Source organism: Gracilinema caldarium (assembly GCF_029265695.1).
Taxonomy (GTDB): Bacteria; Spirochaetota; Spirochaetia; order Treponematales; family Breznakiellaceae; genus Gracilinema; species Gracilinema caldarium_A.
This window is the reverse complement of sequence record NZ_JAJUHW010000007.1, coordinates 1-88912: the sequence shown is the minus strand read 5'-3', so window position 1 is coordinate 88912 and position 88912 is coordinate 1. Positions and strand designations below refer to the sequence as shown.

Annotated in this window: 98 protein-coding genes; 49 read left to right on the top strand and 49 right to left on the bottom strand. The window is 49.8% G+C overall.

Going from position 1 to position 88912, the window contains the following annotated elements; all coding sequences use genetic code 11:
* The coding region (locus Q7P68_RS04270) for a hypothetical protein (protein ID WP_304223241.1) at window positions 1-240 on the top strand (240 nt) is incomplete at its 5' end.
* A 163-nt stretch (window positions 241-403) separates the two neighbouring features.
* Here the strand turns inward: Q7P68_RS04270 and Q7P68_RS04265 are convergent.
* Genes Q7P68_RS04265 through Q7P68_RS04250 form a run of 4 tightly spaced genes read right to left on the bottom strand, consistent with a single transcriptional unit; the run spans window position 404 to window position 3526 of the window.
* Window positions 404-997, bottom strand: coding sequence for a TetR/AcrR family transcriptional regulator (locus Q7P68_RS04265; RefSeq protein WP_304223239.1), 594 nt, complete (start codon window positions 995-997; stop codon window positions 404-406).
* The gene (locus Q7P68_RS04260; RefSeq protein WP_304223238.1) at window positions 975-2192 is read right to left on the bottom strand and encodes a THUMP domain-containing class I SAM-dependent RNA methyltransferase; all 1218 of its coding nucleotides are present in this window, start codon (window positions 2190-2192) and stop codon (window positions 975-977) included. Before Q7P68_RS04260 ends, Q7P68_RS04265 begins: the two co-directional genes overlap by 23 nt.
* A 40-nt stretch (window positions 2193-2232) precedes the next feature.
* On the bottom strand, window positions 2233-3171 hold the full coding sequence (locus Q7P68_RS04255) for an SAM-dependent methyltransferase (protein ID WP_304223236.1): 939 nt from the start codon (window positions 3169-3171) through the stop codon (window positions 2233-2235).
* Window positions 3164-3526, bottom strand: coding sequence for a PilZ domain-containing protein (locus tag Q7P68_RS04250; RefSeq protein WP_304223234.1), 363 nt, complete (start codon window positions 3524-3526; stop codon window positions 3164-3166). The genes Q7P68_RS04255 and Q7P68_RS04250 overlap by 8 nt, the downstream gene beginning before the upstream one ends.
* Window positions 3527-3643: 117 nt before the next feature.
* Between Q7P68_RS04250 and vapB the strand changes: the two genes are divergently transcribed.
* From vapB to Q7P68_RS04200, 10 genes are all read left to right on the top strand, one after another.
* Window positions 3644-3874 (top strand): type II toxin-antitoxin system antitoxin VapB, encoded by a 231-nt coding sequence (vapB, locus tag Q7P68_RS04245; RefSeq protein ID WP_304223232.1) that lies wholly within the window; start codon window positions 3644-3646, stop codon window positions 3872-3874.
* On the top strand, window positions 3874-4284 hold the full coding sequence (gene vapC / locus Q7P68_RS04240) for a type II toxin-antitoxin system tRNA(fMet)-specific endonuclease VapC (protein WP_304223230.1): 411 nt from the start codon (window positions 3874-3876) through the stop codon (window positions 4282-4284). The genes vapB and vapC overlap by 1 nt, the downstream gene beginning before the upstream one ends.
* Window position 4285: 1 nt before the next feature.
* Window positions 4286-4855 (top strand): cupin domain-containing protein, encoded by a 570-nt coding sequence (locus Q7P68_RS04235; protein WP_304223228.1) that lies wholly within the window; start codon window positions 4286-4288, stop codon window positions 4853-4855.
* A gap of 8 nt (window positions 4856-4863) precedes the next feature.
* Window positions 4864-5406 (top strand): PadR family transcriptional regulator, encoded by a 543-nt coding sequence (locus Q7P68_RS04230; protein WP_304223226.1) that lies wholly within the window; start codon window positions 4864-4866, stop codon window positions 5404-5406.
* Window positions 5407-5469: 63 nt separating this feature from the next.
* Window positions 5470-6492 carry a FecCD family ABC transporter permease gene (locus Q7P68_RS04225; RefSeq protein WP_304223224.1) on the top strand — a complete coding sequence of 341 codons (1023 nt, stop codon included), beginning with the start codon at window positions 5470-5472 and terminating at the stop codon, window positions 6490-6492.
* A gap of 36 nt (window positions 6493-6528) precedes the next feature.
* Window positions 6529-7326 carry an ABC transporter ATP-binding protein gene (locus Q7P68_RS04220; protein ID WP_304223222.1) on the top strand — a complete coding sequence of 266 codons (798 nt, stop codon included), beginning with the start codon at window positions 6529-6531 and terminating at the stop codon, window positions 7324-7326.
* A 20-nt stretch (window positions 7327-7346) separates the two neighbouring features.
* Complete coding sequence (locus Q7P68_RS04215) at window positions 7347-8120, top strand: Rossmann-like domain-containing protein (protein ID WP_304223220.1); 774 nt, start codon at window positions 7347-7349, stop codon at window positions 8118-8120.
* A 2-nt stretch (window positions 8121-8122) separates the two neighbouring features.
* The gene (locus tag Q7P68_RS04210; protein WP_304223218.1) at window positions 8123-9220 is read left to right on the top strand and encodes an ABC transporter substrate-binding protein; all 1098 of its coding nucleotides are present in this window, start codon (window positions 8123-8125) and stop codon (window positions 9218-9220) included.
* Window positions 9192-10079: a selenium cofactor biosynthesis protein YqeC gene (gene yqeC / locus Q7P68_RS04205; protein WP_304223216.1), complete on the top strand. Its 888-nt coding sequence runs from the start codon at window positions 9192-9194 to the stop codon at window positions 10077-10079. Before Q7P68_RS04210 ends, yqeC begins: the two co-directional genes overlap by 29 nt.
* The gene (locus Q7P68_RS04200; protein ID WP_304223214.1) at window positions 10076-10582 is read left to right on the top strand and encodes a molybdopterin-dependent oxidoreductase; all 507 of its coding nucleotides are present in this window, start codon (window positions 10076-10078) and stop codon (window positions 10580-10582) included. Before yqeC ends, Q7P68_RS04200 begins: the two co-directional genes overlap by 4 nt.
* A gap of 38 nt (window positions 10583-10620) precedes the next feature.
* Here the strand turns inward: Q7P68_RS04200 and Q7P68_RS04195 are convergent, their stop codons facing one another.
* The 4 genes from Q7P68_RS04195 to Q7P68_RS04180 all read right to left on the bottom strand — a co-directional run bounded on the left by Q7P68_RS04195 (window position 10621) and on the right by Q7P68_RS04180 (window position 13414).
* Window positions 10621-11280 carry an acetoacetate decarboxylase family protein gene (locus Q7P68_RS04195; protein ID WP_304223213.1) on the bottom strand — a complete coding sequence of 220 codons (660 nt, stop codon included), beginning with the start codon at window positions 11278-11280 and terminating at the stop codon, window positions 10621-10623.
* Window positions 11273-12040, bottom strand: a complete 768-nt coding sequence (locus tag Q7P68_RS04190; RefSeq protein ID WP_304223211.1) for an SDR family NAD(P)-dependent oxidoreductase — start codon at window positions 12038-12040, stop codon at window positions 11273-11275. The genes Q7P68_RS04195 and Q7P68_RS04190 overlap by 8 nt, the downstream gene beginning before the upstream one ends.
* A 2-nt stretch (window positions 12041-12042) precedes the next feature.
* Window positions 12043-12480: a MarR family winged helix-turn-helix transcriptional regulator gene (locus Q7P68_RS04185; protein WP_304223209.1), complete on the bottom strand. Its 438-nt coding sequence runs from the start codon at window positions 12478-12480 to the stop codon at window positions 12043-12045.
* 130 nt (window positions 12481-12610) lie between these two features.
* Window positions 12611-13414: a Nif3-like dinuclear metal center hexameric protein gene (locus Q7P68_RS04180; RefSeq protein ID WP_304223207.1), complete on the bottom strand. Its 804-nt coding sequence runs from the start codon at window positions 13412-13414 to the stop codon at window positions 12611-12613.
* Between the two features lie 115 nt (window positions 13415-13529).
* On the opposite strand from Q7P68_RS04180, the gene Q7P68_RS04175 reads away from it, so the two are divergent.
* Together Q7P68_RS04175 and Q7P68_RS04170 are read left to right on the top strand one after the other, a co-directional pair.
* Window positions 13530-14162, top strand: coding sequence for a polysaccharide deacetylase family protein (locus Q7P68_RS04175; protein ID WP_304223205.1), 633 nt, complete (start codon window positions 13530-13532; stop codon window positions 14160-14162).
* 140 nt (window positions 14163-14302) lie between these two features.
* Window positions 14303-15421, top strand: coding sequence for a family 8 glycosyl hydrolase (locus Q7P68_RS04170; protein WP_304223203.1), 1119 nt, complete (start codon window positions 14303-14305; stop codon window positions 15419-15421).
* On the opposite strand, the gene Q7P68_RS04165 is transcribed toward Q7P68_RS04170, so the two are convergent.
* A complete protein-coding gene (locus Q7P68_RS04165; protein ID WP_304223200.1) occupies window positions 15409-18882 on the bottom strand; it encodes a glycoside hydrolase family 2 TIM barrel-domain containing protein in 3474 nt (1157 codons plus the stop codon). The two genes, Q7P68_RS04170 and Q7P68_RS04165, sit on opposite strands and share 13 nt — an antisense overlap.
* Window positions 18883-19051: 169 nt before the next feature.
* Between Q7P68_RS04165 and Q7P68_RS04160 the strand changes: the two genes are divergently transcribed.
* The 7 genes from Q7P68_RS04160 (at window position 19052) to Q7P68_RS04130 (ending at window position 29430) form a co-directional block, all read left to right on the top strand.
* Entirely contained in the window at window positions 19052-19996 is a 945-nt protein-coding gene (locus Q7P68_RS04160) for an ABC transporter permease (RefSeq protein ID WP_304223198.1), read from the top strand.
* A 9-nt stretch (window positions 19997-20005) separates the two neighbouring features.
* Window positions 20006-20875 carry a carbohydrate ABC transporter permease gene (locus tag Q7P68_RS04155; RefSeq protein WP_304223196.1) on the top strand — a complete coding sequence of 290 codons (870 nt, stop codon included), beginning with the start codon at window positions 20006-20008 and terminating at the stop codon, window positions 20873-20875.
* An 88-nt stretch (window positions 20876-20963) separates the two neighbouring features.
* Window positions 20964-22589, top strand: a complete 1626-nt coding sequence (locus Q7P68_RS04150; RefSeq protein WP_304223194.1) for an extracellular solute-binding protein — start codon at window positions 20964-20966, stop codon at window positions 22587-22589.
* 97 nt (window positions 22590-22686) lie between these two features.
* The gene (gene uxuA, locus Q7P68_RS04145; RefSeq protein ID WP_304223192.1) at window positions 22687-23778 is read left to right on the top strand and encodes a mannonate dehydratase; all 1092 of its coding nucleotides are present in this window, start codon (window positions 22687-22689) and stop codon (window positions 23776-23778) included.
* Window positions 23771-25819 (top strand): alpha-glucuronidase family glycosyl hydrolase, encoded by a 2049-nt coding sequence (locus tag Q7P68_RS04140; RefSeq protein WP_304223191.1) that lies wholly within the window; start codon window positions 23771-23773, stop codon window positions 25817-25819. Before uxuA ends, Q7P68_RS04140 begins: the two co-directional genes overlap by 8 nt.
* Before the next feature lie 102 nt (window positions 25820-25921).
* Window positions 25922-28009, top strand: a complete 2088-nt coding sequence (locus Q7P68_RS04135; protein WP_304223188.1) for a glycoside hydrolase family 3 N-terminal domain-containing protein — start codon at window positions 25922-25924, stop codon at window positions 28007-28009.
* Window positions 28009-29430, top strand: coding sequence for a family 4 glycosyl hydrolase (locus Q7P68_RS04130; RefSeq protein WP_304223186.1), 1422 nt, complete (start codon window positions 28009-28011; stop codon window positions 29428-29430). Before Q7P68_RS04135 ends, Q7P68_RS04130 begins: the two co-directional genes overlap by 1 nt.
* Here Q7P68_RS04130 and Q7P68_RS04125 read toward each other — a convergent pair.
* From Q7P68_RS04125 to Q7P68_RS04115, 3 genes are all read right to left on the bottom strand, one after another.
* The gene (locus Q7P68_RS04125; protein ID WP_304223184.1) at window positions 29427-30155 is read right to left on the bottom strand and encodes a GntR family transcriptional regulator; all 729 of its coding nucleotides are present in this window, start codon (window positions 30153-30155) and stop codon (window positions 29427-29429) included. The genes Q7P68_RS04130 and Q7P68_RS04125 overlap by 4 nt on opposite strands.
* A gap of 114 nt (window positions 30156-30269) precedes the next feature.
* Entirely contained in the window at window positions 30270-32075 is a 1806-nt protein-coding gene (locus tag Q7P68_RS04120; RefSeq protein ID WP_304223181.1) for an ABC transporter ATP-binding protein, read from the bottom strand.
* Between the two features lie 47 nt (window positions 32076-32122).
* Window positions 32123-32686: a DUF4256 domain-containing protein gene (locus tag Q7P68_RS04115; protein WP_304223179.1), complete on the bottom strand. Its 564-nt coding sequence runs from the start codon at window positions 32684-32686 to the stop codon at window positions 32123-32125.
* Between the two features lie 85 nt (window positions 32687-32771).
* Between Q7P68_RS04115 and Q7P68_RS04110 the strand changes: the two genes are divergently transcribed.
* The 13 genes from Q7P68_RS04110 to Q7P68_RS04050 all read left to right on the top strand — a co-directional run bounded on the left by Q7P68_RS04110 (window position 32772) and on the right by Q7P68_RS04050 (window position 48699).
* Window positions 32772-34352 carry a glycosyl hydrolase family 79 N-terminal domain-containing protein gene (locus tag Q7P68_RS04110; protein ID WP_304223177.1) on the top strand — a complete coding sequence of 527 codons (1581 nt, stop codon included), beginning with the start codon at window positions 32772-32774 and terminating at the stop codon, window positions 34350-34352.
* 193 nt (window positions 34353-34545) lie between these two features.
* Window positions 34546-37680: a bifunctional FdrA/YlbE family protein gene (locus tag Q7P68_RS04105; RefSeq protein ID WP_304223175.1), complete on the top strand. Its 3135-nt coding sequence runs from the start codon at window positions 34546-34548 to the stop codon at window positions 37678-37680.
* A 50-nt stretch (window positions 37681-37730) separates the two neighbouring features.
* Window positions 37731-38609, top strand: coding sequence for a cyclase family protein (locus Q7P68_RS04100; RefSeq protein WP_304223174.1), 879 nt, complete (start codon window positions 37731-37733; stop codon window positions 38607-38609).
* Between the two features lie 11 nt (window positions 38610-38620).
* Window positions 38621-39307: a hypothetical protein gene (locus Q7P68_RS04095; RefSeq protein ID WP_304223172.1), complete on the top strand. Its 687-nt coding sequence runs from the start codon at window positions 38621-38623 to the stop codon at window positions 39305-39307.
* Window positions 39308-39310: 3 nt separating this feature from the next.
* Window positions 39311-40510, top strand: coding sequence for a thiolase C-terminal domain-containing protein (locus Q7P68_RS04090; RefSeq protein ID WP_304223170.1), 1200 nt, complete (start codon window positions 39311-39313; stop codon window positions 40508-40510).
* 9 nt (window positions 40511-40519) lie between these two features.
* The gene (locus tag Q7P68_RS04085) at window positions 40520-40903 is read left to right on the top strand and encodes a Zn-ribbon domain-containing OB-fold protein (RefSeq protein WP_304223168.1); all 384 of its coding nucleotides are present in this window, start codon (window positions 40520-40522) and stop codon (window positions 40901-40903) included.
* 9 nt (window positions 40904-40912) lie between these two features.
* Window positions 40913-41593 (top strand): GntR family transcriptional regulator, encoded by a 681-nt coding sequence (locus Q7P68_RS04080; RefSeq protein WP_304223167.1) that lies wholly within the window; start codon window positions 40913-40915, stop codon window positions 41591-41593.
* On the top strand, window positions 41574-42599 hold the full coding sequence (locus Q7P68_RS04075) for an oxamate carbamoyltransferase subunit AllH family protein (protein ID WP_304223164.1): 1026 nt from the start codon (window positions 41574-41576) through the stop codon (window positions 42597-42599). The genes Q7P68_RS04080 and Q7P68_RS04075 overlap by 20 nt, the downstream gene beginning before the upstream one ends.
* Window positions 42599-43543 carry a carbamate kinase gene (gene arcC / locus Q7P68_RS04070; RefSeq protein WP_304223161.1) on the top strand — a complete coding sequence of 315 codons (945 nt, stop codon included), beginning with the start codon at window positions 42599-42601 and terminating at the stop codon, window positions 43541-43543. Before Q7P68_RS04075 ends, arcC begins: the two co-directional genes overlap by 1 nt.
* Window positions 43544-43556: 13 nt before the next feature.
* The gene (locus Q7P68_RS04065) at window positions 43557-44375 is read left to right on the top strand and encodes an FAD binding domain-containing protein (RefSeq protein ID WP_304223159.1); all 819 of its coding nucleotides are present in this window, start codon (window positions 43557-43559) and stop codon (window positions 44373-44375) included.
* On the top strand, window positions 44372-44863 hold the full coding sequence (locus Q7P68_RS04060; RefSeq protein WP_304223156.1) for a (2Fe-2S)-binding protein: 492 nt from the start codon (window positions 44372-44374) through the stop codon (window positions 44861-44863). Before Q7P68_RS04065 ends, Q7P68_RS04060 begins: the two co-directional genes overlap by 4 nt.
* Window positions 44850-47306: a xanthine dehydrogenase family protein molybdopterin-binding subunit gene (locus tag Q7P68_RS04055; RefSeq protein ID WP_304223153.1), complete on the top strand. Its 2457-nt coding sequence runs from the start codon at window positions 44850-44852 to the stop codon at window positions 47304-47306. The genes Q7P68_RS04060 and Q7P68_RS04055 overlap by 14 nt, the downstream gene beginning before the upstream one ends.
* A gap of 139 nt (window positions 47307-47445) precedes the next feature.
* Window positions 47446-48699, top strand: coding sequence for a uracil-xanthine permease family protein (locus tag Q7P68_RS04050; protein WP_304223150.1), 1254 nt, complete (start codon window positions 47446-47448; stop codon window positions 48697-48699).
* Window positions 48700-48853: 154 nt separating this feature from the next.
* On the opposite strand, the gene Q7P68_RS04045 is transcribed toward Q7P68_RS04050, so the two are convergent.
* Window positions 48854-49204, bottom strand: a complete 351-nt coding sequence (locus tag Q7P68_RS04045; RefSeq protein ID WP_304223148.1) for a cupin domain-containing protein — start codon at window positions 49202-49204, stop codon at window positions 48854-48856.
* 40 nt (window positions 49205-49244) lie between these two features.
* Between Q7P68_RS04045 and Q7P68_RS04040 the strand changes: the two genes are divergently transcribed.
* Window positions 49245-50696, top strand: coding sequence for an NTP transferase domain-containing protein (locus Q7P68_RS04040; RefSeq protein ID WP_304223145.1), 1452 nt, complete (start codon window positions 49245-49247; stop codon window positions 50694-50696).
* A 64-nt stretch (window positions 50697-50760) separates the two neighbouring features.
* Window positions 50761-51093: a hypothetical protein gene (locus Q7P68_RS04035; protein ID WP_304223143.1), complete on the top strand. Its 333-nt coding sequence runs from the start codon at window positions 50761-50763 to the stop codon at window positions 51091-51093.
* Window positions 51094-51179: 86 nt separating this feature from the next.
* On the opposite strand, the gene Q7P68_RS04030 is transcribed toward Q7P68_RS04035, so the two are convergent.
* The 28 genes from Q7P68_RS04030 to Q7P68_RS03895 all read right to left on the bottom strand — a co-directional run bounded on the left by Q7P68_RS04030 (window position 51180) and on the right by Q7P68_RS03895 (window position 74337).
* Window positions 51180-52370, bottom strand: coding sequence for a phage major tropism determinant (locus Q7P68_RS04030; RefSeq protein WP_304223141.1), 1191 nt, complete (start codon window positions 52368-52370; stop codon window positions 51180-51182).
* A gap of 10 nt (window positions 52371-52380) precedes the next feature.
* Window positions 52381-52653, bottom strand: coding sequence for a hypothetical protein (locus tag Q7P68_RS04025; protein WP_304223138.1), 273 nt, complete (start codon window positions 52651-52653; stop codon window positions 52381-52383).
* Between the two features lie 64 nt (window positions 52654-52717).
* The gene (locus tag Q7P68_RS04020) at window positions 52718-53116 is read right to left on the bottom strand and encodes a hypothetical protein (RefSeq protein ID WP_304223135.1); all 399 of its coding nucleotides are present in this window, start codon (window positions 53114-53116) and stop codon (window positions 52718-52720) included.
* A complete protein-coding gene (locus tag Q7P68_RS04015) occupies window positions 53113-53637 on the bottom strand; it encodes a C40 family peptidase (protein WP_304223132.1) in 525 nt (174 codons plus the stop codon). Before Q7P68_RS04015 ends, Q7P68_RS04020 begins: the two co-directional genes overlap by 4 nt.
* Complete coding sequence (locus Q7P68_RS04010) at window positions 53634-55982, bottom strand: hypothetical protein (protein ID WP_304223131.1); 2349 nt, start codon at window positions 55980-55982, stop codon at window positions 53634-53636. Before Q7P68_RS04010 ends, Q7P68_RS04015 begins: the two co-directional genes overlap by 4 nt.
* 1 nt (window position 55983) lies before the next feature.
* Window positions 55984-59460, bottom strand: a complete 3477-nt coding sequence (locus tag Q7P68_RS04005) for a hypothetical protein (protein WP_304223129.1) — start codon at window positions 59458-59460, stop codon at window positions 55984-55986.
* Window positions 59457-59729: a hypothetical protein gene (locus tag Q7P68_RS04000; protein ID WP_304223127.1), complete on the bottom strand. Its 273-nt coding sequence runs from the start codon at window positions 59727-59729 to the stop codon at window positions 59457-59459. The genes Q7P68_RS04005 and Q7P68_RS04000 overlap by 4 nt, the downstream gene beginning before the upstream one ends.
* Window positions 59730-59773: 44 nt before the next feature.
* Window positions 59774-60166, bottom strand: a complete 393-nt coding sequence (locus Q7P68_RS03995; protein WP_304223125.1) for a hypothetical protein — start codon at window positions 60164-60166, stop codon at window positions 59774-59776.
* A gap of 13 nt (window positions 60167-60179) precedes the next feature.
* Complete coding sequence (locus tag Q7P68_RS03990) at window positions 60180-60854, bottom strand: hypothetical protein (protein WP_304223123.1); 675 nt, start codon at window positions 60852-60854, stop codon at window positions 60180-60182.
* 2 nt (window positions 60855-60856) lie between these two features.
* Complete coding sequence (locus Q7P68_RS03985; protein ID WP_304223121.1) at window positions 60857-61054, bottom strand: hypothetical protein; 198 nt, start codon at window positions 61052-61054, stop codon at window positions 60857-60859.
* A 9-nt stretch (window positions 61055-61063) separates the two neighbouring features.
* Entirely contained in the window at window positions 61064-61498 is a 435-nt protein-coding gene (locus tag Q7P68_RS03980; protein ID WP_304223119.1) for a hypothetical protein, read from the bottom strand.
* Window position 61499: 1 nt separating this feature from the next.
* Window positions 61500-62063, bottom strand: coding sequence for a phage virion morphogenesis protein (locus Q7P68_RS03975; protein WP_304223116.1), 564 nt, complete (start codon window positions 62061-62063; stop codon window positions 61500-61502).
* Window positions 62060-62515 carry a hypothetical protein gene (locus Q7P68_RS03970; RefSeq protein ID WP_304223114.1) on the bottom strand — a complete coding sequence of 152 codons (456 nt, stop codon included), beginning with the start codon at window positions 62513-62515 and terminating at the stop codon, window positions 62060-62062. Before Q7P68_RS03970 ends, Q7P68_RS03975 begins: the two co-directional genes overlap by 4 nt.
* 16 nt (window positions 62516-62531) lie before the next feature.
* Window positions 62532-63503 (bottom strand): major capsid protein, encoded by a 972-nt coding sequence (locus tag Q7P68_RS03965; RefSeq protein ID WP_304223112.1) that lies wholly within the window; start codon window positions 63501-63503, stop codon window positions 62532-62534.
* Window positions 63504-63518: 15 nt separating this feature from the next.
* Window positions 63519-63878, bottom strand: a complete 360-nt coding sequence (locus Q7P68_RS03960) for a head decoration protein (RefSeq protein ID WP_304223109.1) — start codon at window positions 63876-63878, stop codon at window positions 63519-63521.
* 9 nt (window positions 63879-63887) lie between these two features.
* On the bottom strand, window positions 63888-64766 hold the full coding sequence (locus Q7P68_RS03955) for a hypothetical protein (protein ID WP_304223107.1): 879 nt from the start codon (window positions 64764-64766) through the stop codon (window positions 63888-63890).
* A gap of 488 nt (window positions 64767-65254) precedes the next feature.
* The gene (locus Q7P68_RS03950) at window positions 65255-66451 is read right to left on the bottom strand and encodes a phage minor head protein (protein ID WP_304223104.1); all 1197 of its coding nucleotides are present in this window, start codon (window positions 66449-66451) and stop codon (window positions 65255-65257) included.
* Window positions 66452-66657: 206 nt separating this feature from the next.
* Window positions 66658-67902: a phage portal protein family protein gene (locus tag Q7P68_RS03945; RefSeq protein WP_304223102.1), complete on the bottom strand. Its 1245-nt coding sequence runs from the start codon at window positions 67900-67902 to the stop codon at window positions 66658-66660.
* A complete protein-coding gene (gene terL, locus Q7P68_RS03940) occupies window positions 67899-69443 on the bottom strand; it encodes a phage terminase large subunit (protein ID WP_304223099.1) in 1545 nt (514 codons plus the stop codon). The genes Q7P68_RS03945 and terL overlap by 4 nt, the downstream gene beginning before the upstream one ends.
* Entirely contained in the window at window positions 69440-69961 is a 522-nt protein-coding gene (locus Q7P68_RS03935; RefSeq protein WP_304223097.1) for a phage protein Gp27 family protein, read from the bottom strand. Before Q7P68_RS03935 ends, terL begins: the two co-directional genes overlap by 4 nt.
* 1 nt (window position 69962) lies before the next feature.
* Window positions 69963-70259, bottom strand: a complete 297-nt coding sequence (locus tag Q7P68_RS03930) for a hypothetical protein (protein ID WP_304223095.1) — start codon at window positions 70257-70259, stop codon at window positions 69963-69965.
* Complete coding sequence (locus Q7P68_RS03925) at window positions 70256-70609, bottom strand: hypothetical protein (protein WP_304223092.1); 354 nt, start codon at window positions 70607-70609, stop codon at window positions 70256-70258. Before Q7P68_RS03925 ends, Q7P68_RS03930 begins: the two co-directional genes overlap by 4 nt.
* Window positions 70609-70980, bottom strand: coding sequence for a hypothetical protein (locus tag Q7P68_RS03920; protein ID WP_304223089.1), 372 nt, complete (start codon window positions 70978-70980; stop codon window positions 70609-70611). The genes Q7P68_RS03925 and Q7P68_RS03920 overlap by 1 nt, the downstream gene beginning before the upstream one ends.
* A gap of 168 nt (window positions 70981-71148) precedes the next feature.
* A complete protein-coding gene (locus tag Q7P68_RS03915; RefSeq protein WP_304223086.1) occupies window positions 71149-71352 on the bottom strand; it encodes a hypothetical protein in 204 nt (67 codons plus the stop codon).
* Between the two features lie 10 nt (window positions 71353-71362).
* Window positions 71363-72004, bottom strand: coding sequence for a hypothetical protein (locus Q7P68_RS03910; RefSeq protein WP_304223083.1), 642 nt, complete (start codon window positions 72002-72004; stop codon window positions 71363-71365).
* Between the two features lie 69 nt (window positions 72005-72073).
* Window positions 72074-72340, bottom strand: coding sequence for a hypothetical protein (locus Q7P68_RS03905; RefSeq protein ID WP_304223081.1), 267 nt, complete (start codon window positions 72338-72340; stop codon window positions 72074-72076).
* 123 nt (window positions 72341-72463) lie between these two features.
* Entirely contained in the window at window positions 72464-73372 is a 909-nt protein-coding gene (locus tag Q7P68_RS03900; RefSeq protein ID WP_304223078.1) for a hypothetical protein, read from the bottom strand.
* A gap of 17 nt (window positions 73373-73389) precedes the next feature.
* Window positions 73390-74337 (bottom strand): XRE family transcriptional regulator, encoded by a 948-nt coding sequence (locus tag Q7P68_RS03895; protein WP_304223076.1) that lies wholly within the window; start codon window positions 74335-74337, stop codon window positions 73390-73392.
* Between the two features lie 183 nt (window positions 74338-74520).
* Between Q7P68_RS03895 and Q7P68_RS03890 the strand changes: the two genes are divergently transcribed.
* From Q7P68_RS03890 to Q7P68_RS03830, 14 genes are all read left to right on the top strand, one after another.
* Complete coding sequence (locus Q7P68_RS03890; RefSeq protein ID WP_304223073.1) at window positions 74521-74781, top strand: helix-turn-helix domain-containing protein; 261 nt, start codon at window positions 74521-74523, stop codon at window positions 74779-74781.
* Window positions 74778-75476, top strand: coding sequence for a BRO-N domain-containing protein (locus tag Q7P68_RS03885; protein ID WP_304223070.1), 699 nt, complete (start codon window positions 74778-74780; stop codon window positions 75474-75476). The genes Q7P68_RS03890 and Q7P68_RS03885 overlap by 4 nt, the downstream gene beginning before the upstream one ends.
* Entirely contained in the window at window positions 75473-75661 is a 189-nt protein-coding gene (locus Q7P68_RS03880) for a hypothetical protein (protein ID WP_304223066.1), read from the top strand. The genes Q7P68_RS03885 and Q7P68_RS03880 overlap by 4 nt, the downstream gene beginning before the upstream one ends.
* Entirely contained in the window at window positions 75658-76203 is a 546-nt protein-coding gene (locus Q7P68_RS03875) for a hypothetical protein (protein WP_304223063.1), read from the top strand. The genes Q7P68_RS03880 and Q7P68_RS03875 overlap by 4 nt, the downstream gene beginning before the upstream one ends.
* Before the next feature lie 158 nt (window positions 76204-76361).
* Window positions 76362-77489, top strand: a complete 1128-nt coding sequence (locus Q7P68_RS03870; RefSeq protein ID WP_304223060.1) for a transposase domain-containing protein — start codon at window positions 76362-76364, stop codon at window positions 77487-77489.
* A 15-nt stretch (window positions 77490-77504) separates the two neighbouring features.
* Entirely contained in the window at window positions 77505-78395 is an 891-nt protein-coding gene (locus Q7P68_RS03865; RefSeq protein ID WP_304223057.1) for an AAA family ATPase, read from the top strand.
* Window positions 78396-78404: 9 nt separating this feature from the next.
* The gene (locus tag Q7P68_RS03860) at window positions 78405-79112 is read left to right on the top strand and encodes a DUF3102 domain-containing protein (protein ID WP_304223055.1); all 708 of its coding nucleotides are present in this window, start codon (window positions 78405-78407) and stop codon (window positions 79110-79112) included.
* Window positions 79109-79318 carry a hypothetical protein gene (locus tag Q7P68_RS03855; RefSeq protein ID WP_304223052.1) on the top strand — a complete coding sequence of 70 codons (210 nt, stop codon included), beginning with the start codon at window positions 79109-79111 and terminating at the stop codon, window positions 79316-79318. Before Q7P68_RS03860 ends, Q7P68_RS03855 begins: the two co-directional genes overlap by 4 nt.
* 12 nt (window positions 79319-79330) lie before the next feature.
* Entirely contained in the window at window positions 79331-79840 is a 510-nt protein-coding gene (locus Q7P68_RS03850) for a host-nuclease inhibitor Gam family protein (RefSeq protein ID WP_304223049.1), read from the top strand.
* A gap of 73 nt (window positions 79841-79913) precedes the next feature.
* On the top strand, window positions 79914-80330 hold the full coding sequence (locus Q7P68_RS03845) for a regulatory protein GemA (protein ID WP_304223046.1): 417 nt from the start codon (window positions 79914-79916) through the stop codon (window positions 80328-80330).
* Entirely contained in the window at window positions 80327-80506 is a 180-nt protein-coding gene (locus tag Q7P68_RS03840) for a helix-turn-helix domain-containing protein (protein WP_304223043.1), read from the top strand. The genes Q7P68_RS03845 and Q7P68_RS03840 overlap by 4 nt, the downstream gene beginning before the upstream one ends.
* Entirely contained in the window at window positions 80475-80681 is a 207-nt protein-coding gene (locus Q7P68_RS13985; protein WP_369695314.1) for a helix-turn-helix domain-containing protein, read from the top strand. Before Q7P68_RS03840 ends, Q7P68_RS13985 begins: the two co-directional genes overlap by 32 nt.
* 302 nt (window positions 80682-80983) lie before the next feature.
* Complete coding sequence (locus Q7P68_RS03835; protein WP_304223041.1) at window positions 80984-81610, top strand: tetratricopeptide repeat protein; 627 nt, start codon at window positions 80984-80986, stop codon at window positions 81608-81610.
* A 75-nt stretch (window positions 81611-81685) separates the two neighbouring features.
* A complete protein-coding gene (locus Q7P68_RS03830) occupies window positions 81686-82141 on the top strand; it encodes a pyridoxamine 5'-phosphate oxidase family protein (protein WP_304223039.1) in 456 nt (151 codons plus the stop codon).
* A gap of 163 nt (window positions 82142-82304) precedes the next feature.
* Here Q7P68_RS03830 and arsB read toward each other — a convergent pair whose 3' ends face one another.
* From arsB to Q7P68_RS03790, 8 genes are all read right to left on the bottom strand, one after another.
* The gene (gene arsB, locus Q7P68_RS03825; RefSeq protein WP_304223036.1) at window positions 82305-83381 is read right to left on the bottom strand and encodes an ACR3 family arsenite efflux transporter; all 1077 of its coding nucleotides are present in this window, start codon (window positions 83379-83381) and stop codon (window positions 82305-82307) included.
* A 77-nt stretch (window positions 83382-83458) separates the two neighbouring features.
* Window positions 83459-84910 carry an ATP-binding protein gene (locus Q7P68_RS03820; protein WP_304223034.1) on the bottom strand — a complete coding sequence of 484 codons (1452 nt, stop codon included), beginning with the start codon at window positions 84908-84910 and terminating at the stop codon, window positions 83459-83461.
* 154 nt (window positions 84911-85064) lie between these two features.
* The gene (locus tag Q7P68_RS03815; protein ID WP_304223033.1) at window positions 85065-85931 is read right to left on the bottom strand and encodes an RnfABCDGE type electron transport complex subunit B; all 867 of its coding nucleotides are present in this window, start codon (window positions 85929-85931) and stop codon (window positions 85065-85067) included.
* 11 nt (window positions 85932-85942) lie between these two features.
* On the bottom strand, window positions 85943-86518 hold the full coding sequence (locus Q7P68_RS03810; protein ID WP_304223031.1) for an electron transport complex protein RnfA: 576 nt from the start codon (window positions 86516-86518) through the stop codon (window positions 85943-85945).
* Complete coding sequence (gene rsxE, locus Q7P68_RS03805) at window positions 86515-87132, bottom strand: electron transport complex subunit RsxE (protein ID WP_304223030.1); 618 nt, start codon at window positions 87130-87132, stop codon at window positions 86515-86517. The genes Q7P68_RS03810 and rsxE overlap by 4 nt, the downstream gene beginning before the upstream one ends.
* Entirely contained in the window at window positions 87129-87728 is a 600-nt protein-coding gene (locus Q7P68_RS03800; protein ID WP_304223028.1) for an RnfABCDGE type electron transport complex subunit G, read from the bottom strand. The genes rsxE and Q7P68_RS03800 overlap by 4 nt, the downstream gene beginning before the upstream one ends.
* Window positions 87725-88723, bottom strand: a complete 999-nt coding sequence (locus Q7P68_RS03795) for an RnfABCDGE type electron transport complex subunit D (RefSeq protein ID WP_304223026.1) — start codon at window positions 88721-88723, stop codon at window positions 87725-87727. The genes Q7P68_RS03800 and Q7P68_RS03795 overlap by 4 nt, the downstream gene beginning before the upstream one ends.
* Before the next feature lie 21 nt (window positions 88724-88744).
* Window positions 88745-88882 (bottom strand): hypothetical protein, encoded by a 138-nt coding sequence (locus Q7P68_RS03790; RefSeq protein ID WP_486187663.1) that lies wholly within the window; start codon window positions 88880-88882, stop codon window positions 88745-88747.
* Between the last annotated feature and the right edge of the window lie 30 nt (window positions 88883-88912).

The window sequence follows — 88912 nt, the reverse complement described above, 5'->3', positions numbered from 1 at the left end:
TCCGCTAACCTGGCGGTGGGAGCAAAATTCAGCTATTTTACCGAAACCGCCAGCGGCCAGCCCCTTATTTTAAGTGCTGTGGTTGGGCAGGTAGAATTCCCCCGCTTCCACTTTGACCGGCTCGACTATTTCAGCACATTCTCCCTCTATTCGGAGTTGCAGGCCTGGTTTATTTCTGCAGAAGTGTCTGGCGGTATTGCCTATCGAATGTCCTTTGGCCTGCGGAGCAGTATTTTCTAACAAATTACCCCCCTGCCTCATGAGCGGTAGGGGGTAATAAAAACGCCTCTGTCTAGTCCGCAGGCAGGGCACTATGAGTCTCTTTATATGAGCCTTTGCCAGAGTTTATAGAAGGATATAAAAGCGGTCCCGAGTCAGACCGCTTCGATGTAGTTCTGTGTGCTTATTTGGATAGCAGCCTCACGGCAAGCTCTATCGCCTGCCGTAATTCATCTACCGAATCTCGCTGTAGTACCACGAGGCGGAATATGGCTGCTTCGATAAGACCGTAGAGGAGATCATCGGTTTCGCGGACATTAACCTGTTTCAGCTCTCCTTTGCGGATACCGTCAATGACAATAGATGCCAGAATATGCCTGAGCCTGATGGTTCGTTTGCGTACCCGATAATCCGTATCGGTACCGCTTTTTGATAGATGGAGCAGATAATTCAGCACCACCGATAATAACCGCTTATTTTCCTGGAGACGGTCCAAAATGGTCGTGAGGACAAGTATTAGCTTTTCCGGGGTTTTAAGATTCTGGTCTGCCTTGACCCGCTCGAGGTCCGCCTCCACCCCGATGAGCATCTGCTTGATGCTCCAATTAAAGATTTCTTTTTTATTTTTAAAATAAATGTAAAGGGTAGTTCGGGTAATTCCGCAGCGGTCCGCTATTTTCTGAAAGGTTGCATCCTCAAAGCCCTCGTCTACAAAAACATCGAGAGCCCGCTCTAAAATTTCTTTGCGGCGTTTGTCATGTTCGACGATTATTGACATTCGTGTTTCTCCCTAAGTTTTCGAATTGATATAGGTAGGATTTCAACGCTCCGTTGGTAATGTTCCGGACCGACTGGGCCCGGCGGCCAAAAAAGGATTCAAAGCCCGGATGGTTGGTGATGACCGACAGGTTCCAGCCGGAAAAATGTTTTTCTAAAACGCCCATGGCCTGGTATGTCTGTTCCGCCTCTTCCCGGTCGCCGAGTCGTTCCCCGTAGGGTGGATTGGTGACAATAAAGCCCGGTTCATTTTCCGGGGCCATGGCTGTTTCCATAGAACATTTATGTATCTGAGGCCAATACTCAGAGGGCGGAACAAAGTCGCGGGCGATACGGATGCCCCGGCCTGCTTCTTTACCAAGGATAAGTTCGTAAGCTCTGATCAGGTTTGACTGTGCGATGGAAACAGCCCTGCCATCCGCATCGCTGCCATAAATACGGATCCGGTTGGCAAAATTGATCCCCTGCCGCAGTTCTTCCCTGAGACGGGATTCAATATTCCTATCGCCAATTAACAGAGATGAGACCGCAAAATCCCGTCCCAGGCCCGGCGCGGCGCCCCAGGCATACAGGGCGGCCTCGATTAGTATGGTCCCGGAGCCGCAAAAGGGGTCATAAAGCGGATATTTCCGCCGCCACCCGGAAAGGAGCAACATGGCCGCCGCGGTGGTTTCCCGCAGGGGCGCCGCGCCGCCTTCCGTACGGTAGCCCCGTTTAAAGAGGGGTTCCCCGCAGAGGTCAAGGAGAATCTGGACCCGATCCTTTTCGATATAGACCCGTATGTCTGCAGCTTCTCCGTATTCGGGAAGCCGAGTTACTCCCCAGACCCGGCACAGCCTTTCTGCGATAGCTTTGTGAACCACCGCCTGAATGCTTGTTTCCGCTGAAAGCTGTGAATGGCTGCTTCTGACCTTACCGATTACTACTCGGTATGTTTTGGGAATAATTGCTTCCCAATTCACGTTCTGGCATCCGTCAAAAAGGGCATCAAAATTAGCGGCTGAAAACGAGGCGGCTTCGAGCAACACACGGTCCGCGGTACGCAGGGACAGTAGTGCCCGATACATCCCCTCCGTATCGGCGGAGAAGCGGATTTTTCCATAGGTCGAATCAAGTATTGCTATGTTAAGTTTATGCAGTTCGTTGGAAAGGGCCTTCTCCGCGCCAATCGCGCAAAGGGCGACAAAATTCATCATATCTTTTTATTATAACAGTTTTTCATCTATTGTTCAATTGTCACGATGCATAGCCAGCATCATGAGCCACTTTTATCCAGGTAAGTTCGTGTTTGTTGTAATGAAGGTGAATAACATGGCTGTCCGGAATAGACGCAAAGAGCCGTGGTGTTTCAAAATCTCCTGAACCTTGCATTTTTATAGTACAGATATAGTTTTTTGCCAAGCCTGAGGCGAGCCATTTCTGAACCCATTCATAAAGCCGGGGCGGATAACAAATAACATCGCTTAAAAGCCAATCGACGGGGCCAATCTCTTCGGGCTTAAGGGTAAAGGCGTCATGTTTGATGTAGGTAACCAGGGGATTTTTCATAAGCCGGTCATCCAGGGGAGCCCGGTCTATCGCGGTGACATGAGCTCCGAGCTGGGTGAGTACCCAGGTCCAGCCGCCAGGACAGGCCCCAGCATCCAGACAGCGCTCCCCTGCCTGGGGCCAGCGGTGGGCGCGGACCAGGGCTTCCTGGAGTTTCAGGTAAGCTCTGCTCGGCGGGTCCGCTTTGTTTTCTACAAATTCTATTTTGCCTGCTGGAAAGGGGCTTGTACAAAGCGGACTTGCAATCATGGTATGGGCATCGAGCAATGTCCAGGCTCCCATGGGAGCATCCGGAACTTCCCAGGGAAAAGGGCGGGGTTTCTGAACGATGGGAGGGAGTTTTTCCTGGATGAGCATACCCCGCCTATATTGGGTAAAAAGAACCGGCGCCCAGTTCCGTTGGATGTTTCGCAGACTGAGAGCCGCTTCAGAGATAGAATCAAAGGTAATTTTTATCGGGTTAAGCCAGATGTTTTCTGTCCAGAATGCCTGTCTCTGCGGTCCTTCTGCAAAATAAAGGTTACCGCCAAGGTATTCATACTCGCCCAGTTCACGCTGCAAATGCTGCTGAAATTCATCAACCCCCTGATAGACGATGCCTTCCAGTTTTTCTATCCGGTTATCCATTGATACGCTGTTCCTGCGGTCGTGTGTCGGTTCTCCAGGCAAGGTAATCGAGGTATCGTTCAAAAGCTTTTCCTGAAGGAGATGTACGTATGAAAAAGCCGATTTCAAAGGCATCGTAGCCAGCCCGATTCCAACGGCTTTCGGCGACGATTTCAAAGGGGTCAATTCTGGAGTTTGTTTCTGGGTAAATTAAAATACGGTATTCTTTGCCGGTTTCGAGTGCCAGGGCTACTGAAAATTCAAGCCGGCAGCCGGTAATGCTCAGGTCACGCAGGAGACCAGTTGCATATTCGACACTTTCCAAGTGGGCCTGGGCAAGACTTGCGTAGCGGGGATGAGCGCGTTTGTTGAACATACTACTATTGTGCTGGTTGCCGCCCGTTTCGTCAATCCGCAAGTCTTCGGCACGCAGAAAATTAAACTTGACATAGTATATACTCGTGTATATACTATGTCTTAAGTGAGGTATATTATGTTGAGTTCCAAGGTATTTATTTGCGGTAATAGCCAAGCAATACGTCTTCCAAAAGAATACCAAGTTGATGAGAAAGAGTTATACATAAAAAAGATAGGAAGTACAATTATTCTTTTTCCAAAAAAGGATCCTTGGGAAGCTTTTGAGAGAAGTCTTTCTGAATTTACTAATGATTTTATGGGTGATGGAAGGAATCAGCCCCCCATTCAGGAACGAGAAGGTTTGTAATGTACCTGCTAGATACAAACATTTGTATATACATAATCAACAAACATCCACGAGAGATAGTGGAAAAAATAAAACAGTTAAAACCTTCTCAAGTTAAATTATCAGCCATATCTGTTGGAGAACTTGAATATGGTGTATTTAAAAGTAAGAACAGAGAACAAAATAGGAATGCGCTTATTGATTTTCTATCCGGATTTGATATTCTTCCGTTTAATGATAATGATGCAGAAGTATTTGGTTTGATAAGGGCTGAATTAGAAAAAAGAGGACAAGTCATTGGATCTTATGATATGCAAATTGCTGCACAGGCAATCTCAAATGATCTTATACTTGTAACAAATAACACTGGTGAGTTTGAAAGAATTAGTCAATTGAAATTGGAAAATTGGGTACAAGATAAGAGGAGGTAGTATGAAGTCTGAGGCAAATCCTTCCGCGCGGATTCGCACCCTGCGAGAAACCTATGGAATGAGCCAGAAGGTTTTGGCAGAACGGAGTGCAGTTCCTCTGGAACTTATTAAAAAGATAGAGGCTGGCATTATTCCAGATTTAGCTCCTTTGGTTAAGATTGCCCGAACGCTGGGTGTCCGGCTGGGAACCATATTGGATGAGGATCGTGAATTGGGACCCGTGCTGACCCGAAAAGGCGAGGGGGAAGAACACCTGCGCTTTATTACTCCCAATGCCCAGCGGCTGGAGAATGGGCTTAAATATACGGTCCTCGCTGCAGGCAAGGCAGGTCGACATATGGAGCCCTTTATCATAGAAGTACCGGCAAAGGCTGATGCGCCCCGATCTTCCCATGAAGGCGAGGAGTTTTTCTATGTTATTTCGGGTCATATACGGCTTGAATACGGTACCCTTTCGTACGATCTTTCAGAAGGGGATTCGATCTACTATGATTCCATGGTGCCCCACCGGGCAGTTGCCCTCGATGGTCAAGATGCTCAGGTGTTAGCGGTTGTATATACTCCAGTGTAGGTGTGTCCATGGGGGATGTAAGACCCGAATATGTATTTCTTGGTTTCCTCGTCGAAGGTCCTGCTCATGGATACCATCTATATCGCCTTTATAAAAATAGTTTAGAAGGTCTGTGGCATATCAGCGAAAGCCAAATGTATGCTTCGCTTAAGCGGCTGGAAAAACGGGGCTGGATCGCCCCGGTACGAGAAGAGTCTTTAGGGGAGGAAACCCAGAGTCGGCAGCAATTTATGCTTACCTTCGAAGGAATTTCTGCCTATGAACGGTGGCTCTGGACCCCGACTGCGGCCAGTCCCCGACTCCTTAAGCTTGAATTTTTAACCCGTCTTTATTTTGCCATGCGCTGGAATCTTGAAGAAGCCTATGGGCTTATAGAATACCAGCGGCTTTCACTGGAAAAAGAACTAAATCGGCTTCTTGACTCTGTGCCAACTACGGGTAAAGCTTCTGAACATGATTCTCCCCTCTTATTTGATATTTCCGTCCTTGCCAGGGATTTCAGGATCCGCCAGATCCGGACTGCCCTGGACTGGATGAAAGAGCTGTTGTAGGAAGTTACGAAGCCTGTATCGGTTTTTCTTGACCGGAGCGGAAAGCGGGTCTATACTCACTGAGTGAGTATTTCTCGCAGAGCATCGAACAGGCTTATAGTGATCCTGGCAGGGCTTTTTGTTCTGGTGATAGTAATTTCCGCCGGTCTGGGCCGCTTTTTCATAGCCCCGCAGGCGGTGGTACGCCTCTTCTGGCTTCGCCTCACCGGCGGGATTGTGCCCGATGAGCTTGCTCAGGCTTCCCTTGTGCTGTTCCGTATCCGGCTCCCGCGGCTTGCGGGGGCGGCCCTGGCAGGTTCCGCATTAGCTGCCTCCGGTGCGGCCTACCAGGGTCTTTTTCGCAATCCCCTCGTTTCTCCCGATGTTCTCGGGGTGACCGCCGGTGCGGCCTTTGGCGCCGTCCTTTCCCTTTTTTGGGGGCTGAGTCCCCTCATGTTGATACTTATATCCTTTTCTTTTGGTCTTGGAACCGCCATGCTTGTAGGATTTTTGGCCCAAAAGGCTGGAGCAAATACAGATTCTAATCTGGCACTTGTCCTTGCGGGCATTATGGTTGGGTCTCTTGTATCATCCGCCACTTCGCTCATCAAACTGTTGGCAGATCCGAATAATGTATTGCCTGCACTCACCTATTGGCTCATGGGGGGCTTTTCGGCGGTAAAGGAAGTGTCACTTTTTATCACCGGACCAATCATCTTAGCAGCCCTCTTGCTGCTCTTTGCCCTCAGGTGGCGCATCAATATCCTTACCATGGGCGAAGAAGAGGCCAGAACCCTAGGCGGCCGGGTAGCCCTGTCCCGTACCCTTGTTATTATTGGGGCCACCCTCGCAACAGCAGCCACCGTGGCCCTCTGCGGTCCTGTCGGCTGGTTAGGCCTCGTGATTCCCCACTTTGCCCGTATGACCGCAGGAAGCGATTACCGGCTCTTACTTCCTGTTTCGATACTAATGGGCGCGGCCTTTCTCGTGGTGGTAGACGATTTCAGCCGGCTCCTTGCAGCAAGTGAGATACCTATTGGCATTCTGACTTCCTTCGTGGGAGTTCCGGTCTTTCTTGCCCTGATTCGGCGGGGCGGCACGAAATGAAGGGCGGCACGAAATGAATTGATGGAGGTTATGGCTATGCTGGAAATTAAAAACCTCTCTTTTTCTTACGGCGCAAAACGAGTTCTCGATAAGCTCTCTTTTTCTGTTTCCCCCGGTGAACTGGTCTGTGTTTTGGGACCCAACGGGGTAGGAAAGAGCACACTCTTTAAGTGTATCCTGGGGCTCCTTAAGGGATATTCGGGGGATATCCTTCTTGGGGGCCGTTCTTTAAGGTCCTTAAGCGAAGCTGACCTTGCCCGGCTTGTGGCCTATATTCCCCAGGCCCATGTCCCAGCCTACGGTTTTTCTGTTTTTGATGTTGTCCTCATGGGCTCTAGCAGTGCCCGGAGCTTTTTTGCCGTGCCGGGCCATCGGGAAGAAGAAGCCGCCCGCCATGCCCTGGAAACCCTGGGCATACTTGATATGGCAGCTCGCAATTATGCGGAACTTTCAGGTGGGGAGCGGCAGCTTGTCCTCATTGCTCGAGCCTTAGCGCAGGGCGGGCGGCTCCTCATAATGGACGAACCCACGGCGAATCTGGACTACGGCAACCAGGTCCGGATTATGGAACACATCGCGGGCCTTACGGCGGACGGGTACAGCGTTCTTTTATCAACCCATAACCCGGAACATGCTTTCCTGTGGTCAAATAGGACCCTTGTCTTGCATAAAGGGCACCTCATTGCCGACGGTCCTCCCGCGGCGGCCCTTACGGAACAGAGCCTGGAAGCCCTGTACGGTATACCGGTACGGCTCTTTTCTCTGGGTAACGACAAAACCGGCCGTTACCAGGCTTGTATGCCCGCTTTGGAACTTCGCGAGGTTTGCCAGTAAAGATGATGTATCCAGAAAATTTGTACAGAGTTTTATTTGATGAAATCCCGCCTGATCTGCGTATTGAGCTTGCCTATGCGGGAACAAGCCACTGCATGGTGGCAACAGAAGAAGGCATCGGCTCGGTGATGACCCTGCCTCCATCGGGTCCCGCCGCAATCTTGCCGGAAAAGCTGGAAGGGCTTCCTCTTCGAGCTGTGGCAGAAGCGGTGCTTTCCTGGAATGCCACCGATGCTGCCTTGGGGGCTGCGGCCCTCAATGCCTATTACAACTCGCCGCGGCTCTTACAGAAAAACTTCGGTTATGCTGATAAAGAGGCGGATGCAAGCGCTGACCCCTTTGTTCGGTATGCTGAATGGGCCCGGGATAAAAAGGTAGCGAGCATCGGTCACTTTGCTTCCGTGGAACGACATATAGCTCCGGTTGCAGCCTCTCTTTACATTATCGAAGAGCATCCGCAGGAGGGGGACTATCCTGCGGCAGCGGCAGAATTCCTTTTGCCAAAAATGGATATGGTGTTCATTACTGGCAGCACCTTGGCAAACAAGACTTTGCCGCGGCTTTTGGAATTGAGCCGCCATGCCTTTGTGGTCCTGGTGGGTCCCAGCACCTGCATGGCTCCCCAGCTCTTTTCCTACGGAGTCTCGGTTCTAAGTGGCAGCCTGTACACTGATCGGGAAACCTGCCTTTCCCTGGTACGGCAGGGACTGCACGGTAAGATGGTCCATCAGGGTCAAAAACTATCTTTTGAAGCTTTTCAAAACTCAGTGAGTTTTGAAAAAGGAGTTGGCTGAATATGCGATACGCTAATAAGTTCCGATCCAAATTGATGGAGCTATGCCTGGTTTGTTTTATTGCGCTTTCTGCTCCCCTTATGGCGCAAAAAACTTCTGTTTCGCCTGGTCCGGGTAATTCAGAGCAATCCCGCTGGGCCTTTACCGATTCGGCAGGGCGAACCGTTCAAGTCCCCCGTTTCATCAATAGAATTGCCCCCTCAGGGCCTATGGCGCAGATTTTTCTTTTTACTCTTGTCCCTGACCGCATTATTGGCTGGTCGAGTAAGCCCGCTTCTGAGCTCCTTCCCTATCTCAGTCCCGCTGCTCGAGCCTTACCGATCTTTGGCCAGTTTTATGGGGCCGCTTCTACGCTTAACATGGAGGCCCTGATCAGTGCGAAGCCGGACATCATTATTGATATAGGGGAGCGGAAGCCGACCATTGCCCAGGATATGGATGATGTCCAGAGCAGGACTGGTATACCTACCGTATTTATCGAGGCCTCATCCTTTGATTCCTATAGCAAAACATACCGGGATTTGGGAAAGCTCTTAAATGTGGGAACCCAGTCTGAACCGCTTGCCCAATTCAGCGAAACTACGGTCGCTTATTTTAAGGATTTGCAGGACCAGCTTGGCAAAGGACGTAGAAAAGTCCGGCTCTATTACGGGGAAGATCCTTCGGCGTTGATGACCATTGCTGCAGGTTCTCTGCATTCACAGACTATAGAGTTTGCGGGGCTCCTTAATGTGGCAGATCTGGCCAACAAGGGAGGCACTGGAAGAAACCAGGTTTCCATGGAGCAGCTGCTCCTCTGGGATCCGGATCTTATTATTCTAACGAACGGTGCCCAGGCTTCGGTGGTGGCACAGGATGGGCTTTTCCGGCAGCTCCGGGCGGTAAAGCAGGGAAGGGTCTATGATATTCCCGCTGAGCCCTATAACTGGGTTGCGCGGCCCCCATCGGTTAACCGGCTTGTAGGCCTGTACTGGCTTGGTCACCTGGCGTATCCTGATCTGGTAAGCCGGGAGATACTGGAAGCCAAGGTTAAGGAATTTTATTCCCTTTTTTACCATGTGCAGCTAGGCGATGCAGAACTTAAGCGATTTCTTCGCTAATGTTCTTAATTGGCCCGAGGACCGCGGCTTAGTTATTGCCGCGGTGGGCGGGGGCGGAAAATCGGCTCTCCTGTACCTTTTGGCAAAAATCTTTGCAGAAAAGGGGAAACGGGTCGCTCTTACCACCACTACCCATATCTATGACCCCCGGACCGAAACGGAGCCGCGGCTCTATGATTCGGTAACTATTATTCCTGAGCTTGAACAGACACCCCCCGGAAATAATGTGGCGATCCTTGAAAGGCTTTCGGCTTTGGCGGTTTCTGCTCCGAAGCCGGGAAGCGTTACGGTCCTTGCGTCAAAGGAAGCTATACCGGATACCTCGGTTCATCAATCTCATGGAAAGCCGCTGCTTTATAAACTGCGGGGCATACATCCCGCATGGGCAGGGGCCTTGGGCTCCTATTGGGACCTGGTACTGGTAGAGGCTGATGGTTCAAAGCACCTTCCGGTTAAGGCTCCAGCGGAGCATGAGCCGGTTGTGCCGGACCTATGCGATATAGTCCTCGGCTGTGTGGGTCTCGACTGCCTGGGTCTCCCGATGGACGAAGTCCATGTACACCGGCCAGCCTTGTTTAGCGCCGTAACGGGATGCGGATTAGGGGAGCCCATAGACGTCCGTCACCTTATCAATCTGGCATACCATCCCCAGGGGCTTTTTAAGGGTTGTCCCGACGGATCCCGCCGCTACCTTTTTTTGAACAAGGCGGATTATTTGGCCGCGGGGGCCCTCCATGATGTGGAAGCATCGCTTTGCAGTTTAGCGACAGAACGGGATTTTGAAATTATTATCGGTTCGGTTAAGCAGGACCGGATATACAGCAGGATTGATTGTAGCCACATAAGGAGGTTTGTATGATCAACATGCCGCCCGGAACGAGGCAAAAGGTCTATGGCCAACAATATGTCAGTACCGCTGTCCGTATAGAAGGTTTAGTGGATAATCCCTGCACATTCGCCGCGGCAGATCTGAGGCAGCGGCCCCAGGTGACTATCCGGGATGTGGACATACTCTGCGGGAGCGGCAAACTAAAAGAGGAAGGTTTAATCTATTCGGGGGTGCTCCTGCGGGACCTGCTGGAGGAAGCCCGCATGAGGCTGGAAGAACACGAGGTGCCGAACCGGACCTATATCGTGGCTTCCGGTACCGATGGGTATTATGCCCTTTATTCCTGGCACGAAATATTTAACAGTCCCCAGGGCGAGGGCCTTATAGTGGTGCTGACTAAAAACGGCCAGATCCTCGGCGAAAAGGAGGGAGAACTTTGTCTAGTCAGCACCCGAGATGAACGGCCTGGTCCCCGGCGGATCCGCTACCTGTCCAAGGTGGATGTGTGTAGGATCGCATATGGAGGCTGCTAAAGGGTGTATTTTCTCACTTTTTATTAGTGTCTCAAAAGCTATCCTTTAATATCTTCTACCACCGCTGTTGGGAAGGTAATCGAGAAGGGCTGCACTGCGATAGCTATGAGCGGTTTCTTTTCTGCAAGGGCCGGAAAGTGTTCGGGGTTGACCTTCACTGATTCTACGCTGGCAAGGCGTCCCCAGCCGTGGCCGGTAAATCGGGTATGGTAAGCGTGGTTGTTCTGTACTTGTACGAGCCGGTAGGGGAACACGATGGTATTGACCGGAAAAACAGGGCCTTTAATACGAAAGGTTCCCCGGAACACCGAGTCTCCGTTGTGTTCTACAAGGATTTCTTCTCTGTCCTTTTCTAAAGGCTGGAATACAAAATTTGCTCGTTCCTTTGGAATTGCCCAGTTCCGCCGACCGTTTACGACACTTTCATCGGTAGAAACAAAAATGCGGCTAATATGCTGCAGTTTTTTTCCATAAAAACGGAATGCACCGGGGATAAAGAGGAGCTCCTGATAGGGCCCCGCGTTGGAAGTCTCGTAATCTACCGCCATGAGACTTCCAAAACCTCCTGCAAAATTGGCCTTAAAGTGGTCTGACAGGAATGGATCCTGGACAATTTCCTCCTTTGTAAAGCGATACAGAATAATAAAGCCCCGACCCTTAAGGTCCCAAGGTGCTGGGATAACCGGTATATCAGACATGATGGGTTCCCCCCTGTGAAAATTCTTTTCGAAACCGCCATCCTTCTATGCCCATGTAGATGGGGATAATTGGTATAATCCTGCTCACAATCTGCATGATCCGATACAAAAGTGATGGGTAGATGTGGGGCTTTCTCTGTTCAATACCCTTTGCTATCGCTTTTGCCACCGCCGAAGCCTTTTGCCGCGGCCATGGAAGGTGATCGCTCTGGGCTACCAAGAAGAACTCTGTCAGTGTTGCGATGGGATAGATAAGCTGTAAATGCTGACCCGGTTCAAGTTCATAGCGCATCGAGTCGGCAAAACCGCGGAGGGCAAACTTGGTTCCGCTGTACAGGGCATAACCCGGCATAGCATAAAAACTCATAGCGCTTGCGGTGATAAGATATTGGAACGGTTCCTTTCCTTTTCGCTGCCTCAGGGCCTGTAGTCCATACAATGGGGCATAAACATTAGTTTTAAATATGGCATCCATATGTTCCCATGACGCATCCTGCCAGCGCTCGTAATAGGCAAAGCCCGCGTTGCTGATAAATATATCGATGTTCCCCAAAGCCGTGTATGCCGTATCCAGGAGCCGGTCCATACCTTCTTTGGTGGATACGTCAATAGAAAGGGGTATAATGTTTCGGTGTTGCGGTATCCGCTCCGCTCTCCGCGCAACTGCGACAATCTTGTTGTGTTCCGCAAGGAGCTTGCACAGCTCTGACCCAATGCCTGATGAGGCTCCGGTGATAACAACTCGTTGGTTCTTAATCATAGTTATTCCTCCAGCTTAATGCCGACCAAGGCAGCAAATTGATGTATTGCCTTCTGTAAAATAGCCAAGGTGTCTTTCCCAGGACCGCCCCGTTTTTCGCCGGCTGTAAAAAGCTGGCGGTGGTAGGCTTCTATCTCTGCAAGTTTGGCTCGTCCGTTTTCAAGCAGCTCCACATGTATCTGTCGCCGGTCTCCTCCAGCCGCTGAACGCCTGACGAGTCCTAGTTCTTCTAGCCGGGTTACCAGCCTACTGGTTTGGTATTTTTTTAATTCCATGCGTATTCCGAGCATGGATATCTGCCAAGGGCCATGGTAGCGCAGCAATTGCAGCAGGTATATTTCCTGCCAGCTGAGATTGAAGAGCCGTTTTTCTTGGGCTTCGAAATGATAGGCGGTCTGCAAAAACGAAAAAAGACAACCGTCGATTTCCTGTGAGGTCATGATATTAATATACTACATTTTAGTTGCAAATTGCAACTAAAATGCGACTAACATACAACAGGTAAAACGACATGATCCGACATGGTATGCGTTTCTGCGAGGATAAGAAGGGATAGTTTATCCTACCTTATTAACCAATTAGTATCGGATTTTCGAAGGGCAGGTACCTAATTGGTATACTTCGGAAGCGATCGGTTAGTTCTGCTGTGAGTAGCTTTATGCCAGGGCTTTCGCTGGCACCATGTCCTATAATAATAAGTGATCGGTTAATACCGAAGTCATTCGCATCACGGATGTGCTCAGGTATTTCCCATTCGGGTCCTTCCCCATAGATGACGAGGTCTATCGCCTCTCTTTGTATCAGAGGCAGGATGAGGGAACCGCTGCCTCGGTATCCGACAGCGATAAGGACACGGCGGATCGTGCTTTTTTCTGAACCAATATAACGGACATAGGAAAGGCCCAAACTATTTTTAATGTGCTGTATGAGTTCACCCAAGGAAGTCTTAAGCTCTATTATTGAATACGCTGGCTCTTCTCGGATAATAAGATCTTGCCAGCCAAGCTCGGCAACGAGGCCTGCAGTTATCCGATCGGGGAGCGCACGATGAATGCCGTCGTGGTATCGATAGATGACAAGATCGTGCTCCTGCAATAGATCTCGCTTCCGTTGGTAAACCTGGTCAATAGCGCTGTGGATAAGCTGCTCTGGCTGCTGGTCCCGGTGGCTAAACCAGATCCCCTCATGGCTTATGACCAAGTTGCAGCCTAATTCCTGAGCCCTCTTGCAGTAATTGGCGGTGGCAAGGAACGTGACCGCCACACCGGATACAATGACATCTAAACTACCGTACAGTATGCCGTCCACCGTATCAGAAGGAAGTGTATCTGTTCCTGGAAGGGATCTAATTATATCTGCTACTTTGATTTCCATTTTGCTGGCTCTCCTTGTAAGATTCAATGACAACAATGATTATTATATTTGGTTTAAATAATAAATATTTGTTTGTATTCTATACTGTTTTTTTATTAATTGATAATATTCAATTATGAAATTGAGGACCAAATTATGTGCATTGACTTTTGATGATGGACCAGAGCTCGAATTGACTGGTCGAGTTTTAAATAAACTCGATCAATATCAAGTGGTGGCGACCTTTTTTTTAGTTGGTTCTAAGGTTACTAAGGAGACAGAACCTGTTTTAAAAAAAATGATCGCAATGGGTTGCGAAGTAGGTAATCATAGCTGGGATTATCAAAGTCTTGTTACATTACAGGTTGATGAAATTAAATCAAAATATGTAAAAACTCAGGACGTTATTACTCACTTATTAGGTGTAGAACCAAAGTTTTTCCGTCCTCCCAATTTGGAAACTAACCAAATAATGTTTGATGTCATTCCATTACCCTTTATTGGCGGTATTGTGTGTTATGATTGGATAGGTTGTGGGACAAGTGCGCAAGAGCGTGCTCTCACTGTATTATCTGAAATCGAAGATGGTGCTATCATTCTACTTCACGATGTACAACCAGAACCACATCCTTCTGCTGAAACGTTGGATATTCTCATTCCAAATTTAAAAATGCAAGGGTATGAGTTTGTTACAATTTCTGATCTGTTTGCAAGAAATGGAATAGATCCGACAAGCAATAAGGGGTGCTTGTGGAAAATTGTAAGATAAGTAAGCCCATTCAATAGTCGGTCTCATATTTTGTTTAGGAACGACGGATATTAAAACCGTGCCGATTCTTACCGCTCCTGGGGTCTTTTTTGACTCTAGGTCCACGGGGAAACTTAAAAAAACTGAAAGGAGCAACCATCATGGAACAGCCTGTGCATCAGCAGAGTTACTTTGAACGGCTTGGGTATAGCCGGGAGGAAATAGACCGGCGCGTCAGCGAGGCCTGGCATACCCTCTTTGAAGGTCCCGCGGACGAGCGAATCTATTTTGAATCCGGGCCCGATATGGGCTATATGCTTGATACGGGCAACCTGGACGTGAGGACCGAAGGCCAGTCCTACGGTATGATGATGGCGGTTCAAATGGACAGGCAGGACGTGTTTGACCGGATCTGGAAATGGACCATGACCTACATGTACCTTACCGAAGGACCCAATGCAGGGTACTTTGCCTGGTCCTGCCATCCCGACGGACGGCGCAATTCCAATGGCCCCGCTCCCGACGGAGAAGAATACTTTGCCATGGCTCTCTTCTTTGCAGCAAACCGCTGGGGAGACCGGGAAGCCCCCTTTAATTACAGCAAACAGGCCCGGGATCTTCTTGCCCGCTGCATTCACAAGGGCGAACAGGGGGACGGCTGGCCCATGTGGGAACCTTCCAACTATCTCATCAAATTTGTGCCCAACTGCGATTTTACCGATCCTTCCTACCATCTGCCTCATTTTTACGAGCTCTTTGCCCGCTGGGCCTATCCGGAGGACCGGCCCTTCTGGCAAAAGGCCGCAGCGGTAAGCCGGGAGTTCCTCCCCAAGTCCTGCCACCCCGTAACGGGTCTTGCGCCTGAGTACTCCTATTATGACGGACGCCCCAATTTCTATAACGACCATGGGGATTTCTACAGCGACTCATACCGGGTGGCGGCCAACCTGGGGCTCGATGCCCTTTGGTTCGGCAGGAAGGTTTTTCAAAAGGACATAATCGATAAGATTCATCGCTTTTTTGCGGATAAGGAGCCTGAAAACTACCACTGGTACAAAATTGACGGGACTGCCCGGCCTGAACCGGCCCTGCACCCCGTGGGGCTCATCGCCACCAATGCCATGGGAGCCCTGGCCACCGAAGGCCCCCTGGCAGAAAAGATGGTCCGGCTTTTCTGGGAGACGCCCCTCCGTCTGGGAAACCGCCGGTACTACGACAATTGTCTTTATTTCTTTGCCCTGCTTGCCCTAGCAGGCCGGTACCGGATTTATTCAAACTGAAAGGAAACAAAATCAAATGCCGAGCCTGGCAGAAACACGAAGGATACTGCGAGGCTCCCCGCAAGCAGATCCTTATAAAGGGCCGGCAGGGGGTAGCGGTTCTGGGTTACATCCTCGGAATGTTCAAAATCCACCAGGACCACCTGTTCGGCCTCTTTGTTTTTAAACTTGATGAGAATGCTATTCCTGTCTGTTAGTGAACGGCCGAAAATTTTTACAGCACGGGGTGCGGTTCCCTTAAAATCAAGGTCCTTAAAGGTCACCGTAACATTGTTTCCGATTTCTCTAATGGCATCTTCTGAAAGCTGGTACTGGTCTCCGTAGAGATCATCGTATTCCAGAGCCGATATCTTTCTAAAGGTGCGGTTCTGTTTTTCGAAACGGAAACCCTTAAAGTGCAGCTTTGCCCGGGTTACAAAATACAGGGACTGGGTGCCCCGCAGGGGCGTATTCAGTCTGTATGTCTCTTCCTGATAGACGTTCCAGATGCTTTTTTTCTGATATACGAGGGTATCAAGCAGCTGGCTTCCCTGATTGCCGGGCCTTCCTTGCCAAAGCTCAATATGGTATGTATCGTCGGTTAAAGCAAAGATAGGAAGATGAATGGTGTCTGACCCGTGGCAGCCGAAATCCAGGTCCGTAAAGCCAAATATGGTAGTACCGTCCCGGGCTGTGGCGATACCCTGTTCATTCCCAGGTCCTATGTTGCCATTTGAATCATCATACAGGCCTGCAGATACAAAGCTGTAGGGATCCTTGTAAAGCTTGCCGAATCCATGGGAAGTGAATTCGATCTGGGATATAAGGCGCACCGTTTCGGTCCCGTTAGTGCTGGTGCAGCGAACACGAAATTCGCCGTCTCCCCGGGGATGAATGACCGCCTGGGTTCCTGCTGTTTCAATCCATGCTAGTGGGGTCTCAATACCAGATGCCGTGACTACCGACCATGCAATGTCCCGATAGGTTGCATTGGCAGGATAGAGCAGTGCTTCCAGCCGGACTTCCGGACTATCCTCAGGGCACAATTCTTGTGCGCCTGTAAGGAGCCGTAATTCAATCTTACGGAGGGGAACTTCCTCCGCCTTTCCTGTATGGATCGGCCTTGGACTGTTAAAAGCGTATACACTATAGCATCTGAGATCTTCTCTGGCCGAGGGTTCTACGGGTAAAGTCAGTTTCGCTTCCGGCAGAGCTAAAGACCGCACTGTAATGGTTACAGCCCCGGTTTCAAATGTAGAACCCACAATAGCCATGAGCTTACCGTTAAAAAGCCGGCGGCTTATTCCTTTGTAGGAATCGTAATCCGTACTGTCGCCATTATCGAGGCCCCGGAGTCTGCCTGCGCCTTCTACGGCCACTTCCATTCTATTTGCAGCATTTTCTACCCGATTCCCCTCCACGTCTTCCACGCTTATGCTTACAAACACCAGGTCCCGTCCGTCCGCTTCAAGATATGATTTTGATGGAATGAGTTTGATGCGTGCAGGATCTCCGAAGGATCTGCGGCTTGCTCGGGCTATACAGCGGCCGCTTTCGTCATAGGCTAGAGCAACCAGTTCCCCCTTTTCGTAGGGAATTTTCCAGGTTCCGGTCTGGTCAGAACCCCGATTAAGGTCAATATGCTTTGTGCTGATAAGGCGGCCGTTGCAATAGAGGGTGATAAAAGGTGCGTTGGAACAGACCCGTACATCAATCAACTGTCCTGGATTCCAATCCCAGTAGGGAAAAATATGAATAATGGGGTCTCTTTTGTAGTCAGTCCATGCAGCCTTATAAATGTAATAGGAATCCTTAGGAAAGCCCGCCGTATCAATCTGCCCGAAGTATGAGTTTTTAGTGTGGTAGGGAGTAGGTTCCCCGATATAGTCAAAACCACTCCAAATGAACATGCCAAGCGAACATGGAGTATCCCGGTCGGCGGCGATACATGCTTCGTGGGAGCGGGCCCCCCAGCTTGTGGGGCTGTTCCCCAGGGCTGAGCACTGCTGATCCGCTTCCGCAAGAATAGTAGCCTCATAGGGAAAATGGTAGACTCCCCGGCTCTGGACTATCGATGCGGTTTCGCTGCCGTAAATTACCCAATGGGGATACTTTGCACGATGCTCCTCGTAATATTTTTCGCCGTAGTTATAGCCTGCAAACTTAAGTATATCTGCGCACCTCTGGGCCCCTTCCCAGGGCATAAAATTGGATCCAATGGTTACCGGAGCGTTTCCTTTTGGGTCGTTTATACGGACTTCCTGCAAAAGCAGCCGGGTAAGCTCCTCCCCCCGCTTGTCCGCATGGGTGTCGTATATTTCGTTGCCGATGCTCCACATTAAAAGGCTCGGATGATTCCTGTCCCGTCGTATCCAGCTTGCCACATCTTTTTTATACCACTGGGGAAAGAACCGGGCATAATCATAGGTGGTTTTGGGACGTTCCCACATATCAAAGGCTTCGGACAGGACAAAAAATCCCATTTCGTCCGCCAAGTCCATAAGCTCAGGGGCGGGCATGTTATGGCTGGTCCTGATTGCGTTCACCCCCATAGCTTTAAGCAGACTAAAGCGGTACCGGAGAGCTTCCCGGTTAAAGGCCGCGCCCAGAGCCCCCAGGTCGTGGTGTTCGCAGGTACCTCGCAGCTTACAGGGACTGCCGTTCACCAGGAGTCCCCGGTGGGGATTGAATGTTAGGGTCCTAAATCCGACCGGATTTCTGTATATTTCGATGAGCTCGCCTTCGGGACTATAAAGAGATGTTTCCAGGGTGTACAGGTGTGGTGTTTCTGGGCTCCATAAAAGAGGGTTCTGGATTGATAGTTGCTGCTGGTCCTTCATGATCCAATCTGGGTTCCCATTACATGATTCGGTATCAGCCAGCCCTTTTGACTCGGCCAGCACCATACCCCTAAACGACAACCGGTGTTGAATAACAAAGCGGTTGGAACCGGTTGTTTCAATTCCCAATCCTGCCAGCTCTGTTTCTATTTCCACATCCCATCGATCTGCCGTCAGCTTTACCGCAATATATATGCCATTGGTCGGAATATACAGGTTTCTCCGGCTTAGCATATAGACATCACGATAAATCCCCGCTCCAGAGTACCAGCGGCTGTTTGGGCTTTGGTGTACCACCTTGAGGATGATCTCGTTTTTTCCCTTTAAAAGAAACGGGGTCAGGTCATGTTCAAATGATGAGTAGCCGTATTTCCACTGGCCCGCTTCTTTTCCATTTACAAAAAGGGTACTGTCCATATAGACCCCTTCAAAGTAAAGGGCATACTGAGCAGATTCAGGGTTATCGCAGATTAAGCGTTTCCGATACCAGCCAATACTGTTTTCGTAGAGATTGGTGCTATCCTCGATAAGCCAATCATGGGGGATTTCCACTGGAGAATATGACAGATTTAACCAGCTATCGCAGCCAAGTGGGGTTTTAGCGAATTCCCAGCCATCGTTCCATAATGTTTTTTGGTTCATAAAACATTCCTTGTACGCTAGTATATTTCCATCCTTTTAAAAACGGAAGCTTGTATAAGTTTCCACGCTTATTTTTAAAGCGGGTTGAATGTGGCTGATTAAGAAAAAGCCTATATCGCAATAAAATTTTTGTTGACATATTTTAATATATGCTAATATACTAGTATTCATGAAAGGAATGCAACATAAATCCACCAATATACAGATGACCCAAAAGTATATTCGGCGCTATTGGTCACTGTATGCTATGCTCGTTCTTCCGATGCTGTATTTTTTGGTATTTCGTTATATACCAATGACCTACATTCAAATAGCATTCAAAAACTACAGTATCGTTAAAAGTCCCTGGGAAATGCCCTGGGCTGGAGCCGGCGGTTTTGAATATTTTATTAGGGCTTTTCAAAATAAGGATTTTCTGGATGCTCTTAGAAATACCTTAACTCTGAATCTGCTCGATCTGATATTCGGGTTTCCAGCTCCGATCCTGCTTGCCCTTATTCTGAACGAACTCCCCTACCGGGGCCTTAAGCGGCTCACCCAGACCGTGGCATATATGCCCCACTTCCTGTCCTGGGTCATTATCGCCGGCATGGCATTGCAGCTCTTTGCTCCAACCAACGGACTTCTGAATATCTGGCTGCAAAAACTCGGTATGCAGCCGATTCCCTTTCTGAACCAGAGTCATTATTGGGTTGGTACCTATGTAACCCTGGGAATTTGGCAGAGCGTTGGCTGGAATACCATTATCTATCTCGCGGCAATTACGAGCATTAATCCTGAGCTCTATGAGGCTGCAGCTATAGATGGTGCAAATCGGCTGCGGCGAATCTGGCACGTTACCCTTCCGGGCATCCGGTCTACCATCGTGGTGCTTCTTATCCTGTCCTTAGGCCGTATATTGGGCAGTGATTTTGACCGTCCCTATGCGCTTCGAAATCCTCTGGTAAAAGAGGTTTCAGATGTGATGTCGATTTTTATCTACAACTACGGAATACGAGGGCTGCAATTTTCTTTAACCACTGCGGTGGGGCTTTTCCAATCCGTGGTCAGTGTCAGTTTTCTGCTCTTTGCAGATTATTTAGCAAAAAAATTCGGCGAACGGGGAATTATTTAGGGGATTGCTATGGTTAATTCGAGGGAATCACGTTATCTGGACGTTATATTTGTTATCATTTGTATCTTTGTCATTTTTGTCTGTCTTCTGCCCATGCTGACCCTCATGGCTCGCTCTTTAAGCTCAGCTGAGCACCTTATCCGGAATGAAGTAACTCTCTGGCCCAAGGGGTTCTCTTTTGATGCCTATCGCTATGTGCTATCCGATTCTAAGTACACCTGGTCGCTGTTATGGACCGCCATATTGACTGTAAGCGGGACATTTTTATCCCTTTTTATGACCACCCTGGCGGCCTATCCCTTGGTATACGATAAGCTTAAGGGACGAAAGTTCTTCAGCACCGTCATGCTCTTTACTATGTACTTTAACGCGGGGACCATCCCGATGTACCTGCTCCTTAAAGATGTGGGGCTCCTGAACAAGCCCCTGGTCCTCATAGTGCCCTACTGTTTGAGCGTGTTTAACATGATTCTTATGCGGAATTATTTTTACACGATTCCTGAAAGTCTGCGCGAATCAGCGGAAATTGATGGGGCAGGGCCTTTTAAGATTTTGACCAGCATCTATCTGCCCCTCTCTACACCGGTCATTGCCACCCTGGCCCTGTTCTATGCGGTCGGGCGCTGGAATGGTTTTTCCGATGCTCTCATGTTTATGAATAAGCGTGAGTTTTTTCCTATTCAATTGTTGCTCTACAACCTGATTAATGCGGTATCCAGTCTCGAGACCTATTCCACCGAAGGCTTTACCCCTCCCGGCTTAAGCGAGGCCTTAAAGGCTGCGGCAATCATGTTTGCCACCATACCTATTCTCTTTGTCTATCCCTGGCTGCAGCGATATTTCATACAGGGGGTTACCTTGGGGGCAATAAAAGAATAGGCCGCTGCCGTAAAACAGACGTGTCAATAAAGAAGAGATTTTAGCTGCCCTGTTACAGGCAGCTCAGTATAACAAGGAGGCATAGGCTATGAAAAAAGCTCTAGTAGCAATGCTCTGCTTGCTCTCTGTGGCCACACTGCTTGTGGCAGAAGGGCAATCAGACAAAGGCAAGTCTACAGGAAAATCTGCTGAATTGGTGAATGGCAGATTCACTGAGACAAAGACTATTACGGTGGAAGTGTATGATCGGGGTACCGGTACACCTCCAGAGGACAACTTTTTTGCCCGTTTTATCAAGGAAGGAATGCTCAGGGACCACAATGTGAATGTGGTATTTAAACCGGTTCCCCGTTGGACCGAAGTCCAAGCATTGAACAACCTGCTTGCTGCGGGGGAAGCTCCTAATATTTGCGTAACCTACGATTATCCCACCATACAAACCTATGCGAATATGGGCGGAGTTTTGGATCTGAACCCGTACCTGGAGCAGTATAAGCCTTATCTTAAGGATCTATGGAACCTCCTTGGGGATGCGAATATTTACTATGATCAGGATCCCAAAACAAAACAGCTTTGGGCAATCGAAGCTATCAGGAAACCAAACACAAGGACTATTACCTTTATTCGCGAAGACTGGCTTAAAAAGCTTAATCTTCCTGAACCAAAAACTCTTGCAGAATTTGAAAAGACCATACGGGCGTTCAGGGACAATGCGGAAAAGCTTCTTGGGAAAGATAAGGACAAGATGATCCCCTTCTTCCTAACCGTCGATGTGGGCTGGTATATCATGAATCTATCTGATTCTTTCATTCCCGATAAAACAAGCGATGAAGAGCTTTATATCTATGGTTTTGACGACCGGCATCTCCTGTGGCCAAAGTACAAGGATGCGGTCCGGGTTGTAAACAAATGGTATAACGAAGGTCTTGTCTGGAAGGATTTTGCCCTTTATCCAGTCGGAGACCCCGCTGGAGATAATCTTATTAAATCAGGTTATGTAGGTGCCTTTATCCAAAACTGGGACTATCCTTACCGAGATGGAGAAAAGGGAATCCATGGAAACCTGCAAAAATTGGTAGGTCCCGAAGCAGCCTTTATCGCGGTGGATACCTTTAAGAACAATGCGGGAAAATACCGCAAATATTTTTCCCCTGCAGTGGACCGCAAGGTATTCTTCCCCGCCACCAACAAGGAACCCCTGGCGTCCCTCTTGTATCTTAACTGGATCAGCAAGCTGGAAAATCGCAAGTTCCTCGCCACCGGCGAACCTGGCGTCCATCATGATGTGTTGCCAGACGGTGCGGTAAAAATGAAACCCGTGGAAGGGGACAAGCGAATTAACTCCCTGTACAACATTGACTATACTATTACCCTGAATGGTCTTGATCTAGGAGATCCGGTGCTTAAATCCCGCTCATTGGCCCTTGGCTACGGCGGTGTTGATCCCCGGTATATTGAGCGGTCCTATAAGACACAGTCAGTGGATGTGCGGATTGTGCCTCCCTTTAAGCTGGGGGAAATCAAGGCGGAACAGGGAATGGGTCCTGCTCTGTCAGAAAAACGGAATACGCTGCTCGTAAAATCGGTGGTGGCTAAACCAAGTGACTTTGACAAGGTCTTTGATGCGGGACTGAAAGATTACCTCAGTTCAGGAGGCCAGGCAATTATTGATGAACGCAGGGCCAAATTAGAAGAACTTAAAAAGGCAAAATAGACGGTTATTATCACCCGTCCAAGTCGGGCAGGCTTTTAGCCTGCCCGCTGTTCCTCTCGTTCCCGAATTTCTATTGGAGTACAAAGAACAGGTTATCATGAATATCACCTTCCGCTGGTTTGGCAAACAGTATGATTCCGTGTCCCTCGATAAAATTCGCCAGCTTCCCTATGTAAAAGGAATCATCAGTACACTTTATGGCAAAAAAACAGGGGATGTTTGGTCCCGGGAAGAATTACAGGATTTACGGAAAACGATAGAGCAGTCGGGTCTTGCCCTCTTGGGTATCGAAAGTGTCAATGTACATGAATCTATAAAGGCTGGGTTTTCTGACCGGGATCGTTATATAGAAAACTATATTAAGACCCTGGAGCATCTTGGTGAAGAAGGCCTGCATCTTGTGGTCTATAATTTTATGCCCGTCTTTGACTGGATTCGCTCTACTCTTGCAAAACCACGATCCGACGGAAGCAGTGTACTTTCCTATGATGAAGCTCTTATCAGTTCACTTGGACCAGAAAAACTATTTGGATGGCTCCAGGGACAGGCCAAAGGTTTTTTGCTTCCTGGCTGGGAAGCGGAACGGCTCGGGCACGTTGCTGAACTTCTTGAATATTATCGAACCTGTACGGAAGATACGATCTTTGCCAATCTGGTGTATTTTCTGAAAGCAATTGTGCCAACCTGCGAAAAATATAATATAAAATTAGCCTTGCATCCCGATGATCCGCCCTGGAGCATGTTCGGTATTCCGCGGATTGTTACCAGTCTGGAAAATTTAAAAAGAATTGTTCAAGCGGTTCCAAGTCCAGCGAACGGACTCACTATCTGTACCGGCTCTCTGGGAGTACATCCTCAGAACGATGTTCTAGAAATAATTAGAGAGCTGCACAGTCGTATTCATTTTGTTCATGTACGAAACCTGAAAATAAATGGTCCCGGCCAGTTTGATGAAACGGCCCACATGTCTTGTGATGGCGACCTAGATATGTATCAAATTATGAAAACCCTCTATGATTATGGATACGACGGATTGATGCGGCCTGACCACGGCAGGTCGATTTGGGGAGAAATTTCTATGCCCGGCTATGGTCTTTATGACCAAGCTTTAGGTTCTGCATATATGTATGGTCTGTGGGAAGCGATTACCAAAGATAAACCCCGACAGAAGGAGATAACCCATGGATAAGTATTCGCTGTGCTGGCTGGATTATTCAAATCCCTATATAAAGAGAAAAACTTTTGCCTCTTATGCACAACAGGTAGGTGCTGCATTTACCAATTTATTCATAGATCCCTCGGTAAAAAATACGGCTATTGCCAATGAATTAAAAAGGTTTTTCGCTGAATATTTTGGAGTAGCACTCGTACAAAGTTCTAAACTGTCTGAGTCCGCGATCTTGTGTACCCTGGTTTCGCCGGATCAGCAATTTCACGTAGATGTGGAAGCGGAACTTTTTCGCGTGGAGGGATCCTTTGTTATCCGGTATATGGCGGAATCCAGATCGGTTATGATCGCCGCTGCTTCGGAAACAGGGCTTTTATACGGAGTCTTTCATTTAATACGGCTATTCCAGCAGCAAAGAGATTTTACGCTCCTGGATTGCAAAGAAATGCCCCATAATCCGCTCAGGCTTATCAATCACTGGGACAATATGGATGGCTCTGTAGAACGCGGTTATGCGGGCCGTTCCATCTTTTTTGAGAATGATAAGATTACAGCCGACAAGAAACGTATCACCGATTATGGACGACTCCTGGCTTCGGTAGGTATTAACGGCACTGTCATTAACAATGTGAACGTAAAAGGCCGGGCGCCGTTCCTTATTACTTCAGAATACCTCAAAGATGTGGCTGCAATCGCAGACATACTGCGGCCCTATGGAATACGGCTTTATCTCAGTGTGAACTTTATGAGTCCCGTATTGGCGGGGAACCTTGATACCGCCGATCCTCTTGCTCCCGAAGTTTTCCGCTGGTGGCAGGACCGAGTCCGGGATATTTATGCTGCCATTCCTGATTTTGGCGGCTTCCTGGTCAAGGCCGATTCGGAGTACAACCCCGGTCCTCACAATTATGGAAGGTCCCAGGCCGAAGGGGCCAATATGCTCGCCAGAGCCCTGGGTCCCCATGGGGGAACTCTCATATGGCGTGCCTTTGTGTACAAGCTCCAGGATTGGCGGGACACCAGCATAGATCGGGCCAGGGCTGCCTACGATATATTTCAGTGTTTGGATGGCCAGTTCGATAGCAATGTAATCCTGCAAATTAAAAACGGTCCCCTGGATTTCCAGGTGCGGGAGCCCGTGTCACCCCTCTTCGGAAAAATGCAGCATACAAACCAGATGCTGGAACTCCAGGTTGCCCAGGAATATACGGGGCAGCAAATAGATCTTTGTTATTTGGCTCCTCAGTGGAAGGAGATCCTGGATTTCGATCCCCGTATACCAGGCAAAAAAGTTACAGTTTCTTCTATTATAAAAGGTTCTGTGTGGAATCGGCCGAGGGGCGGTATGGCTGCCGTTTCTAATATCGGCAGAGATTATAATTGGACAGGACACTGGCTTGCCCAGGCAAATTGGTATGCCTTTGGACGACTTGCCTGGGATCCCTCTTTGAACCCAGAGACTATTGCCCGTGAATGGGTATTGGGCAGCCTGAGCAATGATGAATCGATCGTAGCTTCGGTTGTTTCTCTCCTTTTACAGTCCTGGCAGATCTACGAACAGTATACCACCCCCTTTGGTTTAGGATGGATGGTTACACCGGGGACCCACTATGGACCCAGTCCCGAAGGGTATGAGTATTCTATTTGGGGTACCTATCACCGGGCGGATACAAAAGCAATAGGGGTTGACCGTACTAAAAACGGGACCGGCTATACCGCCCAATATTATGAAGAATGGGCACATATATACGACAGCCGCGACACTTGTCCCGAAAATCTTATTCTCTTTTTCCACCGGCTTCCCTATACATACCGCATGAAAAACGGGAAAACCCTTATCCAAAACTATTATGATGCCCATTTTAAGGGGTACGAGGCGATGCGAGAAATGCAAAACCAATGGCTGAGCTTAAAGGATTCTATAGATCCCCAGGTATACCAGGAGGTAGCTGAACGCTTTACCAAGCAGGAAGAAAATGCCCGGCAGTGGCGGGATGTAATTAATAGTTACTTCTACAGGAAATCCGGAATCCCCGACGAAGAAGGCCGTACTCTATATTAAGCAAAATCGGTAAAAACACCTATAGAAAGGTAGGGATACCATAAAGTAAGGTAGTAGTGGGGAGCCGATTCAGGCTTCCCATTATAGTCATAGGAGCACATCATGAGTCAAAAAAATAATGAAAAAGTCCAACAGATGCTTTCTTCCATGAGTATAGAAGAAAAAGCTGGCCTTATGATTCACCGGGCCAAGGCAATTCCGAGATTAGGCATTCCCGCCTACAATTGGTGGAACGAAGCGCTCCACGGGGTGGCTAATCAGGGGGAATCCACGGTCTTTCCCCAGGCAATTGCCTTAGGCGCTACCTTTGATGAAAACCTTATTTATAGGGTTGCTGAGGCAATTTCCCTGGAAGCCCGTGCTAAATTTAACAGTGTCGGCAAGGAAGAAGCAGACCGGTACCACCGTGGGCTGACATTCTGGGCGCCGAACATCAATATATTCAGGGATCCCCGTTGGGGCCGGGGACAGGAGACTTACGGCGAGGATCCAATCCTTACAAGCAGGCTTGGTACCGCCTATGTCCGGGGGCTCCAAGGTGACGATCCCTACTACTTGCGGGCCGCTGCCTGCGCTAAGCATTTTGCGGTCCATTCGGGGCCCGAAGGTTCCCGGCACGTCTTCGATGCCCAGGTAAGTCCCAAAGATCTGGAAGAAACATATCTTCCTGCCTTTAAGGCTTTGGTAAAAGCCGGAGTAGAAAGCGTTATGGGAGCCTATAACCGAGTAAACGGGGAGCCCGCCTGCGGCAGCACTTTTTTGATCCAAAAAAAACTCAGGCAGGAATGGGGCTTTCAGGGGCATGTGGTTTCCGATTGCTGGGCAATTTGCGACTTTCATAAAAACCACAAGGTTACCCAGGATGTGCTTGAATCGGTAGCTCTGGCCCTCAAAACTGGCTGTGATCTAAACTGCGGCGATGCTTACCAGTATTTAGTGGAGGCACTCCAGAAAGGCTACATTTCCGAAGCGGATATTAACCGCTCTGTCTCCCGGCTTTTGCGTACCATGGACAAGCTTGGCCTCCTCTCCGATGAGGGCCCCTATGCGTCAATTTCGCTAGAAAACATAGATTGGAAACGCCACGACAACCTTGCCCTGGAGGCTGCTGAAAAGTCCCTCGTGCTTCTTAAAAATAACGGCATTCTTCCCCTTAAAAAAGAAAAGCTATCCTATGTGTTTGTGACCGGTCCCAACGCGACCAATACCGACGCCCTCCTTGGAAACTATGCGGGGGTATCATCAAAATTAAGAACCGTACTAGAGGGCATCGTTGCAGAAGCAGGGCCTGAAATTACCGTTACCTACAAAAAAGGCTGCCCCCTGGCGGAACGGCGCATCAATCCCAACGACTGGGCAAGTGGTGTCACCAAGTATGCGGATGTTACCATCGCGGTCATGGGGCGGGACATCAGTGTGGAAGGAGAGGAGGGGGATGCTATTTTATCGCCCACCTTCGGCGATTTTGAGGATCTGGACCTTTCAGCGGAACAGCTAGAGTACCTGAGGCGGCTTAAAGAGGGGGGAAAACCCCTGGTAGTCATATTGATGGGCGGCGCTCCCATCTGTTCGCCCGAACTGCATGACCTGGCCGATGCGATCATTATGGCCTGGTATCCGGGGCAGGCCGGAGGCGAAGCCATTGCCCGCATCCTTTTTGGAAAGACTGCCCCTTGTGGAAAACTGCCCGTTACCTTTCCCACGAGCGTCCGCCAGCTTCCTCCCTTCGATGACTATGCCATGAAGGGCAGAACCTACCGGTATATGGAGGCTGAACCTCTGTATCCCTTTGGCTTCGGGCTTACCTATGCAAAAATGGAACTATTGCGATTCGGCTGCAGCTTGAGCGGTGATGGTAATAGCCATGTAACGGTAAGGGCCGAAGTCCGCAACAGCGGAGACAAGGCAGGCCGGGAGGTTCTGCAGCTCTATTATCGCTGGGCTGATGCTCCCTTTACCGTACCCCGTTGGTCCTTGGTAGAGTTCCGGCCCCTCGAAATCGCTGCGGGAGCTTCGCAGCCAATAGAATTCAAGCTTCCCATAGACCGCCTGGCCTGTATAGATCCCGAAGGCCATCCCGTACTTCCCCAGGGAACACTGGAACTCTACGCAGGTTTCGCTTCCCCCGGCGGCCGGGCTGAAGCACTTGGCTCTCCTGCGGGTAAAATGGTACGTCTCAAGAGAAATTGATGAAAATAACCATTATTGGCGCAGGCAGTGTACGGTACGCATTAAAACTGATCGGAGATCTGGCAAAGAGCCCTGACCTTGTGGGTGGGCGCCCTGAACTTTGCCTTATGGACATACATAGCCAACGGCTCGAAGCGGCTCACCTTTTAGCAAGCCGCTATCTTGAAGAACTGGATGTCCCAGTCAGGATTAACAGTACCGAAAATCTTGATACCGCTGTAGATGGGGCCAACTATGTCATCAATACCATTTTAGCTTTTCCTGTCTGGAAAGATCAGGATGGTTTTGCCTCCTGGGAAGCAATGACTGCGGTGGGAGAACAGTTTGGATACTACCGCGGAGTGGATTCCCAGGAATATAACATGGTGTCCACCTATACATACGGACTGTGTAGCTACTATGATATGCAGGCTGCTTTAAATATTGCCCGCTCAATGGAACGATTAAGCCCCCAGGGAACCATATTGCAGACAGGAAACCCTGTTTTTGAGATAAGCCAGCTGCTCAATCGTATAACATCTATACAAACAATTGGATTCTGTCATGGCCATGGCGGAGTTCATGAGGTGTGTAAGCCCCTGGGCCTCCCATTTGATAAGGTTGACTGGCAAGTGGCAGGGGTAAATCACGGAATATGGCTGAACCGCTTCAGATATAATGGGATGGATGCTTATCCTCTCCTTGACCGCTGGATAGCACAAGAGCTTCCATCCTGGCAATCTAGCGGACCCTGGGATATCCAGATGAGCCCCGCGGTGATGGATATGTATGGCTTTTATGGCCTATTGCCCATAGGAGATACCTGCAGAAATGGAAGTTGGAAATATAATTATAACCTGGAAACTAAACGGCAGTGGTTTGGATCTTTTGGAAGCATAGATAATGAAATTGAGCGGCCAAAACTGCATCGGGGCTTGCGGAAGGTTAAGGAACAGCTTCTGGCGATAGCCCAGGAAGTACGGCAGGATAAGACGCTGCGGATTACCGAAAGGTGGCCGGATATTTTTACAAAGGGAGATCTCAGCGGGGAGCAGCAGATCCTTTACATCCAAGCACGGGAGACAAATCGGAGCAGCCGGCTTGTTCTTAATTTACCGAACCAAGGAACTATCTACGGAATACCGGATGATGTGGTTGTGGAAATACCGGTGCTGGTTGATCGTAGTGGCATACATCGGGAAACCATAGAACCGGAACTGCCTCGGAGGCTCATCAATATGTATCTCATGCCTCGGATTCTCAGAATGGAATGGTCCTTGGAGGCATTTATTAGCCGGGACCGGAGGGTGCTTGAAGAAATATTACTGCACGACCAGCGGACCCGGTCCTATAAGCAGGTCAAGGATGTGTGGGATGCCATTTTTGCACTGCCGTACCACGAAGATTTGCGGCGATACTTTACACCGGGCAGCGCCTCCTAATGTTGTCCGATAAAGCCTGATATAAGCGGATCTTCGGTATGGACAGGAACCCTGAAATAATCAGGATAAGCGTCGAGCAGTTCCTTTTCTTGGTAGGTTATCCTGCTAAAATGGTCATGAATGAGGGTGGCAACCAAATTTTTGTCTTGCTTTTTCATAAATGAAAAAATTTCCTGGTGCTGTTCAAATACTGATGTCCGCAGGTCCCTGTTCCACAGGGTCATGATTCGGATCCGCCGGTAGTGGCTTGAGTTGTTCTGAATAAGTTCCCAGCTTAATGCCTTTCCTGCATGATAGAAGATAGACTTATGGAACTCGTCATCCCACTCAAGAAATGCTAAAGGGTCTTCCTCTTTAAGGCAGGTCTCCTGGTGGAGCAGGGCCTTTTCCAGGTCTAACAAAATGAACTGCATTTTCTTAGAAAGACAGAGTTCCAGGGCCTTTTCCTCAAGGCTGGAACGAATGAACTGTTCTTCATCGACCCGTTCCAAGTCAATCTTGGAAACACTGGTACCAACCTGGGGTATCACGTCCACCAGGCCTTCCCGTTCAAGGCGGATCAATGCCTCCCGGACCGGTGTGCGGCTTACTTCCAATTTGGCTGTAATTTCCCGCAGATTCAGCTCCTGGCCGGGCTTAAAATTAAGGTTCACAATGTTTTTTCTGAGGGTGTTGTACACATTGTCGCTGATCGAAAGTCCCGTTGCCTTTGCAAGCTGTTTCATAGGGCGCTCCTTTCTTAAAAGTCGATGCTAGTATAAAAGTTTTAAATAATATCCTAATATATCAGTTTAGGGTGTTATAAGGATTTGGTCAAGAAGAACGTTTGCTCCATCGCTTTACCTCCCCCGGTTCATCTCCTGCAGGCTCACGAGGCGATTAAAGGGCCCGTTGTTGCGTATAAGTTCCCGGTAGCTGCCGGTCTCAGCAATGTTTCCCCGCTCTAGTACGACAATCCGGTCCGCGTTCCGGATGGTAGAAAGCCTGTGGGCTACAATCAGGGTAGTTCGTCCCTGCATGGCCTGCTCTATCGCAATCTGGACATGCCGCTCGGATTCCACGTCCAGGGCGCTGGTGGCTTCGTCCAGAATGAGAATGCGGGGATTGCGGATAAGCGCCCGGGCAATGGCGATTCGCTGCCGCTGGCCGCCGGATAATTTGCTGCCGTATTCGCCGATGGGGGTATCAAAGCCCTGGGGGAGATCCATAATAAAATCATAGGCGTTAGCCATTTTCGCTGCCTGGATGACCTGGTCTTCTTTGTATTCCCTAAGTCCGTAGGTTATGTTTTCCCGGATGCTGCCCGAAAAGAGAATAACCGACTGGGGTACTACGGATACAAAACTGCGGAAGGTGCGCATGTCCAGGCTGGAAAGATCTTTGCCGTCAAGGATTATGTGGCCCTGTTGAGGCCGCCTTAGTCCGAGCACAAGCTGCATAAGCGTTGTTTTACCTGATCCGCTGGGCCCAACAAAGGCTACTGATTGGCCTGCCTGAATAGAAAGACTGAAATTTTCTATCGCATGATCCCGTGTTCCCGGATAGGCAAAATAAACATTTTGGAATTCAATGTGACCAATCACCTGACTTACGATTTCTTTCCCTTCGTTTTCTTCGATTTCTTCGTCGGTCAAGACTTCGCCGATGGAGTTTATTGCCTCAAGACCCCGTTCAAGGTCCGGGTAAATATTCAAAATGGTGCTCACCGCGTTCAGTACCGAGCCGTAAAGTCCCTGGAACAGCACTACGTCTCCAATACCGATGCGCCCCTGCAGCGCAAAGGGAATGGTAACTGCAAGACAAAGGATTTGCAGGATCTGAAAACCCACCCAGTTAATGGCTCCAAAAAGGGCGCTCAGTACATCAAGCTTAAGACCATTTACCTGAATAACAGAAAATTGTTTTTCGAGCCGATTCAGCTCTGTATCCTCTAACCCATGGGCCTTTGTGACCGGGAGCATTTCGATCATCTCGGAAATATTTTCGTTCATCCGCTCCATGTCCTGCCGGAGTACCGCGTTGGTCTCCCGCATCCGTTCGCGGAATATTTTAATAAGCAGTACCGCCAGAGGAATGGAAAGCAAAAAGAGGAGGCTTATTCGGGGCTCCTTCATCAAGGTCATGGTAAAGGCAAATATAAAGGTGACCACCGCAGGAAGGAGACTGTTCATGCTGATCATAATAAGGTTGCGGATCGATTCCACATCCCGGAGGATCTTGGACTGCACCGCCCCAGAATGGCTGCGGTCATGGAAAGCCAATGAAAGCTGCTGCAGCTTCCTCACCAGGGATAGCCGTAATGAGCCTTCTATCTGTCTAACCGCCTTGGCTAGAAAGTAAATAAAGAAACTCTGGTTCGGAATATTCTGCAGGGCGAGCAGGGCAATGACGATCAGGTTGATGATGATATGCTGGACCGTCTGGGCTCTCATCCCCGGATTGGTGACCGCATTGCTCAGGTTATTAATAATATTGGCAGTCACCACCGGCATGGCCCAGACCGGTGAGTGCTTTATGATAAAAAAGAAACCCGCCAGGGCAAGATTTTTCTGTTCCCGGTCAAAAAAATGGTAAAAGGTTTTGAAGGGATGTTTCTTATTAAAGTAAAATTCATGGGTAAGTGAGGAACGTATTTTATTTTTCATGAGCCGATTGTATGGAAATTGGCGATCCTTTTCAACCGCTTAACTGTTTAAATCCAAAGATATCCCCGGAAGCCCCGCACGGCGTAATAGGACTGGGCCCCATTATGGTATACAAATACTGTTCCATAGCGGTATTCCATAAAGAGGGCTCCGCCGAGTTTTCTGATAGCTTCGGGGGTCTGTATCCAGCTTGATGTCTTGGTATCGTATCGGCCGGTAGTCTGAAGTTTCCTGTACAGCTCTTCGGTTAAGAGTCGTATCCCCATGTTTCCCGCCATGTCCTGGGCGCTTGTTTCAGGTCTGTTTTCTTTTCGGGATTCGAGTCCTTCCCGGTCATAGCAGAGGCTCCGTCTGCCTGCGGGGCTTTCTGGAGCGCAGTCTACAAAAAGGTAGACATTCCGGTCAGGATCATATTCGATGACATCAGGCTCTCCGCCTGTTTGTTCCATAGCCCAGAGTATTTGTAGCTTATTTTCATCCTGTTCCAGTTTGTTTTGAATCCCCTCCCAGCTTACATCGTTATGCCGTTCTGGATGGGCGGTAAAGCGGTCTTGTAATAGGGTTAAAAATGTTTCCTTCCTATTTGTTGAAAGCGGTTCGATCACAGTCATACTATGTTTCCCTTTCTTTTATAATACTATATTTGTCGAGAAAATCATAAAAAAGATTGTATACAGAACAGAGGAAAGGTATGATGTGAATTACACCATGCATACAGAAATTGATATCTATTCATCAATCCAGGCTACCCAAAGGATCTTGCATCCCCATTTCCTGTCCTTTACCATTGATATTTCCCTGCTTCTGGGCGGCCACTGGTGGGGCAATACCCGACGCCTCGTCCGTGGTGTGGCGGCAGATCAGACCCAGCCGCTTGATCTTTCAGATTCACAGCTTGTGAATTTGACCCAGCTTTTAGCCCCCGCCATGATCCGGATCGGAGGCACCGAAGCGGACCGCATCTGGTATAAGGGTGGGAAAAAGGCTGCGGCCCAGCTTGCCCCCGATATGAAGATGGATGCACTGCAGGGTCTCCAGATTCACGAATATGTCTTGGATAAAAAGACCTGGAAAGCCCTCCATACATTTCTGGAAAAGACGGGTATGGAACTCCTCTTTACCGTCAGTGCTGGGCCTGCGGACCGGGACAGCCAGGGCCGATGGCAGGAGGGAAACGCCCTTAAGCTCATGGCCTATTCGCGGAAAAAAGGGTACCGGGTGGCAGCTTGGGAATTCGGCAACGAGGTAAATGGATTCCCCTTTATTTACGGATGGAAATATCGGGTTAAGCCAGCCCAGTATATACGTGACTTTGTCCGCTTTGGACACCTGGTAAAACGGCTGTATCCGGAAAGTAAAATCATAGGTCCCGCTTCTGCTGTGTGGCCTCTCATTGGCGAACCCTATCCCATAATTAAAAAACTGTGTAAAAGCCCCGCGGCCCTCTATCTGGATGGGGTTTCCTGGCATTTTTATCCCCAGCAGTCTTCCCGTGGGCGCCTAGCCACCAGGCGGGCCGCGTGGGACAGGCTGCTTTCTCCGCGAACCCTTACCGAGGTACTCCGCCGGAATACCCCTATCCAGTCGGCCATCGAAGCCGCCAAAGCCATGAGGCCCGCATCAGCTCCCGTAGAAAACTGGATGACCGAGACAGGCCACGCCCTTTATGGCGGGGAACCGGGCCTTTCGGATACCTTTGTTTCTACCCTCTGGTGGCTCGATGAATTGGGTCTTCTGGCCCGGAACGGTGTTTCCCGGGTGTTCCGGCAGGCCCTGGTAGGCTCCGATTACGGCCTCCTGGACGAAAAGAGCCTGTCCCCGCGGCCCGATTACTATGCCAGTTTTCTTTGGAAACGCCTGATGGGGTCCCAGGTCCATAGTCCCCATTGTCTTATTGAAGCACCAGCCAAGCTCAGGCTGTACCTCCATTCTGATGAGAACCAGCGGGTATCGCTGCTTGCTATTAATATTGATAAAACCAAGAGGGGGAGGGCAAAGCCTGCTTCTATACGACTTTTTCTTAAGGAAAAATTTTCCGCTACTAATGTGGAGCGTTATCTTCTTGAAGGATCCGGAGGGGTCACTTCGTCGCGGGTGCTGCTCAACGGTGTACCTCTGGAGGAAGATCTGGTCCATAAATGGGGCAAAAAAAAGATGTTGCAAAAGTATCGCATCCAGGAGCTATCCGAAGCAGAAACCGGGCTTTTGTTCTCGGTCCCGCCCCTTTCAGCCCTTTTTGTTCATTTTGCCCTACCATCGCTGAAAAGCATGATTTGAATGCCTTAGGGGATCTACCAAGTATCCCTGGAATTGAACATACAATTTTTTCTTGACTTGTATACAATCCGGTATATAATTAAGTCTACATGAATGGACCGGATTTGGTCTGGCCAAATTGGGCTTAATTGGACGTGTTCTCATTGGACTTGTCCGATGAGAACACGTCTAATAGTGGTGCGGGAGGGGTGAGATGAAAAGGATACATGTTCGCAAAGACACCTATGTGGATTCGGTTTTTTTAATGCTCCTGAGCAAGGATCTTAAGGAACGGTCCGATATCATAGATGCCACAGTAACCATGGGTACTCCCATGAACCTGGAACTCCTTAAAGAACAGGGCTATAGTCTTGAATCCCTGAAAGAAGTCAGCCCCGCTGACCTTGTGGTTGCCCTGGATTGTGCTTCGCAGAAAGTCTTTGACGAAGCTCTCAAAATCGTAGATGAGATGCTGGGCGGTAAAAAAAAGGCTAGCACTACTTCTGTTGCGGGATCTGGGCTGCCCCGCAGCAAGACCTTAGACAGCGCCCTTGATCTCATACCCGATGCAAATATGGCTGTCATATCAGTACCCGGTATGTATGCCCCCCGGGAAGTCCGTAAGGCCCTTAATAAGGGGCTTCATGTCATGCTGTTTTCTGACAATGTTTCACTGGAAGACGAAATTGCCTTAAAAAAAATAGCCCGCCAAAAGGGACTCCTTGTTATGGGTCCCGATTGTGGAACAGCTATTATAGATGGTAAGCCGATTTGTTTTGCCAATGTGGTAGACCGGGGACCGGTCGGTATAGTGGCCGCGGCAGGGACAGGCCTCCAGGAAGTTTCCTGCCTTATCGACCGTTTTGGAAGCGGTGTCAGCCAGGGCATCGGCACCGGTGGCCGGGACCTTAAAAATGCCCAGGTCGGGGGGGCCACCATGCTCATGGGCATTGAAGCCCTCGGGGCGGATCCGAACACAAAGGCAATTCTTATTGTTTCTAAGCCGCCTGCTTCCGATGTGGCAGCTAAGGTAGTGCAGGCCCTTGAAAAAACCGGAAAACCCGCGGTGGTTCATTTTATAGGACTTAATGAACTGATTGCCGCTAGTTCTTCAATTCATTTCGCTTCCAATTTGGAAGAAGCTGCCCGATGGGCCGTATCCCTTGCAGAGGGGAAACAGGTTGATGAAAATAGCCGCCGGAATTGGCCCTTTGACCTTTCAAAGAAAGACATAGAAGCCCTGGTGGAGCAAGAAACTCGTCGTATGGCGAAAAATCAAAAATATATCCGGGGCTATTATACCGGCGGCACCCTTACCGACGAAGCCTGGATACTGCTCCATGGTCTTACCGGTGCAGTCTATTCCAACAACCACACAGATCCGGCCTTTGTGCTTCCGAATCCCAAAAAATCTATCGGGCACACCATTGTTGACCTGGGGGACGACGTCTTTACGGTGGGCCGGCCCCATCCCATGATTGACCCAAGCACAAGGACTGAACGGATCGATGCTGAACGGGATGACCCGGAAATTGCGGTCATGTTGTTGGACTGTGTCCTGGGCTACGGTTCCCATCCGGATCCGGCGGGTGCTATGCTTACTTCTATTAAAAAGGCTAAAGAAGCCGCCGAAAAACGGGGCGGCTACCTTTCAGTGATTGCCTCTGTAACGGGAACTCCCGGGGATTTCCAGGGTTTCGATTCACAGGTAGCAAAGCTACGCAGTGCGGGGGTTATTGTTATGCCCTCCAACTACCAGGCTTCCTTGTTGGCACTAAAAATTATGGAAAAGGTAACCGGTAAGACGAGTCCCGCATTCCAAAACCAAGCGGCAGCCGGACAGACTGGGGCGAAAAAAGCTGCCCAAGCCGCAGTGGGAGTTGCTGGTCCTTCAGCATCTGACGCCGGGCCGGGACCTGAACATATCCTTGCCCTCTTTAACCAGGGCCTTAGGGTCATCAATCTAGGGCTCGAATCCTTTGCGGAAAATCTGGCATCCTGTGATACGCCAGTGGTTCATGTGGATTGGATGCCTCCTGCGGGGGGAAATTCCGAACTAATCCAGGTTCTGGACCAGCTGGAAAGTCGTTCGACCGTAGATATTGATAAGGCTAATGGGGAAGCGGTGGAACGGATACTTTCGGGTAAGCCGCTTATAAAGGGACTTGGGATTGCAAAGGACGTAGTCCCGGGCATGCGGCCGAACCTGTTCCTCCATGCGGGGCCGCCTATTACCTGGGATAAGATGTGCGGTCCCATGCGGGGAGCCGTTATTGGCGGCATCCTTTACGAGGGGCTGGCTAAAACAGAAGAAGAAGCGGAAGCCCTGGCGGCTTCGGGTAAGATTGATTTTGAGCCCTGTCAGGAACACGCAGCCGTGGGCCCTATGGCGGGAATCATGACGAGCCGTATGCCGGTCTGGATTATCGAAAATGAAACCTATGGTAACCGGGCCTATGCAACCTTGAATGAGGGTCTCGGCAAGGTTCTCCGCTATGGAGCCTATTCCCAGGAAGTGCTGGACCGGCTCCGCTGGATGGAGGGGGAACTGGCGCCGATACTCCAGAAGGCAATAGAAAAGCACGGACCGGTAGACATGCGGAGCCTGATTGTTCAGGCCCTACAAATGGGCGACGAGGGACACAACCGGAACCGAGCAGGAACCTCTCTAGTAATCCGGGAACTTGCCCCCTATCTTGTCATGCTCGACGAGCCAAAGGAAGCTCTTTCCCGGGTTCTTACCTTTATGCACCAGAATGATCACTTCTTCCTGAATCTTACCATGCCTTCGGCTAAAGCGGTCCTGATGGCCGCAGAGGGAATTCCTGGCAGCACGGTTATTACCGCCCAGGGTCGGAACGGTACCGAATTTGGCATCCAGGTAGCGGGGCTCAAGGGCCGCTGGTTTACCGGCCCTGCGGGGATAGTAAAAGGACTGTATTTGCCGGGCTTCGGTCCCGAGGATGCCGCGCCGGATATTGGAGACTCGGTTATTACCGAAACGAGCGGTATCGGCGGCTTTGCCATGGCGGCAGCCCCGGCTATCGTGAAATTTGTCGGAGGCAGTCCCGAAGACGCCCTGCGCTTTACCCGGGAAATGTACGAAATTACCCTGGCGGAAAACCGGGAGTACAAGATCCCGATTCTGGATTTCCGGGGCACTCCCACAGCTATCGATGTACGAAAGGTGGTTGAAAAGGGAATCCTTCCCGTCATCAATACCGGTATTGCCCATAAAAAACCTGGCATCGGCATGGTCGGTGCAGGCCTCGTAAAGCCGCCGGCCAACTGTTACCAGGATGCACTCAAAGCTTTAGCTGCTGCCTATGCAGCAGCAGATTCTCATTAAATAAGGACAGGGTTCAGCCTGGCTGGACCTAAGTAACGAGGAGGTGTTCAATGAAAGTAATCGATTTAACCATACCTCTAGGTGTAGGAACCCCGCCATGGCCGACCTACATTCCCTTGCAGGTTCAATACTTTAAGCGCCTTGCTCCCAACGGCGCAAACGGACAAGTGGTTACCCACTCCAATCATATCGGAACCCATCTGGATGGCGAAATCCATTTCTATACCCCCGGTAAGGACATTGCGAGCCTCGATATGGACTTCCTGGTCCACGAAGGTGCCATCGTAGACCTTTCCGATGTTTGCGGCGATTACGATGTGTATACCTCCAAAATGGTAGAGGAACGGGTGGAAGTAAAAGAGGGAGACATCCTTATTATCCATACCGGCTTTCATCATTACGGCTGGGACCAGCCGACGGGAGACGAAATCCGCTACATGATTAAACATCCCGGACCAGACCGTGAGTTTGCCGAATGGGCAAAAAAGAAAAAGCTTCGCTGGATCGGTGTGGACTGCGGTAGCGCAGACCATCCTATGAACACCAAGATCAGGGAATGGATGCCCCGGCAAGCCAAAGAATGCGATGCGCATTTCCAAAAGAAATATGGCAAGAGCCTGGATGAATTTTTCAGCGACGACAAATACCAGCTCATGCATATTGAGATGTTCGACAAGGGCATTATTCATGCCGAATGCGTGGGCGGCGATATAGACCTGCTTTTAAACCAGCGGGCAGTCATCGGCTGCTATCCCTGGCGCTTTGTGGACGGCGAATCTTCCATTGCCCGCATTGTGGCCCATGTGGAAGACGACCGCTACGAAGAACTGATGAAGAAAAAGGCCAAGGCAGAACTTACCCGGTTCGGCGATGTGGCCGGTGCAAAGAACCCATGGCTTCATGAAGAAGCCCGAAAGAACCATAAATAGAGGAGCAAATCATGGCAATCGATGAGATGGAGAAAAAACTGAGACCCCCCGAGGTAGAGCTTAAGCCCTATCCTCCCAAGGTAATTACCCTGGCTTCGGGCGAAAAAATGGTAGTCCGCGAGGCCCGCCGGGACGAAGTCGGTGTACTGCTCGGTACCGTAGCCCCCCTTATCGGTGTTGCTGCGGACTTTTATGACATTGTAGCCGCCCGTATGTATTCGGAAATTCTTGGCTGGTACCGCTACCGGGTTGCCAACGAATTTGTCATTGTCGGCGCAATTAACGGCGTCATTGCCGGTATCGTCACAAGTCGCCATGTGGATGACAAGCTCGGTATGAGCCTTCATACCCTTACCATTAAACGGGGTCTCAGGGTCGGAGCCCAGCTTTTTGCGGCAAAAATGGAACATCATATCGATATCCTCGGGGAAGATGAGGTGTACATTGTGGCTGAAAGCCCCAATGGGTTTAAGCGATGGATGATCGAATATCAGCTGGAAGACCGGTCCCACCTGTATCCCCAGGTCCGGCACGAATTGGGTGGTGTTCCCACCTATGTGCTGACCCGGAAGCTCTGGAACGATGTAAAGGCTGTAAAATGCACCGGTACAAGGCCTGTCTCAGAAGAAGACCTTAAGTCCGCCGAAAAGCTCATTATGCCCAGCGAATATCCGCAAATTCCAGGATTTAAGAGGTAAGCTATGGCCGCCAGAGTCGGTATTGTTGGAATCGGGCACACCCGGTTCGGAAATTCATCGGAATACGATCTGGCGGACGTCATGGCCTATGCAGCCACCGACGCCCTCCAGGATGCGGGTTATCTAGAAAAGAGAAAAGAAATTGACCAGGTCATTGTGGGAAACATGGCGTCGGGCCTGTTTGTTCATCAATCTGCCGTAGCCTCTTCTCTCATTAGCCGTATGGACATGGAGCCTGTACCCGCTGAACTGGTAGAAAACGGGCCTGCTTCCGGGGCCAGCGCTATCAAAATCGGCTATATGGCCATTGCCTCCGGTATGTGCGATGTGGTGCTCGTGGTAGGCGGCGAAGTCATGCGCAAAGTAAGCGGCTGGATGTCCACCGATATTGTGGCCACCATGCTGCACCAGGAAGCAGAGTACAACATGGGTCTTACCTTGCCGGCCTTCGGCGGTATGTTTACCCGGCTCTATATGGAAAAATACGGTCTTACCGAACGGGACCTGGCGCTGTTGGCGGTTAAAAACCATGACAACGGAGCCAAAAACAAATATGCCCATATCCAGGCGCCGGTTAATATCGAAGCCATTGCCGATGGTCCCGAAGCAGAGGTGGTCAACAACTATGTGGCTGAACCCCTGCGAATGTATTCCACCTGTCCCGTTTCGGACGGTGCTGCGGCGGTCTTGCTGGTCAATATGGACAGCCCCCGGGTCAAGGACTTTAAGAAAAAGCCCATCCGGATAGCGGGCATTGCCAGCGCTACCGACACCCACTGTGTCCACAACCGGAAGGATCCGCTCCAGCTTAATGCGGTTCGGATTGCAGCCGAAAAGGCTTACAAAATGGCTGGGGTAGGCCCCCAGGACATCTCTTTTGCCGAGCTCCATGACGCCTTTTCCATTCTGGAACTGGCCATCAGTGAAGAGGTTGGTTTCTTTGAGCGGGGCAAGAGTTATCTTGCGGTCCGGAAGGGAGAGACAAAAATAGACGGCCGGCTTCCCATTAACACATCGGGAGGGCTTAAATCCAAGGGTCATCCTGTTGGCGCTACCGGGGTTTCCCAGGTAGTAGAACTGGTCCGCCAGCTCCGGGGCGAAGCTGAACCGGGCCGCCAGGTAAAGGACCCCAAATACGGCATGTCCGTCAATTTCGGCGGATTCGGCAACAACGTCGTAGCGGTGATTTGCGCAAAGGAATAGGGGGCAGATATGTTTATCGATTTTAGCCAATACGAAGTAAAGGCCCCCAAAATAAAGGCCTATAAATGCCAAAGTTGCGGGGCCATCTATTATCCGGCACCGATGATCTGTTCAAAATGCAGCGCCCGTCGGGATCCGGTAACCGGTAAGGGCTGGGAAACCTTCGATCTCGAAGGCCCCTGCACACTGCTTACCTGGACCAGGGCGTGGAATTTGCCCGAAGGGTATACCAAAAAGTATCTCCTCTTTGGTATAGTCCAGTTCGAAAATGGACTGCGGGCATCGGGACGGCTTGAGGTGGAAAATCCTGTTATTGGGATGAAGCTCACCGCCACGGTGGAGGAGTCCGACGAACGGCCTGGCAAGCCGGTTAAAGTATTCGTGTTTAAATAGGAGGATCTGATGGCAGACGGACGGAGCGGAAGGAATCTTAGTGCAGAAGTGTATGAATCATTATCTGAACGGATCCGCACATGGCTCTATCCGCCTGGCCATCGGCTTACCGAGGAAGAACTCTGTGTGGAATTCGGGGTAAGCCGCAGTCCTATCCGCGAGGCTCTGAACATGCTTGCGGAGGCGGGTCTTGTGGACAAGGCAGAACGAAAGGGGTACCGGGTTCGCAAGATTGACCTGCAGGAACTGGAGGACCTCTACGATACCCGGCTCGTACTGGAACTGGCGGTTATTGAGCAAATCTGTGAACGCGGTATGAGCTCTGGAATTCTTAGGCAGCTCAGAAAGCGCTGGAAGGAACTGCTGGACGCCCTGCCGGCCATGGCCCATGAAGCAGCATTAGAAGACGAACACTTTCACGAAGCCCTGGCTGCGGAAGCGGGAAACAGGGTAATGCAGAAAATTTTAAAAGATATAGACCGGAGCATACATTTTGTACGGCTTTCGGACATTACCGATCCTGAGCGGCTTAAAAAAACTTGCCAGGACCATTTGGAGATCCTTGCTGCTCTAGAGCACTGCGATGTGCAGAGGGCGAAGGAATTAACCCGGGAGAACATACTATGGGGCAAGGACAAGGTATCTAACGCCCTAAAGGAAGCGCTTATCCGTGCGCACGGTTTGGTATAGCCAGGGATCGGAAAGTACTGAATGCTGGTCCGGTCCAGTGAGCAGAATAGATGCCTACATTGCAGGTTCCCTATTCCCCTCGGAACCCTTTGAATGCACGGTACATTCTGTATATACCAATGCGCTGAATCTTATTGTACCTGATAAACCGATTCTCTATACCCTGGTTACACAGCCTGCTCTTCTGCATCCCCTATCGGTCCTTGTTGCCGGTTCTGGGAGCCAAGCGGTTCGTTTCAACGCCTTAAGTCTAGAACCTGGGATTGCCGGCAGATTTAACGGACAAACCCTCTCGTTCGGTTCTCATATTTCAATAAGCTTTGATCATATTAAGAAGAATTCACAGGTTGATGAATGTCCGCCCCCACTGGCGCTTAGTGCAGGAATGCTGGAGCAGCGGCTGGAGGAAGCCGGAATAGCCCTGGAAGCACTCCAGGCGGAACAAAATACGGAGCTTCGCTGGCTTTCCAAAGAGCACCTGGTGAATTTTCTTCCTGAAGAAACGAGTGGGTATAGCGGCCGGTTTGAATCTGTTGCAAATACACTTTGCAATTCTCTAGTCGCCGGTTCACCCTCTGTAGCTTTGACGGCTTCGCTTAAGCTGCTTGGCCTCGGCCAGGGCTTAACTCCTTCGGGGGACGATTTTCTCTGCGGCCTTGCCATAGCCCTCCTCATGTACGCAGCCCATCCTGATTATGAAGAGCAGATAAGTGCTTTAGCAGTAGAGACCTGGTTATGGGGGATTGCGGCCACATTGGGGACTGTCCCCTCCACAATCACGGATCCGAGAGACAGGACCGGTATTGTTTCTAAAAGTTTTCTATATATGGCAAGCCTGGGCCGATTCAGCAGCATTCTGGTGCGCTTTGCGAAAGCCTTTGTTGACCCATCCCAGGATATCCGCCAAGAAATTGTCCAGCTTGCCCAATACGGGCACAGTTCCGGTTTGGACAGTGCCACCGGTTTCCTGTTTGGAATTGCCTCGGTGGAACAAAGGAGGTCTTGATGGCACGAAAAATTGCAATAGTTGCCGTGGGCGGAAATGCCCTGATCCGGGATCCAAAAAAGACAGGTCTTCAGGACCAGTTTGAATCGGTTCGGTTCACGGTTCCCTATATTGTCGATCTTATACAGGCTGGGTATTCGGTGGCGATAACCCACGGAAACGGTCCTCAGGTAGGTTTTTTACTCCGGAAAAACGAAATCAGTGCCAAGGAGGTGCCTCCTGCGCCGCTTGATTATATCGGCAGTAATACCCAGGGTTCGATCGGTTACATGTTTGAGACCTCCCTGTATAACGAGTTCCGCCGCCGGGGCATGCCCAACCGGGCGGTGGCCCTGGTCACCGAAACGGTGGTGGACGCCAATGATCCGGCTTTTAAGAATCCGACCAAGCCTATTGGTTCCTTTATGGACGAGGCCACCGCCAAAATGCGGCAGGAACAGGACGGCTGGTCCGTGGTGGAAGACTCTGGCCGCGGCTGGCGGCGGGTCGTGCCGAGCCCCCGGCCCAAACGTATAATCCAGGAAAGCATAATCCGGGAACTTCTGGAACAGGGCGAGACGGTCATCGCCGTTGGTGGCGGCGGAGTGCCTGTTGCAGAAGCCGAGGACGGCACTATTTCTGGCTTGGAAGCGGTTATCGACAAGGACCTTGCATCCAGCGTGCTAGCTTCGTCTATCGGAGCTGACCTTTTTATCATCTCCACAGAGGTGGAAAAGGTTGCCCTAGACTTTACCAAACCTACCCGCCGCTGGCTCGATAAGCTCACCATAGCGGAGGCAGAGCAATACCTGAAAGAGGGTCAGTTTGGCAAGGGCAGCATGGAGCCCAAGGTGAAGGCTGTCATCGATTACCTTAAGAACGGAGGCAAGGAAGCAATTATAACCAATTCGGAAAATATAATCCGCTCTCTGCGGGGAGAGTCGGGTACGAGATTTGTACTATAAAAAAGGAGGCGCTATGCTGCATCAATTTTCTTATGCAGGGCCAAGGTCAAAACAGGAGCTTTTTAAGATTCTGGATGACCATGAAGGCAATGCAAAGGTCCTGGCGGGGGGGACCGATTTGCTGGTTAATATTAGAAACGGGGTTATGAAGCCCCAGCTTGTGGTGGATATAAAAAAGGTATCTGGCTACGAGGGGATTACCTACAGTCCCACTGAAGGACTTGTTTTTAGGCCCGCGGTAACCATCAACGAAATACTAAAGAACCAGGCCGTGCGGGATCATTATCCGCTCCTCCAGGAATGCGGCCATGACCTGGCAAGTTACCAGGTACGGAACCGGGCAACCATTATGGGCAATGTGGTCAACGCCTCTCCCTGTTCGGACATGGCACCGGCTCTGCTCTGTCTAGGGGCCCAGGCGGTCATCGCATCCAGCAAGGGAACAAGGGTGGTGCCCTTTACAGAGTTTTTTACGGGGGTAAAAAAGACCGTATTGAGTCCAGCAGAGGTGCTGGAATCAATCATTATCCCGCCGACAACTGCAGGGGCAAAGGGCGCCTACCGCAAACTAAAACGCATCAACGGGCATGATCTGGGCATTATTGGAGTTGCCGTGAGTATTAAGGGCGATGTACTCCGAATTGCCGTAAGTTCCGCCGCTCCGACTCCGGTGGTAACGCCGGATCTGCCGGCTTCCATTTCGGTAGAAGATGCGGTTGCGGCGACTCGAAAAATAATCAGTCCCATTAGCGATGTGCGGTGCAGCAAGGAATACCGGGAATTTATGGTAGAAGTATTTGTAAAACGGCTGCTTACGGAGGTGCGGAAATGAAAATCTCAGTAAAAATTAACGGTGAACTTTATGAACGGGATGTGGCGGAAAATCGAACCCTCTTGAGGTTCCTGCGGGAAGATCTGGGCCTTACGGGTACCAAAGAAGGCTGCGGGGCAGGAGAGTGCGGTGCCTGTACGGTCTTTATGAACGGAAAAACCGTTAATTCCTGTATGGTCTTGGCAGTCGAGGCCGATGGCGCAGAAATAGAAACCATCGAAGGCGAAGCTAAGGACGGAACCCTTTCGAAGCTGCAGGAAGCCTTTGATAGAAACAATGCGGTACAGTGCGGTTTCTGCACCTCCGGTATGATCATGTCTGCCCGGGAGCTTATCCGCAATCATCCGAAACCAACGGTGGAAGAAATAAAGGAAGGTCTGGAGGGCAACTTTTGCCGCTGTACAGGCTACCAACAGATAATAGAAGCGGTTCTCGATGCCACAGGACAGTTAGAAAAGAAGGAGGGATTGAAATATGCTGGAAAATAGCGATCCCAAAACTCTTAAATATGTCGGCAAGGCGGTCCGCCGGGAAGAGGCGGTGGAAAAAATTACCGGAGCTGCCAGGTATGTGAGCGATATAGTGCTGCCGGGTATGCTTTATGCTCAGGTGAAAAAAAGTCCCCATGCCCGGGCACGAATTAAGCATATTGATGTATCCAAGGCCCAGGCTCTGCCGGGGGTTCGGGCGGTGCTGACCGGCGAGGAGCTTAATTACAAGCTTGGTTTATATATTGTAGATAAGGATATCCTGGCTAAAAAAGAGGTCCGCCATTATGGGGAAGCGGTTGCAGCGGTTGCAGCGGACACGCTGGAAATCGCCAAAAAAGCGGTAGACCTTATCGAGGTGGAATACGAGGTCCTGGAGCCGATCCTAAACCACATGGATGCCATCAAAGAGGGCGCTCCCCTCATCCATCCGGATCTGGGAAAATATGATTATTTTAAGCCCGCTTTTTCTCCCCAGCCGGGGACAAATATTGCCACATGGAATAAGATGCGCAAGGGTGATGTGGAAAAGGGGTTTTCCGAATCGGAGTGGATTATCGAACGGGAATATACCAATCCGTCGGTCCAACACGTTCCCATGGAAACCCATGTCGCAATTGTTCAGTGGGGTAAGGATGATGAAATTACGATTTGGTCTAGTGCCCAGTCTCCCTTTACGGTGCGGAACCTGTTCTGTTATGCCTTTAAGCTTCCATTAAACAAGGTGCGGGTTCTGGTACCCCATGTGGGTGGAGGTTTCGGCGGAAAGGCAGGAATTCATATCGAACCTTTGACAGCGGTGCTGTCTAGAAAGGCCGGAGGCCGGCCGGTAAAATTCCAGGCCAGCCGTGAAGAGGAATTTACCCTCCTTCCATGCCGCAGTGCTCTGACTTATCGTATCAAGACCGGTGTTGCTAAAGACGGTCGTATTCTTGCCCAGAAAATGACCATGTACTGGGATGCAGGAGCTTATGCTGACTATGCGGTGAACGTAACTAGGGCTTCTTGCTATTCTGCTAATGGCCCCTACGATATTCCCAATGCCTGGGTCGATGCCTACACGGTCTATACCAATAAGCCCTATGGGACTGCATATCGTGGTTTCGGACATGTAGAATTCCACTGGGGTCTTGAACGGCATATGGAACTGGTTGCCAAGGCTATTGGCATGGATCCCCTGGAATTCCGCCGAAAAAATGCCCTGCGACCCGGATCAACAACCCTAACGGGGGAAGTTATCCAGGAACATACGGGAAACGTCCTCAAGTGTATTGATGCGGTTGCAAACGCAATTAACTACGGCACCCTGACCGAAGAAGAAAAGGAGCGGGAGAGGAAGACGGGTAGAAAGATAGGTAAGGGCATTGCAGCTTTGCACAAGGCCCCAGCTATGCCGTCCTTCACGGCAACTTCGGCTGTCATTAAAATGAACAGTGACGGTACGGTGAATGTCAACGTAGGGCTCATGGAAATCGGCCAAGGTTCCACTACCGCCTTCCAGCAAATTGTGGCGGAGCGCTTAGGATTCCCCCTGGAAAAAGTAAAGGTTACAGTAGAAAAGGACACAGATCGGGATCCCTACGACTGGCAAACCGTGGCTTCCAAGGGACTCATTCTTTCCGGAAACGCCTGTATTCTTGCCGCGGAGGATCTCCTGAAAAAGGGTTATGAAGTGGCAGCCCAGATTCTACGAGCAAACCCTGCGGACCTTGCCCACGACGGGGATAAGATCTATGTAAAACACCATCCTTCGGAAGCGGTAAGCTGGGCAAGCATTTCTATCGGTTATGCGTACCCCAACGGCAACGGTGTGGGCGGTCCGCTTATTGGGGTGGGCCAGTACATAGCCCAGGGCCTCAGCAACCTGAACAAGGAAACAGGCGAGGGAAATCCTGCACTGGACTGGACCTATGGAGCCCACGGCATTACCGTGGAAGTGGATCCTGAAACGGGTGAATACAAGATACTGAAAATAGCGAGCGCCTTTGATGTCGGCAAGGTGATTAACGAGGACATGGTGCGCGGCCAGGCTATCGGCGGAATGATCCAGGGCCTCGGGACCGCTATTTGCGAAGGCTATATCTACGATAAGCAGGGGCACCTTCTTAACCCCTCCTTTACGGACAACAAGATACCCACCGCCAAGGATCTGCCGGAAGCGATAGAAACCATTGCGGTGGAGACCCCCCAGCTAGACGGTCCCTACGGTGCCCGTGGAGTCGGTGAACACCCCATGATATCCGTCGCCCCGGCCCTGGCCAACGCCATCGATGCGGCGGTCGGCGCTGAACTGACCCATATGCCCATACGGGCAGAAGATGTCTGGCGGGCTTTACAGAACAAGGAGCCCATCGATAACTGGATTACCAAGACGCCTTCCGGTTCCTGCCGGTCCGATCCGGCCACCCGGCGGCACAGTCCCGACGCGGCAATTACGCCGTAGTCAAAAAAAATTGGTTACAGTCTGTGTAGCGTAACGTATACTACTATACATAACGCTGAGCACAGTACAACATTGGTGCATTGTATCCCGGATGCCTTCGGAGAAGGTGAACCGGGAAACATGGTAAAAAGGAGGCTATATGGCAGAAAAAGACCTCTCCGGAAGGAACGTGATTCTCGGCTTGCAGCACACGTTCGTAATGTTTGGCGCAACAGTTTTGGTCCCTATTTTGACGGGGCTGGATGTTGGCGTAACCCTCTTTGCCGCCGGTATCGGAACCTTGCTGTTCCATATCGTAACCGGCTTTAAGGTACCGGTATTCCTCGGAAGCTCCTTTGCTTTTATTCCTGGCATTATTGCAGTCGGAGCAAGCGAAGGGATTCCCTATGCCCTTGGGGGTATTGTTATCGCCGGTTTGCTCTATGTGGTAGTGGCAATTATCTTTAAGTTTGTCTCCTATGATAATCTCCACAAGATTCTGCCACCCCATGTGACCGGTCCAATGATCATACTCATCGGTATGATTCTTGCTCCGGTGGCTGTACAGAATGCCAATGGCACCAATGCCAAGGCTATCGCCGATGCAATTGGAACCAATGGCTGCTGGGCTATATCGCTCTTTACCTTTGCGGTCGGCGTATTTGTAAAAATCGCATTCCCGAAATTTGGATGGAAATTTGCATCAAACCTCCCGGTTCTCATTGCGCTTATTGCGGGTTACATTCTGTCTATCATTATCGGTATTGTAGACTTTAAGTCGGTCGGCGAAGCTGCATGGATCGGTATTCCGAAATTCAGCTTGCCCAAATTCTCCGCCTCAGCCATTTCTATTATGGTGCCTATCGCGATAGTAACCATGGTCGAGCATTTCGGGGATATCCTAGCTATCGGCAATGTGGTCGGCAAGGACTTTATAAAGGATCCCGGCATTCATCGGACCCTGATCGGTGACGGACTTGCAACATCCCTCGCTGCCCTAATCGGCGGTCCTGCAAATACCACCTATTCGGAAAATACCGGTGCAGTAGCTCTTACCGGTGCGTTCAACCCCATCATCATGAGAATAGCCGCGATCTTCGCAATTCTCCTCTCCTTGGTTCCCAAATTTACCGCTCTTATCGGTACGATTCCCGCTCCGGTAATTGGCGGCATTTCTATCCTGCTCTTCGGTATGATTTCCTCCATCGGTATCAAGAACATGGTAGATGCGAAGGTTAACCTTTCCAATCCCAAGGTGCTGATTATTACCGCCACCATGCTCGTCCTTGGTCTCGGCGGCGCTACCTTCAAGCTCGGCCCGATCAACCTCTCCGGCCTGGGCTTGTCTGCTATTTTCGGCGTTGTATTAAACCTGATTCTCCGCCCGAAGGATGCAACTGGTTCAGAGGGCTGATGTCGGACAGCGCTAGCTTGTCTGACAGAACGTCGTGATGCCTAGGGGGCTGTACTCCACACTTACGGTTGCCGTAAGGCAGTACAGTCCCTTTTCTTGTTTTTGAGATCTTGACTGCTGGGCTGTCTCGTAACACAAGGGCAGCGGCGCCTTATTATGGCAGGGGGAGGAAAATCGACTTTCGGGGCTTGCCATCGGGTGAACGAGACTTGTGGCCCTTGCCGGTGGTGTCTTCCACCAGCACTATTTCTCCAGGCCCGAAGGTCCGTGTTTCACCGTCGGAAACCTGAATTTCAACGAGGCCTGTAAGCATGACAATGTATTGCCTGCGAGGCGCAGTGTGCCAGTCATAATCGTAGCCAGGTTCATTTTCCCGTAAAATCATAGAAGTAACCACTATAGGGTCCGACATTTTCCCTAATTGGTTCGATGTCGTATAGGGTACCTCGATGTCTTCGTAGTGGGACTCCCCTGCGGCGTCGTTGTATATTCGTGCTATTTTCATGGTTTTTACTCCTCTCCTATGATACAGTGGAACTACCAGTATGAATGACGAATTTGAAAAAGGCAACCAATTTGCGGACTGTATTATCTGCGCCGCCGGGGCTTCCCGTCGTATTGGAGAATGGAAGCTCAGCCTCCCCTGGTTCCGCTCTAGCCAGCCCTCTGTTGACTCTGGCGTTTACTCTGGTGTAACCCAACTGCCGGTGTTGCCGGCTGGCCAGCCTCAGGAAAGCTGGCTGGCTGACGCAGCGGTTTTCTCTGCCCTTGCTGCCGGATGCCGGGTCATCCTGGTCGCCGGTTTTCGGGGCGAAGAATTGAAAAAACGTTTTGCAGGATGGCCGTATGTCCGCGTTGTTCGTAATGAACAGTGGGATCAAGGCATGGTTTCATCGATTAAGGCGGGGCTTCCCTATGTTAAAAGCCCCTGGTTTTTTGTTGCCCATGCAGACATGCCCCTCATTGGCCCCCAGTGGTATAAAACTATCTTTACTCATAGGCCCTTAGAACACTGCCCCAAGGATGCCATTGCCATACGTCCCATCTATCTCCCGCCAAACCAGCCGGGCCATCCGGTGCTGTTTTCTCAAGCGGCAATTCCCCTTATACAGTCAGCCTCTGATGGAGATTCTCTTAAGCCTGTGCTTCACCAATGTCAGGTCTTCAGTGTTGATACTGAAGATCAGGCAGTTGTTTTTGATGTGGACACCCTGGAATCATATATAAGCGCCCTCGCGTATCTTGGAAAAAAGTCACAGCAACAAGTTATTCAGCAAACGGCAGCACAGGATGCTGCGCCAACAGCTGCACCAGAACCTGCCCCACAACCTGCACCAGGGGCCAGGCCTTCTTCCGTCCGGCTTATCACTGGCAGCCCCGGTTCTGGAAAAACGACACAGCTCAGGCAGAACGCCTTCCGTTCGTTCATCAACCTGATGGAATCGCCTGCTTTCGTCTTTTCCCTATTTATTATGGTGTCCCAGGTCCAGACTGGCCGGAAGCATGACGGCAGGGCGCTGGGCTTTGACCTGGAAGCCTTTTATTGGACTAAAGCGACGGGGCCATCTTTTTTTAGACAGGCCCTCTGCAGATCGAGCGAGCTGCTTCATTCGGCTGATTCGCCGAGTCTCGAAAGGGGCGAGCCTGCGTCGTCTTGCGACTTTAAGGTATCAGATCCTATACTGCTTGGTCCTTACCTATTCGATCCTGGGGCCTTTGAAAACCTTGCTCATTGGCTGGTACCAGCATTGAAAAATCATGAACCTTACCAATCAATTTATGTATATGTTGATGAAATGGGCAAACTGGAACTGGATGAAAACCGGGGATTATGGCCCCTTTTTACCCAGTTGATGGGTTTTGTGGAATACATTGCCGCTGCTGGCAGTCCCTATGAACTTGTACTCAGTGTCAGGAAAGATAGACGAGAACGGCTTGCAGCCTATGTAGCAGACTACAAATTCAATACTACTCTTTTTGATCTTTCAGAGCATTAATATTATGATTTTTCATGTTTTTTTTTTGAAAAATTGAGTTATAAATGTACTTAGGAGCAATAAAATGAAGCAAAAATGTTTGATTGCGTTTCTTATCGTTCTCTCTATGGTATCTCTTTTTGCAGATGATAAAAGTACCTATCTGCAATTACTGCAGGCTAACAAAATTCAGGAACTAAAAAAACATTTAGAACAATGGGAAAAAAAGAGTCCTCAGGATCCGGAATTACTTATTGGTTACTTTAATTACTACATCCGTATGGCAAGCAAGGAAACCATAGTGTTTGGCGGTAAAAATCCGCCCCCTGGGGAGACTACTATGCTCATTACCGATCCGACAACAGGAGAAAAGGTTGGGTGTAACAATACAACCGAATTGAGAAAAATATACACATGAAATGAGAATAAACAGTGTTTTATTGTGTTTTTAGCTGTTTTTTCATGTCTATCTGTACCAGACAAAACAGATCTCCAGATAACAGATTACAGACTGTCACAGGCCAGGCGCGACCCTATGCGCGTGTTCAAGTTCCACGGAGAGTGGAACACGTTCACCGCCCGAGCCCCCGCACGGACGCCACCGCCCAAGTCCGCGCCAGCAATAAATGCAACGCACCCAAAACCATTCGGCAAATACGCCTGGCCTTTCCCGGATCCTAACACATTCTGCAAGGCCCAAGATGTAGAGTCTTGCCGGATGGACATTTCGTCCAGCCACTCCTCTAGGTTTCCCACGCAGTCCACGCAGTTGTACGCGCTGATTGCTGCAGGCTTTACGCCTCCTGATGGATCGAAAGCGCCATTAGACGTGTTTATCTGACACCCCGTCCGAGTCCTGCCATTATTACTCGTTTTTGTCCATCCATATGTATCCGCTCCATCGAGCCCCTGCGGATTGCCAAACGCGGCCTGTATCCACTCTCCATAAGTCAAGAGTCTTTTCCCTGCACGACTAGCAAGTTCCTGAAAACAGTACCAGTTCAAGCCTTCGGTTCCAGAAACAGGGACTTGCCCATATTTTGATTGCAATCGGCCAGATGCAATGTGCAGCCCCGCCGTTCCGCTTTCTAAAGATATTGGCTCTGCAGCACTCGACAAATAGATATCAACCCAGATGCGGCCAACCTTTACCATTCCTTCGGGGCTACAGAGCGGTCTGTTTTTTAGATCCCAGACGCTATTTGGAATTATGCCGACAGTCACATTGTCTTTCCAATTAGGCGATCCAGACCCAAATTTTACCCCTGCGCCATCAATCGGGATCCATAGCCCGTCTGAGGAAACTTTGCGAATGTGGCCATAATGGAAACCGCCAATTTTTCTGGACGAGGAAGCATTATAGCCAGATGGGCAAGTTGCATTAGCACTAATCAAAAAGATACCATCACCGTTATTGTCACAGAGATATACATAATAATCAACTCCAACCTGAAACGTTCCTTCATCAAGATCTGCAGCGCTTAATTCAACATCTTGCTTTACAGTAAAGATCTTCCATTCGTCATTAAGAAGGGATATGACCGTATCTTTTTTAACAACAATTTTGTTTTCGTCATAAGAGAATGGGTTTTTCTTTTCAAGAAAGCTCTTGCCAGGAGATTTAACGTCATGAAACAAAGCAAACCAGGAAACAGAGGCGTCATCTACATAATCTTTTACGCGATATAATGACATATGAGCTCCTTTATAGTTTTTCTAACATAGATTTTATTTCCGACTCAGAAAGGCCGGAAAGAAAAAACGGGGAGCGGGGGTCCTCTTGGTCTTCAAAATCTTTGGGAGAAAGTTCTTCTGGGCTTTTTCGAACATCGTTTTTTAACACTTTTACAGACCTGCTTTGTAAAAGCATCTCAAGGCGATGTTTAAAATTACGTTTAGCTTCGAAGTGGTCTAATGCGTACTGATACGCATTGAGCCAATCCTGCCTTGTTTGCAGATTCTCAGGTATTCCTTTCATCTTTTCCTCCTGGTGAAAGGATATATTTAAAACATAGCTGGCGCTTGAAACCAGGACAGGCGCGTTATAGTTTTTCTAACAAGGCTTTGATTTCATTTATTCTGTTTATTGCGCGGGAACGATTTTTTGATACCTCTTCGGGGACAGGCCCCCCCCTTTCAATTAGACGAATAATGTACCAATCGGTACTATTAAGAAAATCGTTTAAAGACTTTAGCTCTCTTTCAAGCAAGACTTTTTCCGGGGCAGGTAGCGGGTTTTTAACGATAGCTCCAAAATCATCAAAACAATGCATCGGCTGCAAATAATTATCAAACAGCTCGCGCGGAAGTTCGCCACCGAATAAATTTTCTCCGGCAATCTCCGACTTTGGTTCGTCCGCTTCTCCAACCAACTGGTAGCCTATTAGATACTTTTTCCCATTTATTTCTTTTGTATCAATTTTGTAAACAGGCTTTCTCATAGCTTCTGCACCAACATTCTCCCAAAAGCAATAAAATGAGAATCGGTCTCACTGTAGAATCGTTCTGTAACTCCGTTTATACCTTCTTCTGGCTTGTACGTCGAATCTATAAAATAGATATTCCCGTTTTCAATCTTAACAAACAATGCTATGTGGGATACAGCCCCATCAGTCCCCATGAATAATAAATCGCCGGGCTGCAAATCTTGCTTACTGAGGCCAATAGAATATTGCCGCATCCCTGCTGCGGTAGTATCTGTAAACGACAATGAATATCCATAATCTGATGTAGCATATGCATAGCAACGAATAACAAGACCGGAACAGTCAACAACAATCTTGCGCGGTAGGGGATCCTGGCCGCCCCACTCGTATTCTGCACCAAGGCTGATGTATTGTCGAGCATAATCAAGAGCCTGCAACCGAACCTCTTCTGGCGCAGGGATCCGCTCTGGCGCAGTCATGGGCGCAATGTTGCAAGATGCAAATATAAACGCTAACATGATAACGGCTAAAGTCATATTAAAATTCCTCTCTGGCCTATATATAATAAACCAAGCGCAACACCAGGATAGAATTGAAACGATAAATTGCCAAGATTAAAACCGACCGGAATGATAATCATCATGCTCGACCTTAAAAAATCAAGATAGTTTGTATGAAACTGCATAGATACGTAAGGAGTAAAGCAATCGTCTATTCCAAGGTTTGACCCATATGGCCTAAACGCAACTCTCGTTGATGCATAAGCGGCCAATACGTCAGGATTATAAGATCCGTAAACATCTAATATAACACCCTTGATGTTTGTATAAGACCGTTTTGCGATATTTACAGTATACCACTGGTCTGCCTGGACAGCGCCATTAAACAAGGTCACAGCGGGATCTTGCCACCAGACCATGTGGCCCATGTAGTATTCACCTTCAGCGATCTGCTGATCGGGAATGTCATGTATAATTTTACCTTGAGCATCTAATACTAACAATCCTTTTTGTGGATTTACCGCGACAGTCCTGTTTAATATATCTTTAAATTCAAGTTTATCGATTGGTGCGACTTTGGTAAAATTTACTGCTTTATATAGGCGATATGGTTTATAAAACTTCCCTTCGCCAAATTTCCCTTCTCCGAATCGTTTATAGAGGGGAGACAGCGTGTAGGTGTATTTATATTGCGCTATGATTTCAATTTTCCCGACAAATTCGGTCAATGCGGTTACAACAACCTTTTTTTCTATTAAATCAAATAAAACCCCAGAACTTGAGATTAACAAATCCCAGTTTTGCGTATCGTCAGCATTATTAACCTTTACATAAAAAGTAAATTCCAGGTCATTCCACTCTTGGACGTTACCATTCCAATCGCTTAACACCGAAAACGATTCTTTTGATACTTCAATCCTTGCGCTGCTTATTGCGGTTTCTTCATTCTGTGTATATGATGGCGGCTCTTGTGTTTGATTTGCACTTTCAGTAATGGTTCCAATAATTGGCACTGATATCGCTATGCATTTGTAAGAAAACTCCTCGGTCTCTGCATTGAATGTTTTCTCGGTGAGTAGTAAAACAGGGTAGATTTCTGAATAGGGGTCGTTTATTTCTATAATAGCTCCTACCGAGTAATTACAATCGGACTTAAATTTAAACCGCCAGCATTGGGCTTTTAGTTTTGTTTTTATAAACGCAAAAAAAACGCGGGCTATTTGGCTATCATGGACATATTCTGCATCGTATTTATAGGTCTTTGAACTTGGATCTAAATCAGATACGGTTATTTTCGCTCCACGATAAACCACATCCCCGTATACATTGCAATAATAAATATTTTTTGAGTAGTTCGAATTGTTTCTATATGCCAAACGACACCGTTTGTTTTCGAATACCTGTAAAATTTTTTGAACTCCAGGATCGGTTTTTTCCTCTACCGCATGATTCTTTGTCATCACGATCGAGGTAAAGTCTTTGTTGACGACCACGTTACCCTTGAGGTCGAGCTTGCTGCCGATGGCTTTGTCGGTGTATTCGAACCAGGTATCCTGGACGTTTGCTTCTTCTGGCCAGAGGTACCCAGGCTGGATTGGCCACCCTGAACGTAGTCCGTTGTCGCTGAATGGAAGATCTGCCATGTAGAGAAGTACCCGCTCTTTGTATTTGAGCGGGTAGTACGAAACCTCGACGCTATCGTATTCGGAATAGAGTTTTTCGATTTCCAGTGGGGCTTTGATGTCGTGTTCAGTAAGCGTTAGCTCCGGGGCAGGGTTATCGTATATGATTTTGATTATCTTAATTCGTCCGTAAGGATCAAAAGTAAAAGTATAGCCATATTCATAGAGAAACGTATCGAGTATATCAAGGATAGTCTGGCCTGGGTCCGGGGCAAAGGCGAGCAGCGTCGTGGCAATGGGAGGAGGATTTATTGCCTCAAGACCAGCAAGGTTTAAGAGGCAGTGCACGCAGCTCTTTTCTGGCTGGGATGCATCGCATACGATAGCGTTCTCGACAACAAGGCCATCGGCGCTTGTCAGCTGACGCTCAAGCAGATAGGTTTTGTCTTCAAACTCAACCGAGATATCTTCGATATCAGCACCACTCAAGGCTGCGCCATATGACCTGGTTTGCAATGAGGATGGAGCAAGCCGGCCTGTGAAATCCCGTTGTCCGTTCACGTCGATTTCTGCAAGGACATTACCCTGGCTCAAGATAGATAGGAGCTGAGGAGTATATACCAGAGTGAGCGATCTGGTGCTCACGGCATGACGGAAGTCTTCGCTGCAGGCCCTATCAAAGGACTCGTAAGTGCGGACGAGGTTGGAAAAATCGTAACTTTGACCGTTGGTTATTAGATTGAGCGCTACAGTGGTCATGCTAGACTCCTGCGGGTAGTAAGTTGCGAGATCGTTTTTTAGCCAGCGCAAGGGCAATAGAGTCCACAAGGTCTGATTCGGTTTTTACAGAGCCTTCTACGTTGACGGTGATGTTGTAGACCTCAGCTCTCCCTGAGGATACCCCTGATCCGAGCGTGAGTTTTCCAGAGCGGATACCCTCAGCAAAGGTTGCGGGGACGATCATTTCGCCTTTGTGCACTACACCGGCCATATCCTGTGGCAACTCGACAGCTCCAACGTCCCACCAGCCAAAGAGACCACCAATAGCCCCACCGATGGTACCAACGACGCCGCCAACAGCCGCGCCAATTGCCGTTCCAATACCCGGAATGATACTTCCAATGCCTGCCCCTACTGCGGCTCCAGAGACCGCACCAATTGCGGCATCCTGGAGAGCACTCGTATTATTAGGATTCGGGGCACTGCTTGATGAGGATGGGGCACTGCCGTTCTGGGTGTATACATTGATTCCCTTGCTGAGCTGGTCGTAGATTTTCTGAAGCTCCGTGAGCTGGCTCTTTTCGGTTTGATCGAGTAACGCGATTGCCTGTTCTTTCTGGACATTGAGGGTCGTTACCCGGCGGGCGTACTCCTCTTCTCCTAAGGCGCCAATTTCAAGGAGTTTTCGCAGACTCGACAGGTTTTTCTGGTATGCGTCGTTTATTTCCTGCCGTCGGCGGGAAAAGTCGTCCCGGAGGGCCTGCATCTGGTCGGAGATTTCCTCCATTTTCTTTTTTATAATCGCTTCTTGCTCAGCAATTTCTGTGGTTGTTTTGAGGCGCTCAATGTAGCTGATATTAACCCCTGCCCAGCCAAGGGCCCAGTTTATGGCCCCAATAACCCCATTGATGAGGTCGATGATAGCGTTCCCAACCGGGACAATGACCCTATCATTGAGCCAGGCAAGGGCCTGTCCCAGAAACTTAATCGGCAATTGCGCTACCTGCAAAACCGCTGCAAAGAGCCGCAGGCCTATGGCGAGACTGCTGATGATAGGGGCGAGCACCTGTGCGAGTATCTCGCCCACATCGGTAAGGAGATCCACCAGGGGCTGTAATGCATCGTTTATAAGGGGCTCCAAAAGTGTTCGAGCGCCTTCAAAAATAGTTTTGAAGGGATTAAGAACTTTTGTTACATTCTCGATAGAAAGCACGAAGTCAGCGGCCGCTTCGATGAGTATTAGTACTGGGTTTGCGGCAAACCCGCCTGCAAAGCCCGCCATTTTTCCAACTTCCGCGCTAGCGGCCTTTTCCTGCACCACGGCGCTGGCATAGCCAAACCAATCCTTATTCTGGAGCGCCATGGCTTTTTGTTGCTCAAAGGCTTCTTTCATCGCTTTGATGCGGGCATCGGCAGCTTTTTTGGCCTCGTCTTGCTCAGTTTCACTGATTTTTTTAGCATACCAAGCGGCAAGTTGTGCTTTTTGCTCTTCCGTTCCTTCAAAAGACGCGAGCCTCCGTTGCATCTCTACTTTAAGATCATCAACACGACTCTCAGTAAGTGACGCTTCAAATTCTGCGTTTTTCAGTGTACTTTCTTGTGCTGCCTGAGCGGCTTTCTTTGCCTCATCCTGTTTTGTCTGGGTAATAAGGCGTTCATAGTATGCAGCAATTTGTGAGCGGGCTTCTTCGGTGCCCCGGAAGGATGCAAGAGTCTTATCCCGCTCAAGCTCGAGGTCGTCAATTCGGGTCTCGGTGATTTTTGCGAGTTGCTCCCGTTCTGCAAGGGCAATGGACTGGGCTACTTTACGACGCTCGGCATCGTAGTAGGTGTTTATCTGGTCGATGGTTTCCTTGTTTGCCTTACCGATATAGGCTTGGGCAGCGTCTTCGAGCTTTTTCTTCCGCTCCAGCTCGATTTCTGCATAGGGGTCGCCGCTCTGCTGGGCCTGGAACTGTTGATAGGTTTCGGCCCATTGCTGCTTCCACTTGCTGGCAACCTCATCCTTCTTCTGCTGCAAGAGGGCTTCGACGACTTTGATTTGGTTCTGGGTATCCGCTATGGCCTCCATGTAGTAGCGGGAGTAAGCGGCTTTGGAGTGATAATCCACAAGCTGGCCCTGGAGGGTGGCCATGGTTGCCTGGAGCTCGGCAATAGATTTATCCTTAAGGCTGTTCTTGTATGCTTCGAGGGCTTTTTTTGCCCGGTCTACGGCAGTGGCGGTGGCGTCAAAACTTTTTGCGGCGGTATTGTGGGCATCAATCCCGGAGGAGGTTGCCTTGGCAGCATTAGCCTGCGATACGGCGTACGCGGTAACGGCGACAGCCGCAGCGGTAGCAGCAGCGATACCAGCGATAAGCAGAGGGTTGGTAACGGCCATTGCGGCATTTACAGCCTGGAGTGCTGCAAAGTGGGTCCACTGAGCAGCGGCAGCGATGCCCGCTTTTATGGCCAATGCTGCAAGACCCGCAGCCAAAGCTGCTACTGCTCCTCCCATGACCATCTTTACTACAGGCCCCGCATTGGCCATTGCTCCTGCGAGGGTGGTAACCGCATTTGCAGCAAGGGTAAAGACTGGGGCAAGCACTTCGCCGATCGCCTCTGATAGGTCTCCTACTGTTTCCTTCATGCGCTTAAATGCAACGGCGCTGGTGCTGCTCATGGTCTGTGCGGAGCCGGCATAGAGCCGCCCTACAATTTCAATAGCCTTGCCCGCCTTGAGCTCTTCCTCGGTGAGGTCTTTAAGTTGCGGAATAGACCTGCCTATGTGGCCAACCATACCAGAGAGGGTGCCGGTGAGTTCCTGGACGCTGGATGCGAGGTCTTGTCCCGTCACCGCTGATAGGTCTGCCGCAACGGTAAGGATCTGCTTTATCTGCGATTCGCTTTTGCCCTGCATAGCAAGCTCGGCGGCGAGCTGCTTTACGTAATCGTCGCTTGCTCCTGTGAGGGTTTGCAGCTCTGAGGCAAACTTAGCAATCCGTTCTGCGCCGTCAGCGGAGCCACGCATTGCCATGGCCATCTCGAGGCGCTTAGCGGACTGCTCGGCTTCTGCAAAGGCGGTGACAGACGCTGCCGCAAACTGGGCAACCTGCTTTGCCATGATGGCAAAGGTCCCCGATTCGGCAAGCTTCATGAGTTTTGCTTCTAGTGCGTTAGCCCCTTCCCCCATATTTTCAAGCTTTTCGCCAGTTTCATCATACTGGCGCTTTAAGTCTTGGAGCTGTTCAGATTGGGGATCCAGGCCCTGGTCGATAAGCTGACGCATCGCTGCCTGCAGGGCTTGCTGTTTTTCTTTAAGACCCTGTGCTTCGTTTCCCATAAGACGGGCAAACTGGGCGGATGACTGAATTTCTTTATTAAGATTGGCAATTATTGCCTTGGTCTGTTCGGTAGAAGGTCCCAGGCTTTTAACGTCCTGGGACAGTTTTTTAATGTCTGTCTGCGTTTGCTTGAGACTGGCCAGGGCTTTCTGGACTTCGATTTGTATTTCAAGTCGGAGTTTTTCTTCGGTCATTTCTTTTCTGCCAGGGCTTCCTGCTCCATAAGATTCTGCTCAAGGGTAAAGGCCGCAAGCACATCGACCGCCACTGCCGGCCAGTCCATCCATCCGCCGGGATAGGGCGGATACTCAAGGAGTTTTACCAGCGCATACCAGCTATAGGCCTGGAAAAACTCATCGTTTACATATTTAGGGATCTCCCGGTAGGTGATAAACACGGGCTCCCCGGTAGCCGGATCGGTGACGCCGGTAGAAAGCGGAGCGTCGAGCCGTTCCGGCCGCACTTTTGCTTGATGCTTACCGTCCCTGAAGAGACGGTAAGCGATTCTCAGTTTTTTTGATCTACCTTCTTTTCAAGTTCGTTTCTAAAGTGATCAGCGAGCTCATCGATAAGCTCGTCGAACACGATAGGAGCCTCCCAGAGCGTCTTGGCGTCGGTAATCAGTTTTGTTTCGCCGTCAAGCTTGTAGGAGAGGCCATCGATGCGTACAAGCATGCCGTCGATAATTGCTTTGCGGTCTTGAGATACAATGGTCTCGCCACCTGCAACCCGGCCCTCGTTGTCGATACGGAAGCGGAGCTCAGGTCGCGGAAGGAGGCGGGACTTTAGTGCTGGGGTTGGATTTCGATACACGACGGTAAATTGTTCAGCGGCCGAGGCTTCTCTATTGCCATTAAATTTGGGAACGTAGGTTAGTTTAGAGCTAAAATCAAGTTCCATAGCTACTCCTTAGTTAAATGGTTCGTTCGTAGTAGACAGGATCCGATACAAAGCGGAACTTGGAGCTGTACTCCTGCTTGTTGCCAGATTCTGCTCCGAGGTTGACGCCATACAGCTCAATCTGGGCAAAGAGGAAAGCCAGGGTCTCGCCGCTCTTGTTGGTGTTGCGGATAACACCCCGGATGTAGATCGGAGCGGAGTTGATCTCGCTCACCGTCACGGAGCTGCTGTCTTTTTTTACGATCTTAACGAACTGATTGAGGAGACCGCCGGGCTCTCCGGTTACACCGAGAGTAAATATACCTTTTACGGCGCCCTCCGCATCAGCCTTGCCCTTGCGGTAGGTCTGCATGGTATTGATAAGCCGAGTAGTCTCTACCTCTTTTGCAGAAAAACTCGCAGTCCAACTCGTGGCATCCAGGAATGGGGTCGCGGTTACGAGTTTTGCCTTGTCGCCTACCGCGGGGATCTCGGTCCCATCGGCGGGGAAAAGATCGCCGACTTTAAGGCTTCCAAATATTGATCCTGTTGCCGCTTTAGCGGTGATAAGCCATTCTCCTTTTCCTTTGCCGGTGCCTCCGGCGAGGGTGTCGAAGGTTTTGGTCCCATCACCGACTTGTTCGGTGCCAAACTCTACTTTTTCGATGGTTGCGTCGTCCCCGATTAGGGTAAGCATTTCCGCCGCCATAATTACCTCCGTTTAGGTTTGTCTTCCGCTGGGGAGCTTACTTCGCTGCCCTCGGCGTATAGTGATTCCTCTCGCTGGGTATAGCGCTCTTCCGCTTCGCCCAGGGAGCTCTTGTATACAGTTGCCACAAGCCGCCCGTTCTCGTAACGGTGCGTCGCCACGACGTCGGTGGCGTTTTTTATTTCATCGAGCCTTGTCATATCCCCTCCTTACGGGATGTAAATTGTTACTCGCCACTCATCACGGAGCCATACCACGCTATCGTCAGCGGGGTCGTCAAAGATCGCCTCTTCTGGGCTTGTGGCCCAGACAATACGGCTGCCAGATACGGTGCTCGTAGTTTCTACAAGCCGCGTCATCTCGTTGCTCACATCAACCAAAAGATCCGCCAGGGCCAGGTACTTAACCATTGCCCGGTCACTGTCGATGCGGTTCTGGATCAGGACGGCAACGGATAAGGCCTTGCGAGCCTGAGCCCGCTCTCCTGTGGTGCGCACAAGCGGAAAGGGCTTTCGGGGCACGATCCGCACTACAAGCCCCGGCTCCTTTATTGCTAGCGGGGCCCGGAGTACCTTTACACCCAAAGGAGCGCAAGCTGCTTTAAGTTGCGCCTCGAATAAATTAAGCGCTTCCGCCGTAGTCACCTTAGCCCTCCAAAAGCTCCCGGTTCAGGACATCGCTTAACTGCCGCACCGACTCCGGGGGGAGTCGCATAAAGGGCCGCGCGGGAACCGTAACGGTGGTCCGCAGGATAAAGAGTGGGAGCGGTTCTTTGCTCCTCTGCTTGCGCCCGAGGATAACATTCCCTTGCCGCCAAATTGACCAACCAGACCCACGGAGCTGATCGAGCAAAATGCGGGGGCTCAGGTCAGTTCCGCGCATCATCGTCCGTACCCAGGGACCCGCAGGGATCGCCAGGGCCTTGCTTTTCACCGGCCGCACGGTACCGCCATTATGGAGGAGCTCCGCCGCCGGGTGGTTTGTTCCAACAACGACTTTGCTTCCCTCAGCTCTGTAGGTGATAGAGGACAAGAGTTGTCCTCGGTCTCGCAGCGGCTTGTTGCCCTGCTTAACTGCCGCAGTAAGGCCCGCATTCGGCGCCCAGGAACCTTGTTCGATGTTCTTTTGCACCAATGAAACTGCGATACCCCCGATACGATCGAGGATTGCCGGGTTCTTTAGCCGTCCTTCAAGTTCATCAACGATCATGGCCAGTCCTTTTTACCGGGTACCGTGATGGCCCCAATAGCAGGCTTGTCGCTCACGGGCTTCTCTGCCTCAGGATAGTCCCCGTAGGCGGCATTAATCATGTCTTTTGCTTTAAGCCGATATTCCCGGCCCGCTTCTTCGTTTCCCAGAGCCAGGTGCAGTTCATACACCGTAAAGAGGGTTGCCACTTCGCGGCTTACCGGGTCATCGAGGTTGAGGGTACGCCCCAGGCGGCTATAGATAGCCGCCACATGGAGCACCGCCCGCTCACTCGCCCGAACGACCGTTTCATCGGTTCCGTCAGACAGTTGGTCGTAGAGCCTGGGAGCAAGCCGGTTCTTTATCTCATCTGCAGTGATGGGAGCGCCGGATACAGCTTGGCTCGCGGTGTATGCTTTTGTGGCCGCGCTGCCGCGGCTTTCAAGCAGGTCGTCAAATCCGGTAAGCTCCATCACTTACTCCTTTTTATTAGGTCAGTACAACCGCTTTTACGATGCCCTTTACATTGGGCACGGGGAGTGGCTTCGATTCGCCGATGATCTTCACACCGCTTGGATCCTGAGTGGTAACCGGCTGGGCAAAGAAGGGCATGGCGACAAGGCCAGCGTCCATGTTGTCCAGAGCCGCATACATGAGTTTAAAGCCGCTTGAGCGGTCGATGGCGAGAATAGTTTTCGCAGGGATGGCGCTTACCGCATTGCCGGTCGGGATGTCGATGTAGTTTGCTGAGAGGAGCTGCACCTTTGCGACGCCGCCGATGCTGATGTAGTCGGCCCCCACCTGCGCAATGGCGCTGTTGGGCAGTGCGCCGATTTTATCCACCAGAGTAGCGTATACGTCAAAGCCGCAGAGGAATACCACGTCCATGGCAGGGGCAGTTTTCTTAAGGGCGTCGACCATCTGCCCCAGAGACTTGATAATATCAGCGACTTTCGCGTCGGAGGCGTCCCACTTCTTTGCTACGGTCACCGATGCGGGGGTTCCGTAGTCAACGTCGTAGGTAAGGAACGCTCCGCCGTCTGCCTGGAGAGGATAAGAAATTTTGCCCGTAAGAGACTGGGCCGCAAGGGCTTCCGCAGTGGCGCGACAGGCTCGGCGAAGGTTATCGATCTGGTTATCGATATAAGTCTGCTGCCCGGAAGGATCAAGAAGCTTGAGGTTGTTCAGGTCTGCGGCGCTTAAAAAGACACTTGGATTTACCGGCTGTACTTCAATCATTGACACGTTGCCGCCGGTAGGTGCGAGGGAATAAGACTGGCTCCCGCGGCGCACAACAGGGATATTGCCCGCAGGAAGGTTCATATCCTTATACCCAACCACCGGAAAGGGATGATTTCTCCGATCGATGTAGAGCAGGTCCATAACAGGGGTTTTCAGTTCTGGAAGCCGTGAAAGGCTTTCGACAATCGCTTCACGGGTAAAAAATTTTTTAAGGTCCATAGTTGTCTCCTTCTTTTAGTTGCCTGCTACGGCAAAGATACCAAGCGCTTCGAGGGCGGCAAGATCGGTTTCCCCAGGAGTGCCGGATCCAACCTTGAGCTTATTCAGCACCACGGTGCCGTGCCGGAGTACCACCGCAGCGTTGTCGGTGGCGGTATCGCAATCCTGCACAAGTACGCCGACTGCGGCGTTTACTGGCGCAGTGCCCCCCGGGTTGTACGCAACGAGGTCGCCGTTACTATCCTTCGCGACTACAAGGCCCGCCGCCAGGATCCCATTATTGGCTTTTGCTTTCATGGTCTTCAGCACTGGGGGATGTACCTGACTTACTACTCCATTTGCACCATATTCAATGGTGCCTAATACTGCGTTCATTGGTTCCTCCTATACGTGTTTTAACAGACCTCGAAGGTCAATGGGTTTTGTATCTGATTCAGAAAGTGCAAGCCGCCCTTCTTGCACCGGCAGCGGGAGGCTCTGAATAAGCTCTTCGAGTAGGTCGATGGGCGATACTGTTCGCTTGTTGCCCGCCTCATCAGAGAGCTCAAGGGATGCCGACACACCAAGGCTATCCGAGAGGGTAATGAGGAGCGGTTCCTTTGCCTTAGGTATCCGCCCTGCGGCGGCTTTAAGGAGCGCGTCTTTTTTAATCGCCCGCAATTGCGCCTCTAAACGCCGGGCCGCGTCGGCGGATTTTGATGCGTCGGCAAGATTGATGGTAGCTGCTGGCGCATCTGCTTCGCCTACATCTGGCTTACCAGATGTGGACTCAGGCGCTTTTTGTGCAGTCCGCTGTTCTACCAATACCGCATTCGGGCTCGGGAATGAGATAGCCCCGTCAAAGTCGCTAGCGGCGATGTCGGGCATAAGTTCCTTGTTGATGGATGCGACGAGATCCTTAATAGCAGGGGGCTCCTCGCCGAGATAGGCGAGGTGATGCAAGTACATTTTGCCATCCACGGCGCGACGCTTGGCGCCGATAGAAACGTCAGGGTAATAGCCCTCGTCGACCGCTTTGGCTAACTCATCCTGCTCCTCGATGGTGCCGGTCAGCACCTTTGCCTTGGGGTCCCACTGCACTGCAATAACATTTCCCAGCCTGGGCCGAGTCGGATCCGGCCAATGTCCGAAGGTGACCGGTGCCTTCTGTACATCTGGAAAGGTCTCGGCGATTTCCTGCAGGTCTTTTTCCGTAACAATCTGCGGGTTATCTACCGAACCGAAGATGCCTGGCCTTGCCAGTTCTCTTGTTCTGGTTTTCATAAGCAAAAGTTTACAGAGGCAATTCCAGGCCCGCTTGAACCTGGCATAAGGGGCGGGTTAGGAGAAAGAAGAGCGCCCCGCCGGGCTTGCACCGGCTGGCACCTGCCGCCCGGGAAATAGGGCTCACACATGGCGTGCAGGGCGCTCGAAAAGAGTGTATACGACTTCCGCGCGATCAAGCTTAAATCAGGCACAACGCAAAAAACGGCCAAAAAAGGGGGTGTTTTTGCGGGGAGGTGAAATTATACTCCCCATGCCTATTCGATTGATTTTAGCTGTTAGAATTTCGTTCGAATGGGGGTATTTTGAGATGGTCTCGGATGTAGGGCGTATTGTTTTTTGGGGTTATTGACAAATCGGGAGAGAAGTACGATATTTTTATTAAATCAACGTGCGTGCATGCTCCCGTTGAGGCCAGCAGACTCCCGGATTTGTTAACCAGGGTCAGCCAATACTGGTTTAGGGCCAGGGCAACAACCCCTGACCCTTTATTTTATAACATACGTTGCTATATCATAAAATTGCAATTCTTTTGATTTTAAACGCTTAAGAACAAGATTGAACACATGCTTCTCTTGTCCAATTTCTACAATAGCCTTAGCTTTTATAATCTCGATTATATCTGGGCTATTACTCTTATCAGGCTCGGTTGATATGAGGCTCATATTTTCAAGCAGTGCAGGTAAATTACCAAGAGCAGCTAGCTTTTTAGGATCTCCCGATAAGGATATAGCTTTTCTAATACCATTATTGGTAATCCTAATAGGCCCCTGTATATGCTCATTATAGAAAATACTTCCCTTAAGAGAATTTAAATACGCTCTAATCTTTTGACGCTCTTCTACGATATTGCCTTTGATTGGTGCAACCTGAACAATAATCCCTTGTTGCACTAATGCAGAGCCAATGACCGGATCATAATTAAACCCAAGGGTTTTAGCAAAAGCACGCAACTCTTCCACAATGCCATATTTTTTAATTCTATCAACCATTGGTTGCGTCAATTTCCAAAAGGTCTGTTTTTGAAGCGGATTCTCCCCAAACCCACTCTGGGGTTTAAACTCCTTACGGAGCTTTTTCATGGGAATGTTCTGCACTGGAACCTGGCCCAATTCATCTTCATAGATTCCACGCACAGTGGTTCGGCAGTTGAAGTGAAATGGCGGCCAGTGGTCTTCCCAGAAGGGATGATTGTAGGGGAGGACAAGCCCGGCAAGGGGGCGGCAGATATCGCTTGTGCGCTCGTCTTCCAGCACCATAAGGGCAAGCGCTGCGGGAGGGGAGCGGTCAAACTGCATACGGCGCCCGGCGTTGTAGGAGGTCTGAATATTAGTGCGATACACCGTTTCCCAGTAGCCGGGTTTGATGGTCGCTCCATCCGATTCGGCAATGGTTTTTACGTCGTTCCAAAGTTGCTCAAAGCCATCTCCTTTTTCCAGTGCCGTGACGAGCCTGCCGCGGACCGCTTCGATGCAGTCGCACTGGGTAAGCTTTGCCAAAGTGAAAGCGCGGAAAGCAAGCTTTGGCTCCAGGGCCACCCACTCCGCCTTGGTAAGGCTCACACGGGCTTTTAGGAATTTAATAGCTTCTTCAAAGGGAATAGGGGTATATTCCGGGTCCGGGTCTGCCAAACGGAGTCCCCGCTCCGCATGGTCCATGCCAAGCAAAATTGCCCCGGCGAGCATCCGCTCAGTCTCCTGAATCAAGCCTTTCGCAGCGTCGGGGAATGAAGCAGCCTTGAGGGCTTCAAGCGACGGCAGGGATCCGTCTGGCGAGAGAGCGTGGACCCATTCGGCCAGTGCTTTTCCTATCCGGGGCAGTGTTGCTTCCCGGGCCCGGAGAGCCAGGCGGTCCAGTTCTGACAGCTTTTTACGTTCGTCTTCCTCAAGGTCTAAAATATTGTCCTGCGGACTTTTTTTTTACTCTCATCGGCCATGGCTAGGGCAAGCGGATCTAAAGCTGCACTTGTTTGACGCACAAAAGCGTCCTCGTCGCTTGCGGGCTTGGGGACGCCGTAGCGGTTATAGAGAGCGTTCTTTGATACGGGAATTCCCCGGTCAATGGCCTGGACAAGTTCATCCCAGGTAGCGTGTTCATCGAGGTCAAAGCGAATAAGGGGATCCGCTTCGCCAGGGCCATAGTTGAGTTCCACTACATAGGAAACGAGCCGCTGGAGCACCTCAGAGAGTTCCCTGCAAACCCCTTTCGCAAGGGTCTTTAATACATCGCTATGTACCGAGGCCTGGGCCCGGCTTCCGAACTCTGCCTCCTGAGTGGCAAGGCTCTGCCCAGTAATGCCATAGCTAATCTGCTGGTCGCACCACTCCATGAGTGAACGGAACTCGCTTACCTTTTCGGGGCTCGTGAGAAGCTTGACGTCTTTAATGTTAGCAAGTGCTGCCCCGGAGCCGGATTGCACCGTTGAAAGGAGCTCTGAAAGATGCAGGGCCCGCTCCCGAATTTTATCCTCCGGTTCTGAAGTATCAAAAAGGGCGAGAATTGAGGGCACAGAAAACTTTTCCGCTGCCATGATCCAGAACTGGCTCCCAGCCTTCTTAAACTTCCATGCCCAGTAGCAAGATTTGAGCGCACTGGTCCCATAAGGGTTTTCCGCGTCTTTATCATAGCGATAGACGAGCCATTTATAGGCCTGGTCATAGAGGTCTATAAGCGCTCCGGTAGAGACGTCTTTGTATTTAAGACGCCCCTCTGCATCAAAGACAAAGCGTTCGGGCTTCCGAAGCACCACATCGTCAGGGAGCCACCATCCGTTCTCGTTTTTCCACACCAGTTCCACGACGCTATAGCCATAATCGACGGCTGATAACAACCGCTTTTCAAGACCATAGAGCAGGGCTTGATCCACAGTCTTATTGATAAATTCAAATACCGCAGTCCGGGCATCTCCCTGTTCAATCCGGGGCGTATATTCCAGTACCGAGCTTTTTACCAGGGCTAAGAGGCTCTTAATTCTGGGATCGGTGCGCATCTCCCGATACACGGTAATCCGCTCGCCCGTATCCCGGAGTACCTCGTCGGGGTTAGGCATGTAGCCAATAAATGAAGTGAAAAGATCTGTAGAGGAAATAATTCGCAGGGAAAGCTGTTCGGTTTTTGGTTTACTTGTCTGTTTCATTGTCTATACCCTCGTAAGGTTTGCTGTGCTAAGGATGGTGCTATGCGCCTTATTGGTGCTACCTGGGGGACTTCCGCCGCCCGGGTGATTATACCGACCGCGTAAGCCAGCGCATCCGGCAAATCGTCGAATCGGCCTTTGGGAAAGCTTGTAAGTTCTTCGATAAGCTCCCGGTTTCCCCGGTCCCGGAACCGGATAAGCCCGTTTTCGATTAAAGGCGATATGGAGCGTACCCGGAGTACCTTGCTTTCGGTGCCGGCCTTTACGGTCTTTATGGGTAGATACACATTCTCTGCTGCGGCCATCCGCATAACGTAGCGGGCATAGATATTCGTGAAGGACACCTCTTCCCAGGCGATAAGCGCGTACTTAAACCGCTTGTGCTTCGTGATAAGCTGGGTCACCGTCTCGTCCTCTGAGCAGGTAGCCGCCCAGGAGTCTACTTCCCAAATAACGCCCGATCGGTCGACACCTACTGAGACAATGGCCGTGTGGTCATGCTTTCCTGCCGCGGGGTCTACCCCGGCAAAGTACCGGAGCCCTGCAGGGAGCTCTGCAGGCAAGTATATGTGCGCTTGGATCCATTCGGGCTTTATAATCCGCTCCTCGTCGGAAAGCGGCTCATTCTCGTACTCGGTGCTAAACACGTCGCTCCCCAGAACCTGCCGCTTTTCTTCGAGCACTGTCTGCGGCCAGTTCTCTGGCCAGAGGGGCGTTCCGTCGGGCTTAAAGCAGGAAAGGCGCACCGCAATCCAGCGTTTAAGGGATCCGTCTTCCAGTTCCCGTAAGAGGCGGCTTATGGGGTCGTCGCTATGGAAAATTGTGTTGACCCACACGATAAAGGCGGTCTTTCCCAAGTTAAACACAACCCGCTTGAGCCAGCGGTGAATCTTACTCCGGGTAGCCGGGGAATCGACCGCGTCGTCTTTAAGGATATCGTCGAGGACGATGAGGTCCGGCCGGTACTGCCGGAATCGGGTACCGCGCATGCTCGCCCCGGCGCCTTTTGCCTGTATGCAGGTGCCATTCTTTAGTTCGATGCGGGCATCGCTCCAGCGGTCGCCCCGGAGATCCCCAAAGTCTTCAAGGAGAAGGTCGTTCTCTTCAAGTTCCGTCCTGATATTGATAAGGTTTTCCTGCGCAGCGTTTTGGCTTGCCCCGATAAGGAGCACATAGCGGCTTTTCCCGGAGAGCACCTGCCAGAGAGGATACGCAAAGCTCCAGCGGACGGTTTTCCCGTGCTCACGGGGCTCAATGAACATCGCACCGGCAAGATCTTTGATTGGTTTTACCAGTGGCCAATACTTTTCTCGTATAAAGCCTCTCAGTTTTTCTGCAAGATCTGTGGACAGGCTCCGAGTATCGGCCACTTCATAAAGGAGTCGCTGGTACTCTGCAGGTTCGGTATAGAAGTAGTCCGCGAGATACGTGCGGCAAAAGTAACCAAAATCTCGCTTTGCCCGCTCAAGCCTGCGGTTTCGCTCCCGCTCAGTCTGTACCTCCTCAGCCCCGCCGACGAGGCTGTCCACTATCCGGTTCATGCCGCCGGCGCCTCCAGACCAATCACAATCGTTTCAAGCCGGTCGAGAATATCCGGGTAATGTTTAAGCTCATTTCGGAGGGCTTCGAGTACCGCGTGCTTTGCAGCCTCAAAGCCGTTTTGGTACTTCATGCGCACCTGTCCCAGTTTTGCCTGGGCATTGGCCACTTTGCTAATAGCGTCGATATAGGCAAGGGGATCCTCGGAGCCAAGTTCTTCTATAGCAGAGGATTCCTGTAAGAGCAAACTTGCAAACCTGGTGAGCACTGCTTCTGCAAGATCCGTATTGGGGCTATTCCGCACCGCATCCATCATAACCCGGGCTTCTTCGGTAGCTCGCTTGAGATCTAAAGCAAGCTCTTTTGCGTTTTTTACCGCCCGGCGCACGCCTTCGCGGCTCGTATCATAGCCCTCAGCGCGGAGAATTTCTGCAATTTGGACAATCGTTTTGCCTTCCTGGTACAGCCGCACCACCCGCTCAGAGAGACTCTGGAGCTCAATCTTACTCCGCCGGCCCATGTCACTCCTCCCGGGGAATAAGCACCGCAGGATCGGCAATAAGACCATCTAGAAGGTCAATGCCCCGTGCGGTAATGCGGTATATAGAGATATTATCCCCTGCGCGATAGGGGTGCGGCACATCCTTGCGGCTCACATACTCCTTGTCTACCAGGTACTCCAAAGCTTGCTTAATGGGTTCGTAGTCATGGTACTGGTAGAGCACGGAAATAATTGTCCTCCGCTCAGCACCTTCCGGGTATATGTCCCTCAGAAAGGTTAATACGGCACCCCGCAAGGGGGCTTCTTTTAGCTTCATTGCTTTTTCTCCATTTGCCGAATAATTACATCAAAAATCCGATTCAACTCGGCCCGCCAGCCGGCGGTGTCTTTATAGTGATCCTCCCGGGGGAGGTAATCCCTTTCCACGCAGGAAATTCTGTTTGATAGCTCTTCCATCCGCTTTGCATGGACAACAAAGCGCTCTTCGAATTTCTCCTCAAGGCTGTTAATGCTCTTTGAAAGCTCCTCGCGGAGTATTTTTGCCCGCTCATCGTCCTTTTTGGCGTTTTCTTCGAGCTTTTTAACCAGGAGCCCCACCACAAAGGCCAGCACAATGAGTGAAGGGGTTGTTCCATATTGTAAAAGGCTCGTTAGTAGTCCTTCCATCACCGAACCACCATTCCAATTACAATCCCCACTCCCAGGGCCCCAACACCAATACTTAAAACAGTCTCCCATCCGGGGCGCTTTTTAAGCCGTGCATTTTCGGCCTGGAGCTTTTTATATTCTTCGCCCCAGAGGGCGGCTCCATCAATACGACCAGCCTTGTAGCCCGCATCGTAGGCATCACGCGCCGCGGCGGCTGCCTCCTCCTCAGCTATTGCCAGGAGTTCCAGCACCAGATCCCCTGGATACAGCCTCCCGGACTCTATCCCGTATTCGTTTTCGGACTGCATCGGCAAGCTCTTGTTTTCGCTGCTCATGGCCGGCAGGGTCAGGGCTAGCAGCAACAATGTCAGCAGGGCTTTGGTTTTCAAGATTGGCCTCCTTTTGCAATTTTTCTAGTTTGGTTAGTGGTTCGCTTTCGGTAGACTCGGCAGATTGAGTGGTGTAAATTTTTTGTCTGCGGGACAGATTAAGAAACGCCGCTCCGAGACCAAATAAAATCAAGGCCGCCATAAAAAGACTTCCAAGCGCACAGGCTGTCATTTTTTGCCCCCAAAAATATTGGTTGCAAGGAGCGACAGATCGATGGGTGCAAAGACGAGCGCCACAAAGGCGGCTACTTTGATGACCGCATCAATATCGAGGGCGGGCGACCAGAAGGCCTTAATCACAAGGCCGCCAATAGCAAGCAGAGCGGCGATTATTTTTGCCCCGAGGGTAAGGGGCTTTCCTTTTAGTTCCATCGATTCCTCCTTAAAATTTCCCATCCCGGCTAAATAGGTGGGCCCACTTTGCGTCTAGACTGTCAAAGACCCGGGTTAGATGGGCAAATTCCTGCAGAGTATAGACAACATCGTTTCCATCCTGGTCCCGGTAGCCGGTTTTGCCGCTTCCCCAGGGGTCATCCACAATGACCGACTGCACCTTATCAAGGTCAAGCAGTCCCGGACTCCCCAGGTCTTCGGTACGATCCTGTTTTGTCTCAAAACCAATAACGGCCACAAGGTGGCCATAGGACGTAAAGCGCCCCGAGACAACGGAGGCGCATTTATGCCTGACAATACGCCAGAGGATCTCTTGCATGGAGACTTTGGTCGTAAAGGTGGTTACCCGGCGTTTGCAGAGTTTTTCATTCACCGCCCAGGAGAGGATTGCATGAACTTCTCGAGGAGGCCGGCCCGCCATAGCAGGATATTCTTTCTTTAGCTTTGCCCAGGCGTCTGGCTCGTCAAGCAGCCGGGCGAGGTAATCTTCAGGCTGTTCGTCTTGTGGGTAATCAAAAGGAATTCCGCTCGCCTCGAGGGCCATAATCATGCTCGTAACCTGGCAGGTCTGTGCCGGGTCAATGCGGTTGTTTCGCTGGGTCCGATAGGGATTTGTAAGCTTGTATAGCACGTCCGCCTCCTTGCTACTAGCCTAGCAATTCCCGGAGGCGGCCGCTTGAACGGGGAATAAGGGATGGGATTAGTTGCTCTGCAAGAACATATATAGAGAACAGCCAAGACTCAGGAAAAGAATAACCCAGAACAATCTGAGCTTGCATTTTTGACTTTTTACCTTAATTTTTAATTTCGTAAAATATTTTTCTAATTTTCCTTTAAAGATTGAAAGATGCCTGTCTTTTAAATCATTCTCAAGATCGTCAAGCTCTTCTTTTATTTCACGTATTGTCTGCCAGTTATTCTGCAGAATTATTCCATATAGGATGCATGCTCCTATATAGAATCTCATTTGAGTCAAGTTTATCTTTAGTAATGATAGCGAAAACAAACACAATCCATAAGAGATTAAATAAACAGCCTCTTTTCATATTAAACTGCTTTTTATTTTTACTGCGATATCGCAGTTTTTTCTTTACAATATCTTATCGAGCCTTGACTCGATTATTTTTTCCCCTTGTTTTATGAGTATCAATTGAAGCGTTATTGGCTTGCTATTTTGAGCGTTCTTAAGCAGTTTATAATCTTCATTTGACATTGTCCCTGGTTGCAAAATAACACATTTGTATTCAGTATCATCGGATGAACGGATATCCATTCGAGCAAAAGATTTGTCATAGTTGACCTCTAATTGCATTACTCGAAAATCATCTTTGAGAGTGGTTAAGACCTTTTCTTCTTTTTCTTTTGATGATTTTACTCGCTCTTTTATTTCTGGAATAGTTGTTGCAATGCCATTAAATGAAATAGAGGATATATCTTGTTCGTCTTTAAGGTAACGGAGAGCTTTTTTTCTTCCTAGCATCATAATTCTTACAACGTCCTTCAATAGCTCTGCATTTTTCGCATCTTTTGTTGAGGAAATTTCTCTCTCTACCTTTTTATCAAAGCTGTCAAAAGCTTTTTTACCTAACGTTACTAAACCATATGTAATAAGAGCAGTAATTCCTAGCGAAAAAACCTGATCCCCAGTCATTTTTTGTACAGACTCCTTTATCAAATCAAGCTGTTCTGCAATTTTAATATATAAATCAGAAGATCCTTCTTTAACCTGAACATTTATTTCAAGCCCATTTTTCTCTTTTTTCGACAGACTTCCTGAATAGCATTTATATATACTATTAAGCGTACTCTGTATTGATAAAATAGACCTCATTATCGCTGGTGTAAGAGATTGGTTGTATTTCGACCCGCTAATTTTAATATTAATCACCTTCATGTTTTGGTCAATGGTGATATTGGCTTCTCGGAGTTCTTCTGAATTCTTAATAATCTTTTCGACTAATTCTTCAAGGTCATCAATATTGCTTATGATCTCTTTCATCTTTACCTCCCTATCCCCTAATACGGATGCCGGTGGAGCCACGCAAAGACTCGGCCATGGATAAGCAGGCTTCCTTCCTGGATAAAGTCAAAGGGGACGATTTCCGGCTCGGGATAGCGCTTTGTGTTTTCGCTGGCGATAATTATCCGCTTATCCGCCAGGCGGTACTGGAGGCGTTTTACCCGGGTTTCCCCAAAGAGGCTGATGACAAAGATGCCGTCACCTGAACGGTCGGATCGGTCAAAGAGGACGTAGTCGCCGTTAAAGAGGCCCACGTCGCTCATGCTGTCGCCGACCACCCGCACCAGGGCGCAGTTTTCGGGTCGGCGGTACCCAAGGAGAGTGTACAGTACCGGGATGCTCCGCTCGGTCTCGGCTAGCTGGGTGGGCATCTGTCCGGGGCCCGCGGCGGTTGGCTGGGACCAGAGAGGGAGCAACACCGCCCCTTCAGGGTCTGGCTCCCGCACTTCCATGGGTACCGGGTGCCCCCTCTGGAACCGGTAGACCACAATTTCACGGGGATCCGCAATCTCGCCGCCACCGCCGCCCATAATGTCCAAGCCTCGGCTCGCCGTAAGGGCAGTGGATTCGGGCGGCAAATATGACACAGTGTCATATTTGGGCTCTGCCGGCAAATGCGACACGGTGTCGTTTTTGAGCTGATGAGCATCCGTCGGCAAATGTAACACAGTGTTACATTTCTCCGCTTCGGCGCTTTCTGTCGGCGCTTCCTTTTTGCGGGGATCCCGCCCTGGGAGGAACATCTCCCCCTCGCCGGTGAGGAACCAGTCGATACTTACCCCTAATACTTTGGATATTGCAAACAAAAAATCCTTTGACGGCTCACGAGCCCCACTAGAAAATTCGGAAATTATTCCTCTGGAAACACCTAGAATCCTAGCTAATTCTGTCTGATTAATGTTCATATAATCCAAAATCTTTTCAATTCTGTTTGCATATTCCATACATTCTCCTAAAAAGTTTGTATTTCTAGAACTTTTTTGCTTGACAAATTTGGAAAATCCAACGATAATCAAACTATCGGATGTCGCTTGTGCGACCTTTAGGCTAAAAAAAGAAAGGAGCCACCCACCGGCCCCTTTCTAGCTAACATCACCCGCCCGGAGGGGCAAGGAGGTACTTCTATTATGAAGTATTTACAGAAAAAGCGCAACGTGAAATTGGCTGTTCCAAATATGGAACAGGGTATCTGGCTCAATTATCTGCTGAGAACTCACGGATATAGCCAGCAGGATGTGGCAGATATGTGCGGCGTAAGCCGGCACATGGTGCAAAAGGTGTTATACGGGTTGCGAACCAGTCATAAAGTACAGAAAGCAATCGCGGAAGCACTAGGGTACAGCTCCTGGCAGGAAGTACTCATTATTGGAAAGAGGGTAGCGGCATGAACGAAGTGAAATTCTCCTTTAACGGCCACGACTGCCCTGTCCTGATGGACCAGAAGAATGAACCATGGTGGGTTGCCCGCTATGTGTGCGACATACTCGGGCTTTCCGACGTATCCATGAGCCTCCAGCGGCTTGATGATGATGAGAAGATGATACAAAAATTATTTGTATCATCAAAAATGCGGAACGTCTGGCTTGTGAATGAGCCCGGGCTCTATAGCCTGGTTCTTACCTCAAACAAGCCCGATGCAAAGGCGTTCAAGCGCTGGATTACCCACGAGGTACTGCCTGCTATCCGCAAAACCGGAAGCTACGCGGTCGGATCCGGAAAACCGGAAAAGCCCGGACGGCCCAGCCTTGCCGAAGCGGCGGCTTTTATGCGGGAAGCCCGCCAGACCTTTGGTATCCGCAGTGCCCGCCGGGTCTGTAAGCAGTACCTGGGACCAGAAAACTTCGAGCCCCTTACCCGGCGCCCCAAAAAGGTAGTCCCCACCACCGGCCCCGACGGCAAAACCTATGTGGAAGGGCTCCCGCTCCCCATCGAGACCTATCGGAAGGTCTATCCCTGGTATGTGACTCCCGAAGAAGAAGAGGAATTCCTTGCCAATTGGGCAACGATGACTGAAGAAGAACGAGATGCTTTTATTGCCCGTGCAGCCCGCGGTGTCGGTGTGAAAAAGGAGGGTGAGGCATGAAGTCGCTTATCCGTCTCCATCCATATGTAAAGGAATTGGAAGAGCGGGTTATCCGGCTTGAAAAGGAATCTGAGCGGCGGGAGGCCGCTATTGCATCTATGGGCCGCTATATCGACCAGCTCGAGACGCTTAAAACCTACCTAGAACAACAAATTGCGGATCTTAAGCGGGGGTATCGACCATGACAATCTCAACTAAAGATATTGCCAAAGCCCTGAATCTTAGCGAACGGCAGGTATTGCGCCGGGCCGCAGAAGAGGGGTGGAAGTATCTAAAAACTGGAAAAGCAAAGGTCTGGGATGTCTCGAGCCTCGCACCAGATGTGCAGGTAGCCATAGCATCGAAGCTGAGACCAGTACCAGCCATTGCTCCCATAATCGGGGCTGAGGTAATTCATAAGGCGAGTGAGAAAGCGCGAGAGATTGGTAGGCTCCGGCTTGCTTTCCTTGCCCTCTACGACAGCTCTGGATTGAAGGCGGCTGACTTTATCGCTGCCTATAATTCCGGGGCGTTGAACCCTACCCTGCGTCGAAAACTCGGTGAGGTAAGCCTTGCAACGCTCTACCGCTGGGACGCAAAGCGCAGGAGTAGCGGAACAGCCGGAGTCATACCTCGCTGGGGGGAGACAAAAAAACAACCAAGCTCACCGACCTCGAACAGCAGATACTCGAAAAGTTTTACCTCTCCCCGGAGCGGCGGACCATCCAGCATTGCTACCAGCTTTTAAAGTTCAATCTTCCAAGCACCACAGCAACGTACCAAACCTGCAGGCGCTATCTGCAGAGCCTACCGAAGCCACTGGTAGCATACCATCGCCTCGGGCAGAGCAAATTTGAAGCCCTGTACCAGCCTTTCATCGACCGTGATCCTTCTATATTCCTTCCGATGCAGCAGGTGGTATCAGACCATCACCGATTTGACCTCCTTGTCACCAAGGATAGTAGGATTTTCCGGCCCTGGATTACCGCTTGGCAGGACTACCGGTCGGGGAAAATCCTCGGCTGGGCCCCTTCAGTGTATCCTTCAAGTCTTACTATTCTTCAGGCGTTCTACATGATGGTGATGCGCTACGGGCTCCCCGAGATGTGCCATATGGATAACGGAAAAGATTACCGCTCTAAGGTGCTCATGGGGGCGAATCTGAAAGTCACCACTATAAACGCCCAAGGGGTAAGCGATGAAGATCTCTTGCACCTGCAAGGGACCTTCCAAATGCTCGGCGTACAAACTACCTACGCCCGGGCCTACTATGGCCAGAGTAAGGGCCGGCTCGAACGCACCTTTGGAACCTTTGCGGAATACATCGCAAAAGACTCAGGCTACTACATTGGTTCTAATACGGTAAGCCGCCCTGAGGATGTAACCCTGTACTACCGGGCTATAAACAAAAAGGCAAAAAAACAGGTCTTGCTCTCCTGGGAGGAGTTTTGCCATAAACTCGATGCCTTTATCGACTTCTGGAACGCAAACTGGCACGGTGAAGGAAAAGGCATGAACGGGCTGACCCCTGACGAAGTATTTGCCCGGTATGCCCCGGAACCGCGAAAGGCGGATATGCAAACCCTGGCACTAGCCCTTACCCGCCCTGAAATCCGCAAGGTTACCCGTAACGGTGTAAGCGTTATGGGCGTCCAGTATTGGGCTCCAGAACTGCTTGAATATGCCAGCCAAGAGGTTGTGGTGCGTATCCCCATTGTAAAGCCTGAAACTGCCCTTATCCAGACGATCCAGGGGCAAACCATCTGCACCGCCTGGGCCGACTACTTTATGGCAACCGGCGATGTGGCGGGGGATAATGAAAAGGTGAATGCAGCCCGGAAATCTAATCTTGAACTGGTTCGGCATCGTTCAGAACGGCTTAAGCAAACAAAGGGCCTAAAAACCTTTTTGGACCTCCCAGCCAAGCCAAAACAGGAGCTCCCCGATCTCAGCGCCTTGCCGCTCGCAGCGGGAGCTGAGCCGGTGCGTCAGCGGGAGCAAAAACCTCTATTAAAAAGCCCTCTCGACATCTAATCAAAGGAGATTTGTATGACATTCAAAGAAGAATTTAAAGAGTTTCTTGATAAATACAAGATAAGCCAGAACAAAGCTGCTGAGTCGGCAGGTTATGCAGGCTCTGTCATAAGCCAATGGCTTAACGGGACTTACAAAGGGGACGCGGGGGCTGTTGAGTCAGCTCTGCTTTCCTGGATGGAACGGGAAAAAAGCCGCAGGTCCCGGCGATCAGTCCCGCTTGTGGAAACAGAAAATCTCCGCAGGATCCTAAACGCGATCCAGATTGCCCACGAAGAGCGGGATATTGCGGTCATCGCAGGTCCTGCCGGGGTTGGAAAGACAACCGCCCTCCGCAAATATGTAGCCGAAAACCCCAACGGGTCAATCCTTATTGAAGTAGATGAATCTATGGGCAAGATTGCCCTTATCAGAGAAATCGCCGAAAAGCTCGGCATTGATCGAAACGGTTCCCACGTAGAACTCGTGCGCCGGGTTGCTGCCACCCTGGCCGACCGGGACTTGATTGTCATTATCGACGAAGCGGATTACCTCAATGATGGGGCCCTGGAACTGGTACGCCGGGTGGTGAACGACAAAGGCCAGAGCGGTCTTGTGCTCTGCGGCCTTCAGCGCCTGGTATTCCGTATTAAGAACCTTAAAAACGACCACCAACAGCTTGCCAGTCGCGTAGGGGTCCTGCTTGAAGTAAGCGACTTAAGCCCTGGCGATGCAGAGAAAATGATCGCTTCTGTATGGCCAGATCTCGACAAAGAAACTGTTCAAACCTTTATCAAAACCGCCGCCGGATCCGCCAGAGCCCTCGCCAAGCTTATAGACCGGGCACACCGAACCGCGGTAGCAAACGACCTTGCCAATCCAACGCCGGAAGCGGTTAGGATTGCGGGGTCTCTCATCTTAAAATAGGAGGACGTAATGGAAACCGATCTTGTGCCGATGACTGAGGCGGCTTTAGCTGCTCCCTATCAAGGGAAGTCTCTTGCTGTTGTAGTCGGAGAAATCCAGTGGCTGCTTGGGAAGCTGGAGGAAAACTCAAAGAAAACCCTCTGGTACATCTTTGAGACGGGGAAGCGCTTGGCAGCAGTAAAGGAGATACTCGACCATGGGCAATTCATTCCGTGGCTAGAGCAGAATTTTGTGCTTACTTACCGGACTGCAAACAGATATATCCGCATCTTCAAGACCTACAAGGACGCTCCGTTGGAGCTCATCCAGAGTAAATCTATTCGGGAAGCTTACATAGAGGCGGGGATAAAAAAAGCGCTACCGGCGAGCGAGCAAGAGGGCGAACAAGAAAGCGGCAGATCCAGTGCTGTGTTGCAGACCATTCCGGCTGCGCTTACCGACCGGAGCCAGCTGGTCTGGCTCTTTCGCCAGCCGACTAGATCTGGTGTCGCTCTTAAAAAGCACCGGGTGCAGGCCGTTAATGGGCAGGTATACATCTACCGCAAAGATACCAACATGGCATCTCCCGCATTAGATCTATATCTCCCCCGCCCAGCGGGGCTCCCGGAACCTGCCTGGCAAAAGGCTATCGATGCGTATGTGGTGGCGACAGAGTTATATTTGCAGACCATCGAAGAGTTTGAAGAACGCGGAATCGTTAGCGAGGAGGCTGTATGAAGCTTACACTGAACAACGGCGCTTTTGAGCTACTCGATCAAAAAATTACGGATATTCAGATTGCGCTGGATAAGGGGCTTTTAAACCCTGAGACCGCTCTGCGCTATATCCGTGAGGCTCGGGCGGAACTCTTTCTACTCCGCCAGATTTTAAAGAATGAAGTCGTTATTGACAATCCGGGGCCTGACGCCCCGGAAGCAGCATAATAGGAGGCGATCATGGCACGGTATAAACCGACTACCGGAGAACTGCAAAGTTTAGCGGACGTGGACAAGGCTTTAAAAGAGCTCTGCGCACTGGAAGCGGAAATCGAACGCATCGATTCGGAAGGGGAAAAACAGATAGCAGCGATAAAAGCAAAGACTGCAGAGGCGGGCAAGGATTTGCGAGAACGAGTAAAGGAAATCAGCGCCACCATCAAGGCGTTTTGCGACTACCATAAGGGGGAATACTTTAAAGACAAAAAGAGTATCGACCTTGCATTTGGCACCATCGGGTACCGCCTTACACCACCTTCAATATCTATTTCCAAACAGACATTGCCGCTTATGAAGCAGCTCGGGATGGCTGGATATATTCGCATAAAAGAGGAGGTTGATAAGGAGGCTCTACTTACGCTCGATGACGATATCCTTGCCCAAATTGAGGCAGTTAAAAAGCAGAAAAACGAGTTCTTTATTCAGCCAAAACGGGAACAGGTGAATAAAGAGCTGCTCGCCAGCGCATAAGAATCGCCGACCTGGACGTCCGGCGATGGCCCCGGAAAACCTCCGGGGCTTTTCGTATATACAGGGGAGTGAAATGGATAACCTTAAAAAACAAACCTGGATAAAACTCATCCACACTGCTCGCAGGCAGCTAGCCCTGGACGACGAAGCGTATAGAACTATTCTTGGTGCCGCCGGAATAGAGAGCTCAAAAGAACTCTCCTCAGAAAAGCAATTTGATGAAATTATGCAGGCTTTTAAAAATCTTGGTTTTAAATATCAAAAAAAGAAAGAAATCATCCTGCCAAATCGGGCCTCTAAGGCCCAAATTGCTTATATCAAAAGGCTGTGGGACTTAGGGAGCCGGTCAAAAACAGAAAGCGGACTACGGCAATTTTTGCGCCGAATTGGACATGTGGATGATGTGAATTTTCTTACCAAGCAGCAGGCAAGCGCGGTCATTCTCGCTCTAGAAGATATACTCAAAAAAGCCAGCAAGGAGGCGGAATGAAGGGGGTTGTATTGACCGTTCGTGAAGCCGCCGCGATCCTCGGAATACGGCCAAAAAATGTATATTACTTACTGTACATGGGGTACATAGAAGGCTGGAAAATTGCCCAGACCTGGAGAATTTCTCTTATATCGGTAGAGGCTTATGATCAGCGAACTATCAAAAAAAGCGCTTAAATCCATACCTGCAATCCTATCAATTAGTGATACCGCAGCAACTTTAAAATGCTCAAAAGCCACTATTCGAAGGCTTATAAAGCGCGGCCAATTAAAGGCATTCTCCACTCCAGAAGGCTGGATGATCTACCGTGGCGACCTTATAAACTACCTTTCAAAACATTCAAATTTATAGTTTTTTACACTTTTCGATAGGGCTTTTTAAAGCTTTCTAACGGCTAATTTTTCAAATTTTTCATGTCCGTGAAATGTCTGATAGAACAGGCTCTTTGATTATATAGCGATTTATTTATATTTATTCTAACTCATTGCAGTATAATAATTAAAACACTTCTCGAACGCATTCGAATATTTCAAGAATTTGGCAAAATGTCCGATAAAAATTTACACGGAAAAACAACCAAAAAACAGCCTTAAATCATTATTCTATATAGCCTTATCTAGCACATACCCCATGTCCGAATATTCTCAAATTAAATGATAAATTACATTGGGTATGTATATGGAGAAGTAACTTATGATAAAGTTAATGCCGAAAAAGCATTTCAGGTTATCAATAAGGCTATCGGGCTTTATCCTGAACGGCTTGATATGCATTTTGGCAAGACCAGATTTCTTGCGAGCCTAAAAGCATATAATGAACAACGAGATTATTTGCTCACCCTTTTCACTCTTGGACAAAAAAACGGACACCAGTGGAAATGGAGTGACGGTCAATCTTTGGATAACGGAGAACAGGTTTTTATTGAAGCAATTCATGATTATATTGCAGAATGGATGAACAGCGGGAATCAAGTTGCGTTTGAATGTTCAAAACCAGTCAGTGAAGCACTTATTGCATATTTTCCACACAACCCAATTGGATATAATGACTGTGGTTTATATTATGCGATATCAGGGGATCTCAAGACCGCGGAACGTTATTTTCTTGCGGGTTATAAAGCGGATCCCACCGATGATATCTTGATCGGTAACTTAGCCTATCTCTATGAATCGATCAAAGATATGGAGAACGCACAGAAGTTTTATACCCTTATGTCTAAATCAGCGGATAGAAATGCTGCAGAGTATGCCAAACGGAAACTTTCAGAACTGGGGCGATGATGACGTTGCAGCATCTAGCCCCATGCTTATAGTCTCCCTAATGATTCTCAGTTTACATGACGAAAAGGAGCAGCTATGAGAAGAACGGATAGGGAGATCCTAGATCGTCGGAAAATGGAAGTCATCCTTGATACAACACCGGTGATGCACCTCGGCCTTTGGGATGGCAAAGAAGTCTATGTGGTTCCCCTAAATTTTGTACGGATCGGGGCATCTCTTTATTTTCATTCAGCTCTGGAAGGGAGAAAAATCGATATCCTGGGCAGCAACCCCAGGGTATGTTTTGAGGTTACCGGTGAGCATCATATCGAACGTGGATCTGGCGGGGCGGACTGCACAACCCGATATGAATCGGTAATTGGCTGGGGGACCGCCCAGGTTGTGGGTGATTTCAATGAAAAAAATGCTATACTATGTGAGCTAAATAAAAAGTTTGGATCAGTTGCGGATAAACTACCAGAACATGTTGTTGATAAAACAGCGGTCATAAAAATAAAAATTGATGAAATGACAGGCAAGTCTAATAAATGAAGGATCTAGAATTAGGAAGGTCTTGAATACCCTGTTATTAGGATTTATATTATAAACAGTTGCGGACCATAATTTGTCCGCAGCCTTGTGCGTTCCCGACGGGAACGTTTAATATATAATAAAGGGGATGTCTATGAATACTTCTTTGACATCCCCTTTGTTTTTAAACCGCCACTGTCTCTTCTTCGGTTGATTCAATATCATTCTGAATATATAAAGGTCTCATAGAACGGGCAATAGAGACCAAACTAAGCATGATTGGTACCTCCACTAGAACTCCAACTACGGTAGCCAGCGCTGCACCGGAAGAAAGACCGAAAAGACTTACCGCTACCGCAACAGAGAGCTCAAAGAAATTTGATGCTCCGATCATCCCCGAAGGAGCAGCAATTTCGTAGGGTACTTTAAGAAGCTTTGAAGCACCAAAACCAACAAAAAAGATAAAATAGGTTTGAACCACAAGGGGAACAGCAATCATAAGAATAGATAGCGGATTCGCCAATATAGTCTTACCCTGAAATGAAAAGAGAATAATCAGGGTAAGGAGTAAGCCTGCCTCGGTAAGACCGTTAAAATAATTCAGGAATTTACCTTCGAACCACACAAGACCCCTTCTTTTTACTAAAATTGACCGAGTTAAATACCCGCTGCCGAGAGGAATTACCACAAAGAGGACCACCGAGAGGAATAGTGTATCCAGAGGTACTTGGACATTAGATACTCCAAGTAGAAAAGCTACTATCGGAGCAAAGGCAAACAAAATAATGAGATCATTTATAGCAACCTGCACGACTGTATAAGCCGGATCTCCGTCGGATAGATAGCTCCAGACAAAAACCATGGCTGTACAAGGTGCAGCTCCCAGAAGGACCGCCCCTGCAATATATTCGGTACTCAAAGCCTCTGGAATGAATGGTTTAAAAATAATTTTTAAAAAAAACCATGCAAATATATACATGGTAAAGGGTTTCACAAGCCAGTTAACTACCAGCGTTATGAATAGTCCTTTCGGCTTCTTTCCTGCGTTTACAATGCTTTTAAAATCCACTTTCAGCATCATGGGGTAAATCATGAGCCAAATTAAAATTGCTACGGGAATAGATACCCTGGCATATTCAAAGCGTCCCAGAGTTTGAGGAAATTCCGGAAACAGTACTCCGATCAGCACTCCTATTCCAATACAAAGGGTGACCCAAAGAGAAAGATATTGAGCAAAAAAACCGATTTTTTTGGTTGACATTTCACACCTCGATAATCAGATATTGCAATATTGTGCAATAATCAATCGGTTGTCAATACTTTATCAATAGAGTAATCTTATTCCCAGGGGAATCCTTTGCCTCCTGAAAGCCAGTCCACAAACTGCTGGGCAGTTCTGGGGGATCGGCCATTGAACCACCGCTCCCAGCGAAGTGCGTTCTGCCTGAATTGCTGCCGTGCCAGGTCTCCCTGTGGTAAGAGGCCCCGCCGTGCTGCGATGGCTTCCGCGATAGCTAGATACTCTTCCTGGGTAGGGGTGGTAAAGACTACAGTTACCCCAAAACGGTCTGCGAGCGATAGCTGTTCCTGCATAGTATCAAATGCCCGCACGTCTCCGGTAGCTTGAGCTTCGGCCGCCATGGCTGTTGTTGGACGGTCAGCAAAGTGTTCTTTTACCAGGTGCCGGCGATTGCTGGTGGCATAAATTACCATGTTGGAAGGCCGCCGCTCTAAACCCCCTTCCAATAGCGCCTTAAGGCCTGTAAAAGTGTCATCGGTTTCCTCAAAGGAGAGGTCATCGATAAAAAGGACAAACTTGAGGCCCCTGCTGGAAATGATTTCTGCAATGGTCTCAAAATGCATAAGGTCCCGCTTCCGGACCTCGATAAGTTTTAGGCCCCGGTCTGCGAATGCCCGGCATACCGCTTTTACGGTGGCTGACTTACCGGTTCCTCGGTCGCCGTAGAGAAGTAGATTATTCACCGCTTTTCCTTCTACAAAGCGGCGGGTGTTTTCCAGCACCACAGACCTCTGCTCATCGTATCCAGAAAGGTCGTTCAGAGATACTGTATCTGCGTTTATTACAGGAGAAAGATAATCTTCTGCCATTAAAGATTTTGAAATTTTATGCTGGTGTTTCCAGATAAAGGCATGGTGCTGACTGAGAATGCCTGCTCCGTGGGTATGAATCCATTGGCCAAAAGCATCTATGGAAGCGGACCATGGCTGAGTGGGTACAAGTAGCTGCTGCCAAAAATGGTGTGGATTACTAACAGCCCGGAAGTTTCTGTCACTATTATTCATATCTGCAGGTTCCGATATAATAGCTACATGGCTCAAGGCTGCCTCATGTACTATATTGATTAGGTCTGATACCGTTTCTGCAAGGAGATTGGTATCAATGCTTGCAAGCTCCTTGAGCCGATCCAGATCTGATTTTGCCAGGGCGAGCATTGCCTGCGGCAGCTTGTCAGGAGTGTTGTGTTCCAAAGCAAGAGTAAAGGGATTTTCGTCTCCGAGGACCAAGGTCACTATATGGGTCTCCCAATCAATAAAAGGGTGTTTCGGATCAATATCTAGGAACAGAGCTTCTGCAAATTCTGCCCAGGCCCGCGCAAGGTTTCTCTGTTGCGCCAGGCTTATAACAGGGCTTTGTTCTATTTCTATTCCAAGAAGTGTTTCGCAGAGATTAATAAACTTATGTATGGTCCAATGCTTTCGTATGTTGCCAAAAAGTGTCAGACCTTCGATGCTGATAAGCCAGCGGCTCAATTGTTCTATGGTAACCATGAGGGTTTCAGTATAACAACGGGGAAAAGGCCCTACAAGGGATTGAGCCCTATTATGGCGCATAATAAAAGACCCCGCCGGAATGCGAATCTTGAACACTCCGGCAGGGCTCATGAATTTAAGGGCTAGGATTACCCAGCTTGTCGCTGCAGGGTTATTTTTCTGCAGTAACAGGCTCTTTTGCGGGCCTTATCTGGCCGATAGTTTCCCCTACGATGACATCATACTGGAGCATTTTGAATACTTTGGTGGGGCATTTTTCTACGCAGACTCCGCATGAGGTACACTTGCTGTAATCTACTTCGGGTATGCCGTTCACCATGGTGATGCACTTTTCGGGACAGTTTTTCACGCAGATTTCGCACTTAATGCAGCCCACATCGCAGGTTTTCTTTACCATTGGTTTTATAGGATTCCGGTTGGAACAGATAACCATGGAGCCAAGTCGATCTTTTGGTACCTTTTTTAGTATCTGCTGGGGACATTCGGCTATACACTTACCACAGCCAGTGCATTTGTCGTAGTCCACATGGGGTAGTCCGTCTTCGCCCATATGGAGGGCGTCAAATTGGCAAACCGCTACACAGTCTCCATAACCGAGACAGCCCCAGGCACAGAGCTTGGTCCCGCCAGCAGAAAGCTTTGCAGCCCGGCAGGTTTTAACTCCCACATATTCGCCCTTTAAAGGTGCATGGTCTTTGGAGCCCTGGCAGGCGAGGACCGCTACTACATCTTCAGCAGAGGCATTTACGCCCATCAATTTTGCCAGGGCTTCTGCTACCGATTTTCCACCGGGAGCGCAGCGGGTTACTTCGGTGGTCCGCCCAGCTACCGCAGCAGCATAGCCGTCGCAGCCGGGAAAGCCGCAGGCGCCGCAGTTAGCGCCGGGAAGGGCCTCCCTCACCTGTGCTACCAGGGGATCTACCTCAACGGCAAAGACCTGTTTAAAGAAGCCCAGGAGGAGCCCAACTGTAAAAGCCAAAACCAAAGCGAATATGGCGGTGATCAATACAATACTCATGGCAGCACTCCCTATTTAACCAGACCGGAAAAGCCCATAAAGGCCATGGAAAGGAGGGATGCAGCCACAAAGAGAATGGGCGTTCCCTTCAAAAAGGCAGGAATCGGACTGGTTCTAATCCTGTTCCGGACTCCCGCAAGGAGGAGCAGGGACAGCATAAAGCCCGAGGCTACACCGAATGCGTAGACTAAAGATTCGGCGAAATTATAGCCCTTGCTGATGTTGTCGAAGGTAACTGCAAGAATGGCACAGTTTGTGGTAATCAAAGCCAGATAAATACCCATGGAAGCATAAAGGGCCGGGGCCGACTTTTTAAGGTAAAATTCCACGAGCTGTACCAGGGCTGCGATGATCAATATGAACACCAAGATCTGAAGGAATTCCAGCCCTAGCGGCTTCAGTACAAAATGGTAGAGAGGCCAGGTTGCCGAGGTTGCAAGCAGGGTAACGAAAATAACCGCCAGGCCCATGCCCACCGATTTGTCTTCATCGCTGCTCATCCCGATAAAGGGACAGAGGGCAAGGAAGCGCATCAATATAACATTGTCAATTAAAAAGGCTGAAATGAATATTTTGAACAAGGTCATGCCTGTTCCTCCTCGGCGGGCTTAAGACGGGATTTAAGCCAGAGATTAAAGGCGATAAAGAGGGCAAACACAAAGAAGCCCCCCGGAGAAAGTACAAAGAATAGTATGGGCTGATAGCTGTCAGGCATGATCCGGATATTCAGAATGGTACCGTTGCCCAAAAGTTCCCGTATAGCAGATATGCCTGTTAACACCCAGGTGTAACCGAGACCCATGCCTAATGCATCGGGGATGGCATCCCGGAGGGGTTTTTTGGAAGCAAAGCCTTCTACCCGGCCCATGATGATACAGTTAACAACGATAAGGGGAATAAAAACCCCCATAGCCTTGGAAAGATCCGGGAAGTAGGCCTTGAGCACATAGTCGATAATCGTGGTAAAGGCTGCGATGACAATAATAAATATGGGAATACGGATAGATTCAGGAATGAGCTTTCGGAAGCTGCTAATAACGATTTCCGACATTAGAAGTACAAAGGTCATGGAAAGTCCCATGCCGAGGCCGTTGGCGGTGGCGGTTGTAACCGCCAGGGCAGAACAAAGGCCGATCATCAGCATGAGCAGGGGATTTTCCCGGATAATCCCGTTGGAAAAGATGCGGATAAAGCGTTTCACTTGGATCCTCCTGTCTGGGAAGCCAGCCATGCGCCGGCGGCCTGTCCTGCGGTTTTTACTACCTTGGTCACGGCCTTACTGGTGATGGTCGAAGCGGTAATAGCCGCCACATCGCCTTTTACTTCAAAGGGGTCGCTTAAAGATTTACCCTTAAACTGTCCGTAAAAGGTAATACCCGAAGCGCGGTCTACAAAATAGCTGGGATTAGCCGCATTTGCCCCGAGTCCGGGAGTGTCCTTGTTTTCAAGGACCTTTACTCCGGCTATTTTACCGTCCGCGCCAACACCGACGAGGACAGTCACCGGGCCGCCGTAACTGGCTCCCACCGCTCGAACCGCCATACCGATTGGACTTTCAGCCTGTTTAATCACATATTCGTTCTTAAAACCAACCGAGTTATCAGGGCTGTTCAATGTGCCGGTTACTTCTTCAAAGGTTTCCCCCTGGGGGAAAAGGTCCTTAAGGGCTGCTTCAAGATCCGCTTTCTGCCGTTCGGCAATAACCTTCTGGGTCCCCGTATAGACAAAAGCGAGGCTCACACAGGCTACTGTGGCGTAGATGGCCATAATGAAGCCGAGTTTTACCATGTTTTTCATTTGGAAGCCCCCTTCTGCGGAGCCACGAAACCGTACTTTTTCTGGATAAGCCGGTTCAAAAATGGTGTAGCGGCGTTCATAATGAGAATGCCGTAACTGGTCCCTTCAGGATACCCTCCCCATTTGCGGATCAAAACAGTTATAAGACCAGCGCCGAAACCAAAAATCAGTTTACCCTTAGCGGTAAGGGGAGCGGTCACATAGTCAGTGGCCATAAAGACCGCGCCGAATACGAGACCACCTGAGAGAACGCCGAATACGGGATCCATACCGAGGGCCCAGGATGCTACAAAGGCGGTAGAAATCATGGTAACCGGTGCCCGCCAATCCATGGTCCTCGTTAGAATCAGGAAAATACCACCAATAAGTATAAGCAGGATCGATGATTCGCCGATACAGCCAGAGCGTGTGCCTATAAAGAGGGTTTGAAGTACCGAAGCGTAATCGATGCTGGATGCAACGCCGGAATCTACAAAACTCTTACCCACATCGGTCATGGTTCCCCCAAGCTTAATAATATTAAGGGGAGTTGCTGTGGTTACCGCATCGGTCAGGGCTGCGGAAAAGCCCACTGGTTTGTGCCAGGTAGTAATGGCTGCGGGAAAACTCATGATAAGAAAGGCCCGGCCGATCAGTGCAGGATTGAACACGTTAGCACCGATACCGCCAAAGAATTCTTTTGCAACCACAACAGCAAAAATAGAGCCCAGGGCGGTCATCCAAAGGGGAGTAGAGGGGGGCAGGACCAGTGCTAAAAGGAGGCCGCTTACCGCCGCTGAGAGGTCATCGACCCGGGGTTTTTGCCCGATGAGCAGCCTAAAGCCCGCATCGGACGCGAGGGCGGCGGCCACGGACACCACAATGGTGAGCAGGGCCGGCCAGCCATATAAGTAGATCCCGAACACTGTTACCGGGGCCAGGGCAAGCAATACATTTGCCATGAGGCGCCGGGTTGTGACAGGGGAACTGAAATGGGGACTGGAAGCCAGTATCATACCGATTCTCCTTAAGCTTTGCTAAGCGTTTGCTTTGGGCTGACTGGCCCGTTTGTTCCTGAGCAACTGTTTGCCAACCCGGAACCGCTGGACTAACTGAATTCTGGCGGGACATACATAGGTACAGGCCCCGCATTCAATACAATCCAAAAGGCCGATTTTTGCAGCCTGTTCAAGTTCTCCTGCATT

Excerpts from the sequence above, each read along its gene's own strand:
- Q7P68_RS04265 (WP_304223239.1), bottom strand. The coding sequence starts at position 997 with ATGTCAATAATCGTCGAACATGACAAACGCCGCAAAGAAATTTTAGAG.
- Q7P68_RS04260 (WP_304223238.1), bottom strand. The coding sequence starts at position 2,192 with ATGATGAATTTTGTCGCCCTTTGCGCGATTGGCGCGGAGAAGGCCCTT.
- Q7P68_RS04255 (WP_304223236.1), bottom strand. The coding sequence starts at position 3,171 with ATGGATAACCGGATAGAAAAACTGGAAGGCATCGTCTATCAGGGGGTT.
- Q7P68_RS04250 (WP_304223234.1), bottom strand. The coding sequence starts at position 3,526 with ATGTTCAACAAACGCGCTCATCCCCGCTACGCAAGTCTTGCCCAGGCC.
- vapB (WP_304223232.1), top strand. The coding sequence starts at position 3,644 with ATGTTGAGTTCCAAGGTATTTATTTGCGGTAATAGCCAAGCAATACGT.
- vapC (WP_304223230.1), top strand. The coding sequence starts at position 3,874 with ATGTACCTGCTAGATACAAACATTTGTATATACATAATCAACAAACAT.
- Q7P68_RS04235 (WP_304223228.1), top strand. The coding sequence starts at position 4,286 with ATGAAGTCTGAGGCAAATCCTTCCGCGCGGATTCGCACCCTGCGAGAA.
- Q7P68_RS04230 (WP_304223226.1), top strand. The coding sequence starts at position 4,864 with ATGGGGGATGTAAGACCCGAATATGTATTTCTTGGTTTCCTCGTCGAA.
- Q7P68_RS04220 (WP_304223222.1), top strand. The coding sequence starts at position 6,529 with ATGCTGGAAATTAAAAACCTCTCTTTTTCTTACGGCGCAAAACGAGTT.
- Q7P68_RS04210 (WP_304223218.1), top strand. The coding sequence starts at position 8,123 with ATGCGATACGCTAATAAGTTCCGATCCAAATTGATGGAGCTATGCCTG.
- yqeC (WP_304223216.1), top strand. The coding sequence starts at position 9,192 with ATGCAGAACTTAAGCGATTTCTTCGCTAATGTTCTTAATTGGCCCGAG.
- Q7P68_RS04200 (WP_304223214.1), top strand. The coding sequence starts at position 10,076 with ATGATCAACATGCCGCCCGGAACGAGGCAAAAGGTCTATGGCCAACAA.
- Q7P68_RS04195 (WP_304223213.1), bottom strand. The coding sequence starts at position 11,280 with ATGTCTGATATACCGGTTATCCCAGCACCTTGGGACCTTAAGGGTCGG.
- Q7P68_RS04190 (WP_304223211.1), bottom strand. The coding sequence starts at position 12,040 with ATGATTAAGAACCAACGAGTTGTTATCACCGGAGCCTCATCAGGCATT.
- Q7P68_RS04185 (WP_304223209.1), bottom strand. The coding sequence starts at position 12,480 with ATGACCTCACAGGAAATCGACGGTTGTCTTTTTTCGTTTTTGCAGACC.
- Q7P68_RS04180 (WP_304223207.1), bottom strand. The coding sequence starts at position 13,414 with ATGGAAATCAAAGTAGCAGATATAATTAGATCCCTTCCAGGAACAGAT.
- Q7P68_RS04175 (WP_304223205.1), top strand. The coding sequence starts at position 13,530 with ATGAAATTGAGGACCAAATTATGTGCATTGACTTTTGATGATGGACCA.
- Q7P68_RS04170 (WP_304223203.1), top strand. The coding sequence starts at position 14,303 with ATGGAACAGCCTGTGCATCAGCAGAGTTACTTTGAACGGCTTGGGTAT.
- Q7P68_RS04165 (WP_304223200.1), bottom strand. The coding sequence starts at position 18,882 with ATGAACCAAAAAACATTATGGAACGATGGCTGGGAATTCGCTAAAACC.
- Q7P68_RS04160 (WP_304223198.1), top strand. The coding sequence starts at position 19,052 with ATGAAAGGAATGCAACATAAATCCACCAATATACAGATGACCCAAAAG.
- Q7P68_RS04155 (WP_304223196.1), top strand. The coding sequence starts at position 20,006 with ATGGTTAATTCGAGGGAATCACGTTATCTGGACGTTATATTTGTTATC.
- Q7P68_RS04150 (WP_304223194.1), top strand. The coding sequence starts at position 20,964 with ATGAAAAAAGCTCTAGTAGCAATGCTCTGCTTGCTCTCTGTGGCCACA.
- uxuA (WP_304223192.1), top strand. The coding sequence starts at position 22,687 with ATGAATATCACCTTCCGCTGGTTTGGCAAACAGTATGATTCCGTGTCC.
- Q7P68_RS04140 (WP_304223191.1), top strand. The coding sequence starts at position 23,771 with ATGGATAAGTATTCGCTGTGCTGGCTGGATTATTCAAATCCCTATATA.
- Q7P68_RS04135 (WP_304223188.1), top strand. The coding sequence starts at position 25,922 with ATGAGTCAAAAAAATAATGAAAAAGTCCAACAGATGCTTTCTTCCATG.
- Q7P68_RS04130 (WP_304223186.1), top strand. The coding sequence starts at position 28,009 with ATGAAAATAACCATTATTGGCGCAGGCAGTGTACGGTACGCATTAAAA.
- Q7P68_RS04125 (WP_304223184.1), bottom strand. The coding sequence starts at position 30,155 with ATGAAACAGCTTGCAAAGGCAACGGGACTTTCGATCAGCGACAATGTG.
- Q7P68_RS04120 (WP_304223181.1), bottom strand. The coding sequence starts at position 32,075 with ATGAAAAATAAAATACGTTCCTCACTTACCCATGAATTTTACTTTAAT.
- Q7P68_RS04115 (WP_304223179.1), bottom strand. The coding sequence starts at position 32,686 with ATGACTGTGATCGAACCGCTTTCAACAAATAGGAAGGAAACATTTTTA.
- Q7P68_RS04105 (WP_304223175.1), top strand. The coding sequence starts at position 34,546 with ATGAAAAGGATACATGTTCGCAAAGACACCTATGTGGATTCGGTTTTT.
- Q7P68_RS04100 (WP_304223174.1), top strand. The coding sequence starts at position 37,731 with ATGAAAGTAATCGATTTAACCATACCTCTAGGTGTAGGAACCCCGCCA.
- Q7P68_RS04095 (WP_304223172.1), top strand. The coding sequence starts at position 38,621 with ATGGCAATCGATGAGATGGAGAAAAAACTGAGACCCCCCGAGGTAGAG.
- Q7P68_RS04090 (WP_304223170.1), top strand. The coding sequence starts at position 39,311 with ATGGCCGCCAGAGTCGGTATTGTTGGAATCGGGCACACCCGGTTCGGA.
- Q7P68_RS04085 (WP_304223168.1), top strand. The coding sequence starts at position 40,520 with ATGTTTATCGATTTTAGCCAATACGAAGTAAAGGCCCCCAAAATAAAG.
- Q7P68_RS04080 (WP_304223167.1), top strand. The coding sequence starts at position 40,913 with ATGGCAGACGGACGGAGCGGAAGGAATCTTAGTGCAGAAGTGTATGAA.
- arcC (WP_304223161.1), top strand. The coding sequence starts at position 42,599 with ATGGCACGAAAAATTGCAATAGTTGCCGTGGGCGGAAATGCCCTGATC.
- Q7P68_RS04065 (WP_304223159.1), top strand. The coding sequence starts at position 43,557 with ATGCTGCATCAATTTTCTTATGCAGGGCCAAGGTCAAAACAGGAGCTT.
- Q7P68_RS04060 (WP_304223156.1), top strand. The coding sequence starts at position 44,372 with ATGAAAATCTCAGTAAAAATTAACGGTGAACTTTATGAACGGGATGTG.
- Q7P68_RS04055 (WP_304223153.1), top strand. The coding sequence starts at position 44,850 with ATGCTGGAAAATAGCGATCCCAAAACTCTTAAATATGTCGGCAAGGCG.
- Q7P68_RS04050 (WP_304223150.1), top strand. The coding sequence starts at position 47,446 with ATGGCAGAAAAAGACCTCTCCGGAAGGAACGTGATTCTCGGCTTGCAG.
- Q7P68_RS04045 (WP_304223148.1), bottom strand. The coding sequence starts at position 49,204 with ATGAAAATAGCACGAATATACAACGACGCCGCAGGGGAGTCCCACTAC.
- Q7P68_RS04040 (WP_304223145.1), top strand. The coding sequence starts at position 49,245 with ATGAATGACGAATTTGAAAAAGGCAACCAATTTGCGGACTGTATTATC.
- Q7P68_RS04035 (WP_304223143.1), top strand. The coding sequence starts at position 50,761 with ATGAAGCAAAAATGTTTGATTGCGTTTCTTATCGTTCTCTCTATGGTA.
- Q7P68_RS04030 (WP_304223141.1), bottom strand. The coding sequence starts at position 52,370 with ATGTCATTATATCGCGTAAAAGATTATGTAGATGACGCCTCTGTTTCC.
- Q7P68_RS04025 (WP_304223138.1), bottom strand. The coding sequence starts at position 52,653 with ATGAAAGGAATACCTGAGAATCTGCAAACAAGGCAGGATTGGCTCAAT.
- Q7P68_RS04020 (WP_304223135.1), bottom strand. The coding sequence starts at position 53,116 with ATGAGAAAGCCTGTTTACAAAATTGATACAAAAGAAATAAATGGGAAA.
- Q7P68_RS04015 (WP_304223132.1), bottom strand. The coding sequence starts at position 53,637 with ATGACTTTAGCCGTTATCATGTTAGCGTTTATATTTGCATCTTGCAAC.
- Q7P68_RS04010 (WP_304223131.1), bottom strand. The coding sequence starts at position 55,982 with ATGACCACTGTAGCGCTCAATCTAATAACCAACGGTCAAAGTTACGAT.
- Q7P68_RS04005 (WP_304223129.1), bottom strand. The coding sequence starts at position 59,460 with ATGACCGAAGAAAAACTCCGACTTGAAATACAAATCGAAGTCCAGAAA.
- Q7P68_RS03995 (WP_304223125.1), bottom strand. The coding sequence starts at position 60,166 with ATGGAACTTGATTTTAGCTCTAAACTAACCTACGTTCCCAAATTTAAT.
- Q7P68_RS03990 (WP_304223123.1), bottom strand. The coding sequence starts at position 60,854 with ATGGCGGCGGAAATGCTTACCCTAATCGGGGACGACGCAACCATCGAA.
- Q7P68_RS03985 (WP_304223121.1), bottom strand. The coding sequence starts at position 61,054 with ATGACAAGGCTCGATGAAATAAAAAACGCCACCGACGTCGTGGCGACG.
- Q7P68_RS03975 (WP_304223116.1), bottom strand. The coding sequence starts at position 62,063 with ATGATCGTTGATGAACTTGAAGGACGGCTAAAGAACCCGGCAATCCTC.
- Q7P68_RS03970 (WP_304223114.1), bottom strand. The coding sequence starts at position 62,515 with ATGGAGCTTACCGGATTTGACGACCTGCTTGAAAGCCGCGGCAGCGCG.
- Q7P68_RS03965 (WP_304223112.1), bottom strand. The coding sequence starts at position 63,503 with ATGGACCTTAAAAAATTTTTTACCCGTGAAGCGATTGTCGAAAGCCTT.
- Q7P68_RS03960 (WP_304223109.1), bottom strand. The coding sequence starts at position 63,878 with ATGAACGCAGTATTAGGCACCATTGAATATGGTGCAAATGGAGTAGTA.
- Q7P68_RS03955 (WP_304223107.1), bottom strand. The coding sequence starts at position 64,766 with ATGAAAACCAGAACAAGAGAACTGGCAAGGCCAGGCATCTTCGGTTCG.
- Q7P68_RS03950 (WP_304223104.1), bottom strand. The coding sequence starts at position 66,451 with ATGCTCGCCGGGGCAATTTTGCTTGGCATGGACCATGCGGAGCGGGGA.
- Q7P68_RS03945 (WP_304223102.1), bottom strand. The coding sequence starts at position 67,902 with ATGAAACAGACAAGTAAACCAAAAACCGAACAGCTTTCCCTGCGAATT.
- terL (WP_304223099.1), bottom strand. The coding sequence starts at position 69,443 with ATGAACCGGATAGTGGACAGCCTCGTCGGCGGGGCTGAGGAGGTACAG.
- Q7P68_RS03935 (WP_304223097.1), bottom strand. The coding sequence starts at position 69,961 with ATGGGCCGGCGGAGTAAGATTGAGCTCCAGAGTCTCTCTGAGCGGGTG.
- Q7P68_RS03930 (WP_304223095.1), bottom strand. The coding sequence starts at position 70,259 with ATGAAGCTAAAAGAAGCCCCCTTGCGGGGTGCCGTATTAACCTTTCTG.
- Q7P68_RS03925 (WP_304223092.1), bottom strand. The coding sequence starts at position 70,609 with ATGGAAGGACTACTAACGAGCCTTTTACAATATGGAACAACCCCTTCA.
- Q7P68_RS03915 (WP_304223086.1), bottom strand. The coding sequence starts at position 71,352 with ATGGAACTAAAAGGAAAGCCCCTTACCCTCGGGGCAAAAATAATCGCC.
- Q7P68_RS03905 (WP_304223081.1), bottom strand. The coding sequence starts at position 72,340 with ATGAGATTCTATATAGGAGCATGCATCCTATATGGAATAATTCTGCAG.
- Q7P68_RS03900 (WP_304223078.1), bottom strand. The coding sequence starts at position 73,372 with ATGAAAGAGATCATAAGCAATATTGATGACCTTGAAGAATTAGTCGAA.
- Q7P68_RS03895 (WP_304223076.1), bottom strand. The coding sequence starts at position 74,337 with ATGGAATATGCAAACAGAATTGAAAAGATTTTGGATTATATGAACATT.
- Q7P68_RS03890 (WP_304223073.1), top strand. The coding sequence starts at position 74,521 with ATGAAGTATTTACAGAAAAAGCGCAACGTGAAATTGGCTGTTCCAAAT.
- Q7P68_RS03885 (WP_304223070.1), top strand. The coding sequence starts at position 74,778 with ATGAACGAAGTGAAATTCTCCTTTAACGGCCACGACTGCCCTGTCCTG.
- Q7P68_RS03880 (WP_304223066.1), top strand. The coding sequence starts at position 75,473 with ATGAAGTCGCTTATCCGTCTCCATCCATATGTAAAGGAATTGGAAGAG.
- Q7P68_RS03875 (WP_304223063.1), top strand. The coding sequence starts at position 75,658 with ATGACAATCTCAACTAAAGATATTGCCAAAGCCCTGAATCTTAGCGAA.
- Q7P68_RS03870 (WP_304223060.1), top strand. The coding sequence starts at position 76,362 with ATGCAGCAGGTGGTATCAGACCATCACCGATTTGACCTCCTTGTCACC.
- Q7P68_RS03865 (WP_304223057.1), top strand. The coding sequence starts at position 77,505 with ATGACATTCAAAGAAGAATTTAAAGAGTTTCTTGATAAATACAAGATA.
- Q7P68_RS03860 (WP_304223055.1), top strand. The coding sequence starts at position 78,405 with ATGGAAACCGATCTTGTGCCGATGACTGAGGCGGCTTTAGCTGCTCCC.
- Q7P68_RS03855 (WP_304223052.1), top strand. The coding sequence starts at position 79,109 with ATGAAGCTTACACTGAACAACGGCGCTTTTGAGCTACTCGATCAAAAA.
- Q7P68_RS03850 (WP_304223049.1), top strand. The coding sequence starts at position 79,331 with ATGGCACGGTATAAACCGACTACCGGAGAACTGCAAAGTTTAGCGGAC.
- Q7P68_RS03845 (WP_304223046.1), top strand. The coding sequence starts at position 79,914 with ATGGATAACCTTAAAAAACAAACCTGGATAAAACTCATCCACACTGCT.
- Q7P68_RS03840 (WP_304223043.1), top strand. The coding sequence starts at position 80,327 with ATGAAGGGGGTTGTATTGACCGTTCGTGAAGCCGCCGCGATCCTCGGA.
- Q7P68_RS13985 (WP_369695314.1), top strand. The coding sequence starts at position 80,475 with ATGATCAGCGAACTATCAAAAAAAGCGCTTAAATCCATACCTGCAATC.
- Q7P68_RS03835 (WP_304223041.1), top strand. The coding sequence starts at position 80,984 with ATGATAAATTACATTGGGTATGTATATGGAGAAGTAACTTATGATAAA.
- Q7P68_RS03830 (WP_304223039.1), top strand. The coding sequence starts at position 81,686 with ATGAGAAGAACGGATAGGGAGATCCTAGATCGTCGGAAAATGGAAGTC.
- arsB (WP_304223036.1), bottom strand. The coding sequence starts at position 83,381 with ATGTCAACCAAAAAAATCGGTTTTTTTGCTCAATATCTTTCTCTTTGG.
- Q7P68_RS03820 (WP_304223034.1), bottom strand. The coding sequence starts at position 84,910 with ATGGTTACCATAGAACAATTGAGCCGCTGGCTTATCAGCATCGAAGGT.
- Q7P68_RS03815 (WP_304223033.1), bottom strand. The coding sequence starts at position 85,931 with ATGAGTATTGTATTGATCACCGCCATATTCGCTTTGGTTTTGGCTTTT.
- Q7P68_RS03810 (WP_304223031.1), bottom strand. The coding sequence starts at position 86,518 with ATGACCTTGTTCAAAATATTCATTTCAGCCTTTTTAATTGACAATGTT.
- Q7P68_RS03800 (WP_304223028.1), bottom strand. The coding sequence starts at position 87,728 with ATGAAAAACATGGTAAAACTCGGCTTCATTATGGCCATCTACGCCACA.
- Q7P68_RS03795 (WP_304223026.1), bottom strand. The coding sequence starts at position 88,723 with ATGATACTGGCTTCCAGTCCCCATTTCAGTTCCCCTGTCACAACCCGG.